Annotated in this window: 127 protein-coding genes and 1 riboswitch; of the genes, 112 read left to right on the forward strand and 15 right to left on the reverse strand. The window is 40.6% G+C overall.

What is annotated here, in order from left to right; translation table 11 throughout:
• Positions 1-211: 211 nt before the first annotated feature.
• On the reverse strand, positions 212-787 hold the full coding sequence (locus tag ACIFOD_RS13390; RefSeq protein ID WP_430315086.1) for a GNAT family N-acetyltransferase: 576 nt from the start codon (positions 785-787) through the stop codon (positions 212-214).
• 142 nt (positions 788-929) lie between these two features.
• Here ACIFOD_RS13390 and spoIIM point away from each other — a divergent pair, with 142 nt between their 5' ends.
• The 17 genes from spoIIM to ACIFOD_RS13475 all read left to right on the forward strand — a co-directional run bounded on the left by spoIIM (position 930) and on the right by ACIFOD_RS13475 (position 16015).
• Entirely contained in the window at positions 930-1583 is a 654-nt protein-coding gene (spoIIM, locus tag ACIFOD_RS13395) for a stage II sporulation protein M (protein ID WP_113967595.1), read from the forward strand.
• Between the two features lie 111 nt (positions 1584-1694).
• Positions 1695-2153: a Fur family transcriptional regulator gene (locus ACIFOD_RS13400; RefSeq protein WP_113967597.1), complete on the forward strand. Its 459-nt coding sequence runs from the start codon at positions 1695-1697 to the stop codon at positions 2151-2153.
• A gap of 194 nt (positions 2154-2347) precedes the next feature.
• Positions 2348-2575: a YqzK family protein gene (locus ACIFOD_RS13405; protein ID WP_113967599.1), complete on the forward strand. Its 228-nt coding sequence runs from the start codon at positions 2348-2350 to the stop codon at positions 2573-2575.
• A gap of 6 nt (positions 2576-2581) precedes the next feature.
• Positions 2582-3475 (forward strand): site-specific tyrosine recombinase XerD, encoded by an 894-nt coding sequence (gene xerD, locus ACIFOD_RS13410; protein WP_113967601.1) that lies wholly within the window; start codon positions 2582-2584, stop codon positions 3473-3475.
• A gap of 208 nt (positions 3476-3683) precedes the next feature.
• The gene (gene deoB / locus ACIFOD_RS13415) at positions 3684-4868 is read left to right on the forward strand and encodes a phosphopentomutase (RefSeq protein WP_430315087.1); all 1185 of its coding nucleotides are present in this window, start codon (positions 3684-3686) and stop codon (positions 4866-4868) included.
• A 102-nt stretch (positions 4869-4970) separates the two neighbouring features.
• Positions 4971-5786: a purine-nucleoside phosphorylase gene (locus ACIFOD_RS13420; protein WP_430315088.1), complete on the forward strand. Its 816-nt coding sequence runs from the start codon at positions 4971-4973 to the stop codon at positions 5784-5786.
• 70 nt (positions 5787-5856) lie between these two features.
• Positions 5857-7161, forward strand: a complete 1305-nt coding sequence (locus tag ACIFOD_RS13425; RefSeq protein ID WP_430315290.1) for a pyrimidine-nucleoside phosphorylase — start codon at positions 5857-5859, stop codon at positions 7159-7161.
• A gap of 492 nt (positions 7162-7653) precedes the next feature.
• On the forward strand, positions 7654-8820 hold the full coding sequence (locus tag ACIFOD_RS13430; RefSeq protein WP_430315089.1) for a D-alanyl-D-alanine carboxypeptidase family protein: 1167 nt from the start codon (positions 7654-7656) through the stop codon (positions 8818-8820).
• A 134-nt stretch (positions 8821-8954) separates the two neighbouring features.
• Positions 8955-9305: an anti-sigma F factor antagonist gene (gene spoIIAA, locus ACIFOD_RS13435; protein ID WP_113967610.1), complete on the forward strand. Its 351-nt coding sequence runs from the start codon at positions 8955-8957 to the stop codon at positions 9303-9305.
• A gap of 1 nt (position 9306) precedes the next feature.
• A complete protein-coding gene (spoIIAB, locus tag ACIFOD_RS13440; protein ID WP_397553486.1) occupies positions 9307-9750 on the forward strand; it encodes an anti-sigma F factor in 444 nt (147 codons plus the stop codon).
• Positions 9751-9762: 12 nt separating this feature from the next.
• On the forward strand, positions 9763-10527 hold the full coding sequence (gene sigF, locus ACIFOD_RS13445) for an RNA polymerase sporulation sigma factor SigF (protein WP_113967614.1): 765 nt from the start codon (positions 9763-9765) through the stop codon (positions 10525-10527).
• Between the two features lie 274 nt (positions 10528-10801).
• A complete protein-coding gene (locus ACIFOD_RS13450) occupies positions 10802-11422 on the forward strand; it encodes a stage V sporulation protein AA (RefSeq protein WP_430315090.1) in 621 nt (206 codons plus the stop codon).
• Positions 11412-11834, forward strand: a complete 423-nt coding sequence (locus tag ACIFOD_RS13455; RefSeq protein WP_113967618.1) for a stage V sporulation protein AB — start codon at positions 11412-11414, stop codon at positions 11832-11834. Before ACIFOD_RS13450 ends, ACIFOD_RS13455 begins: the two co-directional genes overlap by 11 nt.
• Before the next feature lie 22 nt (positions 11835-11856).
• Positions 11857-12426 carry a stage V sporulation protein AE gene (locus ACIFOD_RS13460; RefSeq protein WP_430315091.1) on the forward strand — a complete coding sequence of 190 codons (570 nt, stop codon included), beginning with the start codon at positions 11857-11859 and terminating at the stop codon, positions 12424-12426.
• Positions 12419-13897 carry a spore germination protein gene (locus ACIFOD_RS13465; protein WP_430315092.1) on the forward strand — a complete coding sequence of 493 codons (1479 nt, stop codon included), beginning with the start codon at positions 12419-12421 and terminating at the stop codon, positions 13895-13897. Before ACIFOD_RS13460 ends, ACIFOD_RS13465 begins: the two co-directional genes overlap by 8 nt.
• A gap of 77 nt (positions 13898-13974) precedes the next feature.
• On the forward strand, positions 13975-15276 hold the full coding sequence (lysA, locus tag ACIFOD_RS13470; protein ID WP_430315291.1) for a diaminopimelate decarboxylase: 1302 nt from the start codon (positions 13975-13977) through the stop codon (positions 15274-15276).
• A 364-nt stretch (positions 15277-15640) separates the two neighbouring features.
• Positions 15641-16015 (forward strand): GNAT family N-acetyltransferase, encoded by a 375-nt coding sequence (locus tag ACIFOD_RS13475; protein WP_397553489.1) that lies wholly within the window; start codon positions 15641-15643, stop codon positions 16013-16015.
• A 28-nt stretch (positions 16016-16043) separates the two neighbouring features.
• Here ACIFOD_RS13475 and ACIFOD_RS13480 read toward each other — a convergent pair whose 3' ends face one another.
• Entirely contained in the window at positions 16044-16565 is a 522-nt protein-coding gene (locus ACIFOD_RS13480; RefSeq protein WP_430315093.1) for a DUF309 domain-containing protein, read from the reverse strand.
• Between the two features lie 183 nt (positions 16566-16748).
• Between ACIFOD_RS13480 and ACIFOD_RS13485 the strand changes: the two genes are divergently transcribed.
• The 15 genes from ACIFOD_RS13485 (at position 16749) to ACIFOD_RS13555 (ending at position 32717) form a co-directional block, all read left to right on the forward strand.
• Positions 16749-17513, forward strand: coding sequence for a segregation/condensation protein A (locus ACIFOD_RS13485; protein ID WP_397553491.1), 765 nt, complete (start codon positions 16749-16751; stop codon positions 17511-17513).
• Positions 17500-18093: an SMC-Scp complex subunit ScpB gene (scpB, locus tag ACIFOD_RS13490; protein ID WP_113967624.1), complete on the forward strand. Its 594-nt coding sequence runs from the start codon at positions 17500-17502 to the stop codon at positions 18091-18093. Before ACIFOD_RS13485 ends, scpB begins: the two co-directional genes overlap by 14 nt.
• A 202-nt stretch (positions 18094-18295) precedes the next feature.
• Positions 18296-19462, forward strand: coding sequence for a D-alanyl-D-alanine carboxypeptidase family protein (locus ACIFOD_RS13495; protein WP_430315094.1), 1167 nt, complete (start codon positions 18296-18298; stop codon positions 19460-19462).
• A complete protein-coding gene (locus ACIFOD_RS13500; RefSeq protein WP_113967626.1) occupies positions 19455-20048 on the forward strand; it encodes a nucleoside recognition domain-containing protein in 594 nt (197 codons plus the stop codon). The genes ACIFOD_RS13495 and ACIFOD_RS13500 overlap by 8 nt, the downstream gene beginning before the upstream one ends.
• The gene (locus tag ACIFOD_RS13505) at positions 20049-20576 is read left to right on the forward strand and encodes a spore maturation protein (RefSeq protein WP_430315095.1); all 528 of its coding nucleotides are present in this window, start codon (positions 20049-20051) and stop codon (positions 20574-20576) included. It begins immediately after the preceding gene.
• 770 nt (positions 20577-21346) lie between these two features.
• Positions 21347-22078 carry a pseudouridine synthase gene (locus ACIFOD_RS13510; protein WP_397553494.1) on the forward strand — a complete coding sequence of 244 codons (732 nt, stop codon included), beginning with the start codon at positions 21347-21349 and terminating at the stop codon, positions 22076-22078.
• Positions 22079-22336: 258 nt separating this feature from the next.
• Complete coding sequence (gene resA, locus ACIFOD_RS13515; RefSeq protein WP_397553583.1) at positions 22337-22867, forward strand: thiol-disulfide oxidoreductase ResA; 531 nt, start codon at positions 22337-22339, stop codon at positions 22865-22867.
• A 34-nt stretch (positions 22868-22901) separates the two neighbouring features.
• Positions 22902-24569: a cytochrome c biogenesis protein ResB gene (resB, locus tag ACIFOD_RS13520; protein ID WP_430315096.1), complete on the forward strand. Its 1668-nt coding sequence runs from the start codon at positions 22902-22904 to the stop codon at positions 24567-24569.
• Positions 24553-25728, forward strand: a complete 1176-nt coding sequence (gene ccsB / locus ACIFOD_RS13525) for a c-type cytochrome biogenesis protein CcsB (RefSeq protein ID WP_397553584.1) — start codon at positions 24553-24555, stop codon at positions 25726-25728. Before resB ends, ccsB begins: the two co-directional genes overlap by 17 nt.
• Before the next feature lie 116 nt (positions 25729-25844).
• Positions 25845-26561 (forward strand): response regulator transcription factor, encoded by a 717-nt coding sequence (locus ACIFOD_RS13530; RefSeq protein ID WP_397553496.1) that lies wholly within the window; start codon positions 25845-25847, stop codon positions 26559-26561.
• On the forward strand, positions 26558-28324 hold the full coding sequence (locus tag ACIFOD_RS13535) for an ATP-binding protein (RefSeq protein ID WP_397553497.1): 1767 nt from the start codon (positions 26558-26560) through the stop codon (positions 28322-28324). Before ACIFOD_RS13530 ends, ACIFOD_RS13535 begins: the two co-directional genes overlap by 4 nt.
• Positions 28325-28603: 279 nt before the next feature.
• Positions 28604-29158: an RNA polymerase sigma factor SigX gene (sigX, locus tag ACIFOD_RS13540; protein WP_430315097.1), complete on the forward strand. Its 555-nt coding sequence runs from the start codon at positions 28604-28606 to the stop codon at positions 29156-29158.
• Positions 29130-30368 (forward strand): hypothetical protein, encoded by a 1239-nt coding sequence (locus ACIFOD_RS13545; RefSeq protein WP_430315098.1) that lies wholly within the window; start codon positions 29130-29132, stop codon positions 30366-30368. The genes sigX and ACIFOD_RS13545 overlap by 29 nt, the downstream gene beginning before the upstream one ends.
• Before the next feature lie 462 nt (positions 30369-30830).
• Entirely contained in the window at positions 30831-31742 is a 912-nt protein-coding gene (locus ACIFOD_RS13550; protein ID WP_430315099.1) for a peptidoglycan DD-metalloendopeptidase family protein, read from the forward strand.
• 117 nt (positions 31743-31859) lie between these two features.
• Positions 31860-31993: riboswitch (FMN riboswitch) on the forward strand.
• 154 nt (positions 31994-32147) lie between these two features.
• Entirely contained in the window at positions 32148-32717 is a 570-nt protein-coding gene (locus tag ACIFOD_RS13555; RefSeq protein WP_430315100.1) for an ECF transporter S component, read from the forward strand.
• A gap of 103 nt (positions 32718-32820) precedes the next feature.
• Here ACIFOD_RS13555 and ACIFOD_RS13560 read toward each other — a convergent pair whose 3' ends face one another.
• Positions 32821-33069 carry a ferredoxin gene (locus ACIFOD_RS13560; RefSeq protein WP_113967637.1) on the reverse strand — a complete coding sequence of 83 codons (249 nt, stop codon included), beginning with the start codon at positions 33067-33069 and terminating at the stop codon, positions 32821-32823.
• Positions 33070-33292: 223 nt separating this feature from the next.
• Here ACIFOD_RS13560 and ACIFOD_RS13565 point away from each other — a divergent pair, with 223 nt between their 5' ends.
• The 7 genes from ACIFOD_RS13565 (at position 33293) to ACIFOD_RS13595 (ending at position 39528) form a co-directional block, all read left to right on the forward strand.
• On the forward strand, positions 33293-34363 hold the full coding sequence (locus tag ACIFOD_RS13565) for a helix-turn-helix domain-containing protein (protein ID WP_430315101.1): 1071 nt from the start codon (positions 33293-33295) through the stop codon (positions 34361-34363).
• Positions 34341-35807: a RecQ family ATP-dependent DNA helicase gene (locus tag ACIFOD_RS13570; RefSeq protein WP_430315102.1), complete on the forward strand. Its 1467-nt coding sequence runs from the start codon at positions 34341-34343 to the stop codon at positions 35805-35807. The genes ACIFOD_RS13565 and ACIFOD_RS13570 overlap by 23 nt, the downstream gene beginning before the upstream one ends.
• A 9-nt stretch (positions 35808-35816) precedes the next feature.
• Positions 35817-36416 (forward strand): CPBP family intramembrane glutamic endopeptidase, encoded by a 600-nt coding sequence (locus ACIFOD_RS13575; RefSeq protein ID WP_430315103.1) that lies wholly within the window; start codon positions 35817-35819, stop codon positions 36414-36416.
• Positions 36409-37098: a LysM peptidoglycan-binding domain-containing protein gene (locus ACIFOD_RS13580; protein ID WP_430315104.1), complete on the forward strand. Its 690-nt coding sequence runs from the start codon at positions 36409-36411 to the stop codon at positions 37096-37098. The genes ACIFOD_RS13575 and ACIFOD_RS13580 overlap by 8 nt, the downstream gene beginning before the upstream one ends.
• A 143-nt stretch (positions 37099-37241) precedes the next feature.
• Positions 37242-37769, forward strand: a complete 528-nt coding sequence (locus ACIFOD_RS13585; RefSeq protein ID WP_397553504.1) for a phosphatase PAP2 family protein — start codon at positions 37242-37244, stop codon at positions 37767-37769.
• Between the two features lie 49 nt (positions 37770-37818).
• Positions 37819-38964, forward strand: a complete 1146-nt coding sequence (locus ACIFOD_RS13590) for a glycosyltransferase family 4 protein (protein ID WP_430315105.1) — start codon at positions 37819-37821, stop codon at positions 38962-38964.
• Positions 38965-39087: 123 nt separating this feature from the next.
• Complete coding sequence (locus ACIFOD_RS13595; RefSeq protein ID WP_430315106.1) at positions 39088-39528, forward strand: DUF2663 family protein; 441 nt, start codon at positions 39088-39090, stop codon at positions 39526-39528.
• 100 nt (positions 39529-39628) lie between these two features.
• Here ACIFOD_RS13595 and ACIFOD_RS13600 read toward each other — a convergent pair whose 3' ends face one another.
• From ACIFOD_RS13600 to ACIFOD_RS13610, 3 genes are read right to left on the reverse strand one after another with little or no spacing between them, the layout of a single operon-like run.
• Complete coding sequence (locus tag ACIFOD_RS13600; protein WP_113967645.1) at positions 39629-40198, reverse strand: manganese catalase family protein; 570 nt, start codon at positions 40196-40198, stop codon at positions 39629-39631.
• Between the two features lie 21 nt (positions 40199-40219).
• Positions 40220-40480, reverse strand: a complete 261-nt coding sequence (locus ACIFOD_RS13605; protein ID WP_428974638.1) for a spore coat protein CotJB — start codon at positions 40478-40480, stop codon at positions 40220-40222.
• 6 nt (positions 40481-40486) lie between these two features.
• Positions 40487-40708, reverse strand: coding sequence for a spore coat associated protein CotJA (locus ACIFOD_RS13610; RefSeq protein ID WP_044340146.1), 222 nt, complete (start codon positions 40706-40708; stop codon positions 40487-40489).
• 151 nt (positions 40709-40859) lie between these two features.
• Between ACIFOD_RS13610 and ACIFOD_RS13615 the strand changes: the two genes are divergently transcribed.
• The 7 genes from ACIFOD_RS13615 (at position 40860) to ACIFOD_RS13645 (ending at position 47534) form a co-directional block, all read left to right on the forward strand.
• Positions 40860-41495 (forward strand): CBS domain-containing protein, encoded by a 636-nt coding sequence (locus ACIFOD_RS13615; protein ID WP_430315107.1) that lies wholly within the window; start codon positions 40860-40862, stop codon positions 41493-41495.
• A 59-nt stretch (positions 41496-41554) separates the two neighbouring features.
• Positions 41555-41938 carry a hypothetical protein gene (locus ACIFOD_RS13620; protein WP_397553507.1) on the forward strand — a complete coding sequence of 128 codons (384 nt, stop codon included), beginning with the start codon at positions 41555-41557 and terminating at the stop codon, positions 41936-41938.
• The gene (locus ACIFOD_RS13625) at positions 41931-42695 is read left to right on the forward strand and encodes a metallophosphoesterase (protein WP_430315108.1); all 765 of its coding nucleotides are present in this window, start codon (positions 41931-41933) and stop codon (positions 42693-42695) included. The genes ACIFOD_RS13620 and ACIFOD_RS13625 overlap by 8 nt, the downstream gene beginning before the upstream one ends.
• A gap of 97 nt (positions 42696-42792) precedes the next feature.
• Complete coding sequence (locus ACIFOD_RS13630) at positions 42793-43704, forward strand: MerR family transcriptional regulator (RefSeq protein ID WP_430315109.1); 912 nt, start codon at positions 42793-42795, stop codon at positions 43702-43704.
• Between the two features lie 71 nt (positions 43705-43775).
• A complete protein-coding gene (locus tag ACIFOD_RS13635; protein ID WP_430315110.1) occupies positions 43776-44360 on the forward strand; it encodes an adaptor protein MecA in 585 nt (194 codons plus the stop codon).
• A 689-nt stretch (positions 44361-45049) separates the two neighbouring features.
• On the forward strand, positions 45050-46327 hold the full coding sequence (locus ACIFOD_RS13640; protein WP_113967654.1) for a Glu/Leu/Phe/Val family dehydrogenase: 1278 nt from the start codon (positions 45050-45052) through the stop codon (positions 46325-46327).
• 241 nt (positions 46328-46568) lie between these two features.
• Positions 46569-47534, forward strand: a complete 966-nt coding sequence (locus ACIFOD_RS13645) for a YpdA family putative bacillithiol disulfide reductase (RefSeq protein ID WP_430315111.1) — start codon at positions 46569-46571, stop codon at positions 47532-47534.
• Positions 47535-47606: 72 nt separating this feature from the next.
• On the opposite strand, the gene ACIFOD_RS13650 is transcribed toward ACIFOD_RS13645, so the two are convergent.
• Positions 47607-48584: an asparaginase gene (locus ACIFOD_RS13650; RefSeq protein ID WP_113967656.1), complete on the reverse strand. Its 978-nt coding sequence runs from the start codon at positions 48582-48584 to the stop codon at positions 47607-47609.
• Positions 48585-48671: 87 nt separating this feature from the next.
• Between ACIFOD_RS13650 and prsW the strand changes: the two genes are divergently transcribed.
• Positions 48672-49358, forward strand: a complete 687-nt coding sequence (gene prsW, locus ACIFOD_RS13655; RefSeq protein WP_430315112.1) for a glutamic-type intramembrane protease PrsW — start codon at positions 48672-48674, stop codon at positions 49356-49358.
• A 102-nt stretch (positions 49359-49460) separates the two neighbouring features.
• On the opposite strand, the gene ACIFOD_RS13660 is transcribed toward prsW, so the two are convergent.
• Positions 49461-49805 carry a hypothetical protein gene (locus tag ACIFOD_RS13660; RefSeq protein WP_324748463.1) on the reverse strand — a complete coding sequence of 115 codons (345 nt, stop codon included), beginning with the start codon at positions 49803-49805 and terminating at the stop codon, positions 49461-49463.
• 250 nt (positions 49806-50055) lie between these two features.
• Between ACIFOD_RS13660 and sleB the strand changes: the two genes are divergently transcribed.
• From sleB to fni, 8 genes are all read left to right on the forward strand, one after another.
• On the forward strand, positions 50056-50892 hold the full coding sequence (sleB, locus tag ACIFOD_RS13665; RefSeq protein WP_428975079.1) for a spore cortex-lytic enzyme: 837 nt from the start codon (positions 50056-50058) through the stop codon (positions 50890-50892).
• Positions 50893-50906: 14 nt separating this feature from the next.
• A complete protein-coding gene (ypeB, locus tag ACIFOD_RS13670; protein ID WP_430315113.1) occupies positions 50907-52253 on the forward strand; it encodes a germination protein YpeB in 1347 nt (448 codons plus the stop codon).
• Between the two features lie 151 nt (positions 52254-52404).
• Positions 52405-53052: a flagellar brake protein gene (locus tag ACIFOD_RS13675; RefSeq protein ID WP_430315114.1), complete on the forward strand. Its 648-nt coding sequence runs from the start codon at positions 52405-52407 to the stop codon at positions 53050-53052.
• A gap of 43 nt (positions 53053-53095) precedes the next feature.
• The gene (locus tag ACIFOD_RS13680) at positions 53096-53293 is read left to right on the forward strand and encodes a YpfB family protein (protein WP_258549518.1); all 198 of its coding nucleotides are present in this window, start codon (positions 53096-53098) and stop codon (positions 53291-53293) included.
• A gap of 100 nt (positions 53294-53393) precedes the next feature.
• Positions 53394-54062, forward strand: a complete 669-nt coding sequence (gene cmk / locus ACIFOD_RS13685) for a (d)CMP kinase (RefSeq protein WP_430315115.1) — start codon at positions 53394-53396, stop codon at positions 54060-54062.
• 1 nt (position 54063) lies between these two features.
• On the forward strand, positions 54064-54645 hold the full coding sequence (locus ACIFOD_RS13690) for a lysophospholipid acyltransferase family protein (protein ID WP_397553517.1): 582 nt from the start codon (positions 54064-54066) through the stop codon (positions 54643-54645).
• A 120-nt stretch (positions 54646-54765) separates the two neighbouring features.
• Complete coding sequence (gene rpsA, locus ACIFOD_RS13695) at positions 54766-55899, forward strand: 30S ribosomal protein S1 (protein ID WP_430315292.1); 1134 nt, start codon at positions 54766-54768, stop codon at positions 55897-55899.
• Between the two features lie 12 nt (positions 55900-55911).
• Complete coding sequence (fni, locus tag ACIFOD_RS13700) at positions 55912-56970, forward strand: type 2 isopentenyl-diphosphate Delta-isomerase (protein ID WP_430315116.1); 1059 nt, start codon at positions 55912-55914, stop codon at positions 56968-56970.
• Between the two features lie 295 nt (positions 56971-57265).
• Here the strand turns inward: fni and ACIFOD_RS13705 are convergent, their stop codons facing one another.
• Positions 57266-57397 (reverse strand): YpzI family protein, encoded by a 132-nt coding sequence (locus ACIFOD_RS13705; RefSeq protein ID WP_113970719.1) that lies wholly within the window; start codon positions 57395-57397, stop codon positions 57266-57268.
• Positions 57398-57497: 100 nt separating this feature from the next.
• On the opposite strand from ACIFOD_RS13705, the gene ACIFOD_RS13710 reads away from it, so the two are divergent.
• From ACIFOD_RS13710 to ACIFOD_RS13865, 32 genes are all read left to right on the forward strand, one after another.
• The gene (locus ACIFOD_RS13710) at positions 57498-58115 is read left to right on the forward strand and encodes a YphA family membrane protein (RefSeq protein WP_430315117.1); all 618 of its coding nucleotides are present in this window, start codon (positions 57498-57500) and stop codon (positions 58113-58115) included.
• Positions 58112-59008, forward strand: a complete 897-nt coding sequence (locus ACIFOD_RS13715) for a YIEGIA family protein (RefSeq protein WP_397553521.1) — start codon at positions 58112-58114, stop codon at positions 59006-59008. The genes ACIFOD_RS13710 and ACIFOD_RS13715 overlap by 4 nt, the downstream gene beginning before the upstream one ends.
• Positions 59005-59196 (forward strand): capping complex subunit for YIEGIA, encoded by a 192-nt coding sequence (locus ACIFOD_RS13720; protein WP_113970716.1) that lies wholly within the window; start codon positions 59005-59007, stop codon positions 59194-59196. Before ACIFOD_RS13715 ends, ACIFOD_RS13720 begins: the two co-directional genes overlap by 4 nt.
• A gap of 174 nt (positions 59197-59370) precedes the next feature.
• On the forward strand, positions 59371-60681 hold the full coding sequence (gene der / locus ACIFOD_RS13725) for a ribosome biogenesis GTPase Der (protein ID WP_430315118.1): 1311 nt from the start codon (positions 59371-59373) through the stop codon (positions 60679-60681).
• A 16-nt stretch (positions 60682-60697) separates the two neighbouring features.
• On the forward strand, positions 60698-61744 hold the full coding sequence (locus ACIFOD_RS13730) for an NAD(P)H-dependent glycerol-3-phosphate dehydrogenase (RefSeq protein WP_430315119.1): 1047 nt from the start codon (positions 60698-60700) through the stop codon (positions 61742-61744).
• Between the two features lie 356 nt (positions 61745-62100).
• The gene (locus tag ACIFOD_RS13735) at positions 62101-62301 is read left to right on the forward strand and encodes a DUF2768 domain-containing protein (RefSeq protein WP_181778207.1); all 201 of its coding nucleotides are present in this window, start codon (positions 62101-62103) and stop codon (positions 62299-62301) included.
• Positions 62302-62332: 31 nt separating this feature from the next.
• A complete protein-coding gene (locus tag ACIFOD_RS13740; RefSeq protein ID WP_430315120.1) occupies positions 62333-63043 on the forward strand; it encodes a hypothetical protein in 711 nt (236 codons plus the stop codon).
• Between the two features lie 253 nt (positions 63044-63296).
• Complete coding sequence (spoIVA, locus tag ACIFOD_RS13745) at positions 63297-64775, forward strand: stage IV sporulation protein A (protein WP_397553524.1); 1479 nt, start codon at positions 63297-63299, stop codon at positions 64773-64775.
• Positions 64776-65407: 632 nt separating this feature from the next.
• Entirely contained in the window at positions 65408-65680 is a 273-nt protein-coding gene (locus ACIFOD_RS13750; RefSeq protein ID WP_169213765.1) for an HU family DNA-binding protein, read from the forward strand.
• 227 nt (positions 65681-65907) lie between these two features.
• Positions 65908-66474, forward strand: coding sequence for a GTP cyclohydrolase I FolE (gene folE, locus ACIFOD_RS13755; RefSeq protein WP_113970710.1), 567 nt, complete (start codon positions 65908-65910; stop codon positions 66472-66474).
• Positions 66475-66487: 13 nt separating this feature from the next.
• Positions 66488-66709, forward strand: a complete 222-nt coding sequence (mtrB, locus tag ACIFOD_RS13760) for a trp RNA-binding attenuation protein MtrB (RefSeq protein WP_034758340.1) — start codon at positions 66488-66490, stop codon at positions 66707-66709.
• Positions 66710-66913: 204 nt separating this feature from the next.
• Positions 66914-67747 (forward strand): heptaprenyl diphosphate synthase component 1, encoded by an 834-nt coding sequence (locus ACIFOD_RS13765; protein WP_397553525.1) that lies wholly within the window; start codon positions 66914-66916, stop codon positions 67745-67747.
• A gap of 6 nt (positions 67748-67753) precedes the next feature.
• Entirely contained in the window at positions 67754-68455 is a 702-nt protein-coding gene (locus tag ACIFOD_RS13770) for a demethylmenaquinone methyltransferase (protein WP_113970708.1), read from the forward strand.
• 27 nt (positions 68456-68482) lie between these two features.
• A complete protein-coding gene (gene hepT, locus ACIFOD_RS13775) occupies positions 68483-69445 on the forward strand; it encodes a heptaprenyl diphosphate synthase component II (RefSeq protein WP_397553526.1) in 963 nt (320 codons plus the stop codon).
• Between the two features lie 102 nt (positions 69446-69547).
• The gene (ndk, locus tag ACIFOD_RS13780) at positions 69548-69994 is read left to right on the forward strand and encodes a nucleoside-diphosphate kinase (RefSeq protein WP_034758349.1); all 447 of its coding nucleotides are present in this window, start codon (positions 69548-69550) and stop codon (positions 69992-69994) included.
• 147 nt (positions 69995-70141) lie between these two features.
• On the forward strand, positions 70142-70915 hold the full coding sequence (locus ACIFOD_RS13785) for a CheR family methyltransferase (RefSeq protein WP_430315121.1): 774 nt from the start codon (positions 70142-70144) through the stop codon (positions 70913-70915).
• Between the two features lie 214 nt (positions 70916-71129).
• Positions 71130-72302 (forward strand): chorismate synthase, encoded by a 1173-nt coding sequence (gene aroC, locus ACIFOD_RS13790; RefSeq protein WP_430315122.1) that lies wholly within the window; start codon positions 71130-71132, stop codon positions 72300-72302.
• A 3-nt stretch (positions 72303-72305) separates the two neighbouring features.
• Positions 72306-73388, forward strand: coding sequence for a 3-dehydroquinate synthase (gene aroB, locus ACIFOD_RS13795; RefSeq protein WP_430315123.1), 1083 nt, complete (start codon positions 72306-72308; stop codon positions 73386-73388).
• A 76-nt stretch (positions 73389-73464) separates the two neighbouring features.
• A complete protein-coding gene (gene aroH, locus ACIFOD_RS13800; RefSeq protein ID WP_430315124.1) occupies positions 73465-73854 on the forward strand; it encodes a chorismate mutase in 390 nt (129 codons plus the stop codon).
• Between the two features lie 13 nt (positions 73855-73867).
• On the forward strand, positions 73868-74968 hold the full coding sequence (gene hisC / locus ACIFOD_RS13805; RefSeq protein ID WP_430315125.1) for a histidinol-phosphate transaminase: 1101 nt from the start codon (positions 73868-73870) through the stop codon (positions 74966-74968).
• A gap of 77 nt (positions 74969-75045) precedes the next feature.
• Complete coding sequence (locus ACIFOD_RS13810; RefSeq protein WP_430315126.1) at positions 75046-76149, forward strand: prephenate dehydrogenase; 1104 nt, start codon at positions 75046-75048, stop codon at positions 76147-76149.
• Between the two features lie 12 nt (positions 76150-76161).
• Positions 76162-77454 carry a 3-phosphoshikimate 1-carboxyvinyltransferase gene (aroA, locus tag ACIFOD_RS13815; RefSeq protein WP_430315127.1) on the forward strand — a complete coding sequence of 431 codons (1293 nt, stop codon included), beginning with the start codon at positions 76162-76164 and terminating at the stop codon, positions 77452-77454.
• Positions 77455-77582: 128 nt separating this feature from the next.
• A complete protein-coding gene (locus tag ACIFOD_RS13820) occupies positions 77583-78482 on the forward strand; it encodes a hypothetical protein (RefSeq protein ID WP_430315128.1) in 900 nt (299 codons plus the stop codon).
• A gap of 52 nt (positions 78483-78534) precedes the next feature.
• Positions 78535-79776, forward strand: a complete 1242-nt coding sequence (locus ACIFOD_RS13825) for a tetratricopeptide repeat protein (protein WP_430315129.1) — start codon at positions 78535-78537, stop codon at positions 79774-79776.
• A 137-nt stretch (positions 79777-79913) separates the two neighbouring features.
• Positions 79914-80453 (forward strand): ReoY family proteolytic degradation factor, encoded by a 540-nt coding sequence (locus ACIFOD_RS13830; protein WP_044336344.1) that lies wholly within the window; start codon positions 79914-79916, stop codon positions 80451-80453.
• Positions 80454-80628: 175 nt separating this feature from the next.
• On the forward strand, positions 80629-81093 hold the full coding sequence (locus ACIFOD_RS13835) for a YpiF family protein (RefSeq protein ID WP_430315130.1): 465 nt from the start codon (positions 80629-80631) through the stop codon (positions 81091-81093).
• Between the two features lie 140 nt (positions 81094-81233).
• Positions 81234-81743: a ubiquinol-cytochrome c reductase iron-sulfur subunit gene (locus tag ACIFOD_RS13840; RefSeq protein ID WP_044336348.1), complete on the forward strand. Its 510-nt coding sequence runs from the start codon at positions 81234-81236 to the stop codon at positions 81741-81743.
• A gap of 13 nt (positions 81744-81756) precedes the next feature.
• Positions 81757-82431 (forward strand): menaquinol-cytochrome c reductase cytochrome b subunit, encoded by a 675-nt coding sequence (qcrB, locus tag ACIFOD_RS13845; protein WP_044336350.1) that lies wholly within the window; start codon positions 81757-81759, stop codon positions 82429-82431.
• 48 nt (positions 82432-82479) lie between these two features.
• Positions 82480-83250, forward strand: a complete 771-nt coding sequence (locus ACIFOD_RS13850) for a menaquinol-cytochrome c reductase cytochrome b/c subunit (protein ID WP_397553536.1) — start codon at positions 82480-82482, stop codon at positions 83248-83250.
• A 76-nt stretch (positions 83251-83326) separates the two neighbouring features.
• A complete protein-coding gene (locus ACIFOD_RS13855) occupies positions 83327-83911 on the forward strand; it encodes a DUF1405 domain-containing protein (protein WP_430315131.1) in 585 nt (194 codons plus the stop codon).
• A 66-nt stretch (positions 83912-83977) separates the two neighbouring features.
• On the forward strand, positions 83978-84769 hold the full coding sequence (ypjB, locus tag ACIFOD_RS13860; protein ID WP_430315132.1) for a sporulation protein YpjB: 792 nt from the start codon (positions 83978-83980) through the stop codon (positions 84767-84769).
• A gap of 59 nt (positions 84770-84828) precedes the next feature.
• Positions 84829-85509 (forward strand): zinc metallopeptidase, encoded by a 681-nt coding sequence (locus tag ACIFOD_RS13865; RefSeq protein WP_113970695.1) that lies wholly within the window; start codon positions 84829-84831, stop codon positions 85507-85509.
• Between the two features lie 86 nt (positions 85510-85595).
• Here the strand turns inward: ACIFOD_RS13865 and ACIFOD_RS13870 are convergent, their stop codons facing one another.
• Positions 85596-86465: a YitT family protein gene (locus ACIFOD_RS13870; protein WP_430315133.1), complete on the reverse strand. Its 870-nt coding sequence runs from the start codon at positions 86463-86465 to the stop codon at positions 85596-85598.
• 100 nt (positions 86466-86565) lie between these two features.
• Here ACIFOD_RS13870 and ACIFOD_RS13875 point away from each other — a divergent pair, with 100 nt between their 5' ends.
• The 7 genes from ACIFOD_RS13875 to ACIFOD_RS13905 are packed head-to-tail and all read left to right on the forward strand — an operon-like array spanning position 86566 to position 92192.
• The gene (locus ACIFOD_RS13875) at positions 86566-86979 is read left to right on the forward strand and encodes a nucleotide pyrophosphohydrolase (protein WP_430315134.1); all 414 of its coding nucleotides are present in this window, start codon (positions 86566-86568) and stop codon (positions 86977-86979) included.
• A complete protein-coding gene (gene dapB, locus ACIFOD_RS13880) occupies positions 86966-87736 on the forward strand; it encodes a 4-hydroxy-tetrahydrodipicolinate reductase (protein WP_430315135.1) in 771 nt (256 codons plus the stop codon). Before ACIFOD_RS13875 ends, dapB begins: the two co-directional genes overlap by 14 nt.
• 12 nt (positions 87737-87748) lie before the next feature.
• Positions 87749-88156 (forward strand): methylglyoxal synthase, encoded by a 408-nt coding sequence (gene mgsA, locus ACIFOD_RS13885; RefSeq protein ID WP_397553541.1) that lies wholly within the window; start codon positions 87749-87751, stop codon positions 88154-88156.
• A 1-nt stretch (position 88157) separates the two neighbouring features.
• A complete protein-coding gene (gene bshB1 / locus ACIFOD_RS13890; protein WP_397553542.1) occupies positions 88158-88859 on the forward strand; it encodes a bacillithiol biosynthesis deacetylase BshB1 in 702 nt (233 codons plus the stop codon).
• 4 nt (positions 88860-88863) lie between these two features.
• Positions 88864-89988, forward strand: a complete 1125-nt coding sequence (bshA, locus tag ACIFOD_RS13895; protein WP_430315136.1) for an N-acetyl-alpha-D-glucosaminyl L-malate synthase BshA — start codon at positions 88864-88866, stop codon at positions 89986-89988.
• Between the two features lie 42 nt (positions 89989-90030).
• Positions 90031-91224, forward strand: coding sequence for a CCA tRNA nucleotidyltransferase (locus ACIFOD_RS13900; protein WP_430315293.1), 1194 nt, complete (start codon positions 90031-90033; stop codon positions 91222-91224).
• On the forward strand, positions 91209-92192 hold the full coding sequence (locus ACIFOD_RS13905) for a biotin--[acetyl-CoA-carboxylase] ligase (protein ID WP_430315137.1): 984 nt from the start codon (positions 91209-91211) through the stop codon (positions 92190-92192). Before ACIFOD_RS13900 ends, ACIFOD_RS13905 begins: the two co-directional genes overlap by 16 nt.
• Positions 92193-92210: 18 nt before the next feature.
• Here the strand turns inward: ACIFOD_RS13905 and ACIFOD_RS13910 are convergent, their stop codons facing one another.
• Positions 92211-92372, reverse strand: coding sequence for a hypothetical protein (locus ACIFOD_RS13910; RefSeq protein ID WP_181778205.1), 162 nt, complete (start codon positions 92370-92372; stop codon positions 92211-92213).
• A gap of 101 nt (positions 92373-92473) precedes the next feature.
• Here ACIFOD_RS13910 and panB point away from each other — a divergent pair, with 101 nt between their 5' ends.
• The 12 genes from panB to ACIFOD_RS13970 all read left to right on the forward strand — a co-directional run bounded on the left by panB (position 92474) and on the right by ACIFOD_RS13970 (position 104048).
• Positions 92474-93313, forward strand: a complete 840-nt coding sequence (gene panB, locus ACIFOD_RS13915; protein ID WP_430315138.1) for a 3-methyl-2-oxobutanoate hydroxymethyltransferase — start codon at positions 92474-92476, stop codon at positions 93311-93313.
• The gene (panC, locus tag ACIFOD_RS13920) at positions 93310-94179 is read left to right on the forward strand and encodes a pantoate--beta-alanine ligase (RefSeq protein ID WP_430315139.1); all 870 of its coding nucleotides are present in this window, start codon (positions 93310-93312) and stop codon (positions 94177-94179) included. Before panB ends, panC begins: the two co-directional genes overlap by 4 nt.
• Positions 94172-94555 carry an aspartate 1-decarboxylase gene (gene panD, locus ACIFOD_RS13925; RefSeq protein WP_430315140.1) on the forward strand — a complete coding sequence of 128 codons (384 nt, stop codon included), beginning with the start codon at positions 94172-94174 and terminating at the stop codon, positions 94553-94555. The genes panC and panD overlap by 8 nt, the downstream gene beginning before the upstream one ends.
• Positions 94556-94671: 116 nt before the next feature.
• On the forward strand, positions 94672-97473 hold the full coding sequence (dinG, locus tag ACIFOD_RS13930; protein WP_430315141.1) for an ATP-dependent DNA helicase DinG: 2802 nt from the start codon (positions 94672-94674) through the stop codon (positions 97471-97473).
• A 76-nt stretch (positions 97474-97549) separates the two neighbouring features.
• Positions 97550-98395 (forward strand): hypothetical protein, encoded by an 846-nt coding sequence (locus ACIFOD_RS13935; RefSeq protein WP_430315142.1) that lies wholly within the window; start codon positions 97550-97552, stop codon positions 98393-98395.
• 222 nt (positions 98396-98617) lie between these two features.
• Positions 98618-98788: a YpmA family protein gene (locus tag ACIFOD_RS13940; RefSeq protein WP_082051082.1), complete on the forward strand. Its 171-nt coding sequence runs from the start codon at positions 98618-98620 to the stop codon at positions 98786-98788.
• Positions 98789-98800: 12 nt separating this feature from the next.
• A complete protein-coding gene (locus ACIFOD_RS13945; protein ID WP_397553549.1) occupies positions 98801-99277 on the forward strand; it encodes a DUF5590 domain-containing protein in 477 nt (158 codons plus the stop codon).
• Positions 99278-99294: 17 nt separating this feature from the next.
• Positions 99295-100485: a pyridoxal phosphate-dependent aminotransferase gene (locus ACIFOD_RS13950; RefSeq protein WP_430315143.1), complete on the forward strand. Its 1191-nt coding sequence runs from the start codon at positions 99295-99297 to the stop codon at positions 100483-100485.
• 146 nt (positions 100486-100631) lie between these two features.
• Positions 100632-101924: an asparagine--tRNA ligase gene (asnS, locus tag ACIFOD_RS13955; RefSeq protein WP_426890694.1), complete on the forward strand. Its 1293-nt coding sequence runs from the start codon at positions 100632-100634 to the stop codon at positions 101922-101924.
• 142 nt (positions 101925-102066) lie between these two features.
• A complete protein-coding gene (locus ACIFOD_RS13960) occupies positions 102067-102777 on the forward strand; it encodes a DnaD domain-containing protein (RefSeq protein ID WP_113970679.1) in 711 nt (236 codons plus the stop codon).
• 102 nt (positions 102778-102879) lie between these two features.
• The gene (gene nth / locus ACIFOD_RS13965; RefSeq protein ID WP_430315144.1) at positions 102880-103536 is read left to right on the forward strand and encodes an endonuclease III; all 657 of its coding nucleotides are present in this window, start codon (positions 102880-102882) and stop codon (positions 103534-103536) included.
• Positions 103533-104048 carry a YpoC family protein gene (locus tag ACIFOD_RS13970; RefSeq protein WP_430315145.1) on the forward strand — a complete coding sequence of 172 codons (516 nt, stop codon included), beginning with the start codon at positions 103533-103535 and terminating at the stop codon, positions 104046-104048. The genes nth and ACIFOD_RS13970 overlap by 4 nt, the downstream gene beginning before the upstream one ends.
• A 37-nt stretch (positions 104049-104085) precedes the next feature.
• On the opposite strand, the gene ACIFOD_RS13975 is transcribed toward ACIFOD_RS13970, so the two are convergent.
• Complete coding sequence (locus ACIFOD_RS13975; protein ID WP_430315146.1) at positions 104086-106809, reverse strand: transglycosylase domain-containing protein; 2724 nt, start codon at positions 106807-106809, stop codon at positions 104086-104088.
• Between the two features lie 103 nt (positions 106810-106912).
• Complete coding sequence (gene recU, locus ACIFOD_RS13980) at positions 106913-107521, reverse strand: Holliday junction resolvase RecU (protein WP_430315147.1); 609 nt, start codon at positions 107519-107521, stop codon at positions 106913-106915.
• Between the two features lie 115 nt (positions 107522-107636).
• Between recU and ACIFOD_RS13985 the strand changes: the two genes are divergently transcribed.
• The 3 genes from ACIFOD_RS13985 (at position 107637) to ACIFOD_RS13995 (ending at position 109962) form a co-directional block, all read left to right on the forward strand.
• Positions 107637-108674, forward strand: coding sequence for a DUF2515 family protein (locus ACIFOD_RS13985; RefSeq protein WP_430315148.1), 1038 nt, complete (start codon positions 107637-107639; stop codon positions 108672-108674).
• A gap of 607 nt (positions 108675-109281) precedes the next feature.
• Positions 109282-109536 (forward strand): hypothetical protein, encoded by a 255-nt coding sequence (locus ACIFOD_RS13990; protein WP_430315149.1) that lies wholly within the window; start codon positions 109282-109284, stop codon positions 109534-109536.
• Positions 109537-109605: 69 nt separating this feature from the next.
• Positions 109606-109962 (forward strand): YppE family protein, encoded by a 357-nt coding sequence (locus tag ACIFOD_RS13995; RefSeq protein ID WP_430315150.1) that lies wholly within the window; start codon positions 109606-109608, stop codon positions 109960-109962.
• Between the two features lie 28 nt (positions 109963-109990).
• On the opposite strand, the gene yppF is transcribed toward ACIFOD_RS13995, so the two are convergent.
• Positions 109991-110173, reverse strand: a complete 183-nt coding sequence (yppF, locus tag ACIFOD_RS14000; protein ID WP_181778204.1) for a YppF family protein — start codon at positions 110171-110173, stop codon at positions 109991-109993.
• A 201-nt stretch (positions 110174-110374) separates the two neighbouring features.
• Here yppF and ACIFOD_RS14005 point away from each other — a divergent pair, with 201 nt between their 5' ends.
• On the forward strand, positions 110375-110866 hold the full coding sequence (locus ACIFOD_RS14005; RefSeq protein WP_430315151.1) for a YppG family protein: 492 nt from the start codon (positions 110375-110377) through the stop codon (positions 110864-110866).
• 62 nt (positions 110867-110928) lie between these two features.
• Here the strand turns inward: ACIFOD_RS14005 and ACIFOD_RS14010 are convergent, their stop codons facing one another.
• Positions 110929-111372: an Hsp20/alpha crystallin family protein gene (locus tag ACIFOD_RS14010; RefSeq protein ID WP_430315152.1), complete on the reverse strand. Its 444-nt coding sequence runs from the start codon at positions 111370-111372 to the stop codon at positions 110929-110931.
• Positions 111373-111632: 260 nt separating this feature from the next.
• Here ACIFOD_RS14010 and ACIFOD_RS14015 point away from each other — a divergent pair, with 260 nt between their 5' ends.
• Both ACIFOD_RS14015 and ACIFOD_RS14020 read left to right on the forward strand, forming a co-directional pair.
• Positions 111633-113870 (forward strand): DEAD/DEAH box helicase, encoded by a 2238-nt coding sequence (locus ACIFOD_RS14015; RefSeq protein WP_430315294.1) that lies wholly within the window; start codon positions 111633-111635, stop codon positions 113868-113870.
• Between the two features lie 18 nt (positions 113871-113888).
• Positions 113889-115172 carry a ribonuclease H-like domain-containing protein gene (locus ACIFOD_RS14020; RefSeq protein WP_430315153.1) on the forward strand — a complete coding sequence of 428 codons (1284 nt, stop codon included), beginning with the start codon at positions 113889-113891 and terminating at the stop codon, positions 115170-115172.
• Positions 115173-115343: the final 171 nt, after the last annotated feature.

Raw genomic sequence — 115343 nt, forward strand, 5'->3', positions numbered from 1 at the left:
CACAATATATAGGACTTGACTTTCTAAAGAGCGTATCGTCCCTCAATGATTCATTTTTTAGCTAAAAAGGTCAAAAGGAACGGTTTTTTAAGAATAAATGGACTTAAAATGACGGAACTGCCATATGATTCGATGTTCATTATGGGAATGTTCATGAATTCACAACCTCTGCAACCCAATCAACCCAATCAACCACCAAGAATATCAAATCTTAATTGAGGTCTCCTGGTATAAGAGCATAAACACACGTATTACGTGCATCTTTCCCGTTTTCATCAAGATGATCATGCCGGATGATGCCCTCAAGCATGAACCCCAGTTTTTCAGGTACTCTTTTGGAGGCTGTATTTCTCTCATCGCAGCGAATTTCCACCCGCTGGCAGGAAAGGTCGTTTAAGGCGAAGCGGGTTAACGCATTAACCGCTTCAACGATGTAACCCTTTTTTGTGTGTTTCGTGTGAAGCCAATATCCGATTTCCACTTTTGGCACATTCCAATCGATGCGGTGCAGCCCTGTAGATCCAATAAATTCATCTGTTCCTTTCAGGTAAATATGTAGTCGAATGTCGGTCTTTTTAATAAACTCTGCATAGGACTCCCGGACTCCCGCCTCCACTTCATCCAGGGATTGTTCTTTACGGGCGAAGGGAAGCCAAGGTATTAATTCATTTCTTGATTCAGAGATGGCAATAAAGACGTCAGATCCGTCACCGGGCAGGCAAGGTCTAATATAAAGGCGGGGAGTTTCAATCCTATCGGGAAACTCGATTAAACTTGGATTGTTCATATTATTTTCCTCCACTTCCACCATAAGGTTCCTATGATTATACGGTTATCCCCACGGAAGTTCAATAGAATAGAAGAGACAAGAATAAACCTGTCCCGGCCTACATATAGATTAGTAATCGATATCTAGGAGGAGCACTGTGATGCGCAAAAAAATATCAAATTCAAATCCACTCGTTCAACATGTACAAGCACATTCCTCGATCTATTTATTTATCATTACGCTGTTTCTAATGGGGATCATTTTTGGGGCAATCGTGGTCAATTCCTTGTCATTTGCCCAAAAAGAAGACCTGTATTTCTATTTAAGTAAGTTCTTCAGCGAAATGGAAGATGGCAGTATGACGTCAGCAGAAGAGCTATTCCGTCAGAGCTTCCTTCATAATGTAAAGTATCTCGGACTGATGTGGTTACTGGGAATCTCGATTATTGGACTCCCCCTCATCTTCGTTCTATTATTTATGAAGGGTGTAGTGGTTGGATTTTCAGTAGGTTTCCTTGTGAATCAAATGGGATGGAGCGGGTTTTTATTATCCTTTGTCAGCGTCTTACCGCAAAATATCATCATTATTCCGGCGTTTATTTTCATCGGAGCGATCAGCGCCAGTTTCTCCCTTACGCTGATTCGGAAGATATTCATGAGGCAGACTTCATCCATGCAGTTTCAAATGATTCCGTTCTTATCCAGATACGTGATTTTCTTGGTGGTGGCGATAGGGATTGTCACGATTGCAGCCAGTATAGAAGCGTATCTTTCTCCTAACTTAATGGAAGCGGTTATTTCGAAAATAAAATAAAACGATTCTTATATAAGAATCGTTTTATTTGTTTAATTATAATAATTTTATTTTGCTTATTCCTCCCTTTTTGATATAATAGTAAGGACATTGACGAGGGAGGAGAGGACTATGGAAAGCCGTATTGAAAGAATCAAAAAACAACTTCATTCTGCCAGCTACAAGCTTACGCCTCAGCGCGAAGCAACGGTACGCGTGTTATTGGAACATGAAGAAGATCACCTCAGCGCCGAAGATGTATACCTCCTCGTTAAGGAAAAATCTCCGGAAATTGGACTGGCAACCGTATATCGTACGTTGGAATTGCTATCTGAACTGAAAATTGTGGATAAAATCAATTTTGGCGATGGTGTATCGCGTTATGATCTCAGGCAAGAAGGGGCAGCTCACTTTCATCATCATTTAGTATGCATTGAATGTGGAGCGGTCGATGAAATACAAGAAGATCTCTTAGAAGACGTGGAAGCGATTGTTGAACGTGATTGGAAATTTAAAATAAAAGATCACCGCCTTACCTTTCATGGTATTTGTTCCAGATGCCAGGATAAAGAAGAGGATCCAGAAGAATAAGATGATGCCGAAAAGCCTTAAAGATTCCTGTCGTTGTTTCTCATTTGAAACATCCCATACATACTCTTTAAGGCTTTTTTATATACATGGCCAGAAATTTTCACCGTTTTAACTCCATAAGGTATAAAACAGATTAAAAACGTCATAGCTTGTATTAATAGACGTTAGTACCGATGAATATGGAGGACGACAAGATGATAAAAGGAATTCAAATGGTATGGCAGACCATTAAAGTGTTTATTTTATTTACTGGATCAACGATTTTGTTTTACTATGGTATTATGTGGATCAGTGAAGAATATGAAGGCTATCACAGATATGATGAACCCGAGGGCGCAGCAGTCAAGGTGTATTCTTCTGTGACGGATGAAGAAAGCCATTGGTATGATCGGCTATTATTTTTTTATATGAACGGGGAGTAATGCAGTGTGGAAGACCATATTCAAGATTTCATGCACTTTTTAATAGTAGAAAAAGGACTGGCCAAAAATACGATAGAGTCGTACCAGCGTGACTTAAAGAATTATGCACTATACTTAGCGAAGGTGGAAGAAATATCGGAACTGAACGCCGTTTCGAGAATGAACATAGTCCAATTTCTCGGCCACTTAAAGAGTCAGGGGAAATCTTCAAAGACAGTTGCACGTCATGTTGCATCAATCCGATCCTTCCATCAATTTTTGTTAAGAGAGAAAGCGACGGAACAAGATCCAACTGTGCATATCGAGACACCGAAAACAGAGCGGACGCTTCCGAAGATTTTAAGCATAGCCGAAGTGGAAGCTTTACTCGAAGCCCCTGAGGAATCTACACCACTGGGGATGAGAGATAAAGCGATGCTTGAAATCCTCTATGCGACAGGTATCAGGGTAAGTGAACTCATTCAACTAAAGCTGGATGATGTCCACTTGACGATGGGATTTGTCCGATGTATAGGAAAAGGGAATAAAGAACGGATTATCCCCATCGGACAAACGGCAATGAATGTTTTGGAGAAATACTTAGGGGATGCCCGGTTGAAATTAAGAAGCAAGAAGCATCGGGATGATCACCTGTTTTTAAATCATCATGGTAAAGGCCTGACAAGACAAGGTTTCTGGAAGAACTTAAAAGCTCTTGCAAAAAAAGCCAATATTGAAAAGGATCTGACTCCTCATACACTCAGGCACTCATTCGCAACCCATTTATTGGAGAATGGGGCAGACCTCCGGGCAGTACAGGAAATGCTCGGTCATGCAGATATTTCCACCACCCAAATCTATACACATGTAACGAAAACACGCTTAAAGGATGTATACTCACAATTTCATCCGCGGGCTTAAAAGATGAAGAGAGATGTCTTAAAGAAAATAGTATTCTTTAAGGGATCTCTCTTGTTTTTTTGGAAAGGAAAAAGTAGAATGTAGATGTCAGACTTCTGACGTTAAATCCTGTCGATTGCTATAATGCAGTTAAGGGTAAGATACGATTAAAGATTAAAAATGTAACCGCTTTTTTAAATAAGGAAGTACATATAGGAGGTTTATTTGAATGAGTAACTATACATACAAAAGAGTTCATCTGATCGTCATGGACTCAGTGGGCATAGGTGAGGCGCCGGATGCCGACCTATTCAATGATATTGGATCGGATACGATTGGCCACATTGCTGAACATATGAATGGACTGAACATGCCCAATATGGGGAAACTGGGACTTTCGAATATTAAAGAAGTGAAGGGAATTGAAAAAGCTGACAAGCCGTTAGCATACTTCACGAAAATGCAGGAAGCGTCTGTCGGGAAAGACACGATGACTGGCCACTGGGAAATAATGGGTCTTAATATTGATAAACCGTTCAAAACGTATCCAGACGGTTTCCCTGAAAAATTAATTCAAAAACTTGAAGCTGAGACAGGAAGAAAGATCATTGGAAATAAGCCTGCAAGCGGAACTGAGATCATTGAAGAGTTAGGAAAAGAGCATATGGAAACAGGAGCTCTTATTGTCTATACTTCTGCAGATCCTGTCCTTCAAATTGCCGCTCATGAAGACATCATTCCAATTGAAGAGCAGTATAAAATTTGTGAAATCGCCCGTGAAATCACGAAAGAAGAGGAATATCTTGTTGGTCGTGTGATTGCTCGTCCATTCGTTGGCGAACCAGGCGAGTTCAAACGCACATCCAATCGTCACGACTATGCGTTAAAACCTTTTAACCGTACCGTCATGAATGAACTGAAGGATTCCGGGTTTGACGTGATCGCCATTGGTAAAATTTCAGATATTTTTAATGGCGAAGGAGTGACTGAATCGATCCGTACAAAGCATAATATGCACGGAATGGACGGACTCATTGAATCATTCGATCAAGACTTCACCGGCTTAAGCTTCCTGAATCTTGTCGATTTCGATGCATTATTCGGACATCGTCGCGATCCAGAAGGATACGGAAAGGCGTTAGAAGAATTTGATGCACGGCTTCTTGAAGTGTTAGAGAAAATGACGGAAGATGATCTTCTTATCATTACAGCCGATCACGGGAACGATCCGACCGCTCCAGGAACAGACCATACAAGAGAATACGTTCCACTTCTCGTTTATTCAAAACGCTTTGACGGAGGGAAAGAATTGCCTATCTCTGAAACATTCGCCGATATCGGCGCTACCGTGGCAGACAACTTTAATGTGACCATGCCGAAGTTTGGTCGAAGCTTCTTATCACAATTGAAATAGGTTTTCCTGGAAAAAATATAGAAAGGGAGAGGGATGAAGGTGCGGGAACATCGGCCCATTTCCTCCTCTTTACGTTGAATGATAATAAAAGGAGTAATGAATATGAATTTCGAAAACATCCAAAATGCAGCAAACCATTTGAAAAATCAATACACAGGCCAACCGAAGATCGGACTCATCCTTGGTTCAGGGTTGGGTGTGTTAGCTGATGAAATCCAAAATTCAGTGAAAATACCTTATAAAGAAATCCCTGACTTTCCTGTTTCGACAGTGGCAGGACACGCAGGCCAGCTTGTGTTCGGTCAATTGGCGGGTCAGGAAGTCGTGGCCATGCAAGGGCGCTTTCATTATTACGAGGGGTACGGATTCGATAAAGTCACATTCCCCGTCCGTGTTATGAAAGAACTGGGTGTCGAAGTCTTAATCGTGACAAATGCAGCCGGTGGAGTGAATGAAAGCTTTCAGGCTGGTGACTTGATGTTGATCACGGATCATATTAATAATATGGGTGGCAATCCACTAATTGGGGCAAACGATTCCCGCTTAGGACCTAGATTCCCGGATATGTCAGAAGCATATTGTAAAGAACTGCGTCAAAAAGCGAAAGAAATCGCAGGGAAGCTTTCAATTGAAGTGCAAGAAGGTGTATATGTGGGGAATACAGGTCCTACATACGAAACTCCATCTGAAGTTCGTCTTGCCCGTACCCTTGGAGGAGACGCAGTAGGAATGTCGACTGTGCCAGAAGTAATCGTAGCCCGTCACGGCGGAATGAAAGTGCTTGGAATCTCATGCATCTCAAATATGGCGGCAGGTATCCTTGACCAACCCCTATCCCATGATGAAGTGATTGATACAACCGAAATGGTTCGTGCAAACTTCCTGGCATATGTAAAAGAGATCGTCAAATCAATCTAAGAGTCGTACGATTCAATTTGAAAACTAAAGGGACTTCCCTTTGACAATACTAGAAGAGCGGGTGAATACAATGAGAATGGTTGACTTAATAGAGAAGAAGCGTGAAGGTAAAGAACTCTCTACAGAAGAAATAAAATTTATCGTTGAAGGATATACAGATGGAAGCATCCCTGATTATCAGGTAAGTGCCCTGACAATGGCCATCTTCTTCAAAGACATGAGCGACAGAGAAAGAGCGGACCTGACGATGGCAATGGTTGAATCAGGAGATCAAATTGATCTGTCTGCAATTGAAGGAATTAAAGTAGACAAGCACTCTACAGGCGGTGTGGGTGATACAACGACCCTTGTTCTGGGACCACTGGTTGCTTCCGTTGGAGTACCTGTAGCGAAGATGAGTGGACGAGGACTTGGACACACTGGAGGAACCATCGATAAGCTTGAGTCCGTCGAAGGTTTCCATGTGGAAATTGAAAACGATGAATTCATCCGATTGGTGAACAAGAATAAGTTAGCCGTTATCGGACAAAGTGGTAATTTAACACCGGCTGATAAAAAGCTTTATTCATTACGAGATGTGACGGCAACCGTCAATAGCATTCCTCTGATCGCAAGTTCCATCATGAGTAAGAAAATAGCTGCTGGTGCGGATGCTATCGTACTTGACGTGAAAACGGGTGCCGGAGCTTTCATGAAAACACTGGACGATTCAAAAGACCTTGCCAAAGCAATGGTGAACATCGGAAACAACGTCGGCAGAAAAACAATGGCGGTCATTTCGGATATGAGCCAGCCACTGGGCTTCGCGATCGGAAACGCACTTGAAGTGAAAGAAGCGATCGATACATTAAAAGGTGAAGGCCCAGAAGACCTAACAGAATTATGCTTAACTCTTGGAAGTCATATGGTTTATCTTGCTGAAAAAGCATCAACATTGGAAGAAGCGAGAGAGCTATTACAGAAAGCGATTGAAGATGGATCGGCTCTTGAGAATTTCAAAGTATTCCTGGAATCACAAGGTGGAGACCCATCCGTTGTGGATGAACCATCAAAACTTCCACAGGCGCAATATAAGGTTGAGCTTGAAGCGAAAGAAGATGGTTATGTATCAGAAATTGTGGCCGATGCAGTAGGAACGGCGGCTATGTGGTTAGGAGCAGGCCGTGCAACAAAAGATTCTGTTATCGATTTAGCGGTGGGTCTTGAGTTGCGCAAGAAGATCGGTGATTCTGTCAAAACGGGAGATTCTCTTGTTACGATCTATAGTAATGATGAGAATATCGACAATGTAAAAGAGAAATTATACGAAAGCATTAAAGTAACATCTGAACAAGTGAAAGCACCTACGTTGATTCATACTGAAATCACAGGTTGATTTTAATTTTGATCGGGGCCTTTGCCAAGAGGATTTTTTCTCTTAGGCAGGGGCTTTTTTTTATGAGTATATAAGGTAATGTAAATACCAAATTATGGGAAAATCAGCAATTCCAGGTGTGGAAGACGCAATTAACATCCAAATTGACGCAATTACTCCTCGAACAGACGCAATTATTTGAATTTTGACGCAATCCCTCGTGAAAATGACGCAATGAACTTTCCATAGCAGTCTCTCAAACTCATAAGAGCTGATTTCACCCGACAAAAATGCTGCATCTCAATGATCATGATGAAAAACACCTCGTTTCATCCGCTTTTTAAAGGATCCCCCTTTATATTTAACCATCTTTCAACCATTTTTATCACCTACCATCTATCATTCATGGTCTAAACTCACTTTTTTACCAATGTTTGTATAAAAATGATGCAGTTGGAAAAAATGGGTCTATGAGTATTGATTTCAAACGAGATTTGATTGGAGGACAGTTGGATGAAACGTTTTGCGTATATAGTGGTTACATTTGTTTTAGCAGCTTTTTTGTTTCCTTCAATGGGGTTTGCCCAGGAGAAGAAGTCGGAATTAGCTGAGGTAGCGAAATCAGCTGTTTTGATTGAGCGGGATACTGGAACGGTATTATATGAGAAGAATAGCCATGAAAAGCTGGCACCAGCATCCATGACTAAGATTATGACAATGATGTTGATCATGGAAGCCCTTGATAAAGGTCAAATAAAGTGGGAAGACAGTGTTCGGGCAAGTGAATATGCCGCATCGATGGGTGGATCACAAATCTTCCTGGAGCCCGGTGAAAGCATGACGGTTGAAGAAATGCTTAAGGGGATTGCGATTGGTTCAGCCAATGATGCATCAGTAGCCATGGCGGAACATATATCAGGAAGTGAAGAAGCCTTTGTTGAAAAAATGAACAAAAAGGTAGAAGAGCTTGGGTTAAAAGACACTCGGTTCAAAAACCCGACAGGCTTACCGTCCAAAGATCATTATAGTTCGGCCCATGACATGTCCATGTTGGCCAAGGAACTTCTAAAATATGAAGGAATCACCAAGTTCACAGGCAGCTATGAATCCTACTTGCGTGAAGATACGGATAAAAAATTCTGGTTGGTGAATACAAACAAATTGGTTCGTTTTTATGACGGCGTGGATGGACTGAAAACCGGATTCACCAATGAAGCGAAATACTGCTTAACGGCAACGGCGAAGAAAGATAATATGAGAGTCATTGCTGTCGTGTTCGGAGCGCCGACTCCTAAAGAGCGAAACAACGAGGTGAGTAAAATGCTGGATTATGCCTTCAATCAGTATTCAACCAAACCTCTCTTCAAAAAAGGAGACTCCCTGGCACAGGTGAAAGTATCGAAAGGGAAACAAAACAGAGTGGATGCAGTGACGGAAGAGCCCATCTCCCTGTTAACGCAAAAAGGTGAAAAACTGGATAAAGTAGAACAGAAGATAACACTCTCTAAAGACCTGAAGGCTCCTATCAAAAAAGGAGATAAAGTCGGGACCCTTGTCATCATGAACAAAGGAGAAAAAGTATTGGAAAGCACTCTCGTCGCAAAGAAAAATGTAAATGACGCAAGCTGGTGGGAGCTGTACAAAAAATCCTTTGGACTATTCACGAAAGTTGGAAAGTAAAACCATCTTTACGATTTCGGATAAAAATAACCTCTAATTATGACGAATTCCTTCTAGTTTTGTCATGGAGAAGGAATTCACTAAAAGAATAGCGAAATGACTCACTATACGACAGAGAAGGAGGCTTTCTGATAGTGAGTCTTGCTATTAACTTAGAAGTCAAAAAAGATGTTTTGTGTATTCGTTTAAGTGGTGAGCTGGATCATCATACTGCCGATGAGCTTAGGGAAAAAGCTTCGAATCTGATTGAAAGTGAGAATGTGAAGCATATCATTTTGAATTTAGAGGAACTAAGCTTTATGGATAGTTCAGGATTAGGTGTGATTTTGGGTCGATACAAGCAGATTAAACAAAAGCATGGAGAAATGGTTGTGTGTGCGATCTCCCCTTCTGTAAACCGATTATTTGAAATGTCCGGATTGTTTAAGATTATACGTCTTGAGCCGTCTGAAGAAAACGCATTACAAAGATTGGGGGTCGCCTGACATGAGAAATGAAATGAACATTCAATTCAGTTCTTTAAGCCAAAATGAGTCCTTTGCCAGAGTTACCGTTGCTTCATTTATTGCACAGCTGGATCCGACGATGGATGAGTTGACTGAAATCAAGACAGTCGTATCTGAAGCTGTTACAAATGCCATCATTCACGGATATGACAACAGACCGAATGGTACCGTCTATATTTCTGTCATTATGGAAGAAAGTGGGTACATCGATATGACCATCCGCGATGAAGGAGTCGGAATTGGTGATGTAGAGGAAGCCCGTCAACCATTGTTCACGTCCAAGCCAGAGCTTGAGCGTTCTGGAATGGGCTTTACCATCATGGAAAATTTCATGGATGAAATAGAAGTGTCATCACACCCAGGTACAGGCACCACGGTAAGACTAAAGAAGCACTTGACCAATAGTAAAGCGCTATGCAATTAAGGAGTCGTGCCCATGGATGTCGAAGTTAAGAAAGAAAAGGAACAGACCTTTCTGAAGGATCATGAGGTGAAAGAGCTCATAAAGCAGAGCCAGGACGGTGACCAAAGTGCCCGGGACTTGATCGTCCAGAAGAACATGCGGTTAGTATGGTCCGTCGTCCAGCGCTTCCTCAATCGGGGATATGAGCCTGATGATCTCTTTCAGATAGGCAGTATCGGGTTGCTGAAATCAGTCGATAAGTTTGATTTAAGCTACGACGTCAAGTTTTCAACATATGCCGTTCCGATGATCATCGGTGAAATCCAGCGGTTCATCCGGGATGACGGAACTGTAAAGGTAAGTCGTTCACTGAAGGAAATGGGAAACAAGATTCGTAAAGCCAAGGATGAACTTTCCAAGAAATTCGGGAGGGTTCCGACGGTGAGTGAGCTTGCCGAACATCTGGAGTATTCGGTTGAAGAGGTCATTATGGCTCAGGAAGCAAGCAGAGCCCCTTCTTCCATTCATGAAACCGTTTATGAAAATGATGGAGATCCCATTACCCTTTTGGATCAGATTGCAGATAATAGCGATAATAAATGGTTTGACAAAATTGCCTTAAAAGAAGCCATTAGGGAACTGGATGATCGGGAACGGCTGATTGTGTATTTAAGGTATTACAAAGACCAAACCCAATCGGAAGTGGCAGATCGACTGGGTATATCCCAGGTCCAGGTATCGAGACTGGAGAAGAAGATATTACAAACAATGAAAGATCATATGCATACAGAATCTTAGGCAAAATAACCTTGTTGTTTCAAAGAATCATGTTGAAACGGCAAGGTTATTTTTATTTTCTTATTCAATACAAAAGTTGGCTATCTATTGACCCCACATTCTCCCTTTGAAATTGTTGCCATTTTCCCAAGCTCCGAACCTTCAAAAACTATACTATTTCTCCCTCCCTCCTCCATTCATCTCAACCGACCACACGCAGCCATTACATAAATTATTTCCGTTAATCCATACTATTGGTACGAAGGGAAAATCATGTTTTCAGGAAGTGAACTGCATGGAAGGTATTTTGTATATACGCTTACGTCATCGAGTGCAGGTAAGGGAAGAGAGTACAGTCAAGCTTGGACAGCTTGCTCAAATCATAGCACCTGAAAATATTTTGGAAGGATTAAGGCAAATCCCGATTCATCAAGTGACAGCATCTGATAAGAATATCATTGTGGTCGATGTCATGAGAGTGATAAGAGAAATATGCAAGAACTTCTCGGATCTTGATATTCAAACGATTGGACCCACACAAAGTATTATTGAAGTGATCTATGAGAAAAAGAAAATCTCTCTTCCGCTCTTCATTGGCGTTTGGTTACTATTATTCATCGGTGCAGCCCTGGCAATTATGAATTTTCATGAAGATGTAAGTATGAGGGAAGTTCATCAAAGGCTGTATCATTTTGTAACTGGGGATGAAGATCCTCATCCATTACTGTTTCAAGTTCCCTATTCATTCGGTTTAGGCCTTGGGATGATCTTATTCTTCAACCATGTGTTTCGAAAGAGACTTAATGAAGAGCCGAGTCCACTAGAAGTTGAAATGTTTAACTACCAGCAGGATTTAGATCAGTATGTCATCATGAATGAAAATAAAGAAAGTCAGAAAAAATTAGATGACCATTAACGTATTGATTACAGTATTTATTGGTTTTGCTGGTGGACTGGCCGTCGGTTCCGGGTTTGTAGCTTTTCTAACCGTATTAGGAATCATCCCAAGGTTAACTCAGTTAACAAAAACAATGAAAATGATTCACCACTATGAACTGGCTGTCATTACAGGTGCACTGGCAGGAGGGTTTGTCAGCTTAAATAATTATACGCTGCACTTTTCCCCATTCGTTCTTATGCCCATCGGTTTAGCGAGCGGAGTGTTCATCGGGCTGTTGGCGGCTGCATTAACAGAGGTATTGAATGTGTTCCCGATCCTCGCAAAGCGGATTGGGATTGAAGGTCAAATCGTCATTCTCATAATGGCGATTGTATTTGGGAAGATTGTCGGCTCACTTTTTCATTGGCTCTACTTGGTTCATCAATAAACAGCAAGAGGCAGGGGTTCGTATGGACGAAAAAAGAAAAGTGATCCTGATTACAGATGGAGATGAATATGCCAAGCGGGCAATCGAGTGCGTGGCAAAAGAGTATGGAGGACGATGTATCTCAAGCTCTAAAGGAAATCCTTCTGTATTATCAGGACCAGAGATTGTGAAATTAATCGGAAGTGCAAAGAATGACCCCGTCTTTGTCATGTTTGATGATAGTGGATTTATTGGAGAAGGAGCAGGCGAAAGGGCACTAAAGCATGTTGCGAATCACCCTGGCATAGACGTGCTCGGAATCATTGCGGTAGCAAGTAAAACCAGGCAGGCCGAATGGACAAGAGTGGATGTGTGCATTGATAAATTTGGTGAATTAACTCCATATGGGGTGGATAAATTCGGTGTACCTGAAATGGATTTGGGAAGGTTAACGGGTGATACGGTTTATTGCCTTGATGAACTGGATGTTCCCGTTATTGTCGGAATTGGTGACATTGGCAAAATGGCCAAAAGGGATGACTACTCACAAGGTTCGCCCATTACGAAAAAGGCTGTTGAAATCATCTTGGAAAGGAGCGGATATCATGCCTGAGAAAACGAAAGAAACACCAATATCAAAAGATTTAGCAGTTATAGAAGAGTACATGAAGAATCATGTAGGATTAAACAAAAGTTTTGATTTAGGTGTACGTAAACTCATGATTTTGAAAAAAGGAGTGCACATTTACTATATAAACGGGTTGACGGATGCTTCCTACATTATTCAAATCGTGGAGGAACTCGTTGAGATCAATGATCATGAGCGGGCAACGAGCCGATTATATGAAATAGTACATAATCGACTTGTTCATCAATCGGTTGAGCCGGTTAAAACCATTGAAGAAGCAGTTGACGAAGTGCTATCAGGATTAATAGCAGTCTTTGTCGAAGGCTATGATGAGGCAATCATTGTTGATGTTCGTAGTTATCCCGGGCGACAGCCTTCAGAGCCTGATACTGAAAAGGTAGTCCGTGGTTCCCGTGATGGGTATGTAGAGAATATTATTGTGAATACCGCTTTGACAAGACGAAGAATTCGGGATCCACGATTGAGGTTTGAAATATTTCGCATTGGAGAACGATCCAAAACAGACATTTCCATTGCCTATATAAATGATGTGGCAAACCCCAGCTTAGTCGAAGTGATCAAGAAAGAGTTAAAAAGTATCAAAATTGATGGTCTCACGATGGCGGATAAAACCGTAGAGGAGTTTCTGGTGAAGCAGGGGTATAATCCATATCCTTTAGTACGATACACGGAAAGGGCGGACGTAGCTGCCACTCACCTATTAGAAGGACATGTTCTTATTTTCGTGGATACTTCGCCAAGTGTGATCATCACACCGACTACGTTCTTCCATCATCTGCAGCATGCTGAAGAATACAGACAATCACCTGCTGTCGGAACATTTGTAAGATGGACAAGATTCATGGGTGTACTCGCATCCTTGTTCTTACTTCCATTGTGGTATTTATTCGTTCTGGATCCTTCATTATTACCTGAGGTCATAAAATATGTAGGACCGAATGAACAGACCAATATACCTGTCATCGTTCAATTGTTTATAGCGGATATGGGGGTCGAGATGTTCAGGATTGCCGCCATTCATACCCCGACCCCACTTTCCACAGCTATGGGTTTAATAGCAGCTGTATTAATTGGACAAATTGCCATTGATGTCGGTCTCTTTCAACCAGAGGTCATCCTTTATGTAGCGGTTGCTTCAATCGGTACATTTGCGACTCCTAGTTATGAACTAAGTGTAGCGAATAAGATGGCAAGACTTCTTCTTCTTGTATTAGTCGCATTCTTCCATATTCCTGGTCTTATGATCGGCAGCACGCTATTTATTCTATTTGTAGTGAATATTAAATCACTCAATACACCTTACCTATGGCCTTTACTTCCTTTCAGTCCAAAGGCGTTTATGCAGATTCTGATAAGAAAAGCCGTGCCGGGATCCAAAATCAGACCTAGCATTGTGCAGCCGAGAAATAAGTATAAGCAACCGGCGAAATCTTAGAAATATTGCAACAACTCTCATTCTGTGGTAAATTACGTTTAATTAGCAGAGCATTAAAGAGGGGAATGAGACGTTTCATGCATCTTTATGGATCAGCAGAAATAAAAAATGGTCATCTAACGATAGGAGGGGTGAGTACCTTAGAACTGGCCAAACAATACGGTACACCCCTTTATGTTTATGACACTGCACTCATTAGGGAACGGGCAAGAGGTTTTAAAGAAACATTTGATACCCTGGGAGTGAAAGCGGAAGTTGCCTATGCCAGTAAAGCATTTTCATGTATCGCGGTCTTTCAATTGATGAAAGAAGAGGGATTATCACTGGATGTGGTTTCAGGAGGGGAGTTATACACTGCCTTGAAGGCAGGATTCCCCCCTGAACGCATCCATTTTAATGGAAATAACAAATCTGAAGAAGAACTGATGATGGCCATTGAAAACAACATAGGTTGCATAGTCGTCGATAATTTCTACGAGCTGCAACTTGTGAATGACATCTCACGATCCACTGAAAAAGTGACGAAGGTTTTGTTAAGAGTGACGCCTGGGATAGAAGCCCATACTCATGATTATATTTTAACGGGACAAGAGGATTCCAAATTCGGATTCGATTTGGGGAATGGTCAAGCCCGGGATGCAATGAAAATGGCGATGAGCTATGACGGGATTGAATGGTTAGGTCTGCATTGCCATATTGGCTCCCAAATATTCGAGACGACAGGCTTCATTCTTGCTGCAAAAAAAATTATTGAGAAGGTGGCACAATGGAAATCTCAATATGATTACGATCCAAGAGTGATTAACTTAGGCGGTGGATTTGGCATTCGCTATACGAAGGATGATGACCCGATTCCACCTGCACAATATGTGAAGGAAATGATTGCGGCTGTAAAACAGGAAGTGGTGAAGTACAACCTTGAAATGCCGGAAATTTGGATCGAGCCGGGCCGTTCCCTTGTTGGAGATGCAGGGACCAGCCTATATACATTAGGGTCTAGAAAAGAAGTGCCCAACATCCGAAAGTACTTAGCCATTGATGGGGGAATGAGTGATAATATAAGACCGGCTCTCTACAAGGCAAAATATGAAGCGGTGATTGCGAATAAAGCAGATCACCCCCCTGAAGAAACCGTGTCAATCGCTGGTAAATGTTGTGAATCCGGAGATATGTTGATTTGGGATTTACCCCTTCCACAATCAGAAGCTGGTGACAATCTTGCTGTGTTCTGTACTGGTGCATATGGATATTCCATGGCGAATAACTACAATCGTATTCCCCGTCCCGCTGTCGTATTTGTCGAAAATGGAGAAGCAAGATTAGCTGTTCAAAGAGAGACATATAAGGATATGGTTTCACTTGATGTAACGTTTAAATAAGCTCTGAAACATAGTCTTTAAGTATATCGTACTTAAAGACTACTTTTTTTGCATTTTTTATTACATACTTTAACAAATATTGATTTTACTATACAATAACAATGACATATAAAGGTGAATATAGTGTAGACAAAGGAGTCATATATGAAGATCAGCAATAAGGGATTGTTCTTGTTTTTATTAGTATCAGGCATAGTATGGGGAGTCATTTACTGGCTGTTCCTGGCGGGAAACTGATTGGTTAAAGTTGATTAATAAAAGTAAATTTAGTAAGATAAATAAACGTTCATATCAATTAAATTTCTAGTTTTTGTCTATAATAGGAAATAAATAGATTAGGCATAAAACATAACGAGGGGTAAATATGTTAATTCGGTATAAAAAGGCGTTTGAAAAGATCGCAATGGGGTTATTATCTTTCATGCCACATGAAAAGGATTTGAAGAAGCTTCAACAGACGATGAAGCAATACGAAACTGAAGATAATTGGCAGCTCTTTTTATGGAAAGAAGAGGACATAGTAGGTTTAATTGGCGTATTCAAGACAGATAGCACTTTAGAAATTCAGCATATATCCGTTAATCCATCCCATCGGCACGAAGGAATTGGGAAATCAATGGTGAAACATCTTAGAGACATGCATTCTGAGCATGAAGTGAAGCCGAATTCAGAGACCGCTTCATTCTTTGAGAAATGTGACGAAATCGAGCAAGAGAAAGTGATAGACGAAGAACAATAAAGAGGACGGCCACCGGATCAGCAGGTGGTCAGCCTCTTTTTTTTCGTTGTAATGCATTTTTCCGCTCTAAAATCACTTCTGAACGGTCACGCATGGAATGTCGATGAATGAGCTCGTTATTCTTTAAATCACTTGGAGAACACCATGAGTACCCATTGTCCTCACACAGGGATTGGACCTGCTCTTGTAGAGAAGCATCGGTCAGGGGGATATTGATGCTGCTATAGGGCTGATTGGTACTTAGCCCATGGGTGATTTCAACAAGCTTTTCCTGAAGTTTACCAGGGTGGATCCCTAATCGGGAAAGTTCATCCTGATTCAGTTCGATATTTTGGACGGCCTTCTTAAATGTCCGGGCTGCTCCTGAAAGATTACCTCTTCTGTAATGATACAAACCCACAGCAACCTGGATCAAACCAACCCAATGGGAAGAACGGTTCTTAGGGTCAACACACTTCCAATATTCTTCCAACACTTCATGGCACTCGAAGTAATCACGATTTCCGTGGAAATACATTAAGAATTCTAAGTAAGGTTTAGGATAAATCATGTGAGTCCCTCCTTTATAATTAAATACCGTTTGAGTATTTAAAGTGTAGCATATTCAACATCTTTGCCAAAACGACAGGTACCTCCTCTTTATTCAAAAACTTTCTATTGGAGAATAGAGGTCAATCTACTATACTATTAAGTAGCGATCAGGAATGACTGTAATTAGAAATTTGGTGATAAAGTGGAATACAATGTGAAGATTGACGCTTTTGAAGGTCCGTTAGATCTTCTTTTGCATCTGATTAATTCGTTGGAAGTCGATATATATGATATTCCTATGGCTCAAATTACTGAGCAATATATGTTATATGTACATACGATGAAGAGTTTGCAACTTGATGTTGCCAGTGAGTACTTAGTGATGGCAGCTACATTATTAGCGATTAAAAGTAAAATGCTTCTCCCTAAACATGATGATGGCCTTTCAAACGATGAAATTGAATTCGAAGAGGAAGATCCCCGTGATGAACTAGTTGAGAGGTTGATTGAGTATCGTAAGTTTAAAGAAGCTGCCAATGAGCTGAAGCACCGTGAGGAAGAACGGGGACAAGTGTATACGAAACCTCCAAGTGATCTCTCGGAATTTACGGAGGAAGTGGATTTAAAGAATAGTGAGGTTCAAGTATCTTTATATGATATGCTAGGAGCTTTTCATAAACTATTGAGGCGTAAGAAGCTGCAAAGACCCGTGCAAACCAGAATTACCAGACAGGAAATATCCATTGAGAAAAGAATGAATGATATTCTTCATAGCCTGCGAAATATCAAAGAGCGTACATCCTTTACAAGTCTTTTCCCATCTGATAATAAAGAACATCTCGTTGTAACTTTCCTTGCCGTGCTGGAATTAATGAAGAGAAAGCAAATCATTGTCAATCAAGAAAAAAACTTCACGGATATCTTTGTTGAAGCAGGAGAGGAGGTAGGTCTAGTTGAACAGTCATAATTGGAAAGGGATCCTGGAAAGCTTATTGTTTGCAGCGGGTGATGAAGGTCTTTCACTCAAGCAGGTTTGTTCTGTTCTGGAAATCGGTGATCAGGAAGCGATGGCTGTGATCGAGGAGTTAAAGTCGGATTATGACAAGGATCCCAATCGGGGCATTTATATGATTGAGATAGCGGACACCTTTCAATTGGTGACAAAAAAAAGCAACGCCGATTACTTAAAGAAATTGGTTGAGTCACCAAATGTAAGCTTTTTATCGCAGGCAGCTCTAGAAACACTTGCGATTGTCGCTTATAAGCAGCCGATCACGAGGATGGAGATTGAACAAATCAGAGGTGTCAAAACCGAGCGTCCCATTCAGACCCTTACGTCAAAAGGACTGGTGAAGGAAGTTGGAAGAGCGGAAGGGACAGGTCGTGCCTACTTATTTGGAACTACAAAAGAATTTTTGGACTATTTCGGATTGAAGAGAATAGAAGAACTTCCTCCCTTACCTGAAAATATCGAGGACGAATTCATGCAGGATGAAGCGGACTTGTTTTTCGAGAAATTCCAGGAAACGATTGAATCGAAAGAGTAGAGCAGAATCACATATAAATGTACAGGCATGGACTCGGGCCAAAAAGAATAGAATCACGGAAAGACACAGCAGAGAACATCTGCTGTGTTTTTTCGTGGGTGAAATGCCAGAAATTGAACCTTGGTGTGAATTACGGATTTTCATTCATATTACCCCTTGTCCTGCATAAACTTGTACAAACACGTTAGAATTAAAGGAGTAGATGGGTGTGAATCGTAAGAGAGTGAAATTTTACATATATTATATTCTAATCCTCACTTTGCTATTTGTTTTTGTATCCAATGAAGTTCAGGCCGCACCTTCCGTTAGTTCACAGCGGGCGATTTTAATGGATCAGGAGACGGGCAGGATCCTTTATGAAAAGGATGCCCACAGTCAAAGTCGGATAGCAAGCATCACAAAAATCATGACGGCGATTCTTGCGGTTGAATCCGGAATGATGGATAAGGAAGTAACGGTATCTTCGAATGCTGCGGGCACGGAAGGCTCCTCCCTTTACCTGAAAGCGGGGGAGAAAATCAAGCTGGAAGATCTCGTTTACGGGCTTATGTTGAGATCCGGGAATGATGCGGCAGTCGCTATTGCAGAATCTGTTGGAGGAAGTCTTGACGGGTTTGCCTATATGATGAATGAAAAAGCGAATGAAATCGGAATGAAAAATACGCATTTTTCCAATCCACATGGTCTCGATGATCATGAAGACCACTATTCCACTGCTTACGATATGGCAGTTCTGACTAGATATTCAATGGAGAATGAAGTATACAAGGAGATTGCAGGGACAAAAGTGCATACAGCACCAAACCCTGAAGAAAAGTGGGACCGGAAGTGGAAGAACAAAAATAGATTATTAACAGAATTGTATAAGCATAGTACCGGTGGGAAAACGGGATATACAAAACTAGCCAAAAGAACGCTTGTGTCCACAGCTTCAAAGGACGGGGAGAACCTGATTGCCGTTACCCTTAATGGACCTGATGATTGGAATGATCATATAGGAATGTTTGAATACGGGTTTAAGCAATATGATTATAAGATCGTCCTGGAAGAAGGCACGATTGAAAGAATGGAAGACGAAATATATAAGGATCATGCCTTTCTTAAACGGGGGTCTGTCCTAACCCTTCGAGATGATGAAGTGGATGATGTGAAGGTAGAGTACAAAATGTTAAAGCCTAAAGAGGAATGGTTAAAGAATAAAAATGTACCTGAAGTAGTAGGAAAGGCTGTCGTGTATTTAGAAGACGAAGAAGTAGACACTCTTCCTATTTTCTATAAATCAACGGATGAAAAAGAAAAAGAAAAGAGCTGGTGGAAATTCTGGGCCTATTCCTTTGAGTCCTTTATAGGGGTCAGGGATCATGGTTAATCTCATTTGGGTAGGGATGACCATCATCGGTTTGGTGTTCGCCATTATCAACGGGAAGATGAAAGAAGTGAACGAAGCCATTTTCACTTCTGCAAATGAAGCCGTTACCCTCTGTATAGGGTTGGTCAGTGTATTGGTGTTTTGGTTGGGAATCATGAGGATTGCCCAGGAAGCGGGATTGCTGGATAAACTGGCCAGGCTGTTCAGGCCATTTGTCACCCGGTTGTTTCCGGAGGTACCTGATAATCATCCTGCAATGGGGTATATATTATCGAATATGATGGCCAATATGTTCGGCCTTGGTAACGCAGCAACACCTCTCGGGATCAAAGCGATGGAGCAATTGAAGGAGCTTAACGGAGGAAAAGACTATGCGAGCAGGTCGATGATTACTTTCTTAGCGATTAATACGTCAAGTCTTACCATCATTCCCACAACGGTCATTGCGATCCGGATGAAATATGATTCAGCTTCTCCAACTGAAATTGTAGGACCAACCTTAATTGCCACCATGCTATCGACCATCGGAGCCATACTGATAGACCGTTATTTTCATTACAGACGTACTCGTCGTGAGGTGAAGTAGATGCAATGGATATCCACCATTTCATTATGGTTAATCCCGATTATGATTGGCTTCATATTAATCTATGGGACCTTCAAAAAGGTACCAACGTATGAAGTGTTTGTAGATGGGGGAAAAGAAGGCATTAAAATTGCCGTATCGATCATTCCTTTTCTCATTGGAATGCTTGTTTCGATTACCATTTTTAGAGAATCAGGAGCACTTGAGTTCTTTGTGAACCTCATCCGTCCGGGATTGCTTGCACTCGGTATTCCGCCGGAGATTGTGCCACTTGCCATTATCAGACCCATTTCAGGAACAGCTGCCCTGGGTATGATGAGCGATATAGTCGCTACCCACGGACCTGATTCCTTTATCGGAAGACTTGCATCAACCTTACAGGGAAGTACTGATACCACCCTATACGTACTGACCGTCTACTTCGGGGCAGTAGGGATCCGGAAAATGGGAGACGCCCTCAAAGTTGGATTACTAGCCGACGTCGTAGGGATCGTCGCCGCCATCTTCATCGTCACGGTTATGTTTTAAGAGTGGGTTTCTATTGATAAATCACTGTATAGTTTGTTGCTATTTTTAGAGATGAAAGTAGTAGATGATTTCCGCTCCAGGTTTCCGTGGTGCTGCGGAGAGTCTCTTCAGTTTAGAACCTGGGGTCTCACCCGGTGGATTTGGGAACAAAAGAATCAAAAAATAATATTGTTATTTTTTCTGTTTTAGAATTCAATAGATTTATCATTCTCTTAACCTGCTTCTTTCTTTTCTTAACGATGAAAGTGACCTTTTCAAAATCTATTTCTTTTTAAGTTTTATGGGGATCTTATGCGTCCCTTTCAATGTCCTTTTTGGATTGTAATCCAAGGCAACTGTGAATTCGGTCATCGCAACGATGTGAAATAGCTCAGAGTGGATTGTAGCGGAAGGCACTTGACTCCTGCGGGAAATAGAGGAAAGGTCGAGACCCCACAGGGCATAAGCCCGAGGAGGCTCGAATTCCTCCCCGCGGAAAGGAAGTGCCTGGAGCGGAAAGGAACGGTCCATATTTCAACACTACCACTTATATAAAAAACAAAATCAGCGGAGCCGTTCCCCTCACCAACCAGTAAACAATAATTGAAAGAGCCCAGACAGACCATAAGTTTAAAACAACTTTTTTGTAAAAAATCTATTATAAAGGAAACAATAAGGTATAAAGAAATCGACTGAAAAGGTTGATTTTTCTTTATACCTTTCTATTTTGCCTGGATTGTGTAATAATTCATGAAGACAAATGTATTGAAAATTAAATGAGGTGAAAGACCGTGGAACGATTACAAAAGGTTATTGCTCATAGTGGCGTAGCGTCACGACGAAAAGCTGAGCAATTAATTATAGAAGGTAAAGTAAAGGTCAATGGTACAGTAGTGAAAGAATTAGGAACCAAGGTTTCTCATTCCGATAGAGTTGAAGTGACAGGGATTCAGATTGAAAGAGAAAATAAAGTATATTATATGCTCTATAAACCAAGAGGGGTCATTTCAGCTGTGACGGACGATAAAGACCGTCAAGTCGTAACGGATTTCTTCCCAGAAATACAAGAAAGAATCTATCCGGTAGGAAGACTGGACTATGAGACGTCAGGTATTCTTCTTCTAACCAATGATGGGGATTTCGCTAACTCCCTGATGCATCCAAGTAACGAAATTGAAAAGACGTATGTAGCGAGATTAAAAGGAATTCCACCAAAATTCAAAATCAGAGAACTTGAAAAAGGGGTTAAACTGGAGGACGGCATGACGGCTCCGGCAAAAGTGAAAGTTTTAAGCATTGATAAGAAACAAGGGAAATCCATCGTTGAAATTACCATTCATGAGGGCAGAAACCGCCAAGTACGCAGAATGTTCGAAGCCCTTGGATACCCGGTTCAAAAGCTGAAACGAGAAAGATATGCATTCCTTACCCTTCACGGATTGAACGCTGGAGAAGGAAGAGAGCTTACTCCACATGAAGTAAAACAGTTGAGAACACTGGCTGAAACAGGAAGTATCCGATAAAGAATAGTATGGAAAGTGTCACATATCCTTCATATAATTTACACTATCTATAAAGTGATAAATGATATAATGGGAAAGGAATTTTACCCTGAAATCCAAGGGATATTTCCCTGCTTATTATGAAGGAATGGAACATTACATTATGGCAGGGACTGGTCTCATAAGAGAATTCTTATGACATCAGGCCCTTTGCTACTGTAAAGAGAGAAAAACATTTCCATTTTTTGAGAACGATTTCAATATGGGAGGCACACGTACATGGATAAGAAAAAACGCAGATTACTCATCCGGACCATTATTCTCATTGTACTGACTTCTGCGGTTGCATATACCCTGTATGCAAACTTTACGAAGGATGAAAGAGGGAAGTTGAAGGTGGGAGATCAAGCGCCTGACTTTGTATTAGAGGACATGGAAGGGAATAAGCATCGTTTGTCCGACTATGAAGGACAAGGGGTATTCCTCAATTTCTGGGGAACATGGTGCAAACCATGTGAAAGAGAAATGCCTTACATGAATAATCAATATGCGAAATATAAAGATCAAGGTGTACAGATATTGGCTGTTAATGTGGGGGAATCGGATTTCCTTATCAATCGATTCGTATCTAAACACGGATTAGAGTTCCCTATTCTAGTAGATAAAGAAGAGGAAGTTCAAAATGCGTACGGTATTGATCCGTTACCAACGACATACCTCATCAACCCTCAAGGTGAAATCGAAAAAATCATTACAGGAACCATGTCAGAAAAAGATATCATTGAAGATCTAGAGAGCATTAAGCCTTAACTCAGCAGTTTAACTTGATATAAGGAGTTTTAACATGAAAGAGATCAAATGTGTATGCGGTCATGTAAACCCGAATGGTACCGTTCTCTGTGAATCCTGTGGACGTGCTTTAACGGATGAAGCAAAGAACGAGAAGCTTCATGACATGCGATATGAGGGTAGTGCAAGACGTTCCCAAACGTATAACAAATCGATTGTCGACAAGATTTGGAATTTCTTCTCATCTGTTAAGGTTGGAGTATGGTTAATTGTCATTACACTTATCGCCTCTGCAGTCGGCACGATTTTGCCTCAGGAACAGTATATTCCGAATGGACAGCCAGCAAATAAGTACTACGAAGATGTATATGGTTTTTTTGGAGAATTATATTATACGTTAGGGTTCCATGATTTATATAGTTCATGGTGGTATCTACTGTTAATCGCATCGATTGGGGTTTCCCTCGTGATCTGCAGTCTGGATCGGGTGATTCCCCTCTATCGTGCCCTCAAGAATCAACGTGTTTCCAGACATGCCGGTTTTCTGAAGCGTCAACGAATCTATGGGAAAACAGAAATGGTAGAGGTCAACGATTCCATTAGTAAGATTAAGGAAAAATTAACTCAAAAAAAATACAAGATCCGGGAAGAAGACGGAAACATTCTTGCAGAGAAAAATCGTTTCTCGAGATGGGGTCCATATGTCAATCATATCGGTCTTATCATTTTCCTTTTCGGGGGCATGCTGCGATTCGTTCCCGGAATGTATATTGATGAAACCGTGTGGATCCGTGAAGGTGAAACAAGGGCGGTTCCTGGTACGAAACAAGAATATTACTTAGAAAATAAAGGGTTTACGTTAGAGACATACGACAAAGATAAAGATAAAGAAGTATTTGGGGAAGCCATTGATAAGAATGGGACCATCGCAAAGAATTTCCAGTCTGACGTGGTACTGTATAAAGAATCCGGAGATAAACTTCCAGGACAAACGGCAGACCGGGAAGTGGAAAAAGAGGATTCCATTAAAGTGAACCACCCCCTTAAATTTGGGAATTTCGCTGTATATCAAACCAGTTACAAGTTAGACGAATTTAAATCAATGTCCTTTACATTTGATAATAAAGAGTCAGGGGACAGCTTCGGCAAATTTACCGTCGATCTATTTGACCCTCAAGATACCTATGCATTTGAAGAAGGTTATAAAGTAGAATTGATGGGATATTATCCTGATTTCTCTGGATTTAATGAACAAGGAGAGCCACAAACCAAGTCGCCTTTACCAAATAATCCTGCATTCCTATTCAAGCTGTTCTCGCCTGAAAAGCCCGATGGTGAAGTGAGCTTTGTAGGAATTCAGCAAAATTTGGAACCGCTTGGTGACAATGAATATAAATTGTCATTTGCAGGTGTGAAAACAAGAGATGTATCTGCTTTAACCGTTCATAAGGATCTCACTCTTTGGATCATAGCCGTTGGAGGAGCCATCTTTATGATAGGTGTCGTACAAGGTGCTTATTGGCACCATCGAAGAATCTGGATCAGGCGAAGTGAAGATGGAGTCATCGTAGCCGGTCATACGAATAAAAACTGGCATGGATTAAAAAATGAAATCAGCTTCGTTTTGGAAGGTACCGGAATACAGGAACCTGAAGATCAACAACAAAAAGACGAAGCAAGGAGGAATGAAGATGTCAACGATAACAATGGCAGAGTGGAGTAGTAATTTACTCTATGTATCCTTCATGATGTATTTGATTGCTACGTTGTTTTTTGGAGGAAGCATCCGCCAAAAAAATACAACTGAAACGAATCAGCAAAAGTGGGGATTCATTGGAATTGTTTTAACCCTTATCGGATTTGCCGCTCAATTAGGCTACTTCTTTTTAAGATGGGGGGCAGCTGGACACGCTCCGGTAAGTAATTTATTTGAATTTACAACCTTTTTTGGAATGATGCTTGTCGGGGCCTTTATCATTCTTTACTTTATGTATAAAACAACGATACTGGGTGTCATTGCATTACCATTTGCGCTTTTGGTGATCGCCTATGCCAGTATGTTTCCTAAAGATATTAGTCCATTGATCCCTGCTCTTCAAAGTGATTGGTTGAAAATCCACGTCACAACGGTTTCAGCCGGGGAAGCGATCTTATCCATCAGTTTTGTGGCAGGGTTGATCTACTTATTGAAATCAGTGAAACATACAAAAGGAAGCAAGCAATCGTTTTGGCTTGAAACCGTCATGTATTCTTTAGTTATCGTATTTGGGTTTGTAGTTGCATCAACTGCTTTTACCCTGGGAAATTACGAAGCGAATTTTCAATATGTCGATCAAGAAGGGGCCGAAGCGATTTCTGAATATACACTCCCGGCCCTTGTCGGACCGAATGAAGGCCAACTATTAACTGACAAGGTAATGGAGCCGCTGGTGGAAATGCCAGCCCTTATTAACGCTAAGAAACTTAATACCGTTATTTGGTCGTTTCTGATTGGAACTGGAATTTATCTTCTATTACGCTTAATCTTCAGAAAGCGAATAGCTGCAAAATTACAGCCATTGGTGAAAAATGTAAATCTGGACCTGATGGATGAAATCGGTTATCGCTCAGTATTAATCGGCTTTCCAGTCTTTACACTGGGAGGGCTCATCTTCGCCATGATCTGGGCTCAAATTGCCTGGACTCGATTCTGGGGATGGGATCCCAAAGAAGTATGGGCTTTAATTACATTCTTATTCTATGCAGCATTTCTGCATCTACGCCTCTCTAAAGGATGGCACGGTGAGAAATCTGCATGGTTAGCCGTCATCGGGGTGGCCATTATTCTATTCAACCTGGTGGCTGTTAACCTCATTATCGCAGGACTACATTCATACGCTTAAATAACGATCGGGAGGGAGCTGGCTATAACGAGAGTGATATTCTCTTTGAGTCAGCTTCTTTTTTCATATAGAATATAGGATAATATGGTTTAATTAGACAAAAGGGGGATGTACCCATGGAGGAAAATATTCGAATTTTAGTTGTAGATGATGAAGACCGGATTCGCAAACTGTTAAAAATGTATCTTGAAAGAGAAAACTATGAAATTGATGAAGCCGAAAATGGAGAGGAAGCATTAGCGCTCGCTCTTGAGAATAATTACGACTGTATCTTACTGGATATCATGATGCCGGGGATGGATGGGATCGAAGTATGTAAATACCTTCGTGAAAAGAAAGCGACGCCCGTGATCATGCTTACTGCTAAAGGAGAAGAAGTGAACAGGGTGCAAGGGTTCGAAGTGGGAACCGATGATTACATAGTGAAACCTTTTTCCCCTCGCGAAGTGGTACTGAGAGTGAAGGCGTTATTAAGACGTTCTTCAAAGACAAGCTTTATTCAAACAGACTCCAAGGCGAAGGACCTGATTGTCTATCCTCATCTTACGATCGATAATGATGCCCATCGGGTAACCGCTGACGGTAAAGATGTGAACTTAACACCAAAAGAATACGAGCTGCTATATTTCCTTGCAAAAGCTCCTGACAAAGTGTTTGACCGTGAGCACCTACTTAAAGAAGTGTGGCATTATGAATTCTTCGGGGACCTGCGTACGGTCGATACCCATGTGAAACGATTAAGAGAAAAACTGAATAAAGTATCCGAGATGGCTGCAAAAATGATTGTTACCGTATGGGGAGTAGGCTACAAGTTCGAGGTAACAAATGAATGAGGCTATGGCGTAGTGTTGTAGGGAAGCTGTGGCTAACGATTCTGCTCTTAGTTTCCTTTGTGTTATTTATCCTTACGATTCTTTTACTGGAATTCTTTCAAAACTATCACGTCGATGTGGTTGAAAAAGAATTAACCCAAACAGCTGAAAAAGTGGCGAGAGTCATTGAGAATCATAAAGACTTGGAGCTGGGGATGGAACTGGGGAAAGAAATCATCGATGACCCAGTCAATATCATTATTTCATTAGATCAAAATGAATCACTTTATTCCCAGGATTCTACAGCGTTTCAAAAGAATATTCATGAGTACATTTCAGAAGATAAAGAACTTCAATCGGTGAAAACAAAAGAAATCACCATCAAGAAAGAGATTGAATTATCCACGGAAATGTCGTCGAACCGATATGAAAATGTCATCATTGTAGGAACTCCTCTTCATATCGATGAAGAAGATGGAGCGGTATATCTCTATCAGTCTCTTGGCGTTATTAAAGATACAACCCGTCAAACAACGAAACTGATCTTGCTTGCTGCCGGGATTGCCATTATTTTAACAACCATCTTTGCTTTCTTCCTTTCCACCCGTATCACTGCACCACTAAGGAAGATGCGGGAAGCGGCCTTTGAGGTAGCAAAGGGTAAGTTTGATACAAAGGTTCCGATTTTGACGAAGGATGAAATCGGTGAACTTGCAACAGGATTTAACCAAATGGGCAGACAGCTAAAGTTTCACATTAACGCATTGAGCCAGGAGAAGGAGCAGCTCTCCTCTATTTTGAGCAGTATGGCTGATGGAGTCATCACCTTTAATCGGGACGGCACGATCTTGATCACTAATCCACCTGCCGATCGATTCCTGCAGCATTGGTATTATGAGCAAAGTGAAAACAGTGAGGAAGCCATCCCTACTACTGTAAAAGAATTATTGCAGAGCGTGGTCGTGACAGAAATGGAGCAGACAGGTGAATTGAGTCTGCAGGGGCGTTCGTATGTGGTGATTATCAGTCCTCTATACAATAACAACAACATCAGGGGAGCCGTGGCGGTCGTGCGTGATATGACAGAAGAGAGAAGGTTGGATAAGCTTCGGAAAGACTTTATCGCCAATGTCTCTCATGAACTCCGTACCCCAATCTCAATGCTTCAAGGATATAGTGAAGCGATCGTTGATGATATTGCTGAAACAGAAGAAGAAAAGAAAGAAATAGCCCGCATTATTTATGATGAGTCATTGCGAATGGGGCGTCTGGTCAATGACCTTCTGGATTTGGCCCGTATGGAAGCAGGGCATATCACACTAAATAAAGACGTCATTGGTGTCATGCCTTTCACCGAAAGAGTGACGAATAAATTTATTGGACTGGCCAAAGAAAAAAAGGTCTCCGTTTATTTTGAAAGCGATGTAGGAATCAAAAATGAAATTCACATGGATCCGGACCGAATCGAACAAGTATTAACCAATCTTATCGATAATGCGTTAAGACATACTCCTACAGGTGGAGAAGTAACGGTTTCCCTGACGGAAAGCAAGGGCGGTTATTTATTCCACGTAAAAGACACGGGTTCCGGGATTCCTGAAGAAGATCTTCCTTTCGTATTCGAGCGCTTCTATAAAGCGGATAAAGCCAGAACAAGAGGGAAGTCCGGTACGGGTCTGGGGCTCGCGATCGCAAAGAACATCATTGAGTCCCATAAAGGTCATATCCAGGTTCAAAGTAAAGTCGATCAAGGGACAACCTTCACTTTCTTTCTTCCCATTTAGCCAAGAATCGATGTTATCCATAGAAACTTGACGATTTTTCTTGTTACATGGGAAACATTCTTTATTTTTCTCTGCAAGTAGAAAATGATGTTGAAAAAATGATGAGAATAAAGGGAAATATGAGAAGTCAACAGGGGATAAGTACCTTGTTGACTTTTAATTTGAGGTAAAACCTATATTAAATATAAGTCTTTCTTTTTTACCAGAAAAATACTATATTGATAGTGTGTAACTTTTTTATAGGAAAAACGACTAATAAATTGACGGGGAGGGAAGCAAGTGGACTCCGTTTTTGAGAAACTATACACTGATTATCATCAGGACGTCTTTCAATTCCTCATATACATGGTACAGAATAAGCAGCAGGCTGAAGATCTGGTGCAGGAAGTATATATCCGGGTGCTTAAATCGCATGATCGTTTTGAGGGTAAAAGCTCTGAAAGAACGTGGCTTTTTTCGATTGCGAAAAATGTAGCCATAGATCATTTTAGAAAACAAAAGAACTGGAAGAATCGGATATTGGATAAATTCGATTGGAGCCGGAATGATGTGACAGACGATAGAGCACTCCCGGAAGAAATTACTGTTGCGAAGGAAGAAGTACAGGTATCATACGAATGTTTGAAAAGCTGTTCGACGGATTATCGAATGGTCATTATTATGCGTTACTTACAAGAGCTTTCAATTGTTGAAACATCTGAAGTCCTGGGCTGGTCTGAAAGTAAAGTGAAAACGACCCAGCATAGAGCCATAAAGTGGTTAAGAATTGAAATGAATCAACGGCTACCAAAGGAGGAAAGAGACATTGAAGCAGTCAGAATGGAAAGATCGTGATATAGAGGACCTCGTCAAAAGGCTTCCTCAAATCAAAGATGATCGAACTCCTCAATCAATATACGCAAAAATGGAACGTAAGAACAAAAAGACGTTCATTGCCTTTAACCGTTTTATTCCCACAGTCGCAGCGCTGGCAGCCATTTTCATCATGGTCATGCTTGCTCCAACCGTATTAAATCAATTCAATGAAAATAGTATGGAAAAATCAGAAATGAAATCAACGGAATCATCCGGTGGGGATTCAGCAACGAATTCTGCACAAGATTCCTTGGCGAAATCAGATGATAAATCAGAAATGATATATGACACCGATAAAGACCAAATGACAGCCGACAAGGATCATAGCGAGTTAAGTATGGCTGAGACTGAAAAAGATCTTCAACCAACTACGGCAGAAAGATTATCTTTATATGAAGAAGACTTAGAAGGGCAGGACTACTATTCTTATGGACTCGTTTCCCCGGAAGCGGTACCTGTTCCTATTTCAATTGTCGATCGCCCGGAAAACGGGGAGGAAGACTGGTTGACCCGTCATGAAGAAATTGCAGGTGAGTTACCTGAAGGCGAGTGGGGGATGGAAGACTTCCTCCCGTTAAAAGGCAAATTTACCTTGGGTGAAAACAAAGTCATTTTCACTTTGGATCCTGAGCATTCATATAGTGGCGCTAGTGCAGTGGAATACGCTTTTTACCATTCTCTATTATACTCATTTCAACATAAGGGGTTAAATGAAGTGGTTCTTCAAGAACAAGACGGATCCGTTCCGGAATTCAGTTCCACCGGGGAATTCTCAAAAATCGACCTTAATGAAGATGTTCATACGGCCTATTACCTATACTCTCCAAATGGAAGGGAACGCTTTCTCGTACCGGATAATATAAATAGAGGAAATGTCAAAGAGTCCATCCAGGCAATGAAAAGCTCAGAAACGGGCCTTTTCCAAAGTGTGATTCCGAAAAATATCAATATCAGTGTAACGGAATCAGATGAATATCTAACCATCAATTTCTTAAATGAACTGGACATAGAAACATTAGGCAATGAAACAGCCATGGAAATGATTGAAGGCATTTTATTGACAAGCAAAAGCTCAGGGTACGAAAGAGTTCAATTCGAAAACATTAAACAAGAAAGCTGGAATGGATTCAAGTTCAACGAACCCATTGAGACTCCGATCAGCCCGAATAAGAAAACGTTCGAAAATTAGTTATCACAGAAGACTGGAAGCGGGAAAGAAATCCGTTTCCGGTCTTTTTTTATGTTAAGGGGATGTTCGTCTTATGCTTGTCGGGGCTGAACGAGCCGCCTCCGCTTTTGGGTGTCGTCCAGCTCCGGCGGCTAGAGGCTCGAGGTCATAAGCCAGGACTACCAAAAAGGCAAAGAACGTCTTTCCGGTAGTCCCGTCTTATGCTTGTCGCCTCTAATCAAGCCGCATCCGCTTTTGGGTGTATATTTATCTCATACTTAGACAAACTACTCAAAGGAAAATTATCTCATGAGAAATATCTCATTCACTCGTGAATATTGATTGGAGGGTTTACATATAGTGGGAAGTGCATGAAATGATGGTGAGAAGGTAAGAATGGGTTAATAGATGAAAAGGTAGCGGAAGTGAAGCTTCAGTAGGGAAGAAATAAGGTATTGCGTTAAATGGGTAAGGAGGACAAGCATGATTTTGGATTATGTAAGAAGGCTTTTGATCGTATTCTTGTTAGCATTGTGTGTGAGCATTATGTTCTTTACAGGAAAGATAGCGAAAGCAGAGACGAATAAGATCACGGAGGAAACGGTATCCTGGACATTTCCTGTTGAAGGGATGATAACGGATTCGTATGGGACAAGGTCTGGTACTCATAAAGGAATGGACATTGGAGGAGACATCGGCTCACCGGTTTATTCTGTTGCAAAAGGTAAGGTGATTAGATCATACCTATCTCCAAGCTATGGACATGTTGTATTCATAAGGCATGAAAATGGATATGAAACCGTATATGCTCATCTTGAAAGCCGGCTTGTTGAAGAGAATCAAGAAGTGGGTCAAGGTCAACAGCTTGGAAATTTAGGAAATACAGGCAGATCGACAGGAGCTCACCTGCATTTTGAGGTGCACAGGGGTGAATGGACGATTGACAAGGAGAATGCAATCGATCCCTATATGGTATTTGGACAAGGGGAGGTCGGCCAGCTTGTGTTTGCTCAGGAGAGGGATCCTTATCAGGCAGTGGGTGTTTCTGGAACAGCTGAAATCACTCATGATGTAAGCACGAAAGAAGTTCATATTAATGAAAACATGGTATATCATGTCGTACATAAAGGAGAAACCCTCTGGGGGATTTCTCAGCAATACAATATATCTGTAGAGGATATTAAGAGTGCCAATGGGTTAATTGAAACCAATTTGGTAGTGAATCAATCGTTAGCCATTCCTCAATCAGCCGGAAGTGGGTATGTAGTGAAACAAGGGGACACTTTATACTCCATTTCAGTGGCAGAGGGAGTGGATGTGAATGACTTGATGGCTTGGAATGGCCTGGATCTTAAGTCACCAATATATCCTCAACAAGTTTTAAATATCCAATAACGGAAGTGTAAACCTAAGAAGTACCATGTGTAAACAAAAAAATATTTCGAATTCGAACTGTTTTCCTTCACATAATCCCCATCATTATGTATAATGAAAATGTATAAAAAAATAAAGATTCGTCTTCGGGGCAGGGTGAAATTCCCTACCGGCGGTGATGAGACATTTGTCTCTAAGCCCGCGAGCCTTTAGGGGCAGGATTTGGTGCGATTCCAAAGCCGACAGTATAGTCTGGATGGGAGAAGATGAAGGTTTATGCCAGAACGTTTAGAAAAAGGGAAGCTAAACGTTTATTCGGGTATGCCTTATCATTCTCCTAGATACACGTATCTAGGGGTTTTTTAATGCTACCTTTGGCTAGAGCTATCTTCGATTTGAGATGAATCTCCTAAAGGAGAGAGGTTTATGAGAAAAATGAATACACGCATGTTTGTAACGGTTGGTATGTTAAGTGCCATATCCTATGTGTTAATGCTTTTTAACTTCCCGATTCCACCATTTCCAAAGTTTTTAATGGTAGATTTCAGTGATGTACCTGCATTGATTGCGACAGTAACATTAGGTCCTTTGGCAGGAATATTAGTTGAATTATTCAAGAACGTGATTGACTACATCATGACAGGAAGCGATACCGGCGTTCCGATTGGTCATGTTGCAAATTTTATGGCGGGAGTGCTTTTGATTCTTCCGACATATTATATTTATACACGTCTTCAATCTAAAAAAGGGTTGTTGATCGGACTTATCACAGGAACTGTGGTCATGAGTATCAGTATGGGAATTCTTAATTATTTTGTGTTCCTTCCTGCTTATAAATACTTCATGAATTTTGAGCTTCCTGCGGAGATTATCATCACAGGAATTGTTCCTTTCAACATTTTAAAAGGAATTCTTGTAACATCAGTCTTTATCTTACTATTCGTTCGTCTTCAAGGCTGGTTATCAAGACAGACAGCCCTGAACAAAGCGGCATAGTGCAAATATAAATGATCAACCCCTCAATTACATTTGAGGGGTTTTCTAATGTTATCAGCCAAAAAGAAAAAGCTAAGAGGAATTCCCCTTAGCTTCGGAACTACTATTCAAATTTAAGTGAATCTCCATCGAACGGCTCGTCAGCTACTTTAATGGAATCTGTAGGACAACCTTCGAATGCATCAATCATATCATCTTCTAATACGTCAGGAACTTCGACCGTCCCCTGGTTATCGTCTAATGTTACAAATGCAATACCTTCATCATCATAGTCGTAAATATCTGGAGCAGCAGCCCCGCACGCTCCACATGCAATGCATGTATCCTTGTCGACAATCGTATATTTTGGCAAAGAAAAAACCTCCCGGGTAAATAATTCTATATAATTCATCATTATACACAATGTAAGTTTGTGAAAAATCACTTAATGTTTATTTTATAGAGGATTGTATAACTTTTCAATAGTTAGGTTGTTTCTTTTTATTTTTATCCTATATATGAAAAACAAAACATGGTTAAACAACAAATTCATGGTACAATATTTGACAATAACCTACACGTTAAGGAGTAGAGAATTGACCTATCTTAATTATGTGATTTTATATTGCTTCATGCAAATAAATGGAGAAAGATCGATTTACTCTGTTTTTCATATCTTAAAAGGAAAAAAATCTTCCCAGTCGATTCAGGATGCTCACATCTTTTATTTGCAGCCGTTTTTCCTCTCTTTACCTAAGCTTAAGCGAGCGTACTTTAATCAGAAGGTAAAGGAATTAGAGAAATTGGGGTATGTCATTGTCGATGAAAGTGGGAAAGCGATTGTGACCACTGGTGGTACTGATTCTGTAAAAAAAGATTTTCAGGGTGACTCCTTTCCATCAAATATGAATGGTCTCGTCTACGGTGATCAAACGTTTCTGTTTTGGAAAAGATTAAGCCTCCTTGTTCAGGTTCTATCAAACGGGAAACAGCAGGAAACGCTCTATTTTCCTGTACAACGTAACAAAAACATACAAGAGTGGGTAAAGAGCTGTTTACGGGCGACCCCTAATGTTGAAAAATTGTCTTCCGATTTATATAAGGAGATGTATAGCCTGTTGACCAGTCTATCTCAAACCTTAAATCCAGACATTCTCGTTTTCCGCTTAACGGGATACAAGGATTATGGATGGACAGAATTGCAGGTTGCTGAAAAATTGAATATGCATGAAGAAGAATTCCGCTTTCAGTTTCTTAATGTAATTCACGGTATATTATCTGAATTAGAAAGGGAGCCTTCAACTTATCCCTTATTATACTCAATTAGCTTAAAAAGTGATCAGCTGCAAAATCTGACCATTTCAACAAGCAAAACATATGAGTTGTATCAAAGGGGGCATTCAATCGAAGAAATTGCGCGTATACGTGATTTAAAGATAAATACCATTGAAGATCATGTGATTGAACTAATCTTAACTAAGAAAGAATTTGCAATAGATCCGTTCATTTCTCAGGTGGAATATGAGAATGTGCTTTCAGTTATGAAAGACGCTCAAACTAAAAGGCTAAAGCCGATAAAAGAAAAGCTTCCTCATTTATCTTATTTTCAAATCAGAGTAGCGATTGCGAAGGCAGGTGAGAACCGTGAATTTGCAACAAGAGCTTAAAGAAAGATTTGGCTATTCTTCCTTCAGAGAAGGACAGGAGGAAATCATTCAATCCGTTCTAAATCAACGGGATACGGTGGCGATGCTCCCGACAGGAACCGGTAAGTCGCTGTGCTATCAATTACCCGGGTATCTAAAGAAAGGACAAGTGTTAATCGTTTCTCCACTTCTCTCTTTAATGCAGGATCAAGTGGAGCAGATGAAAGTAATGGGTGAAAAACGGGTGATCGCACTGAATTCGTTTTTACCTTATATGGAGAGAAGAGCAGCACTTGAGCAATTAAACGTTTATAAATTTATATTCATATCACCGGAAATGTTAATGAGTCCGACCATCATTCCCTTACTACAATCTTTAAACATTTCTTTATTCGTCATTGATGAAGCACATTGTATATCTCAGTGGGGTCCTGACTTTAGACCTGATTACTTAAAACTGGGGGAGCTTAAAGAGTCGATTGGCAATCCGACAACCTTGGCATTAACGGCGACTGCCACTGATGAAGTGAGGAAAGACATTAAACGAGTGCTCCAAATGGAAGATGCTGTGGAAAAAGTCTATTCAATTGACCGGGAAAATATCGGTCTGTTCGTTGAGAAAGTCACGAATCATAGTGAGAAACTGGATAAGCTTTTAAAGTATCTGACAACATGGGGTGGGCCGGGCATTATCTATTTCTCAAGTAAACGAATGGCAGAAGACGTTTCTTTGTGGCTTGGGGAAAATGGTGTATCAGGTGTTGCTCATTATCATGGGGGAATGGAACAAGAGGATCGGATATTGATTCAACAACAATTTCTATCCAACAAGCTAAGGATCATATGTGCCACTTCTGCATTTGGTATGGGTGTAAACAAAGAAAATATTCGATTTGTCATTCATTTTCATTTCTCTTCAAATATAGAAGCGTTTTTACAAGAAATCGGAAGAGCGGGACGAGATGGAGAAAGCAGTCTGTCTGTCGTGCTATACTCTGAACAAGACCTTTCGATCCCACTGCAGCTTATTCAAAGTGAATTACCTGAGGATGTACAAATACAAAGATATGTTAAGGAAAGCAGACAGAATCAGGCGAAGGAGATAATCGATTTGCTGCAACTGTCGGAGATTCAATATCGGTTTCTTACGTATTATTCAGATGAGCTTACTCAAGGGCAGACACTCAGTCATGATAGATTAATAGAAAAAATGAAACAAATTCGAAACAATCGTTTACAATACAAGAAGGACAAACTGCTCTCCATGATCGAGTGGTTACAGGTTGATTCCTGTAGAAGAGAGAAGCTCCTTCATTATTTTGATGAAGTGCTTCAAAAGGAGAATAGCTACTGTTGTGATCAATGCGGTTATTCCCTTAAGGATTTCAAGTGCCGGCCAACTGACATTCAAGACCCGATTGAAACAAGATGGGAAAAAAGGTTGGAAAAATTATTATTAGGATAAGTGGTATTCATGCAGAAACAAGGGGAAGTCATACAACAACTTTCTAAGAAACAGTTAACTTTTCATTTATATTTCACTCAATTTTTACTATTAACGATTGCCTTGGGATTAGGTGTATTTTTATTTGACACATGGTCGGGTTTTTGGAAACAGTTTTACTTTTCACCGACTATTTTGACCATTGGATTAACAAGCGGTGTGATGATTGTGATCATCGATATCGTATTGATGAAGTATTTACCCAGTAAATACTATGACGATGGTGGGGTGAATGCACGGATATTTACGGATAGAAGCATGGGTGAAATTGCACTGCTTGCATTTTTCATTAGCATTAGTGAAGAAATATTATTTAGAGGCGTGTTGCAATTTCACTTTGGCTTGATCCTATCAAGTATTATATTTGCTCTGATACATTTCAGATACTGGGCTCACTGGTTTTTAATTGTCAATATTGTACTGCTTAGCTTTTGGATCGGTTTCATTTATGAACAAACAGAGAATTTATTGGTAACAATCATCATGCACTTTGTCATCGATTTCTTACTGGGTATGCATATGCGTAAGAAAGGAAGACAAAGAAGTAAAGAAGGGATGTCTCATGAGTAAAGACCCATATCGAGATCAAGCAGCGAAATTAAAGCAAAAGATTGAACGAGTCCCAGAGGAAGCACCAGTCAAAAAAAGAGAGCCTCTTCCAGCCAGAAGTGAAGTGCATAGAGAGAAAAAGAAGAAAAACAAATGGAAAATGAAATATCCATTGATTAGTATGTTGCTCTTATTTTTTATTCTTTTGCCCTTGACGGTTTTTAGCATTTATTCGTATTTCGATAGCAGGGATGGTCCCCTGGTGGTCATGTCAGAAGATGTGGACGATGTGGAAGAAGTTCGCTACGACCAATCCGATAATGAGGATGAGGAGAGCTTTGTAGAGTCTGATTCAAAAGAAGAAGAGTCAGCTGCGAATGACAAAAAAGAAGAATCCTTGATTCAAGATGCTCCCTCAATGACTGGAAAGGAACAACCAGCATCGACTGAACCGGCTTCTCCACCTGCTGAACAAGAATCAATAAAGGAAAGCCCGAAAGAAGAGGTAAAAGATGAACCTGAGGAAGAACAGTCAACATACAAGATCGTGTATCATACGGTCGCACCCCAGGAAACCCTATTCAGGATTGCTATGAAATACTACAATTCCCAATCAGGGGTTGAACGAATTAAGGAATGGAATCATATTCAAAATAATGAAATTCAGACAGGGCAAGTACTGGAAATCCCATTAGATCAATAAAAGGCACTCCCCCAAGGCGATTTGGGGCGGGTGCTATTTTTTTTTACAAAAATTCGCGATAAAATTTACATTCATTTATAAGAAGCATTACAAACTGTAAATATAATGGAGGTGACAGCACTAAAAGAGAAGGAGTTGGTTTCATGGACAGAATGCTTACGCGCTTTCAAAAAGTAGATGACTTTTTATTTTACAGAATCAATGGAAGCAAACAGCTGTATCGTTCATTCTTCGGCTATGTGACTCATTTGGGAGGAGCGAGGTTTACTGTAGCCTCCGTCCTGATTCTGTTCTTCTTGAGTCAATATTATCCACAGATGCAACGAACCGTAATGGCCGCCATGATAACGTTATGTATCAGTCATGTTATTATGTCGATCACCAAGAGGTTGGTTAAACGAATCCGACCTTATCTAACTTTACCCGATGCAAGGATACACGGTTATGAATTTAAAGATCATTCATTTCCATCTGGTCATTCCACCGCTATCTTTTCCATATCGATTCCATTTATGATTCAGTATCCAACCACGATGCTTATCCTATTTCCTATAAGTTGGTTAGTGGGGTATTCCAGAGTGATTCTCGGAGTCCATTATCCTTCAGATGTATTGGCAGGGGCATTTCTTGCATTTGCTACGACTTTAATGGTCCTTTTGTTTTTAGGATAATCGTATAGATTTTACGAATTATAAGTTAATCATTAAGGGGGAAGAGTACATGCGAGTGGCATTGTTTTCGGATACTTATTATCCTCAAGTGAACGGAGTCGCAAGAACGTTAAAAAGATTGACGGATCACTATGAGAAACGGGGAATTGAGTATAAGGTCTTTGTTCCTGATATTCAAGAGAAAAAAGAATCCTATCCAAATGTACATTCCTTCACAAGTTTTCCTTTTTTCTTTTATCCTGAATGCAGAACAGCTATTGCCAACCCGAAAACGATTGAAAAGCAGTTGAAAGATTTTTCACCTACACTGATTCATGTAACCACACCTCTTACAATGGGACTTTATGGGGTCCGCGGTGCTAAGAAAATGAATATACCCTTGGTTGCTTCTTACCACACCCATTTCGACCTGTATTTGAACTATTACAAAATGATGTGGGTGGCACCATTATTATGGAAGTACATGAAGTGGTTTTATTTACATGCAGATCGGATTTTTGTCCCCTCAATGGAAACGAAACTTCACTTAGAAAACCAGGGTTTTACCGACTTATCCATATGGAGCAGGGGAGTCGATTGTCAAACCTATTCTCCGGAAAAGCGCAGTCCTGAACTAAGGGGGAAATTTAATAAAAACAAGAAATACACTCTTCTTTATGTGGGACGTTTAGCTCCTGAAAAGGACTTGGACACACTCGAAAAGACGATTAAACACCTTCCCCAAGCATTAAAAGATCAAGTTCAATGGGTTATCGTGGGCGATGGACCAATGAGGAATGAGCTTATGGAAAAAACCAAACAAGAAGACGTACTCTTTACGGGTTATGTAACAGGAAACGAATTAGCGGAAGTGTATGCATCCTCTGATCTATTCGTCTTCCCATCTGCTTCAGAAACGTTTGGAAATGTAGTGTTAGAAGCATTTGCCTCCGGTTTGCCAGCGGTAGTGGCTGATAAAGGCGGTGTGACGAACATCGTAGAGCATAACCAAACCGGAAGGATGGCGAAAGCTCATCAATATCCTTCGTTTATTCATCATATTGAAGAGATATTGAATGAAAATCTCCTAAATGAAATGAAAAGAAATGCTCTTCTAATGGCTGAAAAACAATCCTGGGATTGCATCTTTGATCAACTCATAACGGAATTTCATGAAGTTAGCTTTTTTCGCAATCGGAATCAGATGTCAGGGTGAAGAAACCTTAACCCGCTTTCCTGATGTTTGTAAAGGATCTGAAAAAGGTCCTTTTTTTATACTACTATTCTAACTTTATGGACAAGTTCATAAACTATAAGGGAAGGAAAGGAGAGGGTGGGAATGAATTTTGGAGAATGGACAGATCAAGCCACTGGACAGATGCTACATAATTTAATAGACAAAAAACAAAAATTTGATAAAGCCAAAGCGTTACACCTATATACCTTATGGGCAACAATGTTTGCTTCCTTCTTTTTTCTCTATTATGTGACGAAATTTGTGCTTGGACCATATTCTTATTCGTTTGCAGCGGTGTTTTCTGTATTTGTATCCAGCTCTTTTCATCTATTTATCACAATGCTTCTTGTCGGGCTTTTCGGTGCTACAAGAATCTTATATGAGAAAAAGGAGAAAAAGGAAAAAGAATATCATGCATTAAGGTGTGAGGTCATCGATCGTAGTAAGGATTTATGGAAAGAAGAAGCGTGGAAAAAAAGGCATCATGTGTATGAAAAAATGAAAAAAGAATGGGATATTAATTTATTTCATGGAAGTAAATGAGAGTAAACGTAAGCACTAAAAAACGGGCCCGTATTTATAAAATAGTAAAAAGAATAGGCCCATTCCTTTTTTTCGAAGAAATGAGCCAAGCTTCCATGCATTAAAAGAATACCTTTTTATCTCTTTCATCCTTAAGTATTTCGACTGCTTCACGAAAACGTTGGGAGTGGACGATTTCACGCTCCCTTAAAAACCGCAAACCATCATTCAGATCAGGATCGTCACTCATATTGATGATCCACTGATAGGTAGCCCTTGCTTTCTCTTCAGCCGCTATATCCTCATATAAATCAGCAATCGGATCACCTTTAGCCGCTATATACGCTGTAGTAAACGGCACACCCGCAGCATTGTGATAGAAAATCGCTCCATCATGATTAACATAATGAGGGTCAAGTCCAGCGTCCTTCATCTGCTGGGGAGTTGCATCTTTAATTAATTTATAAACCATTGTCGCGATCATTTCCAAGTGAGCAAACTCTTCCGTGCCGATATCCGTTAACAATCCGATGACTTTGTCAGGGATGGTATAGCGTTGATTGAGATATCTTAGGGCAGCGGCAAGTTCTCCATCAGCTCCTCCGTATTGTTCAATCAGAAATTTTGCCAGTTTAGGATTGCATGTACTTACTCTGACCGGATATTGAAGTTTTTTCTCGTACACCCACATTGTCATGCACCTCCTAAAATATTAAACTTGCCATGGCCATGGAGCATCCTTCCAATCCCATGGGTAATTGGAGTAGCTATATCCAAAGTTTGTCAAAGGACCAAATTCCTTTTCGAATTTCTTCTTAATCTGTTTTCGCGTTTTGATATACATATTATATTGAGAGATTGCATCATAATCTTCAGGGTGTGTATCAAGGTAAAGGGTAAGGTCAAGGATCACGAAATCTACGGCTTGTAATTCTTCCAGCACTTCATAATAATGGGTGGGAAGCTGTTTCATGTCAGTCTATTCTCCCTTCATCTTTTCATAGGGGCTATAGTAGGGATCATAAAACACTTTCCATAGAGTACCTTTTTGTAACGCTTCTTTTGGTGAATATTGCTCAAGGTTGGGAGGTTGGAACCCCAAGTAAAGATTAGGGGGCGTTGAATAGACTTTCCGGGTAATAGGCTTACACGGATCGAATGGGCTTACATATGGGTAATAAGCTTTGTAAAATTCGTGCACGATAATCCCTCCTTTAAAGAAAATCCTTCGTAACAACATATGAAATAGATAAATGGAACATGTTAATTAATTTAAATTCATAAATATGAAGGGAAACTTTGTGAAAATGTTGAATACTAAAGATGTAGGATATTAATGATGAGGTGGTCAAATGTTTGTAAAAAGTGCCATGATACCGAAGCACAAATGCTATGTGGTGGATGAAAATGACTCGATTGAAAAGACCCTTACAGTTCTGGAGCACCATAAAATTGATGGAGTGCCGGTACTCTCGAATGAAGAATACAAAGGGGTGGCAACACGCTACAATATTTATCAGAGCTTCTTCCTTTCAGGAATGGATAAAGAAGCCTTTCTCAAGGAGAAAAAGGTTCGTGATATTATTGCCGATACCGACAAATATATAACTGACAAAGATGTATTCGAAAATGCATTGGTCGAATTGAAGGATTCTCCGATTCTTCCGGTCGTAGGAGCAGATAAAAATTTCCTTGGATTGATTACCCGATTTGATGTACTTGATCAATTCAGAAGTGCATTTGGGATGGAACAAAAGGGAGTGCGAATCGCCTTTTCCTCTGTGGAAACAGAAGGACGGATTGCCCGTCTTGGAGATATCATCCAGCAGTACTCGGAATCGGTCATTTCCCTGGTTACCTTTGATGAAACCGATAAATTATTACGTCGTATCGTTCTAAAGGTCGAAAAAAAGGACAATATGGAAAAATTCCTTCATAAGTTAGAGAAATCAGGATTCCGTATCCTGGACATTCAAGAAGATGAATAATTGACGGAAACCCTGTATGAAAAGAAATCCCTCTCATAAGATTTATGGGAGGGATTTTTTTGATCAATCATACTGTTAAACTGCTTATCACGTTTCTATTAGGGTATCTATTCATTACATGGTTTCCGGCTGTAGAATTGCTGAACAGCTCTGAATTCATTGTTGAGTTAGTCTTAAATCCCGTGCCATTCTTCGCGGCAATGATGGCCTTTATGGTGGGGTTAATGGTTCAAGGGAATTTATTGAAATTTGAATTATATTCTATTCTACGATTAATGAATGGTAAACTACATAAAGAGTTAGTCTTCATCCCATTTCATATAGGCATCGTCTATTTGTTGAGCTGTTTTGGGATGTGGCAAACAATGATTTTTTCCTTCTTATCCATCTTTTATGGTATTATTTCTATAGATTTCCACCGACAAGGAGGCCACAATGCTTGAAATTAGTATGTTTTTATTAGTAGGGGGAGTCAGTCTCCTCTTTTTTATGTTATATGAAGCACGAAGAAATGTTGTAAAAATGGAGAAGGTAAAGCTTCCTGCCCTTCCTCATAATATGGGCCCGATTTCAATCTTTTTTATATCTGATATACATAAGCGGGAAGTGTCAGACGGAATTATTGATGAAGTGAAAGGGAAAGCGGATATTGTCATCATTGGCGGGGATCTTCTTGAAAAAGGAGTGCCTTTTTCAAGAGTTGAACAAAATTTAGATAAACTTTTGACACTGGGTACGGTTTATTTTGTTTGGGGCAATAATGATCATGAAGTGAATACGAACCGGCTGAAGGATATATTTAAACAAAAGGGAATCATTGAAATTGTAAATGATTCAGTTAAGGTCCCTATTCATAAAGGGAAGATTAACATGATCGGAGTGGACGATGCGAGTACGCAAAGAGCTTCTTACTCTTCTGCCCTTAGAAAAACAATACCATCTGAATTTAATATTTTAATCAGTCATGACCCGAGGCTAGTGAGGCAGGTACGAACAGAAGAGGGGATTGACTTGATGTTGAGTGGCCATACACACGGTGGACAAATTCGATTATTTGGCTGGGGACTGTATAAAAAAGGAAGACTTGAAAAGCTCCCACAAACCACCCTATTAGTAAGTAACGGCTATGGGACCACTGCGCTCCCATTGCGCTTGGGAGCTCCGGCAGAGACCCATTTACTGAAAATCGAAAAGGAATGAAATGAACAATTGTTGTTCATTACCTGTACAAATTTTACACAGTGCGGTTTCTCGATTATAATTTTAGAGAGAAGAGAATTACTTTGGGGGACTATTTATGAGTAATGAAAAGAAGATAGAAGGCAAATATAATATAAAAGCTGTGTCCACAATCTTAGGAATACAACCAGGTACATTAAGGGCATGGGAGAGAAGATATCAAATAATTGCTCCTGTACGTAATGAATCAGGTCACCGTTTGTACACAGAACAACATTTAAATATATTAAAATGGCTGGTTGAGAAGGTCAATCAGGGATTTACCATTAGTCAGGCTGTTGCGTTACTTGATAAACAAGAGCTGGAAGAAAATGAGATCGCATCTTCTGAACGAAAGGACCGTACTCAGAGCATCTCAGATGACTTGTTAAAAGCACTCTTAAGCTTTGATGAAACAAAAGCTCATGAATTAATCAATCAGTCGTTTACTGTTTACACAATTGATAAAGTGGTGATTGATATCCTGGGCAGCTTGCTGGTTAAAATCGGAGACCTGTGGGAGAACGGGAAAATCACGACGGCCCATGAGCATTTTGCAACATCGATACTTAGATCCCGTATCGGTATCATCATGCACTCTTTTCCACACAACGGAATCTTACCTAAAGTAGTAGCAGTTTGCGGCCCGGGAGAATGGCATGAATTAGGATTATTAATCTTTACTCTATATGTAAGAAGAAAGGGATTTGAAGTAATCTATTTAGGCTCCAGTATTAAAGAAAATGATATCGACATCGTTCTTGACGAAGTCGATCCTAAGTTTCTATTCTTCTCTTGTACCTTATTGGAAAATGTAGACAACCTGCTGTCACTCGTTGCTTCATTAAAGAGTGAACGGGAAAGCCTGGAAATTGGAATTGGCGGTTTTGCTGTAGACCATCTACCAAAAGAAAAGAAAGAGGAATTTCAGGAACACATTGTCGGACAATCCAAGTCTGATTGGGAGCTATGGATGAAAAGTAAATTATAATTGGATTATGCACTGTTTTCTGCCCCTTACATAGTATGGTGATAAATCGTCACACTCTAGGGGGTACGAAGATGAAGCTTGAAAGAATTTCTGACAACAAAATAAAATTTTCCATTAGTGTAGAAGAATTGGAGCAAAAAGGCTTATTTGAACAAGACCAATGGAAAGATTCCTATATGTGGCATGATCTTTTTGAAGACATGTTAGATGAAGTCCAGGGGAAGTTCGGCATTGAAACACAAATGGAAATCACCGTGGAGATTGAGTCATTTGATGATCAGGAAATCTGCATGATCCTCACATTAGAGTCAGAAGATGACTTTTCTGATTGGGAAGACGAAAGTGGAATCATGAAGTCTATGAATGATCATGATGTGCTCGTTTACTTTGATGATTTCGAGGATGTACTGGACCTCCTTAAACGCATCAACCAATTGAACAAAGTGAACAATCGCCTCATACATTTAAGCATTTATTATTATGAAAAAAACTATTACTTACTTTTTGAAGATTTATTGGAATTTGATAGCTTAGTCATGGAGGCTATTTGTGCTGAATACGGTCAGCACTCAAAGATTACGAAACATATCCTGATGGAGTATGGCCGTGCTGTGTTAATAAAGGATTCCATTGATAAAATTCTGTTTTATTTTTGATCGTGTTCAGTGGCAGCAATCTTCACCCCCCTTTAGATATATGCTTTACTATGATTTATAAGAAATATAGACATTTTTTTGCACTTTTAGGGTGATTCCTGGGAGTGTTTTTTGTTTTGGTGATGGTAGTTGTAGATGCTTGTCGCCTCTAATCAAGCCGCCTCCGCTTTTCGTTTATGTCCAGCTCCAGGGGCTTGGGGCTCGAGGTCATAAGCCAAGCAACCCAAAAAGGCGAAAAGCGCCTTTCCGGGTCACTCGTCTTATGCTTGTCGCCCCAGGGCGAGCCCCTTCCGCTTTTCGTTTATGTCCAGCTCCGGCGGCTAGAGGCTCGAGGTCATAAGTCGAGACCACCAAAAAGGCAAAGAGCGCCTTTCCGGTGGTCTCGCCTTATGCTTGTCGCCTCTACCCAAGCCGCCTCCGCTTTTCGCGTTGTCCAGCTCCAGGGGCTTGGGGCTCGAGGTCATAAGCCAAGTAACCCAAAAAGGCAAAGAGCGCCTTTTCAGGTTACTCGTCTTATGCTTGTCGCCCCAGGGCAAGCCCCTTCCGCTTTTCGTTTATGATAGCGTTTTCAAAAAAATCTTCTTTTTTTAATTTTCCTTCTTTGCAAGAAGAATTCAAACGTGTATACTATGTCATGAAAGCGGACGAGGTTCCGTGAAACAGTGAAGTATACTGGGAGGTTTACATAAATGGTAGCCGATAAGGGGAAAGAAAATCACCAAGCATCTGATCAACACGATGTTTTGAAATCTACACAAACGGTTATTCATCTTGCACTTGATAAATTGGGGTATTCACAAGAAGTATATGAATTATTAAAAGAACCTGTACGAATGTTAACGGTTAAAATACCAGTCCGGATGGATGATGGGAAAGTAAAAGTTTTCACGGGATACCGTGCTCAACATAATGATGCAGTTGGACCAACAAAAGGTGGGATTCGATTTCACCCGAATGTTACTGAAAAAGAAGTTAAAGCGCTTTCCATCTGGATGAGCTTGAAATGTGGAATTGTTGACCTTCCGTATGGTGGAGGTAAAGGGGGGATCATTTGTGATCCCCGGGATATGTCATTTAGAGAGCTTGAGCGATTAAGTCGTGGTTATGTACGCGCAATCAGCCAAATTGTCGGACCATCCAAAGATATTCCCGCTCCCGATGTTTTTACAAACTCTCAAATCATGGCGTGGATGATGGACGAATACAGCCGAATTGATGAGTATAATTCTCCAGGGTTCATTACAGGGAAACCATTGGTGCTTGGGGGGTCACATGGTCGTGAAACGGCAACTGCGAAGGGCGTGACGATTTGTATTCATGAAGCAGCCAAGAAAAAAGGAATAAAGCTTAAAGGGGCGAGAGTAGTCGTTCAAGGCTTTGGTAATGCCGGAAGCTTCCTTGCAAAGTTTATGCATGATGCAGGAGCAAAGGTGATTGGGATCTCTGATGCCTACGGTGGACTTCATGACAAAGATGGGCTGGATATTGATTATTTGCTGGATCGTCGGGATAGTTTTGGGACAGTTACGAAATTATTTAATAATACGATAACAAACGAAGAACTATTAGAGCTGGACTGTGACATTCTTGTGCCTGCAGCCATCGAGAATCAGATCACAGAGAAGAATGCTCACAACATAAGAGCAAGCATTGTGGTAGAGGCAGCGAACGGACCGACAACCTTGGAAGCAACGAAAATCCTCACCGAGCGTGGGATTTTACTGGTTCCTGATGTGTTAGCATCATCGGGTGGGGTGACGGTTTCTTACTTTGAATGGGTGCAAAATAATCAGGGGTATTACTGGTCTGAAGAAGAAGTGGAAGAAAAATTGGAGAAGATTTTGGTCAGCTCCTTTAACAATGTATACGAAACTTCCCAGTCCAGAAGAGTCGATATGAGACTCGCCGCATATATGGTAGGGGTAAGAAAAATGGCCGAAGCATGCCGGTTCAGAGGTTGGATTTAATTCTAGTCAAGGATGAGATGGATGACATCTCATCCTTTTTCAATTCTATATAAACACGTTTTACAATAATTTGAGCAGAAATTAGAAACCATACTACTGACATGGATCATGAGGTTCGAGTGCTTCCTTTTGACCAAATCATAATCTTATTCCATAATAATTGGGTAGAAACCATTTTAACATCTGAAGTGAACGAACGTAAATTACCATTCAGATAGAGGAATTGAAGGAGTGTCTGAATTTGAAAATGGAAGAATGCATTATTGTAGGTGGGGGACCGTGTGGGCTTTCTGCTGCTATTAGTTTAAAAGAAAAGGGAATCGATCCTTTAATCATTGAAAAAGGGAATATCGTGAATGCCATTTACCACTATCCCACTCATCAAACGTTTTTCTCATCAAGTGAGAAGCTTGAAATTGGCGACGTTCCTTTTGTTATTGAAGAACACAAACCAAGGCGGAATCAAGCACTTGTGTATTATCGTGAGGTAGCGAAGCGGAAGGAATTAAGAATCAATCGATTCGAAACCGTTCATAAGGTGGAGAAGCAAGACGGCCGTTTTTCCGTTTCCACCTCAAAGGGAACGTATGAAAGTAAATCAATTGTCATTGCGACCGGTTACTATGATCATCCCAATTATTTAGAGATTCCAGGAGAGAAATTAGAGAAAGTCTTTCATTATTTTAAAGAAGCACATCCCTTTTTTGACACAGATGTGGTTGTGATTGGAGGGAAGAACTCAGCGGTTGATGCAGCACTTGAATTGAATAAAGCGGGAGCAAGGGTAACCGTACTATACCGGGGAAGTGAGTACTCAAAGAGTGTGAAGCCCTGGATTCTCCCTAACTTTGATGCGCTTGTCAGGAATGGCGAAGTAACGATGGAATTCAACGCGTGTGTAGAGGAAATTGCAGAGGACTCTGTTATTTACAATGTAAAGGGTGAGAAAAAAGAAATCAAAAATGACTTTGTGTTTGCCATGACAGGTTATCACCCGGATCATAGCTTCCTGACGAAAATGGGAATAGATATTGACAAAGAAACAGGACGACCTTCTTTTCATCAAGAAACGATGGAAACGAATGTAGAAGGAATTTATATTGCAGGTGTCATTGCTGCGGGAAACAATGCCAATGAGATCTTTATTGAAAATGGTCGTTTGCATGGCGGATTGATCGCTGAATCCATTACTCAAAAAGGGAAGTGACAAAAGAAAGAGGCTCTGCTGTGAGCCTCTTTCTTTCATGATGGTTGCTTATGTTCCTGATGAAAGACAACCTTAATTTTTGAAAATCGTTTCTAATTCTTTAATGTCACCGGTTTGGGACAGAGCCACCATTAACTTGATTCTTGCCTTTTGTCCATTAAGACCATTTGAGAAGATAACCCCTTTTTCTTTCAGTTGTTTCCCCCCTCCTGAATAGCCGTATATATCCTGGACAATGCCATTAAAGCATCTCGAAACCAATACAACCGGGATATTAGCAGCTAACAGCCCATTAATTCCATCGACCGTATCAGGCGGGAGATTCCCTTGCCCTAATGCCTCGATTACAACCCCATCGTACTGTAAGTCTTTTATGGCAACTAATAAGCCTGAATCCATTCCGGCATATGCTTTGATCAGGGTAACCCTCTTGGAAATGTCGCAAACCTGATAATGCTCATTTGATGTTGGCTGGTGATGAAAAAGAACGCCTCTTTTGGTCACAATCCCGATTGGGCCATACTGTGGACTTTGAAAGGTAGATACATTGCTTGTGTGAGTTTTGGTCACGTTCTTAGCAGAGTGGATTTCGTCATTCAGGACGACTAAAACCCCTTTGTTCATGGATTTGTCATCAGCAGCTACCCGAACGGATGAAATAAGGTTATACAGACCGTCCGCTCCAATCTCATTACTTGATCTCATTGCCCCTGTAACGACAAGGGAGACTGGAAGAGAAAGGGTTAAATCCAGGAAGTAGGCAGTTTCTTCGAGGGTATCTGTTCCGTGGGTAATGACGACTCCGTCAAATGATTTTTCCCTGTATTTCGTTTCGATTATATCTTTTAATTGCTGCATATGCTCCGGTGTGATATGAGGAGAAGGCAGATGAAATGCTTCTAAGACCGTTAAATTTGCTAAATTCGATACGATGGACGTTTGTACGGAAAGGGGATTTTCCTTCCCTGGAGTGACTGCTCCCGTCTGTTCGTCTTCCATCATAGAGATGGTACCGCCTGTATGTATAACCAAAATATCTTTCTTCATCATTCATTCCTCCAACCAAATAAATTCCTGTTTCCATTCCTACATTAACATGATACGATTAAGAAAACAGAAAGAAAAGAGGACTTTTTTATGCTGGTGATTTTATCAGCGGGTATAGCACCAGGATTAGCATTGCTAAGTTACTTTTATTTGCGGGATGAATATGAGGCAGAACCTATTACGCTAGTTTTCAAAACCTTTATGTATGGGGCCATTATTACCTTTCCTATTATGTTTTTACAATATGTTTTAGAAGTGGAAGGAATCATTGATTCAAATTGGTCGACGGCATTTATTTCTTCCGGTCTTTTAGAGGAATTTTTCAAATGGTTTATTTTAATGTTTGCGATCTTCCAACATGTTGATTTTAATGATCCTTACGACGGCATTATCTATGGTGCAAGTGTGTCACTTGGATTTGCTACTACTGAAAATATTTTGTATTTGGTTGCTAACGGTGTTGAACATGCATTTGGAAGAGCGATCCTGCCTGTTTCAAGTCATGCGTTGTTCGGTGTCATTATGGGATATTACTTAGGAAAAGCAAAGTTTTCCTCCAGGGAAGAAAGGCATAAGTGGCTTTTCATTGCGATTTCTTTGCCCCTACTGTTACACGGAACATATAATTACATCTTTCTAGCCGAGAAAAACTGGATCTATTATATGGTACCGTTTATGTTTTTCTTATGGTGGCTTGGTTTGAAGAAAGTGAAAAGTGCTCATCGATTGACAGAAAAAAAATACACGGGTACTGATTTCGAAAAAGAAATTATTTAAAAGGACGCTTTTTATTTAAAGCGTCTTTTTTGCATTTTCAAATCCCTGATTTCTCCTTCGTAACAAAAAACCGCCTTTAGCAAAGACGGTTCTATAAAATATTTACTTGTACGCAGCTGCCAGGTCGGTTTTAGGTGCTTCTTTCCGTTTCACTTCATCAATTTTATTCACGAACATTTGAAACACTTTTCTTTTTTCATCCAACTCGCGTATGTATTCCTTAAGTTCATTGTACTTTTCTTCAAAAGGCTTATGATACATTTCCCTGATATTTTCAATGATTTCCTCATTCACGGTTGATTGAATGACTTGCTTAGTGATGCCGTACTTATAGGAATATACCTTCAGTTCCTTCTTTATCTCTTCATAGTCAGTATTAATCTGATCCAGCACCTCTGAAATATCATCTTTCCACTCATCCAATGACTTCGCTAAATAGTCCTCCATCATGACCTCCCCCTTCAATTCCGGATTTATTTGAAGTAATCCTCATTCTATTATAACTCTGAATGTTTACATGGCTTTTGCTGGGACATTACAGAGTCTTATCAAAGGTGTGGTAGGTTGTTTTCTAATTTTTATTATTCACTTGTATAAAATGGGAGCCTCTACAAAAACTAGAGTTAATGTTAATTGAAGATATGGAGGTTAAGGCATTATGAATAGTCGTTTCAAATTGATTTCTACTTCAGTCGTCATGGTGCTTATGTGTTCTCTTTTTATGATTTCCTCTGAAGGAGAGAAGGCAGACGCTTTTACAAATCAAGTGATACAACATGGCGCAACAGGTGAGGATGTAATCGAGCTTCAATCCAGACTTCAATATATCGGGTACTATAACGGTGACATTGATGGAGTATTTGGGTGGGGCACATATTGGGCTCTAAGAAACTTTCAATATGAATTCGGACTTCCCATTGATGGTTTGGCAGGAGCGAAAACGAAAGAAAAACTGGTGAAAGCCTCAAAGTATAACAAGCAGTTTGTAAAAAAACAAATTGAAAAAGGCAACAATTTCAGCCATTATGGCGGAACAGATTTAAACAAACAAAAAGGTCCTGGCGGCGGGGGGGCTGAAGGCGGAACATCCGGTGGGAAAGCAGCTCCTCAAAAGAAGCCTGCACCAAAGCAGGCACCGACTCCATCCAAGCCAACGGCAGTGAACACTCCTAATGGATTTTCACAAAACGACATTCAATTGATGGCAAATGCCGTATATGGAGAAGCCCGTGGTGAGCCGTATGAGGGACAAGTTGCAGTAGCGGCCGTTATTCTCAATCGGATAGACAGTTCTGCATTCCCGAACACAGCCGCAGGTGTCATTTTTGAACCTGGTGCCTTTACAGCTGTAGCAGATGGCCAGATATGGTTAACACCAAATGAACAAGCGAAAGAAGCGGTTTTAGATGCCATAAACGGCTGGGATCCTTCTTCAAGTGCTCTCTATTATTTTAACCCTGTGACAGCAACTAGCAAGTGGATTTGGTCACGTCCACAAATCAAGAAAATAGGAAAGCACATATTCTGTAGTTAAAGAGGTGAAGTAAATTGCTACGTGTCATTTTAATAACGGTGCTCGTCCTTGGTGTTGCAGGAACCGCATTCTGGGGATACCAAGAGCATCAGGAGAAAAATGCGATATTAATCAACGCTGAAAACAACTATCAAAGAGCGTTCCATGAGTTAACTTATCAGGTAGATCTTGTTCACGATAAGATAGGTTCGACTCTTGCCATGAATTCAAGGAAATCATTGTCTCCGGCACTTGCCGATATATGGAGATTAACTTCTCAGGCGCACAGTGATGTAGGACAGCTTCCGTTAACACTTCTGCCGTTTAATAAAACAGAGGAATTCTTAAGTAATATTGGAGATTTCAGCTACCGGGTAGCAGTGAGGGATTTAGATAAGAATCCTTTAACGGATAAAGAGTATAAATCACTTGAAAATTTATATGAACAAAGTGCTGATATTCAGAATCAGTTAAGAAAGGTTCAACATCTGGTGATGGAGAACAACCTGAGATGGATGGATGTAGAGCTTGCTTTGGCGTCAGGAAATGAACAGGCGGATAACACCATTATCGATGGCTTTAAAACGGTTGAAAAGAATGTATCCGGATATGATGAAGCAAACTTTGGTTCTACAACATTTGTGAATACTGAGAAGAAAGACCAAAATTTTCAGAAGATTAAAGGGAAAGAGATTTCAAAGGATGAGGCCGTTTCGATCTTAAGAAAATATTCCGGTATAAGTGAAAAGACTGATGCAAAAGTTACGAAAAGTGGAAAAGGCTCTGACTATAAATTTTATAGTGTAACGATTGAAAAAGGGAAAACACACGCAAGTATGGATGTTACTCAAAAAGGTGGATATCCAATCTGGTATATTAACAATCGGGAAGTTCAGAAGCCAAAAATCAGTCTAAATAAAGCGGCAGAGAAAGCGACTGACTTCCTGAAGGATAACGATTTTGACAAATTAGAACTATTTGAAAGTGCACAGTATGACAACATTGGTATCTTCACCTATGTGACCGTATTGGATGGTGTAAGGATTTATCCGGACTCTGTTAAAATAAAGGTAGCATTAGATAATGGACAAATCGTCGGATTTGCTGCAGAAGAATATTTGAAGAATAATCATGATAGAGAAATCGGACAAGCGTCCATTACTCAAGCACAGGCTAAAGAAACGACTAACCCTAATCTTAAAGTAATGGAAGAACGTAAAGCCGTAATTGTGAATGATCTTAATGAAGAAGTGCTCTGCTACGAATTCCTAGGGATGCTGGGTAAGGATACCTTTAGAATATTCATCAATGCAAACACAGGAGAAGAAGAAAAAGTAGAGAAGCTCAGAAAAGCGGAACCGATTTATGAAGAAGTCGTCTAGCTTTTAGAGGGACGGACCTCCGTTATGGAGATCCGTCCCTTTTCTTTAGATGTAGAAAAATTCAGAATAGAGATTCAAAAAAATATGGAAAGGTGATGAATGTCATGCCATAATATAGATACATAAAATGGGAAAGTGGGAGTATTGTACTATGATAAAAGCAGGTACCACATTACAGTTGGAACCGATACATAATGATACATTTGAACGGTATAGGTGCCGGGTCGTTGAGATTGGCGAAGAAGGGCTTTATATCGATTACCCTATTCATACAAAAACAGAAAAAGCCGTTTTCTTAATAGATGGCACACAACTTAAAGCAAGCTTCAACGTTAATGAGCAGACGGTACTTATGTTTGAAACAGAAGTGAAGGGACGTAAACTATCCAAAATACCGATGATCCACATTCATTATCCAGGTGAGGAAGGTTTAGAAAAGGTCCAAAGAAGACAATTTGTCCGAGTAGAAGCGAACACAGATATCTCAATAAAAATAAACGATGGTTATTTTCCAACGATTACAGAGGATATAAGTGCAGGAGGATGCGCGGTATTGGTGAAAGAAGGAATGGAGCTGAAAAGTGGTTCTAACATATCTACGACCATCGTTTTGCCTATGCAAACGGGTGAGAACCAGTATGTAGAAATAGAAGGTAAAGTGATCCGCATCTGGGAAAAAAGTCGCAAAAAAATTGCAAGCATTGAATTTGTTCATTTAACTGAAAATCAACGACAGCTTATTTTAAGATTTTGCTTTGAAAGACAGTTGAACTTACGAAAAAAAGGGTTACTTGAATAAAATTCCATAATATACACATACTTTTTCTATAAATAGGAAAAAGGTGAGAACAATTAAATCCGTTGAGCGAATATTAATCAAATTAGTCATAATACATTTCATTTTATTAATAGCAGTCCAATTTGTTATCCATGAATTAAATATCCTTCCGGAGCTGAATAAAATCGTTTTTTATGAAGGCGTCGAAAAAATGGAGTACAGCGAAATAGTCGAAACCTTATCCGGTAAAGCAGGTAATTAGTTGCCTGCTCTTTTTTTTGAATAAAGATTCTTTCAACGTGGTGGGAGATTTATGTTAAAATAGGTAAGAAAATTATTAGGAAATTAAGTAGGTGGATTAGTTGAAGAAATTAAGAATTGCGATCGATGGTCCTGCAGCTGCGGGGAAAAGTACAGTGGCGAAAATTGTAGCAGGGAAATTATCTTATCTTTATATTGATACTGGGGCGATGTACCGTTCATTAACATATAAAGCTTTGAAACTGAATATAGACTTGCATGATGAAAATGGGTTGAAGGAATTATTAGCTCATACAAAAATCACGCTTGAACCGACTGATGATGGACAAATTGTATATGTAGACGGGGAAGATGTGACAGATGAAATCCGTCAAGCCGCCGTTACCAATTCAGTATCTCATGTGGCCGTCCATTCTCAAGTTAGAGAAGAGATGGTGAACAGACAACAACAGTTGGCTAAACAAGGTGCTGTTGTAATGGACGGAAGAGATATCGGGACCCATGTTATCCCCGACGCTGAAATTAAAGTGTTTTTACTGGCAAGTGTAGATGAAAGAGCCCAAAGAAGACATGAAGAAAACATTTCGAAAGGGTTCCCTTCAGATCTGGAACAATTAAAAGTAGAAATTGCCCGCCGTGACAAGATCGATTCAGAAAGAGAAGTGGCTCCCCTTAAGAAAGCGGACGACGCAACTGAAATAGATACGACTTCACTATCCATCCCTGAAGTAGTGGATCAAATTATGCTGTTAGTAGAAAGGAAAGGTTAATGTGAACTTGTATTCCTTTGCTAGAGGTCTCGTAAAATCGATTCTTTCCCCTCTCTATCGCATTGAGGTCAAAGGTTTGGAGCATTTCCCTAAAGAGGGGGGAGTCTTATTATGCACAAACCATATTGATAACTTAGATCCCCCGGTAGTGGGGATTTCAGCTCCCAGACCTGTTTCATTTATGGCTAAAGAAGAGCTCTTCAGTGTCCCGGTACTGGGTAAGCTATTACCCGATTTACGGGCATTCCCGGTGAAAAGAGGAATGAGTGACCGGGAAGCACTAAGGAAAGGTTTGCAGGTCCTTAAACAAGGAGATGTTTTAGGACTGTTCCCAGAGGGTACTAGAAGTAAGACAGGTAAAATAGGTAAGGGATTAGCAGGAGCAGGTTTCTTTGCTCTTCGTTCCGAGGCTTACGTTGTACCTTGTGCAATCATTGGACCCTATAAGCCTTTCAGGAAATTAAAGGTCGTATTCGGGCCGCCTATTGCTATGGAGGGCATTCGAGAACAAAAACTGAATGCAGAGAAAACAACTGAAATTATTATGCAGCACATTGAAAAACTAATACAAGAGCATGAATAATATGAGCTTTCTCGCTTGACAAAAAGTAGTATTTATTAGAAGTTAGTAGAAAGAATATTTTAAATTGTGAAGTCTCGCAATTATCAAAAATCTTTGCAGTCATGGATTAAGGAGGAGTACATAATGGAAGACATGAATGGAATTGAAGTGAAAAATCTTGAAATCGGTGAAAAAGTTAAAGGAACAGTCACTAAGGTCGAAGAGAAACAGGTCTTAGTCGACGTTCAAGATAGCAAAGTGGATGGCATCATTCCAATTAGTGAACTCTCAAGCCTTCATATCGAAAAAGCTTCTGATGTAGTCAGTGAAGGGGATGTACTTGAGTTAATCGTGACGAAAGTTGAAGAAGAACTTCTGGTTCTTTCTAAACGAAAAGTAGATGCTGAAAAAGCATGGGAAGAAATGAAGATTCGCTTTGAAAATGCCGATATCTTTGAAGCGGAAGTCAAAGATGTTGTGAAGGGTGGACTTGTAGTTGATCTTGGAGTTAGAGGATTTGTTCCTGCATCATTAGTCGAGGACTATTATGTTGAGGATTTCTCGGACTATAAGGATAAAACATTGACGTTCAAGATTGTGGAATTGGATCAGGAAAAAAATCGTCTAATCTTATCCCACCGCGCTGTTGTAGAAGCGGAAAAGCAACACCAGAAGAAGCAGCTTCTAACGGATATTGAATCTGGTGCTATTCTTGAAGGGACAGTTCAGCGTATCACAGATTTCGGAGCGTTCGTAGACATTGGTGGAGTAGATGGATTGGTGCATATCTCCCAACTTTCCCATGAACACGTTGAAAAGCCTTCTGACGTAGTCACTGAAGGACAAAAAGTACAGGTCAAAGTTCTAAGCGTCGATCGTGACAATGAACGTATTTCTTTATCCATTAAAGAAACCCTGCCAGGACCTTGGAGTAATATTTCAGAGAAGGCACCTAAAGGCAGTGTTCTGGACGGTGTGGTTAAACGCTTAGTTTCATATGGAGCATTTGTAGAAGTGTTACCTGGTGTTGAAGGTCTTGTTCACATCTCTCAAATTTCACATAAGCATATCGGTACACCGCACGAAGTCCTTCAGGAAAACCAAGAAGTACAAGTAAAGGTATTGGATGTAAATGAGAATGATCAACGTTTATCTTTAAGCATCAAATCTCTTGAAGAAAAAGAGGAAGAAATAACTGATTACCAAATGCCTGAAGAAAATACAGGTTTCCAATTAGGTGAAATGATTGGTGACAAATTAAAAGATCTTAAGTAATGGTGATGAATAGTGACAAGAGCCCAAAGAAAGCAAGACCACATTAATTACGCTTTATCAACTGGTCAACAACGAAGAACAGGTTTTGATGAAGTTGCTTTTGTCCACCAAAGCTTACCGAATATAGCAGTGGATGAAGTTCATCTACAGGCAGAGATTGGCGAACTTAATTGGAGTTCGCCAATTTTCATAAATGCTATGACAGGCGGCGGTGGGGAATCAACTTCTAAAATCAATGAAGAATTAACGATTCTTGCACGGGAAACAGGTCTGGCCATTGCTGTCGGATCTCAAATGTCCGCACTGAAAGACCCTTCTGAACGAAAAACGTACGAAATCGTTCGTCAGCATAATCCAAATGGCATCGTTTTTGGGAATTTGGGAAGTGAAGCAACCGTTCAACAGGCAAAAGATGCCGTAGAGATGATTAGAGCCGATGCGTTGCAAATCCACTTGAATGTCATACAAGAATTAACCATGCCCGAAGGTGACAGGGACTTCAGAGGGGCCATGGACAGAATACAGGAGATCGCTGAAAGTATTCCAGTACCTGTGATTGTGAAAGAAACAGGTTTTGGTATCAGTAAAGAGGCTGCAGAATCCTTGTCCCACTCGAACATTTCAGCCATTGATGTGGGGGGATTCGGTGGTACCAACTTCTCAAAAATCGAAAATCAACGCAGAAAAAGAATGTTGGAATTCTTCGATGATTGGGGTATACCTACTGCCATTTCTATTGCCGAAAGTCATGCTACATCCAGGAAGCCGGTTCTTGCTTCAGGTGGTGTCCAAAATAGCTTAGATATCGTTAAGTCTCTAGGATTAGGAGCGTCTGCAGTAGGAATGGCAGGAATCATTCTCAAGCAGCTATTAGACTCAGGACTTGAGGACACCATTGAAGAAGTGAATCAAATTCATACGGATATTAAGTTCCTTATGAGTGCGCTGGGGTGCAGGCGTCCAGAAGATCTTCACAGCGTACCACTCGTGTTGTCAGGCGACGTGTTTCATTGGCTGGACGTTAGAGGGTTGAATCCTGCAAGCTATAGCAATAGAACGTTTAATAAGTAAAAAGAACGAATTCTCTTTTGAGAATTCGTTCTTTTTTTGTTGCTTGATATTAGCTGTGGATTTTGGGTATTTTTGTAAATAGGCTGAATTAACCCATAAAACGGCTGGATTTTTGTTAAAATCGGCCGGATTCCTGCCCAATTCCGCTGGATTATCATTCAAAATGGCCGGATTTTTTAGTATTTCGGCTGAATTATCGTTTGTTTACAAGACATCAGCCGAAAATTCAAAAGCGCCTTTCTGGCATGTTCGCCTTATGCTTGTCGCCTCTACCAAGCCGCCTCCGCTTTTCTGGTTACCGCTGTCCTTTTTTGGCTTCTTCCGGTCCTTGCAGGCTTGTTGCTCCGTTGTAGTGCAAGGCCTGGTCCCTGTCTGATTCGACTCGTTTGCTTTGTTTTAGTTTCTTTTCTTGACGATCTTTACCCATTATAAACACCTCCCTTTCTTATTTTTTCTTTGAGAAAATGATTCATACATGAATGAGTTACATAAAAATTTTCCATAATGTAGATAATAGGAGGGAGTGAATGATGGTGGATGGGATTCTGTATTTATGGCTGATTTGGGGAATTTGGATTTTTACGACGTTTATGATGAATAAGACACACCCATATCGTTTCCATTATTCCTTCATTTGTTTAGTGTTAATATGCGTGTTTCCATATGGATTGAAAGTAAGTTATGTGGAGGTTGCCGTACCGGTTATTGTTTTAGGACTAATTTGTATCCATTACATAAGAATTCTTAGTTTGAAAGATAAATTATATATGCTTGTAGCCATTCTGGCGATGGGGATGCTTTATGCGGGCATTGGGTTATTGGCTATTTATGATCCTGTTCTCATGTTCTTGGATCGAGATCTTATAATGGCTGTATCACTTGCTTTCCTGAGTATTCTCTTCTATACCTCGTCTTCATTTATGCTCCGGATGATCGCTATTGCCGGGAGCAGTATTGTGGGTGAAGTCTTTATGAGCATCCCATTAAAGAATATAGGATTTCTATATCCCATCGGTGGACCTGTTTACCTCGATGTCCTGGCTATTTCAACTGGAATTCTCTTAGCGATTAAGTTGTTTGAAGAAATAAATCAGTTATTCAACATCAAAGTACAAACAAACAAAGGGGAAATGAAGAATCTATGAATGAGTATGTGTATCCGGTCATCTTCGGAGTAGTAGTTGGGACATTAACCAGAATCTATATGCTGCGTACAGACTATCGCCAATATCCCACTTATTTGCATGGGAAGATTATACATATTGCTCTTGGATTTATTGCGGCTGGCTTAGGTACCATCGCGATTCCTGCATTACTGGAGGAGAACTTCACGGCGATTACTTTCTTAACCGTCGCTGCGTCTCAATTTCGGGATGTGCGAAATATGGAAAGGAACACATTGACAGAGTTGGATGCATATGAACTTGTTCCTAGAGGGGCTACATACATCGAGGGGATTGCCGTAGCCTTTGAAAGCCGTAATTATCTGGTTATTTTCACTTCGCTGTTAGCCACTTTAGCTTATATTGTCTTTAATTTCTATGTAGCGTTGCTGATCAGTGTGATATGTATGTTGGCTGCCCATAAACTAATGGCTGGAGGCAGATTGAAGGATATCGTTAACATTGAATATGTGAAGCCTCATTTCGATGGGGCAGGACTTTACGTTGATAATATCTACATTATGAATATTGGATTAAAGGTAAGACAAGAAGAAATTTTAAAGTATGGAATGGGGTTTGTTCTTTCCCCAAAATCATTCGATGCCAGATCGACGGTAGCGAATCTAGGTCAAAGGCAAGCGATTCTTCATGATATGTCTACTTCCTTGGGGATATTCAAAGATTCAGGAACACCGGCTTTAACGCCATTGGCCAAGAGGGATTTAGACGATGGTCGAATAGGTGTATTCGTCCTCCCGCAGCGAAAGGATGTAGAGAAAGCGATTGCCATCCTTGGGCAGGTGCCGACATTGGAAAATGCGATAAGAATGCCGTCAGAATCGAAGGCGAATCAGGAGGGTGGTAAATTAGAATGAGTACAACGATCCAAAAATTCATACTCGCTACGGTTACGACATCACCTGAAAAAGTACCAAGTGGAACAAGCGTCTTTTATTGTAAAACAGATGAGGAATTGCAAAAGATCTGTGCGAATTTAGAGGCGATTCTCGATGGCATTGCCCATGAACTGGATGAAGGACTATTTATCATTGTAAAACATTGATTGCTAGTTTATTCTTTTATTGATAAAATAGTTAAGTTAGGGGGGACTGTCCCATAAGGAAACATTACCTTAAGGGCCAGTCCTTCTTATGCATAGCTCCAATTGATGATTGAAAAGGCATAAAAAGAGGAAATGTAAGAATAGGATAACCTTCTTACAGAAAGGGTGAATAACGTGACAAAACCAGTAGTAGCAATCGTAGGGCGTCCAAACGTTGGGAAGTCCACGATCTTTAATAGAATTGTTGGAGAAAGAATATCCATAGTTGAAGATGTACCTGGTGTAACAAGAGACCGTATATATAGTTCTGCTGAGTGGCTGACTCATGAATTTAACATTATAGATACAGGTGGGATTGAACTGGGGAATGAACCATTCCTCGATCAAATCAGGCAGCAGGCTGAAATCGCCATTGATGAAGCGGATGTGATTGTATTTTTAACGAATGGCCGTGAAGGGGTGACAGCTGCAGATGAAATTGTAGCCAAGATCCTTTACCGCTCTAAGAAACCGATCGTATTAGGGATTAATAAAATTGACAATCCCGAAATGAGGGAAATGATTTATGATTTTTACTCCCTTGGATTTGGGGAGCCGTATCCAATTTCAGGTTCTCATGGTCTTGGGTTAGGAGACCTTCTTGATGATGTTGTGAAAAACTTTAAACAAGAAGAAGAAGAGGACTATGCAGAAGATGTGATCAAATTTTCATTAATTGGTCGTCCGAATGTTGGGAAATCTTCCCTGGTTAACGCCTTATTGGGAGAAGAGCGTGTGATTGTGAGTAATGTTGCAGGAACGACGCGGGATGCCATTGATTCCTCCTACACGTATGATGGACAGGATTATGTCATCATTGATACTGCAGGCATGAGGAAAAGAGGTAAAGTGTATGAAACCACTGAAAAATACAGTGTGTTAAGAGCTCTTAGAGCAATTGAACGTTCCGATGTCGTCTTAGCTGTCATTGATGGAGAAGAAGGGATTATCGAGCAGGATAAAAAAATTGCCGGGTATGCTCATGATGCAGGTCGCGCAATCGTGATCGTCGTGAACAAATGGGACGCCGTTGATAAAGACGAGAAAACCATGAACAAATGGGAAAAGAACATCCGAGAACATTTTCAATTTCTTGATTATGCTCCAATCGTTTTTCTATCTGCCAAAACAAAGAAGCGCATTCATACTTTACTGCCAATCATTAATACGGCAAGTGAAAATCATGCACTACGAGTACAATCAAGCGTATTGAATGAAGTAGTCATGGATGCAGTAGCAATGAATCCTACTCCTACAGATAATGGTAAGCGACTCAGAATCTACTACGCGACGCAAGTGGCTGTGAAGCCTCCGACATTCGTGGTATTTGTGAATGACCCTGAATTAATGCACTTCTCATACGAACGATTCTTGGAAAATAGAATACGTGATGCATTTGGATTTGAAGGAACTCCTATTCGTATTATTGCTCGCGCAAGAAAATAATAAGGTGGGTGTAAAAATGGAAAATTCAAAGAAAATAACGGTTGTTGGCGCAGGAAGCTGGGGGACGGCACTTGCGATGGTCCTGGCTGATAATGGACTGGAAGTAAGATTATGGGGACACAAAAAAGAACAGATTGATGAAATTAATACTCAACATACCAACGAAAAGTACCTGAAAGAGGTCAAGCTCCCGGACTCCATCAAGGGTTATCATGATCTTAGTGAGTCTTTAGATGGCGTTGATACGATTATTCTGGCTGTACCGACGAAAGCGATCCGCGGAGTATTGGGTCAAATTCAAGAGGTTCAACGTGCACCCTTAACCGTTGTTCATGTGAGTAAAGGGATTGAACCTGATTCACTTCTAAGAATCTCAGAGATGATTGAAGATGAAATGGACCCTGATAACTTACATACAGTGGTGGTATTGTCTGGACCCAGTCACGCTGAAGAAGTGAGTTTAAGACACCCGACGACTGTGACCGTTTCCTCTAAGGATATGAAAGCTGCTGAAGAGATTCAGGACTTATTCATGAACATGAATTTCCGTGTATATACGAATCCCGATATGCTGGGGGTTGAAATCGGTGGAGCCTTAAAGAATATCATAGCCCTTGCAGCCGGAATTACAGACGGATTGGGATATGGAGATAATGCAAAAGCCGCTCTTATAACGAGGGGACTTGCAGAAATAGCCCGTCTGGGAACCAAGATGGGAGCAAACCCATTAACATTTTCAGGTTTAACAGGCATCGGTGATCTGATCGTTACATGTACAAGCGTACATTCAAGAAACTGGAGAGCGGGAAACATGCTCGGTAAGGGTCATAACCTTGATGAGGTCCTGGACAACATGGGGATGGTCGTAGAGGGCGTACGCACAACGAAAGCTGCTCATCAGTTAGCAGACAAGTATGAAGTGAATATGCCCATTACCAACGCTTTGTATGATGTGCTATTCAATAAAGTAGAAGCGAAAGAAGCGGTAGACCACTTAATGGGACGTGGAAAGACAAACGAAATGGAAGACCTCGTGAACATTCTTGGAGAGCGATTAAATTAACCTGATTCTTTTACGATAGAAGGCATGACTAAATATTCTTTCGAAACAATGAATTAATCTTGGAATAATAGGCATTCGAGGATGCGAACCACACCCCTGTTGCATACACTGTCATGAATATATACAGCTTTGCCTATGGATGGGTAGGTCTCGCTTTGTTTAGAGCAGCTCAAGTATTTTGACATCAGTTCAATGATGCTAAAATACTTGGGAAGCTCTTTTTTTTGATAATCTCTGCCCGGGGAAGTCCGTATAGGTACATCTTGAGGTTTTGTAACAGATTATTGAACAACCATTCTTTTCTATTCTTTTGTAAAAATCTTATGATATAATACATTCGATAACTGGAGGGATGTATGATGGATTCAATGATGAAGATGTGGATTTCGTTTGCATCGATGGGATTCATGTTTTTTGCCATATTAACGATCTATTTTAGCAGGTATAAGATCAAGCAGAGATTCCTGCGTTTTATTACAGCATTCATGGCATATATAATGATGATTGCCGGCGGACTTATGATGATCTATATTGTATTTAGTGGACCGACCAATTAGGTTGCGGTCCGATTGAAAGGACGTTTTCAGATTGAAACGCTTAGGTTTAATTGCATTTATTCTTATTTTAACTATAAGTATTCTTTCGGGATGTATGTACCCTGAGGAAAAGCTTAGTCAGAACCAGATCCCTTATGAAACGCAGGTGAAGGCTGTACAAGATGCGGTCGTAACCTATCAGAAGGACAATAATGGGTTGCTGCCAATTAAGACCCGAGACCAGGATACACCCATTTATCAGAAGTATCCGATTGATTTCAGAAAGCTTTCACCTCAGTACTTAGCGGAGATTCCAGGAAATGCTTTCGAAAACGGTGGGGTTTTTCAATATGTTCTGACTGACGTGGAGGAAGATCCTCAAGTCAAGATTTTTGATCTGCGGCTGGCTGAACAAATAAGGGAATTGAAAATCAGAATAGAAGCTCAAGGCTACCCGCCATTTAAAGAGGAAGTAGCCAATAATGTCTATACATTGAATTATAAAGAACTGGGGTATGATGGTGATGTGTATGTAAATAGCCCCTACTCAAACAAGAACCTTCCCCTTGTCATCAATGGTGACGGTGACATATTTGTAGATTACTCAATGGACTTATTTGAACAGATTAAATCGACTGATAAAGAACTAAAACCTGGTGAAGATATCCGGAATTTACTTGTTGAGGACACTTTTTTTGTCCCAGCTTATTCTTTACCTTATACGGTAGATGAAAATAACGAACCTGTCTTTATGACAAAATAGGCATAACCCTTTCCTTACAAAATATATTGTAAGGGAAGGGTTATTATTTTTATGTCATCCTTTATAGGGAAATTTCATCAAAACTAATGATCATAAATGCTAAAGACATAATAAATTTTTATACTTTTAATCATAAGGGGGGAAAAAAAGCATATTAATAGTCATAAGTCATTGGGACAACATCATAAATATAGATTGAGAGACAGAATACACGGATGAAACATCCCTGGAATATAAGATGGGAGGGAATCTCTTGGAAAGAGTCGATCTATTTAAGGACATTGCCGAAAGAACAGGCGGAGATATCTATTTAGGTGTGGTAGGAGCAGTTAGAACAGGAAAATCAACATTCATCAAGAAGTTCATGGAACTTGTGGTCCTTCCTAACATAGCCAGTGAGTCAGAACGTGCAAGAGCGCAGGATGAATTACCCCAAAGTGCAGCAGGCAGGACCATCATGACGACAGAACCGAAGTTTGTTCCTAATCAAGCCATCTCTGTTCACGTCGATGAAGGCCTCGAAGTGAATATTAGATTGGTAGATTGTGTGGGATATACGGTCCCGGGTGCTAAAGGGTACGAGGATGAAAATGGACCTAGAATGATCAATACCCCATGGTATGAAGAGCCTATACCATTCCATGAAGCGGCCGAAATCGGTACGCGTAAAGTCATCCAGGAACATTCCACGATCGGGGTTGTGGTGACAACCGACGGTTCCATCGGGGAAATTGGCAGAGGCGATTACATCCAAGCGGAAGAGAGAGTCATCGAGGAACTGAAAGAAGTAGGTAAACCATTTATCATGGTCATTAACTCGGCGAGACCTCATGCTCCTGAGACAGAAGACCTAAGAGTGAAACTTCAAGATAAATATGACATTCCAGTTCTCGCCATGAGTGTGGAGAGCATGAGAGACTCAGATGTCCTCAACGTGTTAAGAGAAGCACTATTTGAATTCCCGGTACTTGAAGTGAATGTGAATCTTCCAAGCTGGGTAATGGTTCTGAAAGAAGAGCACTGGCTAAGACAGAACTATCAGGAAGCTGTGAAAGAAACGGTTAAGGATATTAAACGACTGCGGGATGTGGATCGTGTTGTTCATTACTTCAGTGATTTTGATCATATCGAACGGGCAGGGCTTGCCGGCATTGATATGGGGCAAGGGATTGCAGAAATTGACCTGTACGCCCCTGACGAACTGTATGATGAAGTACTGAAGGAGATTGTAGGGGTGGAAATTCGCGGGAAAGATCATCTCCTGGAATTAATGCAGGACTTCGCTCATGCAAAAGCGGAATACGACCAGGTTTCAGATGCATTGAGAATGGTGAAGCAGACGGGGTATGGCATCGCAGCGCCTTCGTTAAATGATATGAGTCTGGATGAACCGGAAATCATCAGACAGGGTTCCAGATTCGGAGTCAGCTTGAAAGCAGTAGCACCATCCATCCACATGATCAAAGTGGATGTACAGTCCAAGTTCGAACCGATTATCGGTACAGAAAAACAGAGCGAAGAACTGGTGCGCTATTTAATGCAGGATTTCGAAGATGACCCGCTATCCATCTGGAATTCCGATATATTCGGCAGAAGCTTAAGTTCCATTGTAAGAGAGGGGATCCAAGCGAAACTTTCCTTAATGCCTGAGAATGCAAGATATAAACTCAAAGATACGTTGGAAAGAATCATCAACGAGGGATCGGGTGGATTGATCGCCATCATATTATAAATGTCTTTTGACCTTCTTAGGAGGGTCTTTTTTTGTTTTGTTTCTTTGAAATCTTTCATTTTTATATTAAACCTCTGAATTTTTTTGTGAGATTCCTGCTTTTAATTGCTGATTTTCACATTGTATATTTATAAATTTGTAGCTGGGATGATAAAGGTGTAAAAAAGCAGAGGGAGGTCCTTAAACCTTGATGTATATAGGTTTAGGGCATGTGGATTTCAGGACGTTGCAACCAGATGGATATTCATTATAGATGAAAATAGGGGAGTCGATGTTTAAGGGATTTCAAGGTTGGGAAGTAAGATAGAGTACCCAATGAGGAGAGGGTATTAGTTGCAGTCATCGAAAAGAAGTGATAGGTTGAATAGACGGCAAGAATAAAGGGCTTTGAAGGGATTCTATTACATTTGTGTTTCAAATAAGAAAAGATTCCCATTATTTCTTGATTTGTTCTTGCTAAGGTTAATCTATTGTGATAATCTTTTAACAGAATTGTTGTTGAATATTGATTCAGCAACGTTTTCAAGCGTTTTTTCTACACTTTATGTATAGAATTCGCTAAACTTGTTTACTAATGATATTAAAGTAAATGAATCATGACTGAGACATTTCCTTGGGAGGAGGTGAATGGCATGAACAAGACAGAACTAATCAATGCTGTTGCAGAAGCTGCTGAGCTATCTAAGAAGGACGCTACCAAAGCGGTTGACGCTGTTTTCGATACAATTCAAGATTCACTTGCAAACGGTGATAAAGTACAATTAATCGGATTCGGTAACTTCGAAGTACGTGAGCGTGCAGCCCGTAAAGGTCGCAACCCACAAACAGGTGAAGAGATCGAAATCTCAGCTAGCAAAGTACCTGCTTTCAAACCAGGTAAAGCGCTTAAAGAAGCTGTAAAATAATTACATACTTTGAGCGTATAGAAAAGGTCGCATATTTATGCGGCCTTTTTTGCTATTCATTTATAGTTTGGTTATTTCTCCTTAAAATATGTACGAAGTATTATTCCTTTAAAGGAAGTTTTATATTATTATAAAACTTCTAAAGCACTAGTCTTTGATGACATTATAGGCTTGTGCTAATATTAACAATGTTACTATTTCTTTAAGTATTTTAGGAGGACAACATAATGGCACAAGTCAATCATGGCCAAATAGAAGAAGCAGTTCGATTAATATTAGAAGCTATTGGAGAGAATCCTAATAGAGAAGGTTTATTAGATACACCAAAGCGTGTGGCGAAAATGTATGCAGAAGTATTTTCGGGAATCGGTCACGATCCGAAAGAATACTTTGAAACAATATTCAGTGAAGAGCATGAAGAACTGGTGCTTGTGAAGGATATTCCTTTTTATTCGATGTGTGAACACCACTTGGTACCTTTCTACGGAAAAGCTCATGTAGCATATATTCCCAGAAACGGAAGAGTGGCCGGACTTAGTAAACTGGCAAGGGCCGTTGAATCTGTTGCTAAACGACCTCAGCTGCAAGAAAGAATCACTTCGACAGTGGCTGATACGATCATGGAAACCCTTGAGCCTTATGGTGCAATGGTAGTGGTTGAAGCTGAGCATATGTGCATGACAATGAGAGGTGTAAAGAAGCCTGGTTCAAGTACAGTGACAACTGCGGTAAGGGGCTCGTTTAAAGAAGACCCTCAAGCACGAAGCGAAGTTCTTTCTTTTATAAAGAATTAGGAGTGAGCTAAGGATGAATTCAAATGATTATATTGTGATTAAGGCGATTGAAGATGGTGTGAACGTGATCGGGCTGACAAGAGGGACAGATACCAGATTTCATCATTCAGAAAAGCTTGATAAAGGTGAAGTCATGATTGCTCAGTTTACAGACCATACCTCTGCGATTAAAGTTAGAGGAAAAGCAACCATCGTTACAAGTTACGGTGAAGTCGAAAGTGATAACAAGAAATAATCCTCTGGGCATTTACGTTCCAGAGAAGATACAGGTGGGACTGACTATGGGTAGTTGAACTTCGTAGTCGTCCCCTTTGTTATACTAAAGCTAAATAGGGAGGGCAAGAGCAAGACTGATTCCCTATTGTTGAGGATTTTATGGTATAATATCTATTGCTGAAATTTTTAGACTGATACATAGTAGAAATGGGGATTAAAGGGTATGAAATTCATTGATTGTAACCATCAAGCGAATATCATTCATCAATACATAGAAGAGCAGTTGCATCACTCTTACTTAAAGGAGTATATCGATCAGCCTTACATTGATCGGGATCGGATTTATTTCCTGCTCCTTCCTTTTGTAAGTGGGGGACGGACCTTGAATAAAGAAGTTGTACAGTGGATTTCGACTGCCATGCTATTGCAGATAGCCCTTGATACCCATGAAAAGGTTACAATCTCTGAGCTTGATCCATTGAAAGAGAGGCAGCTTACGGTACTTGCAGGAGTATACTTCAGCAGCCTTTACTATAAAATCCTTGCCGACACAGATGATGTGGATCTTATCGCAGTATTAGCCAAGGCGATAAAAGAAATCAACGAAAGCAAAATTTCCATTTATAAAGAGGAACATCAAAACCTTGATGGGCTAATGTCAAGCTTGAAGACAAGAGAATCAGCGATCGTTTCAAAATTCTTTCGTTTTTTTGAAGATGACAAATGGATCCGGATTGTAGAGCAAGCCCTTTTATACAAGAAGCTCGTTCAAGAAAGAATTTGTATAGAGCACTCACAGAATACGAGCTTTATAAAAGCGTTGTCGACTTTAACGTTCGAATCAGCCAGTGAAACACCATCTTTAAAGCTAACGAAAGAAGAGTCCAGACATTTGCTTTCAAGGGTGGATAAATTAATTTCCTCAACGAAGAAAACCATTCAAACACAGTTAGAGAACATAGAACCGGTAACACCATATTTTAAAAAGCTGATTGTAGAGCTATTACCTTATGCTGAGCCTGAACCTATGACCAAACTATATGCGGAAGAAGGGTAAATCGAAATGCAGCAGTCCAAAGAACAAAAAGTCCACGGAGTATTTGAAAAAATATATTCCAATTATGATAAGATGAATTCGGTAATCAGTTTCCAACAGCATAAAAAGTGGAGAAAAGATACCATGAAGCATATGGATGTGAAGCCAGGCTCAAAGGCACTGGACGTTTGCTGTGGAACGGCGGATTGGACGTTAGCGATAGGAGAGAAAGTCGGAGAAACGGGCAAGGTAGTGGGGCTGGATTTCAGCCAAAATATGCTTTCTATTGGTGAAGAGAAAGTGAAACGATCCCCCTTGAACAACATTGAGCTGATCCATGGAAATGCAATGGAGCTGCCTTTTGACGATAATACCTTTGATTATGTCACGATTGGCTTTGGCTTACGGAATGTTCCGGACTACCTCCACGTCTTAAAAGAAATGAATCGTGTAGTGAAACCAGGAGGGATGGCTGTTTGCCTTGAAACCTCTCAACCAACCATGCTCGGTTTTAAACAGATGTATTACGCATACTTTCGTTTCGTGATGCCACTGTTCGGAAAGATCTTTGCCAAGAGCTTTAATGAATATTCATGGCTTCAGGAATCAGCCAGAGATTTCCCAGGGATGAAGGAGCTTGCTGATATGTTTGAAGAAGCCGGCTTTAAAGATATACATGTGAAACCATATAGTGGCGGAGTGGCTGCCATGCATTCAGGCAGAAAGTAAGAAATTCGTAAATTAGGTGGAAAAACTATGAAGCTAAACAGGATGTATTCGTTTCTAAAAACGGATATTGATGAAATTGAAAAGGAACTGGAAGTTGCGATTGAGTCAGAATCACAACTTTTACAAGAGGCATCCCTTCACCTTCTGCAAGCAGGTGGTAAAAGAATCAGACCTGTTTTTGTCTTGCTCTCTGCAAAATTCGGACAATATGATATTAACATTGTGAAAAATGTAGCAGTGGCTTTGGAGTTAATTCATATGGCATCCCTTGTTCACGATGACGTGATCGATGATGCAGAGTTAAGAAGAGGAAAACCAACGATTAAAGCTCAATGGGACAACCGTATTGCCATGTACACCGGAGATTACATCTTTGCACGAGCTCTCGAGTATATGACGAATATTAAAGCGCCTGAAGCACATCAAATACTTTCACACACCATTGTTGAAGTATGTAAGGGTGAAATCGCTCAAATAAAAGATAAATATCGATTTGATCAAAATCTGAGGGATTACCTCCTTAGAATCAAGCGGAAAACGGCTCTGCTTATTGCTGTAAGCTGCCAGATCGGTGCCATTTCTTCCGGTGCCCCTGAAGAAATTCATCGTCGCTTATACCGATTTGGTTATAATGTGGGAATGAGCTTTCAGATTACAGATGATATTTTAGATCTTACAGCAAGTGAGGAAGAACTGGGTAAGCCTGCCGGCAGTGACTTGTGGCAAGGTAATATCACCCTTCCGATTTTATATGCAATGGAAAACCCTGAACTTAAAACGAAGATTGAAAGAGTGAATGAATATACTTCTCCTGAAGAGATGAGAGAAATCATTTCGTCCATCTTAGCGACCGATGCCATAGATCGATCCCATCAGCTAAGTAGAATGTACTTAGACAGAGCGTTGGAAGATCTGGATCATCTCCCATACAACCGCGTGAAGAAAACATTGAAGAATATTGCAAACTTTATTGGCAAGAGAAAATATTAAGAAAATTTAAAATGGAAACGTTGCCAAAACCCCCAATCAGTGTTACTATTTTCGTGGGATGTCCTTAGGACTTCTATACATACATATTTAGGAGTGGGGAAGATGGAAAAGACATTTTTAATGGTAAAACCGGACGGCGTACAAAGAGGGTTAATCGGTGATATCGTATCACGTTTTGAAAAAAAGGGCTTTCAATTAGTAGGGGCAAAGCTGATGAGCATTTCAAATGAGCTTGCTGAAGAGCATTACGGTGAGCACAAGGAAAGACCATTCTTTGGAGAGCTTGTTGACTTCATTACATCTGGACCTGTATTTGCAATGGTTTGGCAAGGTGAAAACGTTATCACGACAGCTCGTGGAATGATGGGAGCAACAAACCCCAAGGATGCTGCACTTGGAACAATCCGCGGTGATTTCGGCTTGACAGTCGGAAAGAATATCATCCACGGATCTGACTCTGCCGAAAGCGCTGTTAGAGAAATCGGCTTATTCTTCAAAGAAGAAGAACTGGTAGAGTATTCTAAATTAATGAACGAGTGGGTTTATTAATATCTGTTAAACAAATAAGATTTTTTAGGGCAAGTCGTGATAAGGCGACTTGCCTTTTCTATTGAATAGGATTTAACTTTTCTGTATAGCGTTCGATATAATACATATAGTCTTATACCTTTAATGTAGCAAAGTGAGTGGGTCCTTATGTCAAATGATTATCTGGAATTTATTCAAGGGATAAAAAGAAAAACGGGAATTGATCTTTCCCTATACAAAGAAGCTCAAATGAAACGGAGATTAACGGCACTGTATGAAAAAAAGGGGTTCGGGAGTTTTCAAGAATTCTTCAGTAAGCTGAATCGTGACAGCGAAGAAATGGAAGAGTTTCTCGATCGAATGACGATCAATGTTTCAGAATTTTATCGAAACTACAAACGGTGGGAAGTTCTCGAGACTAAAATCCTTCCCAGACTTCTACAGGAAAACAAATCACTTAAAATATGGAGCGCAGCTTGTTCTACGGGGGAAGAGCCGTACACGATCGCCATGATGCTGTCGGAACACATGACTCTTTCAGGACGGACCATCACCGCGACTGATATCGATAAAAATGCCATTCAACGTGCAAGGAACGGTCTCTACCCTGAACGATCGCTGAATGAGGTCCCCTCCGTAATGAAAGCCCGTTATTTCACTCAGGAAGGCGCCTTGTTCAAATTGAATGAAGAGATCAGGAAAAACGTGACTTTCAAGCAGCAGAACCTGCTGTCAGACCCATTTGAGGGGAATTACGACTTGATTGTTTGCAGAAATGTGTTAATTTATTTCACGGAGGAAGCGAAAAACCTATTATATAAAAAATTCAATGCCTCACTGAGACCCGGCGGTGTGCTTTTTGTCGGAAGTACCGAACAAATCTTCAACCCATCCCAATACGGATTCGAGACAGAAGACACATTTTTCTATAAAAAAATCTAAAATTTACGATGTCGATCTTACATTTACTGGACGGCTGTACGCTTGCTTTTTTAGAAACGATACAGTTTAAAAGTCCAAATATGTCGGGTTACATCGTTTTTTTCTATATAAGAGAGGTTTTTAAGAAATTTTTTAAACTTAAGGGCTAGGAAATGATCTGAATTCTATGTTATATTGGTACATAATTCTTTAACGAGTTGAAGGGGGAAAGTGAATGAGATACTTAACATCTGGAGAATCACATGGACCGCAATTAACGACCATCATTGAAGGGCTGCCTGCAGGAATGCCTTTAGAAGCAGGGGATATCAATGATAATCTGGCAAGAAGGCAAAAAGGCTATGGCCGGGGCCGGAGGATGCAGATTGAGAAAGATCAGGCATCGATCGTTGGAGGAGTGAGACATGGATATACTCTGGGTTCTCCTTTAGGACTGGTTGTGGAGAATAGAGACTGGACTCACTGGACGAAAGTGATGGGCATCGAACCTCTGGAGCATGGAGAAGAAGAAGAGGTAAAGAGAAAGATTTCAAGACCAAGACCAGGACATGCAGACCTTGTCGGTGGTATGAAATATGGACATAGGGACCTTAGGAATGTATTAGAAAGGTCATCAGCCAGAGAAACCACTGTAAGAGTTGCTGCAGGTGCCGTCGCGAAAAAGTTACTGAAGCTATTAGGCATCGAGGTTGTCGGTCATGTTCTTGAAATTGGTGGAATTAAAGCAGAGAAACTACACTATGATTCTATAAATGAACTGAGAGATATAACAGAAGATTCTCCGGTCCGTTGCCTGGATAAAGAAGCTGCACAGAAAATGATGGACTTAATAGATGAAGCCAAAAAAAATGGAGATTCCATTGGTGGTGTGGTTGAAGTCATCGTTGAAGGGATGCCTTCAGGAGTCGGTAGCTATGTCCATTATGACCGTAAGCTTGATGCGAAGATTGCCATGGCCGTCATGAGTATCAATGCATTCAAAGGGGTCGAATTCGGCTTAGGATTTGAAATGGCGCGAAAACCGGGTAGTGAAGTTCACGATGAAATTGCCTGGAGTGAAGAACAGGGTTACTACCGTAAAACGAATCGCTTAGGCGGCTTTGAAGGCGGAATGACGACAGGTATGCCGATCCGTGTAAAAGGTGTCATGAAGCCTATTCCAACCCTTTATAAACCATTACAAAGCGTGGATATCGAAACAAAGGAACCATTCAAAGCAAGCATAGAGAGATCCGATAGCTGTGCGGTACCGGCTGCAAGCGTAGTGGCAGAGGCCGTAGTGGCATGGGAACTTGCTTCTGCTATCGTGGAACAATTCCATAGTGATCAATTCGATAAGCTCCATGAAGATATCAATAGACAACGTCAAGAATCCAAGGAGTATTAATGAATGAAACGGATAACCATTCAAACTGCTTCCAAAACGTATGATGTGAAAATTGGAGCGGAAATGACGAATGAAATTGTTTCTTTTATAAAAAAAACCTTCCCGCAAGTATCTAAATTGTGGATCATTGCGGATAAAGAGGTCTTCAAGCTTCATGGAACAGGTTTCTCAGAAATTTTAAGTGAATCATTTGACGTAACGACTTATCTGGCTCCTAAAGGAGAACACGCCAAAAGCTTCGCCATTTATGAGGGTGCCATCACCCACGGTCTTTCTAATCATGTCGATCGCGGATCCCTGGTGATAGCATTCGGAGGCGGAGCCATCGGAGATCTCGCTGGTTTCGTCGCTTCCACCTATATGAGGGGGATCCCCTTCATAGGTGTCCCGACAACGATTCTCGCTCATGATAGTGCTGTTGGCGGGAAGGTAGCGATTAACCATCCCCTTGGCAAAAACATGGTGGGGCAGTTTTATCAGCCTGAAGGTGTGTTTTTTGATTTAGATTACTTTACAACTTTGCCTGGAACTGAAGTGCTATCAGGATTTTCAGAAGTGATCAAGCATGCCTTTTTATCCGATCGATCCTTTTTACAAGAATTAATGCATTCGTTCCATTCTCCGGAAAAAATGGATAAGCAATTTTTAACGGATTGCCTAATGAAAGGGATACGTGTAAAAGGGGATATTGTTTCAAAGGACGAAAGAGAGTCGAATATACGAGCTTTTTTAAACTTTGGACATACGTATGGGCACGCTGTTGAAAGTGCCAGCGGATACGGAAGTCGCACACATGGTGAATCGGTTATGATCGGGATGATCTTTGCTCTGTATCTTAGTGAACAGTACTGCGAACTTTCATTTAATCTACTTGAATTTATCAAATGGGTCACTGCACTTGGCTACAATCTAAACATTCCATCTCATATCACATTTGAAACATTATATGAGGGAATGAGACATGATAAGAAATCCCAATATGGACATCCTGTTTTTGTGTTATTGAAGGATATTGGCGAGCCGTTAATGGTGAAGGTATCTGTAGATGATTTAAGACGGGCAGATGAGTTTATCCGCCAGTTGTAAAACGTACTCTGGATTAATAAAAACCCGCAAGTACAAAAAGAGAGTGTTTAATAACAGGAGAAAAGGGAGTGGAAGAATGATCAGGGGAGTTCGAGGCGCCACTACAGCGGTTTGTGATAATGATAAGGAAGTTCTCCTTTCAACTGAAAGTCTCTTAAAGGAAATGATTTTACATAATAATATTATGGCAGAGGATGTTGCATCTGTGTTTATTTCTGCCACCAGTGATATTGGGAGTGTATTTCCGGCAAAAGCATTAAGAAGGTTTGAAGAGTGGAAATATGTTCCTGTCATGTGTATGCAGGAGTTGGATGTCCCTGATGCATTGCCATATTGTATTAGAGTGATGATGCATTTAAATACATCTACACCTCAGAAAGACATCCAACATATTTATATGAAAAATGCAGTCAGCCTGCGTCCTGACTTGACAGATACCCCGCCTATTTCAAATGAAAACGATTGAAAGGAAGGTAAGCATGAAGTGGAGATCTCAGATTCAAAATCTTAAAGCATACCAGCCCGGGAAAACGATGGATGATGTGAAAGAACTATTCAATCTCGAGAAAGTAGTGAAGCTTGCTTCGAATGAAAATCCATTTGGATGTTCAAAGAACGTTGAAACCTTTCTCAAGACGAATGCTGTTTCACATGCGATTTATCCCGACGGCTATGCGAAGGAATTGCGAATGAAGGTGGCAGAGCAGCTATCTGTGGACCCTGGACAGTTACTTTTCGGGAATGGCTCGGATGAAGTGATTCAGATGATTTCAAGAGCATTATTAGATGGTGATAAGAGCACGGTTATGGCTACGCCGACTTTCCCTCAGTATAAGCACAATGCCATTGTTGAAGGAGCGGAGATAAGAGAAGTTCCCCTTGATTCAGCCGGTAGACATCAGTTAACCAAAATGCTTGCTGAAATTGATGAAACGACCTCAGTCGTTTGGCTTTGTTCACCAAATAATCCAACAGGTGAATATATTCGCAGTGAAGAGATCATCTCCTTCCTGGATGCGGTTCCTGCACACGTACTAGTCGTATTGGATGAAGCCTATTATGAATATGTTGTGGCCGGTGATTACTATGATTCATTGGAATTATTAAAATCGTACCCACAATTATTGATTACTCGTACTTTCTCAAAGGCTTACGGATTAGCCGGCTTTCGAGTAGGATTCGGAATTGCGAATGAAGATGTGATTAGGAAGTTAGAGCCGATCCGTGAACCGTTTAATAATAATGCTTTAGGTCAGGGAGCCGCATCCGCAGCCGTTCTGGACCAGGAGTTTATTAGAGAATGCAGGGAGCAAAATCGCAAAGGACTGGAGCAGTATTACCAGTTCTGCGAGGAACACGGCCTGAATTATATTCCATCACAAGCAAACTTCGTGTTAATCGATTTCGGTGTAAGCGGTGATGATGTGTTTCAATACTTAATGAGTAAGGGATTCATTGTACGGTCCGGAGAGGCCCTGGGATATCCTCATTCTGTGAGGGTAACGGTCGGCTCTCATGAACAAAATGAAGAGGTTATTGAGAGAATGAAGGAATTTTTAGACCTTCAAAAGCAAGTGTGAAAAGGAATGGATGGTCGGAACGGCTTAGTATTTTGAGCCCTTTCCGACTTTTTTCAAATCAACTGAGGGGGACAATCATGAAAGGGACGGTATTGGTCATTGGGATGGGATTAATCGGAGGCTCATTAGCACTCTGTATAAAGAGCGAACACCCCGATGCTAAAATCATTGGACATGATGTGAATCATAAAGAGTTAAGGTTGGCGAGATCACTGGGAATTATCGATGAAATGTCACTATCTTTACAGTCTGCTGCTGAAAGAGCGGATCTCATCATTATTTCTACACCAGTTTTTCAAACTGAAAAGATCATTGTGCAGTTTCAATCTTTCGCTTTAAAAGAAACAGTGATCATTACCGACACGGGGAGCACAAAAGAACAAATTATGAAGTGCTCCGAAGAACTGACTGCTAAAGGAATTCAGTTCATTGGTGGACACCCAATGGCAGGTTCTCATAAAAGCGGTGTAGCAGCAGCTAAAAAAATCTTATTTGAAAATGCCTTCTATATGCTGACTCCAGGTTCTGGTGCTACTGGTGAAAAAGTAGAAGAACTTCAAGAATGGCTGAAAGGAACGCATGCCAAATTTCTGATTGTAGAACCCGGGGAGCACGATGAATTAACGGGTACGATCAGTCATTTTCCACATATTGTAGCGGCATCTCTTGTTCATCAAGCGAAAGAGTCATCTGTACAGCACCCTTATTTGCGGAGGCTCGCTGCTGGAGGATTCCGTGATATCACGCGGATTGCCTCTTCTAACCCGACGATGTGGAAGGATATTACGCTTCAGAACAGAGCGGTTTTGCTTTCGCTTCTCAAACAGTGGAAAACAGAGATGGATGAAGTCATCACCATTATTGAAGAGAAGGACTCACAGGGAATCTTTGATTACTTCACAGAAGCGAAAACGTTTCGGGATGATCTTCCCATTCAGGAAAAAGGGGCCATCCCTTCGTTCTATGACTTATTTGTTGATGTTCCTGATTATCCAGGGGTGATTTCTGAGGTTACTGCTTACCTTGCCGGCGAAAACATAAGTTTAACAAACATAAGAATCCTGGAAACGAGAGAAGATATTTACGGAGTATTAGTCATCAGCTTTCAAACACTTGAAGATAGAGAAAGGGCTTTACACTGCTTAAAAGAAAATACGGGTTATGAATTATTCTTAGGGTAAAGGGTGATAAGGATGGAAGGAAAAAAGAAATTAATGAACCCCCAAAAAGGTCTTAATGGGGAACTCAATGTTCCTGGGGATAAATCTATTTCACACCGGGCTGTTATGTTTGGTTCAGTTGCGGAAGGGAAAACCGTTATACATAATTTTCTTATGGGAGAGGATTGTTTAAGCACGATTGAGTGCTTCCGTAAGTTAGGCGTCGATATCAGAGTAACGGATGAGGAAGTGATTGTTTCAGGTGAAGGCTGGGATCATTTATCAGAACCACAGGACATTCTGGATGTGGGTAATTCAGGTACCACTACTCGTCTTATTATGGGGATATTGGCAGGGAGACCTTTTCATTCAATCCTTATTGGAGATGACTCGATCGCGAAACGCCCAATGAAAAGAGTGACAGAACCATTAAAAAAGTTCGGGACTAAAATAGACGGTCGTTCAGAAGGCAACTATACTCCTTTATCAATCCGCGGGGGTGACCTCAAAGGGATTAAATACACGTTGCCTGTAGCGAGTGCACAGGTGAAGTCAGCACTCTTGTTGGCAGGGCTCCAGGCCGAAGGTACAACTGAAATTCAAGAACCTGAAAAAACAAGAAACCATACAGAAAAAATGATTATCGAATTTGGTGGCCATATTGAAAGGCATGGAGATACAATCAAGGTAAAGGGCGGTCAGGTGTTAAAAGGAACTGAAGTTTATGTTCCCGGGGATATTTCCTCAGCAGCCTTCTTTATGGTAGCCGCTGCGATTGTGCCGAATAGTAGAGTGCTCCTGAAAAATGTCGGTCTTAATGAAACCCGTGTGGGGATTGTTGAAGTGATGAAGAAGATGGGGGCATCCATAGAAATAATGGAGAGTTCAAAAACTGGAGAACCGATAGGGGATATCCTGGTGGAATCTTCAGATCTTACGGGAATTGAAATTGGTGGAGACCTGATCCCATCGTTAATTGATGAGATACCTGTTATCGCCTTGTTAGCTTCCCAGGCAAAGGGAAAGACGATCATTAAGGATGCACAGGAGTTAAAGGTTAAGGAAACAAATCGGATCGATGCCATTGTACAAGAGCTTGGAAACCTAGGTGCTGACATTCAAGGAACTGAGGACGGCATGATCATCGAAGGCAAAATACCATTGCACGGTGGGGAGGTCCATTCCTGGGGAGATCATCGGATTGGAATGACTCTTGCTGTAGCTTCTTTAATAACAAATTCTGACGTTATTCTTGAAGGTGCGGATGCAGTGAACATATCGTATCCAACTTTCTTTGAGCATATAAACAAGTTGTTAAAGAAATAATGTACATGATTCCTTTTGGGAGGTGTTCGGACTATGGTTTAGTCCGAACACCTCTCCTTTTATATGATTGCATAGCATGATTTCATCCCTTCTTTCATAGCTTGTCTATAAAGGAAGGTGATGGCGATTTGAGTACGTATATTATTGAAAACGCGAATTGGGTTAAAGATTCCAAGATCACTCAAACTTCTTTACTCGTTAAAGACGATAAAATATCGGCCATAAGAGACAGGTTTTCTTATTATCGGTACATGAGGATGGATGTTTCATCTTTCATGATGACTCCCGGACATGTAATGTGTGATTTACAGGTGCCTCAAGGGGCTGATTTTCTTTCGATCAAAAATTATTATCTAAATGAATTTATTCATAAAGGTTGTACTACAGTGCTGACGGCATTTAATATAACGTACGGATGTGAATTTCTGGAAAAATTGAATGAACGAAAGACCTCCTTGTTAAACAGTCCGATTGACTACACGATAGGGTTGAAAACATCCGCAAATCTTATTACCCCTGCAATCATTCGGTCATGTAAAAGACATAAAGTTCCCGTTGTCTGGATTAACATTGACGAATTAGAATCATTCAAGGAAATTCGCTGGGGATGGATCAAAGGATATTTATATGATTACCCTATTACTTTTGTCCCTTTTTTTACGACAAACATAGACAAAAAAACAAAAATAAAGCATCTTAAAATATGGCAAAATACGATGGAAAACGAGAAAATTCCTCATCTTTCAAATGAAATCCCGCAAAATGAACCTATGAGATTAGAAGAACTGAAGAAAATTGGAATATATCCCCTTAGAGGAAATTTTTTGGTGGGTGGAGAAATAAGTTATAACCTCTATATGAATGTCGAAGGTGAGACGGGTGCTGAGCCCCTGCCATTTAAAACTGATCATCATGTGCTAAAATGTACAATGAATAAAGGAAAATGTTATTACTTAAATAATAGAGGCTATTATTTTCCTGGTGCTGGTGAAGAACTAGTCATCCAAACACCGGGGTACTTTATTTAATGACTATTAGCTTTTTTATAGAAAGGGATTGACCATGTCATACGCTGAAAAAATGTTATCTTCATTAGAAGAAGGAAAATTGGACGAAGCAAAGAAACAATATAAGCAAGCATTGAAGTTTGGAAGTCATGAAGAGAAATTCGGTCTGGCGGAAGAATTACACCATTTAGGGTTTCTCGAAGAAGCAAAAGAGTTGTATGAAAATCTGCTGGAATATTACCCGGGAGAAGGAGAACTCCTGATCGAGCTCTCAGAAGTGCTGGTGGAGATGGATAATGAAGAAGAAGCGATAGACAAACTCGCAGAATTGGATGAAGAAGACCCGATCTATCCAAGAGCCTTGCTACTTTTGGCAGATCTGTATCAAATGCAGGGTTTATTTGAAGTTAGTGAACAGAAGCTTTTACAAGCCAAGAAGTTATTACCCGATGAGCCTGTCATTGATTTCGGCCTGGGGGAATTATACTCTGAAACAGGCAGGTTCCTTGAAGCGATAAGGCATTATCATGCCCTTATTCAGAGAGGCACCACCGAGCTGGGTGGAACCAATGTTCATCAAAGGTTAGCCGAAGCTTATAGTGTAGGAGGAGCCTTTGAAGAGGCCTTGACTCATTACGAAAAAGCTCTTCAGGATCACCTGGAAATCAATACACTGTTCGGGTATGCCGTTACCGCATATCAGGCTGGATTCTATGAGAAAGCCATTGAAAAGCTTGTTTCGGTTAAAGAGCTGGATCCGGAATATCATTCGGTGTATTTATTATTAGCGAGGTCCTATGAACATGAAGAAAAGCTGCAGGAAAGCCTGGAAACCATTCAAGAGGGCGTAAAACAGGATGAATACAACAAGGAGCTTAATTTGTTTGGTGGGAAAGTTTCCTTAAAGCTTGGGCTGGAAAAAGAGGCAGAGGTATTTTTCAGAGAAGCTTTAGCCTTAGATCCAGGTTATGTTGAAGCAGCTTTAGTCATAAATAAATTGTTCTTTACGCAAGATCGATTTGACGATGTATTGGAAATCGCCCAGATGCTTACAGTTGAAGGGGAAGAAGAGCCCCAAATCAACTGGGATCTTGCAAAGGCCTATGAGGGGCTTGAACAATTTAATCATGCATTAAAACAATACCGTATTGCATATACTTATTTTAAGAATCATCAAGAGTTTTTACTAGAGTACGGACAATTTTTAGTAGAAGAAGGACTCAGGGGTGAAGCAGTAGAAGTATATAAACACCTGATTGAAATGGATCCTTCAAATGACGAGTGGCAGGACTTGATTGAAAGATTACAAGACTAAACGACGTCGGTGGTACAAAGGGATTTGACTGGTGTGTGAACACTTGGGAACACCTTAGAGTTGCTAACGTTTTTAAACTGTATGTCAAAAGGAAAACGGACCTAAACTAAAAAGGATTCTGCAGAGGAGGGAAAACCATGACCACCCCTGTTTCTGTCAACGAGAAGAAAGAATTTATTCGCTGGTTTTTAAACCGATATCAATTAAAAAGAAGAGAATGTGTGTGGATACTGAATTACCTGATGAGCCATGACCAATTAATGAAAAAAGTTCATTTTGTTGAAGAATCTCAGTACTGTCCAAGAGGTCTTGTGATGTCCACGCATTGTGTTGAGGATGTGCCATTCCGATTCTATAAAGAGAACATCATGACAACTGATGCGGAGAAGTCATTTCACGACATTCGTTTAAATAAAGACGAAGATATTTATATTCAATTGAACTTCAGTAAGGCAAATTCAAGTTATCAATTTGCAGCAGTACTTGAAGAAAACCCGTTTATGCCGAAGTATTTATTGATTAATGAAAAAGACAGGATTGTTGCAGAACAATTCCTCAAAGACAGTCTGCAAACCTTTCAACGTGATCGATTGCTAAAGGCCATTGATCAGGCTCTTGATACCGGTGATGAAAAATCCTTCAAGAAATTAACCAAAGAATTGAATAGCTTAAGCTAAAAGCTCGAATGAAGGGAAAGGTACATCTCTTCATTCGAGCTTTTTTTGCCGGTTGAGATAAATAGGGAGAAGGTTTATGGAGCATACTATTGTAAAAAGTGAAATCGCTTTTAAACGAGTGCTATAAAGTGATATGATGGGAAGTGGAAAATGAAAGAAGAAACGAGGGTTTTAAATGAATTGGAACGTAAAAGATATTGAAGTCTTTGAATCTGAAAAAGAATACATAGATACAGCTGTCATTCCGATTGTTCCTGTTGATTTCGGGAAGGATATCAAAGTGTCCGCAGCACAATCGGAATTCATTTCACTGCTAACCTTTCACCTTGAAAGACAATTTAAGGGTAGAATGATCATGCCCCCTCCATTTACGTATTCTATGTCTACTTCAAGAGAGAGTGAGGTTTCAAGATTAACCCAGTGGGCCGGGGAATTAAGTGCGGGTGGAGTGAAACATACGTTCTTCCTTACGTCGGACAGCGAGTGGAAAAAGGTAGAGGAGGAATTGAATGACCGCTTGATTTGGGTACCCTCCATACCGCTTGAACATTTAGATGAACAGTACAAACATTCGATAATGGAAGATCAAGTGAAGCAGCTCTTAAATGTGATTGTACAAAAATGGCAAAAAAATTCATAAAAACTTCACATTGTGTCCATCATTTAGAATAGAGAGTTATTGACCTTGTATAGAGTTTAATATATCATAGTTATGTCCTAGTTTTATATTTGTGCGAAATATGTCCGATGGACTTACCTTACGATAGAGGGGGGAAAAGGATGAGCAAACATCGTGTATCTAGACGTCAATTCCTTAACTATACACTTACGGGTGTAGGCGGTTTCATGGCGGCAGGAATGTTAATGCCGATGGTTCGATTTGCTGTAGATCCAGTATTAAAAACTTCAGCTGCTGGAGAATTTAAAGCGACAAAGCAAAAAGTTTCAGAATTAACAAATGAACCAGTACGTGTCGATTTCTCTTATGAACAAAAAGATGCGTGGTACACATCAGAAGTAACACAAACTGCATGGGTTTATAAGAACAAAGAGGGGAATGTTGTTGCTCTTTCACCAGTATGTAAGCATCTTGGATGTACAGTTAACTGGGCGGGCGACAAGAGTAACCCAAACAAGTTCTATTGCCCTTGTCATGGTGGTCTGTATGAGAAAAACGGGAAAAATGTTCCTGGTACACCACCGACGGCACCGTTGGATGTATATCCAACAAAAGAAAAAGACGGTATTTTATACCTTGGACAACCTGAACCAAATAAATATGTTAAGTAAGGGGGCGTAATCTGTGCTGAACAAAATCTATGATTGGGTTGACGAGCGTTTGGACATTACGCCTTTGTGGCGCGATATTGCGGATCACGAAGTACCTGAACATGTAAACCCGGCGCATCACTTTTCAGCGTTTGTTTACTGCTTTGGTGGATTGACATTCTTCGTTACCGTAATTCAAATTTTATCTGGAATGTTCCTGACAATGTACTATGTTCCAGATATTAAAAACGCTTGGGAATCTGTGTATTACCTGCAAAATGAAGTTGCATTTGGACAAATTGTCCGTGGAATGCATCACTGGGGAGCTAGTTTGGTTATCGTAATGATGTTCTTACATACACTACGTGTCTTCTTCCAAGGTGCATACAAAAAACCTCGTGAACTGAACTGGGTTGTTGGAGTACTTATTTTCTTCGTAATGTTAGGACTTGGTTTCACTGGTTACTTATTACCGTGGGATATGAAAGCGCTATTCGCTACGAAGGTTGGTATTGAAATAGCAGCTGCAACACCATTTATTGGTGAGCAAGTGAAGATCTTACTCGCTGGAGATTCTTCTATCATTGGTGCACAAACACTAACGAGATTCTTCGCTATCCATGTATTCTTCCTGCCTGCAGCATTGCTTGGACTAATGGGAGCTCACTTCCTGATGATCCGTAAGCAAGGTATTTCAGGACCACTATAAGATACGAACATAAATTAATAAACCTTAAATTAGAAGGAGGGGGACGCTATGCATCGAGGAAAAGGGATGAAGTTTGTAGGCGACTCACGTGTACCTGCAGACAGAAAGCCGAATATTCCTAAAGATTATTCGGAGTTCCCTGGAAAAACAGAAGCTTTCTGGCCAAACTTCTTACTAAAAGAATGGTTAGTTGGAGCTGTTTTCCTAATCGGTTATCTATGTCTAACGGTTGCTCATCCATCACCGTTAGAGCGTGTTGCCGATCCAACAGATACTGGATATATTCCATTACCTGACTGGTATTTCTTATTCTTATACCAATTACTTAAATACACATATGCATCTGGACCTTATAATGTTATTGGAGCATTCGTTATTCCTGGAATCGCATTTGGAGCGCTTTTACTTGCTCCATTTATCGACGTAGGACCTGAACGTCGCCCAACGAAACGTCCATTTGCAGTAGGATTCATGTTACTTGCACTTGCAGCGACATATTTCTTGACTTGGGAATCAGTTGCAACTCATGACTGGGAAGCAGCGAAGGAACAAGGTAAGATTCAAGCTGAAGTGGATATTGATAAAGAATCTGAAGGCTATAAAATCTATGCAGACCAGAAAAACGGTTGTATTAACTGTCATGGTGAAAATCTGCAAGGCGGAGCAGGACCTTCTTTAGTTGCAACGGGCCTCTCACCTGAAGAAGTGGCGGATATTGCTAAAAACGGTAAACCACCAGGTATGCCTGCAGGTTTATTTAAAGGATCAGACGAAGAGCTGGACAAACTGGCTGAATTCATCTCTGGTTTAAAAGAATAAATAGTGAAAAAGGGCCGGCTTACGTTGGCTCTTTTTTTTCTACTTGAAAGAGAGGATTAAATAAATGCTCTGGATCATGTCCATCTTGAAGAACAAAACGTTTCTGTGGTTGCTTCTCATTGTAAATTTGTTTGGCACAATATACGGTTATATATGGTATATCCCACAACTACGAAATACTCCCTCGCAATTTTTAGTGTTTGTTCCTGACAGCCCGACAGCCAGTCTGTTTTTCTGTTTCGTTCTCATAGCATTTTTACTGAATCGTAATTGGCCATTATTTGAAGTGTTAGCCATTATCACGTTGTTTAAATATGGGATATGGGCCGTGGTTATGAATTTGTTAACACTGTGGGTTTCCGGTGAGTTACCTTGGGAGGGATATATGCTCATGGCGTCACATGGAGCAATGGCTATCCAAGGGATATTGTATTCTTCCTTTTACCGGGTGAGGATTTGGCACATTGTAATAGGTGCCGTATGGACTGTACACAATGACATCATTGATTACGTATATATGCAGTTTCCCGTTTACTCCAGTTTGTCTATGTACATACAGCATATTGGATACTTCACTTTCTGGTTGAGTATTGTCTCGATCGCTATCGCTTATTTCTTCACGCAAAAAACGAAACGGTTAGCTATTCAAGTTAGGCCATAGTCTTTTTTTGGTCTACTCTTGTCCACCCTTTCATAAACTTTACTAGAAGTTTTAGGGGGGACAAGTATGAAATTTATCCAATTCTTTATCGCGCTTTTCTTTTTTCTCATTTTAATACCTCACCCATTAAATGCAGTAGAGTCGACGTCTCCGATGAACGAGCTTGATGAAGTTGCAGACCAGGCCTTACAAATGACAAAGGCTGGAAGATATGAAGAAGCGAAACATCTACTGGTTTATTTCTCTGATGAATTTGCGTCTTTAAGTGCCCAACGCTCTTTTTCAATGGATGAGCTTAGAATTCTCACCATCTCACATAATCTGGCAGTGGAGAGTATCAATCAGACCTCTGCTGACATGGAGCAGAAGGTGAACGCCGTTACAAAGTTCCGCCTTGTGATGGATGCTTTAAGCAGTCAATATCAGCCTTTGTGGGTCGAAATGGAAGACCCGATCATGGAAGCATTTAATGGAGTGAAGTCGGCAGCGGAAGATGGAAATGTAGATGAATACCATACCACATTGAATGTGTTTTTATCGAAATATAATATTATTCAACCAAGTATCAAATTGGATATTCCGGTAGAACGGGCTCAAGCGCTGGAAGCAAGAATTTCTTACTTAGATCATTATAGGCAAGACGTGTTGGAAAGCACAGAAGCAATGAACGAGTTAACATCATTGGAAACGGACCTTGAGAAGCTATTTGAGAATAAACAAGAGGATGAAGCAGATCCTTCCCTCTGGTGGGTGATCATATCAACAGGCAGTATCATTGTCTCTACATTATCCTATGTAGGTTGGAGAAAATATAAAGGACAAGGGGAAGCGAAAAAGTCAGAGCGTCAAAAAAATTGACAGCGCGCTTTTAGCACTATAAAATTTAGGTATCTAAACATCTGGAGGTTATTGCGATAATGGCAGGATTTTTAATTTACTTTTTACTCATTGCTCTGATTCCAATTGGAGCTCAAATGCGAGTAAAGAGTACGTTTAAGAAATATTCAAGAGTAGCCACCACTTCAGGTATGACTGGCAGGGAGATGGCTAGAAGGATTTTGGACGACAATGGATTACACAACGTGAAGGTCGTGGAAGGCAGAGGGTTTTTAAGTGACCATTACAACCCGATTACAAAAACGGTTGCATTGTCACCGGATAACTATCACGGACATTCTGTAGCGGGAGCAGCTGTGGCGGCCCATGAAGTCGGCCATGCGATTCAAGATGCTGAAAGCTATGCATTTCTACGATTCCGTCATGCGTTGGTTCCAGTAGCGAACATAGGCTCCAATATGTCCTGGATCTTCTTATTGATCGGGATGTTCACTCAAATGACAGGGATGTTCCTCCTGGGTATCATTCTGATGGCAGCTGGGGTCGTGTTCCAATTGATCACTCTTCCTGTAGAATTCAATGCTTCTTCCCGGGCTATGAACCAAATCGTTTCACTTGGACTGATCCGGAATGAAGAAGAACGACATGCACGTAAAGTATTGAACGCCGCGGCAATGACATATGTAGCTGCTGCTGCAGTTGCGGTTATTGAATTACTTAGACTTGTATTAATCTTTACTGGCATGAATGGTGACGATTGATACTAAATAAAGAAGAAGCTGGACTCAATACTAGGGTCCAGCTTCTTTTTGTACGATGAAGATGCAGGTAGGTGGTTGAATACCTTTTAGTCATGTAAAGGATTCTTATCTGCGTCTAACGTAAATCCTTCGCCAAGTACGTCATGTACGACGGTGACGGAGACGAATGCGTGTGGATCGACGCTTGTGATAATATTTTTCAGGCGGACGATTTCATTTTTCCCGACCACACAGTAGAGCACTTCCCGGTTTTGTTTCGTGAACGAACCATGCCCTCTTAACACGGTTACTCCCCGATCCATTTTTTCATTGATGACACTTGCGATTTCTTCATGGCTGTCAGAAATGATCATAGCTCCTCTGGCTGAGTATGCCCCTTCCTGCATAAAGTCAATGACCCTTGCCGCCACGAATACAGCGACCAGTGTATACATGGCTTCCCTGTATTCCAGGTACGTGATGAGAGATGCTCCAATGACGACGGCGTCAAACATAAACATCGTTTTCCCCATGCTCCATCCTATGTACTTATGGGCGAGTCGGGCGATGATATCCACGCCACCTGTCGTACCGCCATATCTGAAAATTATCCCCAGTCCAACCCCGATGAAAACCCCTGCAAATAATGCAGCAAGAAACAGATCGCCTTCCAGGTTGATCGTCATTTGATATCTTTGGAAAATCCATAGAAATACAGAAAGACTGACGGTTCCGAGTACAGTATAATAAAAAGCTTTCTTTCCGAGAAGCTTCCAGCCTAAGAAAAATAGGGGAATATTTAAGGCAAGGTTGGAGTAAGACGGATCAATGTCAAATAAAAAATAAAGGATGAGTGTTATACCGGTAAACCCGCCTTCAGCCAATTTATTTTGGATATTAAAATGGACAAGACCAAATGCGAAGATAGCTGACCCCAACAGGATGAATAAAATATTTTTTATACGTAATCCCAACATGTGTGTTCCCTCCTTCTATTCGTATTATCTCGTTGACAGAGACATTATATAAGAAGAGAAACAAACTGGCAATGAAGAGTTAATAAATCAAACGTAATATTTGTCAAACGGGAAGGATTTAGCTAACATGATAGGAGATACTGAAGGAGTGTGGCTTCTTATGGATAATAAAAAAACGATGGATCAATTACAAAAGGAAGTAGACCAATACATAAGTCAATTTAAAGAAGGTTATTTCAGTCCATTGGCAATGGTTGCGAGGCTCACCGAGGAGCTTGGTGAACTAGCGAGAGAAGTGAATCATTATCATGGAGAAAAACCTAAGAAGGATTCAGAAGAAGAAAAAACGATTGAAGAAGAACTGGGGGATTTATTGTTTGTGGTCATCTGCCTGGCAAACTCCCTGGATATCAGCCTGGAAGAGGCTCACGATCGTGTGATGCATAAATTTAATACAAGAGATAAAGATCGCTGGACAAGAATTGAAGGTAGGGATGAAGATGGAACAAATTAACGTCACGATTGCAGGACCAAGAGGAAGAATGGGGAAAGAAGCGGTTCAGTTAGTAAGGGATACTGAACATTTTACGCTTATTAGTGTGATTGATTACAAGGAAGAAATAGATATTGATGTACCGGTGTACGCTGATATTGAAACATGCTTTCAAAATCAAACCCCACATGTGCTTATCGATTTAACGACTCCAGAGGTAGGTTATCACCATACGAAAACCGCCCTTGATTACGGCGTTAGACCCGTGGTGGGAACGACAGGTTTTTCTACTGATGAATTAAATGAACTCAAGACCCTTGCGGAATCAAAGTCATTGGGATGTATCATCGCTCCTAACTTTGCTATCGGTGCAGTGCTCATGATGAAATTTTCCCAAATGGCAGCTAAGTATTTTAATGATGTCGAAATCATTGAATTACATCACGACCAAAAACTGGATGCTCCTTCAGGGACTGCTCTGAAAACAGCAGAAATGATCAGGGAAGTGAGAGAATCGAAGCAGCAGGGACACCCAGATGAAAATGAAACGCATTCTGGTGCAAGGGGAGCGAATGTTGACGGCATGCATATCCATAGTGTTCGCCTGCCGGGATTAATTGCTCATCAACAGGTGATGTTAGGGGCGGAAGGTCAGACAATAACAATCCGCCATGACTCTTTTAACCGGGGAAGCTTCATGTCAGGAGTGAAAGTTTCCGTTGATACGGTCATGAAGCTGGATACACTTGTTTACGGGTTGGAAAATATATTAGATTAAAGGGTGAGTGTTATGAATATCGCATTAATAGCTCATGATAAGAAAAAAGATGATCTGATTCGTTTTGTATTGGCTTATAAGTCGATAATTGAGAAACACGCTCTTTTTGCAACTGGAACAACGGGAAAGAGAATCGGGGAAGAAACGGGATTATCTGTCCATCGTTTCAGGTCAGGTCCACTGGGGGGAGACCAGGAGATAGGTTCTTATATTGCCAATAATAATATGGATCTTGTCCTGTTTTTTAGAGACCCTTTAACAGCTCAGCCTCATGAACCTGATGTATCTGCACTAATCAGACTATGTGATGTGTATTCAGTTCCATTAGCCACCAATATGGGAACAGCAGAAGTATTGGTAAAAGGGCTTCAAAGAGGAGATATCGAGTGGCGGAGTGTGGTAAAGGATAAGGAGGAGTAATGTGGATCAACAAGTAGACATCCTCGCATTTGGCGCACATGCCGATGACGTGGAGATCGGTATGGGGGGCACCCTTGCAAAATATGCGTCAGAAGGAAAGAAGATTGTGATTTGCGATCTCACAGAAGCCGAGCTTTCATCAAATGGAACCGTTTCTTTGCGGAAAGAAGAAGCAATGTCAGCTGCACATATATTAGGTGCCTGCAAGAGGGAGACCTTGGATGTTTCTGATAGAGGCATTTACATAACAGATGAAAACATACAGAAAGTGGTTAACGTGATCAGAATGTACAAGCCGAAAGTGATATTTGCTCCCTACGAGCAGGATCGCCATCCTGATCATGGGAATGCTTCACGATTGATCAAAGAAGCTTTTTTTTCAGCTGGAATTCGGAAATTTCATGCCACAACGCCGGCACATAAAGCGGATAATCTGTATTTTTATATCATCAACGGCTTTCATAAACCTCAATTTGTAGTGAATATTGAGGCATTTATGAATACAAAGATTCGTAGCTTAGAGGCATATACGAGTCAATTTAACCAAGGATCTGAAGGAGTGTCTACTCCTTTAACTGAAGGATACATAGAAGCGGTTGAAGCGAGGGAGCGAATGATGGGGAAAGAAGCGGGCTTACGTTATGCAGAAGGATTCTTTTCCTATAACACCCTAATATTGCATCAAGATTTGTTAGGAGATTAATGGTATGAAAATGAAAATAGGTATTACCTGCTACCCGACTGTTGGAGGCTCAGGCGTAGTAGCAACAGAGCTTGGGAAATTATTAGCAGAAAGAGGTCATGAAATTCACTTTATCACCTCGAGCATTCCATTTCGGTTAAATAAAATGTATCACAACATCTATTTTCATCAAGTGGAAGTGAGTCAGTATTCAGTGTTTCAATATCCGCCTTACGATATAGCACTGGCGAATAAGATGGCAGAAATTACGGAGCGTGAGAACCTGGACATCCTTCATGTACATTATGCGATCCCACATGCAGTCTGTGCCATATTGGGTAAACAAATGTCTGGTAAAGATGTGAAGATTGTCACCACCTTGCACGGCACCGATATTACCGTGCTTGGTTATGACCCTTCTTTAACAGGAGCGATTCGATTCGGGATCGAAAAGTCTGACGTGGTCACCGCGGTTTCTTCCGCATTAGTGAAACAAACCAATGACTTGATACAGCCGGATAAGGACATTCAAACGGTCTATAATTTCATAGACGAAAGAGTATACAAGGCAGTAGATTCCCAGCATCTTAGAAATGAATATGGGATTAAGGACAATGAAAAAGTCATTATTCATGTTTCCAACTTTCGTGGGGTGAAAAGAGTAAAGGATGTTGTAGCAGCATTCAATCTTATACAAAGTGAGATTCCAGCCAAGCTTCTCCTTGTGGGGGACGGACCTGAAATGACGGTGATATGCAGACAGGTGGGAGAACTCGGACTAGAAGATCGAGTTTTGTTCCTTGGAAAACAGGATAACTTAGAAGAGCTTTATTCGCTTAGTGATATTAAGTTGCTGCTTTCAGAAAAAGAAAGTTTCGGTTTAGTTGCCCTGGAGGCTATGGCTTGCGGCGTGCCGAGCATTGGAACAGATGTAGGAGGCATTCCGGAAGTCATTGAGGACGGATACAACGGCTTTATATGTGAAGTCGGGAACGTTGCACAAGTGGCAGAAAAGTCTCTGCTTTTGCTGAAAGATGAAACACTTCACAAGGAACTCTCGGAACATGCACTACAAACGGCCCGAACAAAGTTTCACTCCAGCAAAATTGTCGAAGAGTATGAACGGATCTACAAAGAGCTTCTACCATGATAAAGTCGGAAGGAAAAGATCCTAGTAAAGCAGGTGTTAAAAATGTTACCGAGTATTTTCCAACAAGCCGTACCGGTATTAAAGAAGATTGAAAGGGCGGGATTCGTTGCCTATTTCGTTGGTGGATCCGTCAGGGATCACTTCCTGAGTCGTCCGATTAATGACGTAGATATCGCAACGTCTGCCTATCCACAAGAAATAAAGGAGATATTTCCGAGAACAATTGATATCGGCATAGAACACGGAACCATTCTGGTCATTGATGAGGGCAGGGAATATGAAATCACGACATTCAGGACTGAATCTGCCTATGCGGACTTTAGAAGGCCGGATAAGGTAGAATTCATCCGCTCATTAGAAGGAGATCTGGAGCGCCGTGATTTTACCATGAATAGTATGGCCATGGATGCTGAGGGTAAAGTATATGATCCCTTTAAGGGCCTCGAAGACATACATAATAGAGTGATCCGGACCGTGGGATCACCGGATTTACGGTTTACTGAGGACGCTCTTCGTATGATGAGGGGAGTGCGCTTTGTCAGTCAATTAGGCTTCAAGGTCGAGCCTGTTACACTGAATGCATTAGAAGAGCACTCCAGCCTTCTTGAGCATATAGCCGTAGAAAGAAAGACGATGGAGTTCGAGAAGATTACGGGAGGTAAATGGAAACGAGAGGCACTTTCCCTCCTGGTCCGTACCAACCTATATACTGAACTCCCTCATTTAACTCAACATAAAGAAACTCTTAAACAAGTTGCGGATCTTCCTAGATTAGAAGACATAAATAAGGACCAAGCATGGTTACTTCTTTTGTACATTGGGGATATTGATACCCAGGATTTTCTGAAAGACTGGAGGCTCCCGACGAAAACGATACGGGAACGTTCGAAGGAGCTTGGAATTTTAAAGGAAAGAAGGAAGTCCGGCTGGTCTAAGCCTTTGCTTTATCGTGCCGGCCTGGAAGCAGCGGTTAATGTTGAGAAAGTCCATGAATGCATAGAATCCAAACCCGATTCTTCTATAGAAAACGTGAAAGAAGAATATCAATCATTAGCGATTACATCGAGACAACAACTGGATGTAACAGGAGAGGACTTAATGATATGGGCGAACAAAAAGGGTGGTCCATGGATGAAAGAACTTTTGGCTGAAATTGAATGGGCGATTATAACCGATGCAATCCATAACGATAAAGAAACGATAAGGAGGTGGCTACAGACATGCAATCGACTATAAAGAAGAAACTGCTTCACGCTTTGTCTGAATCGGATCAGGAATTTTTATCAGGACAAGCACTGGCTGATATAGCAGGGTGTTCAAGAACGGCTATTTGGAAGCATATTGAAGAACTTCGTAAAGAAGGTTTTGTGTTAGAAGCCGTAAGAAAAAAAGGGTATCGAATCATTGAAACCCCTGATAGTGTGACAGAAAGTAAGATCCGCTTAGGATTACAAACGAAAACGCTAGGCAGAGTGATCCACTATGAAGAGTCGGTTCAAAGTACACAGCGCATCGCTCATGTGCTTGCTGGCGACGGTGCATCAGAAGGTACATTGGTCATTGCTGACGAACAAACTGCCGGAAGAGGCAGGTTAATGAGAGAGTGGCACTCATCAAAGGGAACGGGAATATGGATGAGTCTGATCTTAAAGCCCCTTCTTCCACCCCAAAAAGCCCCACAGTTTACACTCATTACTGCCGTTGCCGTCGTTCAAGCGATCGAGGAAGTAACAGACCTTCATCCGCAAATCAAATGGCCGAATGATATTCTAATCGATGGAAAGAAAGTGACGGGGATTTTGACGGAGTTGCAGGCTGAATCTGATAAAATAAACTCCATTATTATCGGGATCGGCATGAATGTAAATCACACGAAGGAACACTTTCCTGATGAACTTCAGAAGATTGCAACCTCACTGGCTATAGAACAAGGGGAACCTTTATCAAGATCAGAAATTGTTCAAAAGGTGTTAGAACGAATCGAAGCCCTATATTCTATTTATATGAAGGAAGGCTTTACTCCGGTCAAGCTGTTATGGGAGAGTTATGCAATCAGTATCGGTAAGAATATCCGTGCCCGTACCATCAATGGAACGATTGAAGGAAGGGCACTCGGGATAACCGATGAGGGAGTTCTGAAGATCGAAGACTCAGCAGGGACCGTTCATCAGATTTATTCTGCAGATATTGAAGTGAATATTTAAATGAAACCGGGATAGAGGCTATTCGATTGCTTCCATCCCGGTATTTTTATGGTATAATCTCATTGGGCAGTATCCTTGGAACTGCACCCCTATACGTTCAGCTTTTAATAACTTCAATACAATTTCTGCCTTGATCCATTGTGGACTGGGACAGAGGGTCGAAACAATGATACTAAACACTTATGATCCTTCTGTCATTTATTCAGGAGGTTTTTTTATTTGTGTAATGAAAGTGCTTTCATTTCGTTTCGTCACCTCTGACTGAAAAGAAGGAGGACATTATGAAACAAACATCAGATTTTCTTAAGATGAAGAATAAGAAAGAAAAGATTTCCATGCTTACAGCGTATGATTTTCCAAGTGCCAAGATAGCGGAGGAAGCGGGAATTGATGTCATCCTTGTTGGTGACAGCCTCGGAATGGTTGTATTGGGTTACGACTCAACGGTACCTGTTACAGTTGAAGATATGATCCATCATACGAAAGCCGTAAAAAGAGGGGCGAAAGATACTTTTATCGTCACTGATATGCCGTTTGTGTCCTACCATTTGTCAAGGGATGAAACTCTTAAAACAGCGGCTCAGATTCTTCAACAGGGAGGCGCTCACGCTGTGAAGGTAGAGGGGGGAGATCATGTGGTTGATCGTATCCATTCCCTTACAAGTTCCGGCATACCCGTTATGGCTCATTTAGGTTTAACGCCTCAATCCGTCGGTGTCCTTGGAGGATATAAAGTACAAGGAAAAACAGCCGACACAGCCAAAAAGTTGATCGATGATGCCATAAAATGTGAACAGGCAGGTGCCTTTGCTCTTGTGTTAGAGTGTGTACCAAAGCAAATAGCCAAAGAAATTTCAGCAGCATTAACGATTCCGACCATTGGAATTGGTGCAGGCAGTGAAACAGATGGCCAAGTGTTAGTGTTCCACGATCTTGTAACATACGGGGTGAATCGTGTGCCTAAGTTTGTTAAACAATACAGCAACGTATCAAAAGCCATTCATATCAGCATAAAAAACTATATAGAAGAAGTTAAAGGGGGGAGCTTCCCATCTGATGACCATTCCTTCACGATGCGGGATGAAGAATTGGATGCTCTCTATGGTGGAATGAAAAAATGAAAGTGATAACGACCATAAAAGATCTGCAAGATTCGATACAACAAGTAAAGAATTCAGGTTCCTCTATCGGATTTGTCCCTACAATGGGATACCTTCATGAAGGGCACTTGACTCTGGCGGAGGAAGCGGGTAAGAACAACGATACTGTCGTGATGAGTATCTTTGTAAACCCCCTGCAGTTCGGTCCGAATGAAGACTTCGACCGCTATCCTCGTGATGTTGAAAGAGATACGGAGTTAGCAAAGAATGTCGGGGTTGATATACTCTTTATTCCTGAAGTAGTAGATATGTATGATGGGAAACAATCTGTAACCTTGAGTGTGATAGAGCGGGTAGAAGTACTGTGCGGACGAAAACGGGAAGGTCATTTTGACGGAGTGGTAACCGTTCTGACTAAATTGTTTCACCTTATTCAGCCGACCAGAGCGTATTTCGGGCTGAAGGATGCCCAGCAGATTGCAGTAGTGGAAGGGTTAGTAAGGAACTATTTCTTTCCGGTGGAAATTGTGAGGGTGCCTACCGTCAGGGAAGAGGATGGCTTGGCGAAAAGCTCAAGAAATGTCTATCTATCAAAAGAAGAAAGAAGGGAAGCTCCTTCACTTTATCAAAGTCTGATAGAAGCAAAAAATCGTATTGATGCCGGAGAGAGAGACCCCGATTCGATTATTTCCATGATTTCAATGAACGTTCAAGAAAATACCTCTGGAAAAATCGATTATGTGGAAGTGTACTCCTTTCCTGAGTTAGCGGAACTGTCCAGATTACAGGGTGAGATCATTATAGCTTTGGCAGTTCAATTTCAACAGGCCAGATTAATTGATAATATAATCATCAGTGTAGAACCAGAGGAGGATTCAAATGTTTAGAACGATGATGAGTGGTAAAATCCACAGAGCGACTGTAACAGAAGCGAACTTGGATTATGTGGGAAGCATTACCATCGATCAGGATATATTAGATGCAGTCGGAATGATGGCGAATGAAAAGGTTCAGATTGTCAACAACAACAATGGAGCCCGCCTGGAGACTTACATTATACCAGGTGAAAGAGGAAGCGGCGTCATATGTTTGAACGGCGCAGCTGCAAGACTTGTGCAAAAAGGTGATATTGTCATCATCATATCGTATAAACTAGTAGCTGAAGAAATGGTCTATGATCATATCCCGAAAGTGGCTATCATGGGAGAAAAAAACCGTATCATTGATATGATCGGTACAGAACCTGAAGCGACAATACTATAAAAGAAAGCGGCAAGTCTTCTCATTTGTGAATAGGAGACTTGCTTTTTTGTTTATGGTACAATTATTTAGAAATCATAAGAGTATGATGCAGGATCTAAATAAAGGCAGTGAAGAACATGTACCCATTTAAACTCGTTGTTATCGATCTTGAAACAACAGGAAATTCTCCTAAAAAGGGAGAAAAAATCATTCAACTATCAGCGGTTATTATAGAAAGCGGAAAAATCATTGATCAATTCACATCATTTGTTTCACCTGGAAAACCGATTCCTGCGTTTATTGAGGAATTGACGGGGATCAATGATGATATGGTCAAGGACGCTCCAGCTTTTCATGAAATTGCACCGAAAATACTTGAGCTTCTGGATCATGGCGTTTTTGTTGCTCACAATGTTCAATTCGATCTATCATTTCTTCAAGCAGAACTGGAAGATGCAGGCTATAACCCATTTACGGGTCCTAGCTTCGATACAGTAGAATTAGCTAAAGTGGTCTTACCATCAGCAGACAGTTTTAAGCTGACGGAATTATCCAATTCATTGGAATTAAGCCACGTAAGACCTCACCAGGCAGACAGTGATGCCTATGTGACAGCCGAAATTCTTCTTTATTTTATTGAAGAATTGTCAAAGCTGCCCTTAGTCACACTCGAAAATCTTCACAAGCTTTCACGTCATTTGAAAAGTGATCTTTCCTTATTGTTTGACAGTATTGTGAGTGAGAAACAAAAACACGTAGAGGACCTTCCACCACAGTTAGAGGTGTATCGGGGACTGGCTCTCCGGAAGAAATCTGCTTCACAGAAAGATGAATCAACTATTGAAGATCTCCATATTGATGAACCCGATATAGAAGAACACTTGGCGCAATATGTCCCCTTCTATGAGAAGAGAGAGCAGCAAATGGAAATGATGGATGAGATTCAACAGGCTTTTCATGAATCCCGGCATGTGGTCATAGAAGCGGGGACAGGGGTTGGCAAGTCACTGGGCTACTTATGGCCTGCGGTCATGTTTGCCAAGGGCTCTCATGAAAAAGTGGTCATCAGTACATACACCATCCAATTGCAAGAGCAATTACTTCATAAAGAAATTAAATTATTGGAAAAAATAAGCCCTACACCATTCAGAACCGTACTACTAAAAGGGAAAAATCATTACATAAACCTGTTCAAGTTTGAACAGTCTCTCAGGGAAGATGAGTCTCAATATGACGTAGTACTGACAAAGATGCAAATTCTGGTATGGCTTACACGAACAGAGTCCGGTGATATGGATGAACTTAACCTTACTTCCGGGGGGCAGTTGTTCTGGAATCGTCTAAAACATGACGGATGGCACTTACCTCATACGAAAGATCCCTGGGTTGGGAAAGACTTCTATCTTTTCGCAAGAAAGAGTGCTCAAGAAGCAGATATCATCATTACAAATCACTCAATGCTTCTGACTGATATTGTGAAGGAAAGCAGCATGCTTCCTCCTTACGATTACTTAGTGATAGATGAGGCTCATCATCTGGAGAAGTCAGCAAGACAGCATCTTGGAGTTGTAATGGATTATCTCTCCATTAAGTTTAGTACTTCCCAGTTAGGAACTCTGGACCAAAAACAGTTGTTCTATCGACTTGATCAGCTTATTTCCAACCATTCAGTTCAAATGAATACCCACTCATTTGAATTGGATTCTCGTATTAGTCAGTTTTACATTGATTTAGAAGAGGCCATCGGAGTGTTGACGAGCGTTTTCTATAAGAAAGCCAAAAAGAGAACCGGAGTACAAAAAATACAGCTGAGAATTACGGACGAAATGAAGAAGAGCAGCTACTTCCAACCTGTACTCATGTCCATGGAACGGGTTATTTCAGGAATGAAGTTTGTGGAAAAGGAGTTTCAGCAGATTCTGGAGACAATCAAGGATAAGAAGATCAAGCTACAAGATAAAGAAAAAGCCTTGATTGAAGAATTCTACAGCTTTTTAGTGGATTGGGCAGAGTTGAGAATGAATTTTCAAACCGTCTTTTTAAGAGAAATGAACAACCATGTTCTCTGGTTAGATGGAGATACAAGATCATTACCGAATAGTCTTTCTATCCAAGCTCAACCAGTTACCGTCAATCGTAATCTTCAAGATGAGATCTTTGCCAAAAAGAAAAGTGTCGTCCTTACTTCAGCTACCCTGACCGTCAGAGGGTCTTTCAATTACTTCTTAAACGAGATTGGACTCATAGGTCAAGGGGTAAAGCAGTTACAGCTTACTTCTCCTTTTGATTACAATGAAGTTTCCAGATTGTTCGTCCCAACAGACGTCCCTGAAATTCAGCAAGTTCAAAGTGAAGAGTATATTGAAGCAATAAGCTCGCATTTAATTGGAGTGGCTCAAGCGACGAAAGGGCGAATGCTCATCTTATTTACGTCTTACGATATGTTAAGGAAAACATATGAGCTGATGAAAGAAAGTGGTTTATTAGAGGAATATGTATTAATGGCACAAGGAATCACCTCAGGAAGTCGTACACGGCTGACAAAGAACTTCCAGCGATTTGACAAGGCGATTTTATTTGGAACGAGTAGTTTCTGGGAGGGTGTAGACATTCCAGGAGAAGACCTGTCTTGTCTTGCCATGGTCAGACTTCCATTTTCACCACCTGACGAGCCTGTCAATCAGGCAAAATCAGATATCCTCAAGGCTCAAGGGAAGAACCCGTTTTCTTCTCACTCTTTACCCGAAGCGATAATTCGGTTCAAGCAAGGGGTAGGAAGGCTGATTAGAAGAAGCAGTGATCGGGGAATCGTGATTGTATATGACCGAAGAGTGATGACGACAAGGTATGGTAAGGCTTTCTTGCAGTCGATTCCTTCAATGGAACTAAAAGAAGGAGATTTATTTGATTTGGTTTCATGGATTGAAGATTGGCTCTAATACAGATTAAACTTCAGTGATAAATTTTACTCTTTAACACAACCTAAAGAGTAGATGTGAAACTGGAGGATTGAAAATGAGAGTGATCTTTTCGGTAATGCTGACTTTTTTCCTTGTCATTTCAAATGCCTATGGAATGAAAGTGCCTCAGGTGGATTTACATGTATCACATGAGGAGTATGCGATTAGTTTTCTTCCTGTTTTAAAAGGGGAGGTAGCAGTTCTTCATTTAGCTTCCGGGAAAAATTATTTAATTAATACAGGACCCCTTCAGGAAAGTAAACAATTATATTATTATTTGAATCAAATGCATATTGACAACATTAAGGCAATCATCCTCACGGAAAAAAGAGAAGTGCATGAGGATATGATTACTGAACTTGGTAAGAAGTATTCCATAAAAGAAATAATAACGGGTAAATCCCTGGCTGAAGCAATACAGAAAAAAGGTTCCTTTAGGATGCACACGATCACAGAAGATCAGTCATACTCGCTTTCAAAAGAGTTAGCATTAAATGTGATGCATGAAGGCAATGAGAAAGGAGAGGGATTGGACTTTTCCATTACCTTCTTCCATCATCGCTTTTTGTGGCTGAGCTCACAATCATTGCATTCTGAAGAGGTTTTACTTACAAAACCCCTAAAGAACGTCAATATTGTCAAAATACCTCTTCATTCTAAATCGGAAAGCATGTCACACAGTCTCCTGAAGCATATCGATCCTCAAACGGCTTTACTATACCGTTGTAAGGAAAGGCTTCTTAATGGTGAAATGCTCGAAGCCATCAACGAGGCGTGGATTGATCTGTACTTAACTGGGCAACATGGATTGATCGCCATCAAATTTAATAAGCGAAACTACGAAGTGCTTACCTTTGATCAAGAAGATGGAGTGTTTAAAGAAGAGGGCGGAAAACACTAATGCCGAAAGAGAAAAAAGTCAGGCTGTCAACGTTGTCAGCCTGACTGAGTGTGGATTAGGAAATCGTTTTTGTGATACGCTCTACCATAATAGCCATTAATGTTGTTATAATGTGTGTAGCGTTTCTTACTCATAGTGTGGCGAGTAGCAGTGACGTCATGAGTAGAAAAAATGTTTTTATTAGGGGAGTAACGTAAGTAAGCGGGTAAAAGGAGGAACACCATGGAGAGCCGAATTGAAATTCTTTCCACCGTTCGTATCGAATATACGGATAACTTATATAAAGTGGTTGATACATTAAATAGAACCTTAAAAAAAGATGATTATATGTTTGGTTTAGCCTTAGATCCGGAAGATCAGAATCAAGCAGTACTAACAATATATCGTACATAAAGAGTGATTGTAATGAAAAAATGGATAACAATTTTCGCCCTATTGTTCTTAGTCATTGGGATAACGGCTTCGGTCGTACTTTATCAAGTTTCACGGAACCCTTTGGATAATCAGGCAGAGAAAGCTCTGGATAGAGTGAAAGCTGAAACGGCTATCGTTGAAGTTGAAAACACAAGCTTCTATAACGGATCTAAGTCATATGTTGTTGTGACAGGCAAGGATGATCAAAATGAGAAGCTCGTCGCTTGGGTACCCAATAAAAAAGGGGAAATAATCGAGAAAAAATGGGCAGATGGTATCTCAAAAGAACAGGCAATCAATAAACTAAATGAGGAAAAACAACCGAAGGAATTATTATCGGTACGTTTAGGATATGAATCTGTTGGGCCTGTATGGGAAATCACCTACTTGGATCAACAAGACAATTTAAATTACTTCTACCTGCTGTTTTCTACTGGAGAATGGTGGAGAAAAATTGAAAATTTATGATCAGGGGGAATACTGCAATGAAATTTACGTTAGCTGACAGAGTAAGTGCTTTAACACCATCAACGACTTTAGCGATTACTGCAAAAGCAAAGGAAATGAAGTCACAGGGTATTGATGTTATCGGTTTAGGTGCAGGTGAACCTGACTTTAATACTCCTGAACATATCATCAATGCTGCGTATGCGTCCATGACTGAAGGCCACACAAAGTATACTCCATCCGGTGGTATGGCCAAATTAAAAGAAGCTATCATCCATAAATTTGAAACAGATCAGAAACTTACTTATAAACCATCTGAGATCATCGTGACGAGTGGTGCAAAGCATGCCCTTTATACATTGTTTCAAGTTCTTTTAAACGAAAATGATGAAGTCATCATTCCTACTCCATACTGGGTCAGCTATCCTGAACAAGTGAAGCTTGCCGGAGGAACTCCCGTGATCGTTGAAGGGAAAGAAAAGAATGAGTACAAAGTTACTCCACAGCAGTTAAAAGAGACGATTACTTCCAAAACGAAAGCAGTCATTCTCAACACACCTAGTAACCCTACAGGCATGCTATACTCCCAGGAAGAGTTACAAGCGATTGGAGAAGTGTGCTTAGAGAACGATATTCTGATCGTTTCAGACGAGATTTATGAAAAGCTTGTGTATGACGGGAACTCACACACGTCTATTGCTGAATTATCTCCGGAACTTAAAGAGCAAACCATCGTGATCAATGGGGTGTCAAAATCTCATTCCATGACGGGATGGAGAATTGGATATGCGGCAGGGAACGAGGCAATCATTAAAGCAATGACCAATCTTGCCAGTCATTCTACCTCTAACCCAACGACGACTTCACAATATGGGACAGTTGCTGCCTATTTAGGAGATCAACAACCTGTAGAGGAAATGAGACAGGCATTTGAAGAGCGACTAAACATTGTTTTTGATAAATTGAACAGTATTCCAGGGTTTCATTGTTTGAAGCCTCAAGGTGCTTTCTATCTGTTCCCGAATGTGTCAGAGGCGGCCGAGAAAACAGGCTACAACAATGTGGACGAATTTACCAAAGCTCTGCTGGAAGAGGCAAAGGTAGCGGTTATTCCAGGTTCTGGTTTCGGATCGGACAATAATATCCGTCTTTCTTATGCCACAAGTCTTGATGCACTCGAAAAAGCAATTGAGAGAATGCATGAATTTGTTGTTAGGAAGAGTAAATAATATAAGGTTTGCAGACCGCGTTTGTTTCGGTCTGCTTTTTCCTTAAAATCATCTCGTTTTGCTGTATCTATTGCGGCGGGATAATGGTAAATGTATAATAAATAACGATACATAAGCGTCTTAAGTTTTTTTGGAGGGAAAAAATCGTGAAAACTACTATATCTCAAGTAAGTAAGTTTGTAGGAGAAGAAGTAACCATTGGTGCTTGGCTTGCCAACAAACGTTCAAGTGGAAAGATTGCCTTTCTTCAGCTTCGTGACGGAACTGGATTCATTCAAGGTGTTGTCGTAAAAAGTGAAGTGGAAGAAGAAATCTTTCAAAAAGCAAAATCATTAACTCAAGAAACATCTCTATATGTTACAGGAACGGTTTCAGAAGATTCCCGTTCACCGTTTGGATACGAACTGCAAGTGAAAACCGTAGAAGTGATTCATGAAGCAGTGGACTATCCAATTACACCGAAGGAGCACGGAACAGAATTTCTGATGGATCATCGTCACCTTTGGCTTCGTTCCCGTAAACAGCATGCCGTGATGAAAGTGCGTAACGAAATCATCCGTGCAACCTATGAGTTCTTTAATCAAGAAGGATTCGTAAAGGTGGATCCTCCCATTCTGACTGGAAGTGCTCCGGAAGGAACGACCGAGTTATTCGCCACTAAATATTTTGAAGAAGATGCCTACCTTTCTCAGAGTGGTCAACTGTACATGGAAGCAGCGGCCATGGCATTAGGGAAAGTATTCTCTTTCGGACCGACTTTCAGAGCGGAGAAATCGAAAACTCGTCGTCATTTAATCGAATTCTGGATGATCGAGCCTGAAATGGCATTCTATGATTTTAAAGATAACCTGGAAGTGCAGGAGCAATATGTGTCTTATATCGTTCAATCGGTCCTGGAGAATTGCAAGCTTGAATTAGACCGATTAGGAAGAGATACATCTAAATTAGAGCAGATCAAAGCGCCTTTCCCGCGAATCACTTATGACGATGCACTTAAGTTATTGCATGAAAAAGGGTTCGATGATATCGAGTGGGGAGACGATTTCGGAGCACCACATGAAACAGCCATAGCTGAAAGCTACGACAAGCCGGTATTTATCACGCATTACCCGACTTCTCTAAAACCTTTCTATATGCAGCCTGATCCAGACCGTGATGATGTCGTATTATGTGCCGACCTGATCGCACCAGAAGGGTATGGAGAGATTATCGGTGGCTCAGAGCGTATCCACGATGCGGAACTTATGAAACGTCGCATTGAAGAGCACGAACTTGCTACGGATGCGTACAAGTGGTACTTGGAACTAAGAGAATATGGATCTGTTCCTCATTCAGGATTTGGTCTTGGACTTGAAAGAACAGTGGCTTGGATAAGCGGAGTAGAACACGTAAGGGAAACCATCCCATTTCCACGTCTACTAAACCGTTTGTATCCATAATACAAATCTCAATCAAGGAGCTGGCTGGATTGCTTTAAAAGCAATACCGGCCGGTTCTTTTCTTTTTCCATCTTTCTTCTAATTCATAACCATGTCCACATATACTGAAGCATGATATACTAGTGAGTGAGGTGTGCCGAATATGGATTATAAACGTTTAATGGTGTCCTGGATCGAAGAGGGGACACTTAACATTCCGCAATTATTATTATCAAATTACAATACCCTTGGTTTAAATGAGTCAGAGTTTGTTCTGTTATTGCAAATTTACGGTCATCTGGAAAAGGGAAACTATTTCCCGACACCAGAAGAGCTCTCGGAACCTATGAGTATTTCTACTGAATACTGTTCATCTATTTTAAGAAAGTTAATGCAACAACAGTTTCTATCGATCGAAGAGGGATCTTCACCTGATGGAATCCTGTTTGAAAAGTATTCTCTTAATCCTTTATGGGAAAAGATGGCTGAGTTCGTAATACAGGATTCCAAAATGAAGCAGATGGAGAAATCCATGGAAGAAGAAGCGGACATTTACACGACATTCGAACAGGAATTTGGTCGTCCGCTATCTCCGTTAGAATGTGAAACCCTGGCCATGTGGTTGGATCAGGATGATCATAATGCTATTATTATTAAAGCAGCATTGAGAGAAGCTGTCATATCCGGCAAGCTGAATTTTAGATATATCGATCGGATTCTATTCGAATGGAAGAAAAACGGTGTGAAAACCATTGAAGATGCGCGTAACCAAAGCCAGCGCTTCCGTTCTCATCAAAACCCCGCAGCTTCCAATGATTCTGCTGCTTCTCCTAAACGAAAATCAGTACCATTTTATAATTGGCTTGAGCAATAGGACGAAAAAAAGGGGCTGACTCTCAAATGCTTGAGGGTTGGTCTATTTTTATTTTGGATAATCTTTGTTGATTTTTAGGACAAGTTGGAGGTAGTAGGATACATGCTAAATAAAAAACAAATACAAGTTTGCTTAGATGAAATGAGAGAGATGTTTCCAGACGCTCACTGTGAGCTGCGTCATGAAAATCCTTTTGAGCTTGTCATTGCAGTGCTTCTATCGGCTCAATGTACTGACGCCCTCGTGAATAAAGTTACAAAAGGCTTATTTGAAAAATATAAGCAACCTGAAGATTATCTGAATGTTTCTTTGGAAGAACTTCAACAGGATATACGTTCCATCGGGTTGTACCGAAACAAAGCGAAAAACATTCGTAAACTATGTGAGATCATCCTGACTGAACATGGGGGGGATGTTCCTGAAAGTCATGAAGAATTAGTGAAGCTGCCGGGTGTAGGAAGGAAAACAGCAAATGTAGTAGTATCGGTTGCATTTGGAGTGCCGGCTCTGGCAGTAGATACCCATGTTGAACGTGTAAGTAAGAGATTAGGGATTTGCCGATGGAAAGATAACGTATTAGAAGTAGAGAAAACGTTAATGAAAAAAATCCCGAAGGAAGAATGGTCCGAAACTCATCACCGGTTGATTTTCTTTGGAAGGTACCATTGTAAAGCCCAATCACCCCAATGTGATGTATGCCCGCTGGTCGATCTATGTAGAGAAGGTCAGAAGAGGCTAAAGAAAAAAGGTAACATATGAAAGAAATGACCTTAAGCATTCCATTACAACTAAAGGATCCTTTTTTCTTTCCTGATTTAAAAGTGAGAGTGGATACTTCTCATATCATACCTTATGAGCCTTTCTTCGCTTATGAAATTCTCTATTTCAATGAGGAGTCTCCAGGTTCGCTTCCCTGGGTGGATCATGAATACTTCATAGGTAACATACTTAAGAGCTGGAGAGAGGGGGAGGAGTGTCTTAAAACGTTATTTAATAAACGTTCCAAGGATACATTACCTCTGATGAAAAAGAGTATTGCACAAGTATATATGCTTTTATACTGGAGTAATTCAATGCCGGTAATATTAAATTCTGACATTACTCCCATTGATAGTCTTTCCATTAAACCGGTTAACGCAGGGGAGAGAATGTCATTTATCAGGAACAATCCAACCCTTTTCCATTCCTTCGTACAGTTATCTCAGCTATTCGAGGAACAACATAAACAATATGCTAAATCTCTGGCTCTAAAGCGGGCTAGAGAAAACTAAAAAGGCAACGAGAAAATGTTCTCGTTGCCTTTTTACCTTATTCTTGTTCTCTTCGGGAGTCTGATTGGGTGGCAGGTGCACCATTCGTGGCACCATCTCCAGTTCCAGAGCCGTCGCCGGTACCGTCACCAGTTCCATCTCCGGTTCCAGTGCCATCACCATCACCAGTGCCGTCATCTGTACCTCCGTCACCAGTCCCATCTCCTTCAGGTGGAGGAGTAGTGCCATCATCGTCACCTGTGTCTTCACCATCATTACCTGAATCTTCTTCGTTCCCATTTCCTTGACCATTTCCATTACCGTTGTTATTTCCATTATTGTTACCATTACCATTGTTATCTTGATTTTCATCGTTGTTTTCATCTGGGTTTTCTTCATCTTCATCATCAGTAGCCTTGACATCAACATTGACCGTTGCAGGATTACTGCGCTGATCTCCTGATATGGCTACAACCTCAAAGGTGAACGTTCCTTGGGATTGAATGTTTTCTACATTTAATCCTTTCTTATCCGTTGTCGTTAATACTTGTTTCGCTTCACCATTTATCGAAACCGCAACTTCAAACTGAACGTCCTTCTCTTTACCATAGTCCCAGGCAAGAGTGATGGTTTGATCCTTCTTATTGAATTTACCTTTCAGATTTGAAGGTGCATCAATCTTGTCGAATTCTTTTGAAACCTTGGAAGGTTCCGTTCCACGGACGAATAATTCAGTAATCACTCTGTCATCTGGAGTGTATTCACTTGGAAGTCTAGGCGGATTGCTTCCTAGTTCAACCTTGGATTCAACCACGCTGTCCGGTTTATTAAAATCAGGTGTGTCAACGCCTTCGTGAACATAGCTCATCAGGTCACTGACGATGTATTGTGAAACCCTTCTATCCGTAGGGGATAGTGATATGGAACGAGTCTTATATCCAGTCCAAACTGCCGCTGTGTAGTTTGTGGTATAGCCTACAAACCATGAATCAGGTGCGCCTGTCTTAGCAATTCCGTATTTTTCGCGTTCTTTTTGAGTATAGTTCGTCGTACCTGATTTTCCGGCCATCGGTAAACCTGGCACCTTGGCATAAAGGCCTGTTCCTCTTGGATGATCAATGACGCTCTGCAGCATATCAGAAATCATATAAGCGGTATATTCTTTCATTGCAGGCTTTGGTTTATTATCATTTTTAATCTCTGTTTCACCATCGCGTAAGACGACTTTTGTAACCGTATGTGGCTTGTTGTAAATACCTTCATTCCCAAATGCGGCATAAGCACCGGCCATTTGTACGGAGTTTACTCCAGGAGACACACCACCGATTGAAGCAGATTCATAATAATGATCGAACTTTAATCCGAGACCATTCACGAATTCCTCTGCTTTCTCTGGACCGACTTCCTGAAAGGCTTTTAGGGCAGTGATATTTCGGGAATCCCAGAGACCCTCTCGTATCGTGATCGGCCCCTTAAATTGACCATCATAGTTATTGAGTTCTGTTCCATCAGAATATTTATAAGGCTCGTCATTTAAAATATGGTAGGTTGACCATTTTAAATGCTCGATGGCAGGAGCATAGTCTAATAAAGGCTTAATCGTAGATCCGGGCTGACGTTTTGTATCGATTGCAAAGTTAAATCCACGCTGAACGTTTGGATCTTGCTCTCTGCCGCCACCAATCGCTCTGATTTCTCCCGTTTTCGTATCCATAAGGGTTACCCCCGCCTGCAGGGGCTCTTCAGCATTCTCCGGATAACTGAAGCTGGTATTTTCACCTGCTAAAATTTCTTCCAAACGTTTTTGAGCATTCGGATCAACGGTTGTATAAACCTTTAAGCCATCTGAAAATAGGTTATAGTCACCCATTTTTTGAACTTCATCAATAACCGCATCCACAAACGCAGGATATTTGTTTCCGTTTTTCTTTTCGACTTCTTCAGCTGATACCAATCCTTTAGTGATCGGGATGGCCTGTGCTTCCTTTTTTTCTTCTTCATTGATTTTACCGTGCTGTTCCATTAAAGATAGAACGATATTTCGTCGCTTTTCCGCTTTTTCAGGGTATTTAAAAGGATTATAATTGTTTGGGCTTTGAGGCAGTCCGGCAATTAGGGCTGCTTCATGAAGCTCGATGTCCTTAATGTCTTTACCGTAATAATAGTCTGCAGCAGTAGCCATTCCGTTTATTCCAGCGGACATATACACTTTATTGAAATACATTTCAAAGATTTCTTCTTTTGTATATTCCTGCTCAAGCTTAAGAGCCAGCCATGCTTCTTGAGCTTTTCTTTTTAATGTTTTCTCAGGGCTTAAAAAAGAACCCTTGATCACTTGCTGGGTAATCGTCGAAGCTCCTTCTGAACCGAAACCGCCTGTCACATTGGCTATGACGGCGCCCCCTAATCGAATCAAGTCAATTCCGTTATGCTTATAGAATCGATTGTCTTCTGTGGCAAGGACCGCGTCCTGCATGATCTTTGGGATATCATCGAAGTTTGCGTATTCCCGTTTTTCTTTCCCGACGGTCGTGATCAATTCCCCGTTCATATCATAAATTTCTGATGCAATCGGATCCTTGAGTAATTTTTCATCAAGCTTAGGGGCACTGGACGCATAATAAGCAAATAATCCAGCACCTGCAAGCATCCCGATAATACCGATGATAAATAATGATATAATGACGCGTTTAACCATAGAGCCCTTTTTCTTGCTCTTTGTGGATTTTGACTTTTGTTGGGCCAGACGCTTTTCTTCCCTTGACTTATATTGACCAGCCATATTGTTTCCTCACTTTCAATCTTCAGTGTTTTTAGTATTGTCTAAGATTTAAAATATACTACTGATATTGAGATAAATTATAGATTAACTCATTTTTCGTAAACTAAAAATATAACTGATGGACTATTTTTAAATAATCGACCCTGGGATGTAGCCCTAAAGGAATGATGACTCCTTTTTCCTCAAGCTCTTGCCGTTTGATTGATTTTCTTCCTCCATTTATCATGCGGTCCCAATAAACCCTTAGAGCTTGGTAGGGAAGTAAGAACACTTCTTCGGAAGCAGAAAACCTTACTAGTACAAAGGTAATGCCGTCTTGATTATGGACGTTTTCCATATGCCGGATTTGATGCTCGTGAAAATTTTGAAGTGGAAAGGATGTTTTATTCTTTGTTTCTTTGACTTCAAAGTCGATATATCTTCCGTTGTACACACCATTATAATCCGTCGTGGAGGGCTGCTTAAAGTATGCTTCCTTAATGACGGCCGCACTTCTCGATGGATAATGGACATCCACTATTTGAACGGGAGTCGGTTTTTTGTGAATGACTGCTTTATGAAACGTTAAATAATATTGGTTCGTATCATTAATGTCTTCTTCAAGGGTCATACCTCTGTTGCTATATGATAGTTGTTTCGGTTTTGCCTTCGCTTTTTTTGAGGGTAATGACGCTTCCACATATTTCTTACCATTAGGATAATGGAATTTCATGGTAATTCACCTCGCAGACTAATCTATATCATAACAGAAACCACTCCAATTTGTGTGAATAATTGTTTACAAATCTCCTCAATCTATGGCTATAGGAGAGAGGGGGATAATAAGGATGGATGAAATGAGCAATACTTATCGCTTTTTACCCTATATACCTGAACCTAAACGTACAAATGAGTGGATTCATGAAATCAAGCAACTAGTGAATCTGCATAATCAAGATAATATATCAAGAACGATGGCTTATCAAAAATTCTTCCTTCTTCATCCTGAAATAAAATGGTCTTTCCTGGCTTCGATGGTATCAAGGAATGCCGGCTGGAATATGACCGATCTGAAAGGTGAAATCTTCACCCGCCTTTTACATCCGGCTACCCGCGATGATCTATTCATGACGTATGAAAGAGCTAACTGGAGCATTTTTCAGGATGCCTTTCCTCAACTCCTTCTATATCATTATTCGACGAGGTATAAGAAGAAAATGTTTCATTTGTTTAAAGAATTTCATATTTCAAGCTTCATGGAAAAGGAGTGGAATCGTTATTGGGTGGAGAGAGATGATCATAGATTGGTTCATTCTCTAATAATAAATGAGCAGCACCTCATTCAAGGACCGGTCATTGAACATGAGGTATTTAAGAAAAGGGTGTTTGGTTCAACCCTATTCTTTATTGAAGATCATCTTCATTTCAGCTCCGTTCTATTTCCGACATTAGAGGGGGAACTTTTAGGAGCGAGTGTCCATGGCTTCAGAAAAATAGAAAACAGAATTCTTTTAGGAAATAAATTATTTGCGATTTTATTTCATCCTGATCATCATTCCTCCTTTTTGAACTTTTCTTTACAAGTAGAGCATACAGGATCCAGAAGAGACTACGAACAGTTCTGTAAAGGAGTCCTCCAAACAAGTACACCAATGCTCCATGAAGTTTATGACGAGGTTCCACATCATTGGAAGACTCATACGGACTGGTCGATTAATAAGAAAATGAATAAGGATTGGTACAAAGAGCAGAGACTCCCTCATGGAATCGAATTAACAAAATGGTTTTTTCATAAGCAAAGGCAGCTCGAGAAGGTGGCAAATGTAAAAGATGGGTTAAAAAAGATCTGGAAGAGGGATAGAAAGAAGAAGAGACCAACACCCTAAAGTAGTGCTGGTCTCCTTTTGTCATGCTTGTCGGGTCTAGCCGCCTCCGCTTTTTTTAGTCCAGCTACGGCGGCTAGACCCTCGAGGTCATAAGTCAAACCACCCAAAAAGGCAAAGAGCGCCTTTCCGGTGTTCTCGCCTTATGCTTGTCGCCTCTGTGCAAAGCCCTTCCGCTTTCTTATTAGTCCAGCTACGGCGGCTAGACCCTCGAGGTCATAAGTAAACCACCCAAAAAGGCAAAGAGCGCCTTTCCGGGTGGTTCGTCTTATGCTTGTCGGGTCTGAACGAGCCGCCTCCGCTTTTTTAGGTAGAAGGACGGTTTTCGCCTTGTAGCTTAGGGTTGCCTTTTGAGGCTTTGGTTTGGGCTGAATTTGTAGTTTGCTGTTTGTTTTGTTTGTTTTTTTGATTTTTCATTGGGTAACACCTCCACCTATATTATTTTCTAGTTAACGCCTTATTTATTCAGTAAGTGTCGAAACATAATTAACCTCATGTCCATTTAACACTTTCTTTGGCGAAACGCTTCTAGTTTTGTCAGGGGGGAAGGGAACGGTTCATAAAAAGAGAATTACAGTATTAATCCAAAAAAAAGGTGGGAGGATTCACAATGCTTCCAAAACAAGATATTATGTTGAAACTAGCTGAAATTGAAGAAAGTTTGAATCAATTAGAACAAAGTCTGCATGATCGAATCTCAGTTGAAGAACAAGAAGGAATGAATTCGTTAACGAACCAGATACAGAAAATCGACATTAAGTTGAGCTCAGTGGAGAGACATGCGGAGTCTAAAACCGTTCTTATGAAAAATAGAGAAAAGTCCTTTGTCTTACAAAAACTTGAATTATCTTATAAGACGTCTTAAACTGAATTTATAAGAAAGTAGCGTTGTGCTACTTTTTATTTTTGTCTACATTTTTACGGAGGGCTTTTTTTGAAAGAGTTGAAGCAAGTAACGGGGGAACTGCTCATCCTTGCTGAGCAGATGATGAAAGAATATAAAGGCAGACGTGAGTCAAGTGAAAAAGGAGACTTTTACACAGAAGTGAAACCTTTTGCAGATAAAGTAAAAGCGGCGAATGATGCGTGGAAAGAATTGTCCTTGATTTGGATCAAGGAACAAAGGCCAAAACACGTTCATTTCCCTCAAATTTTAAACACATTCGACAATATTGAGATGCTATCGGTTCACTGTTTCTTTCCAGAGTCCAGTTACAACCGGTTTATCAGTCATTATCAATCTGTCTCATATGTACTGCAAACCCAGTTGGATGAATTGAATGAAAAATAAGAGGCTGCCGACCGGCAGCCTCTTTACATTATGGAGTTGAAATTGCTTTTTCTTCTACTGTATTGATTTGCTTCGCTAGCTCTTTATAATGATGCAGTGAAATCTCATTAGAAATATAAAGTTTTTTGGCCATTGTAAGAAGTTCTTGTTGATCCGTTGCTTGATAATGTTTACTACTTTCGTATCTCTTCAGTAGTTCACTCAGGTTCACCTTAATTCCTCCCAATACTTATATTTCATTGCGTTGCATCTACATTTATCCTATCATAGAAAACCCTTTCTTTAAGTTGTAAGAATAGTGTAACTTCCGACATTCTTCTTGTGTTTGTCGAAATATCTTTATGGGTTCTTTCACCATTTATCCAGTTAAAACATAAAGTATAGTAACCATTATAAAGTAAGGGGGCTAAGTATGAATTCTTTACTTCATTCGAGACAGATGCGTAACTATCATCCAAGTTATCATTCGCAATCAACGTATATGGGCACAGGGATGAACTATCAAGGACAGGGTATGCGACCTCCAGAATATGGAGCTTTCCAACCTCATTATTATCCTCAACCAGAAGCCCAATATCCTGCACCCGGGTTTCAAATGAACCAATATCAACAGATGAACCAGCAGCAAATGAATCCATATTTTGAAAATCCTTTACAGCAGAAAGAATACAATCCGTACCAAATGAAAGCAATGGAGCAACAGGCTTATGCAAATCCATATCCGAAAGCCTCGTTCATGGCTAAACCTCAGTCTGGAGGAGTAAGTTCGATCATGAATTCATTCAAGTCACAGGATGGATCTTTAGATTTTAATAAAATGATGAATACGACAGGACAAATGATGGGGGCAATTAATCAAGTCTCCTCTTTGGTAAAAGGCTTGGGTGGGATATTTAAACTATAGAATGATAAAAAGGGGCTGCCGACTCGGCAGCTCCTTTATCAAATGGTAATAGGAAACTTATTCTATTCTATAGGTATTCGTTTACCGGATTCTTTGTCTACCTTGACAGTCAGCAATCCATCTTTATGAGAAGCTTTCACATTCTTTTCATTAACCACCCCTGGAAATGGAATGGTCCTGCTGCTTTTTTTCATGGATTGCTTTCTTCTGATCATTTGATTTTGATCATTTTCCTCGGAGAACTCTTCTTTATTGGTCACAGAAATCGTAATGTACTGAGGGAACACATCAAGATGAATCTGCTCTTTTTTAATACCAGGTAGTTGTGCAGTCACGATGTAATAATTGTCTGTTTCAGTTAACTCGACCGGGAAAGAACCAAATGGGTTAGAAGATGATGTGAAAAATTCATCAATGCTTTGAAGCATTCCTTTCATAGGTCTTTCATGAAAAAACTCGTTCATGGAATGCATCAGGTCACCAAAACCTTTTTTCTCGTTCGACATGGGTATTCTCCTCTCACGCAAAAGTATTCATACTAGTGTATGAACGCTTGCTGAAAATGTGCATTTGTCCTATACCGCCATATAAGCCGGTTCATGAACAAGAGCAAAGAATCAAAGTCTTCCCATATAAGCTCCTTTACATTCTAATTAGTTAATTGTGGAAAAGATAACCTGGTTTTTTTTCTTTAGTTTCGAACATAGATTCGGTAAAATGAATAGAAGAGGTGATACCTGTGTTTAAGAAAAACAATCTTCAGCAGTTGATAGAACATTTTAAAAAAGACGATGATTTCAATAAACAGATTGTTCACTGGCATACCATAGATGAAAAACCTGCTCAATTGGTAGATATGCCACTGGAGATAAATGAAAAAATAAAAAATGCACTGCAAAAACGAGGCATCGAAAAGCTTTATACCCATCAACATTCCGCTTTTCAGCTGGCAATGCAAGGAAAGAGCTTTACCGCGGTAACTCCAACAGCCTCGGGAAAGACTCTTTGTTATAATCTTCCCGTATTACAATCAATCATGGACAACCCGGATGCACGGGCGTTATATATTTTTCCAACCAAAGCTCTCGCACAAGATCAGAAAAGTGAGTTGAACGAAATCATCTCAGAAGCAGAAGCTTCTATTAATAGCTATACATATGATGGAGATACCTCCGCCAATATCCGGCAAAAAGTAAGGAAAGCTGGGCATATCGTCATAACGAATCCAGATATGCTCCACTCAGCCATCCTTCCTCATCATACAAAGTGGGTGTCTCTATTTGAGAATCTTAAATACGTAATAATCGATGAACTTCATATATATAGGGGAGTCTTTGGTTCCCATGTAAGCAATGTGGTTAGGAGATTGAAACGGATTTGCGAGTTTTATGGAGCTTCTCCCATTTTCATCTGTACATCGGCAACGATTGCAAACCCGAAAGAGCTGGCAGAGCATTTAACAGGTAATGAAATGAATTTGATAGATAATAACGGTGCACCAAGTGCCAAAAAGCATTTCGTATTCTACAATCCCCCTGTTGTAAACAAACCGTTGAATATACGCAGGAGTGCGACCCTCGAGGTCAGGAGAATTGCTGGTGAGTTATTGAAGAATAAGGTGCAAACGATCATATTCGCCAGAAGCAGGGTAAGGGTGGAAATTATCCTTACCTACTTACAAGAATTGGTGAAGAGTCAATTAGGAACGAAATCAATCAGAGGGTACAGGGGAGGATATCTGCCAACTCAACGCCGGGAGATTGAAAAAGGCTTGCGATCTGGTGAAATCTACGGAGTTGTCAGCACGAACGCCCTTGAATTAGGGGTGGATATCGGTCAATTACAAGTGTGCATCATGACCGGCTATCCCGGGACGATCGCAAGTGCTTGGCAGCAAGCCGGAAGAGCCGGCAGAAGACATGGGGAATCTCTGGTCATCATGGTGGCAAGCTCTAGCCCATTAGATCAGTTCATCATTGAGCATCCGGATTATTTCTTTGAGCAAACGCCTGAAACGGCGAGAATCAACCCTGATAATTTGATTATTCTCATTGATCATATCAAGTGCGCTGCTTATGAGCTTCCCTTTAAGGAAGGGGAACAATTTGGCAGGCACGACATTGATGATATTTTAGAATTTTTAGTAGAAGAGCGGGTGGTTCATAAGAACGGTGAAAAATGGTATTGGATGAATGATGTGTTTCCTGCACATAACATCAGCCTTCGCTCAGCTTCCCAGGAAAATGTCATCATCATTGACCAAACCGACATCTCAGCCGTGAAAGTTATAGGGGAGATGGATCGTTTCTCAGCTATGACCTTATTGCATGATGAAGCGATTTATTTACATCAAGGAGTTCAATTCCAAGTAGAGGAACTGGATTGGGAAGAAAAGAAAGCGTATGTACGGGAAGTGGACGTGGATTATTTCACCGATGCCAATCTGGCTGTACAATTAAGAGTACTCGAAACAGACAAGATTCGCACCGGGGAAAGGTATGACGTAGCTTATGGGGACGTAACTGTTCAAGCAATGGCAACGATTTTTAAGAAAATTAAATTTGATACCCACGAAAATATTGGATCAGGACCCATCCATCTTCCTGAAGAAGAACTCCATACGAGCTCAAGCTGGATTTCTTTAAAAGACGCTGCTTCATTTAGTCAGGAGCGTTTGGAAGAAGGTCTCATTGGGGCGGCACAGAGCTTAAAATCGATTATTCCTTTATTTGTGATGTGTGACCCAAGTGATATTTTCGTCGTGCCACAAATAAAAGCTGCACACAATGAACAGCCTACAATCTTTATCTACGATCGGTACCCTGGGGGAATCGGGTTAAGTGAAAAGGTGTATGAACAGATGGAGAAAATACTCCTTGAGACATCTGCTATGATTGAGCGATGTCCGTGTAAAGCTGGTTGTCCATCATGTATTGGAACGGATCATTCACTGGACACAGCCAAAGTGGATACATTAAAGCTTCTTCATCTTTTCCTTCAATAATAGAAGGAGGGAATCAAAATGTCACTTAAAAATAAATTATCCAGAATGAAGAAACATCTTATTAAAGAAGAGGACGCTGAAGAGAAGAAAAGTCAGCCTCCCATTTTAGAGCAGGAAGCGGCAGACTTGCCATTTCTTGATTTATGGAAACAAAATGGTGCCACTGTGTACGATATTGACGGTGATTTTTGTCTGGTGAGAGAGAAGCGATATCCAATCGATCATCGGCATGGGGACTACACGTTTAAAGATTTTATTAGGGCGGTGGATGCTTGGCAAGACTTTGCAGGTGTTCATCCCTTGTCTTCTAAAGGGCTTACTCATGAACAAATGTTTTTCTTTGATACGGAAACGACCGGTTTAGGTGGGGGGGTTGGAAATACAATCTTCTTATTAGGGCATGGGAGGGTGACAGAAACAGAAGTGATAGTGACCCAGCATTTTTTGCCACAACCGGGAAGTGAAATACCTCTCTATCACAGCTTTTTAAGCCATGTGGATTATAACACACTCGTGACATATAACGGAAAAGCGTTTGATTGGCCACAGGTAAAGACAAGGCATACACTCATTAAGGATCATGTTCCAAAATTGCCTGCATTTGGACATTTTGACCTTTATCACGGATCCAGAAGACTCTTCAAGCACAAGTTAGAGTCTGTAAAATTAGTAAACGTAGAGCGAAAGATACTTGGATTTAATAGAGTAGACGATGTTCCGGGATATTTAGCCCCTATGATTTATTTTGATTATATCGAGCGTAAGGATCCGGAAGGTATATTCAAGGTTATGACCCATAATGAGCTGGATATATTGTCATTGATCACTCTCTATACGCATTTAACGTTTCAACTGTTGAATGTCCATAAGAAAGCCCCTGACCAAGAGCGGTTCGAGGTCGGGAGATGGCTTGAATACACGGGTAACAGAGAGATTGCAAAAGAACGTTACCAAGAGATTATCAGGGAGGATGACAGGACAAACTATGAGGCGATGCACCTCCTCGCTCTTCAATACAAAAAAGACAAAGAAGAGTGGAAGGCGATAGAGTTATGGGAACGAATGTGGAAAGAAGCCCCTATTTCCATTAGAAAAGTCGTATTGTTGGAACTGGCTAAATTGTATGAGCACAAAACGAAGAATTTCCAGTTAGCATTTGAAAGATGTGAGCAACTCGAATCACTGCTGAATGAATCTACGGAAGCAAACAGCCAAAAGCACGAGGACTTTATAGGGAAACTTCATCATCGAATGAGCCGGTTAACAAGAAAATTGAATAAGAATACAGACCATCCATCCTAGATACACAAATTTTTATAAATTATACTAAAAAAGTGGTTCAAACTCCTTATTTTTATATTGAGAATTTTCAAAAGTAGATGTAAAATAGTTAATTGTGTTGAAAATATTTAATATTTAGATGGGATGATGAAAATGAACCGAGCGATTTTAATTTTGTTCTTTGTCGTCATT

The sequence above is a fragment of the Rossellomorea sp. NRS-1567 genome (genome assembly GCF_050467885.1).
GTDB classification, from domain to species: Bacteria; Bacillota; Bacilli; order Bacillales; family Bacillaceae_B; genus Rossellomorea; species Rossellomorea aquimaris_C.

Bases quoted from the DNA above. Each gene is read 5' to 3' on its own strand.
- ACIFOD_RS13390 (WP_430315086.1), bottom strand. From the start codon at position 787: ATGAACAATCCAAGTTTAATCGAGTTTCCCGATAGGATTGAAACTCCC.
- spoIIM (WP_113967595.1), top strand. From the start codon at position 930: ATGCGCAAAAAAATATCAAATTCAAATCCACTCGTTCAACATGTACAA.
- ACIFOD_RS13400 (WP_113967597.1), top strand. From the start codon at position 1,695: ATGGAAAGCCGTATTGAAAGAATCAAAAAACAACTTCATTCTGCCAGC.
- ACIFOD_RS13405 (WP_113967599.1), top strand. From the start codon at position 2,348: ATGATAAAAGGAATTCAAATGGTATGGCAGACCATTAAAGTGTTTATT.
- deoB (WP_430315087.1), top strand. From the start codon at position 3,684: ATGAGTAACTATACATACAAAAGAGTTCATCTGATCGTCATGGACTCA.
- ACIFOD_RS13420 (WP_430315088.1), top strand. From the start codon at position 4,971: ATGAATTTCGAAAACATCCAAAATGCAGCAAACCATTTGAAAAATCAA.
- ACIFOD_RS13425 (WP_430315290.1), top strand. From the start codon at position 5,857: ATGAGAATGGTTGACTTAATAGAGAAGAAGCGTGAAGGTAAAGAACTC.
- ACIFOD_RS13430 (WP_430315089.1), top strand. From the start codon at position 7,654: ATGAAACGTTTTGCGTATATAGTGGTTACATTTGTTTTAGCAGCTTTT.
- spoIIAB (WP_397553486.1), top strand. From the start codon at position 9,307: ATGAGAAATGAAATGAACATTCAATTCAGTTCTTTAAGCCAAAATGAG.
- sigF (WP_113967614.1), top strand. From the start codon at position 9,763: ATGGATGTCGAAGTTAAGAAAGAAAAGGAACAGACCTTTCTGAAGGAT.
- ACIFOD_RS13450 (WP_430315090.1), top strand. From the start codon at position 10,802: ATGGAAGGTATTTTGTATATACGCTTACGTCATCGAGTGCAGGTAAGG.
- ACIFOD_RS13455 (WP_113967618.1), top strand. From the start codon at position 11,412: ATGACCATTAACGTATTGATTACAGTATTTATTGGTTTTGCTGGTGGA.
- ACIFOD_RS13460 (WP_430315091.1), top strand. From the start codon at position 11,857: ATGGACGAAAAAAGAAAAGTGATCCTGATTACAGATGGAGATGAATAT.
- ACIFOD_RS13465 (WP_430315092.1), top strand. From the start codon at position 12,419: ATGCCTGAGAAAACGAAAGAAACACCAATATCAAAAGATTTAGCAGTT.
- lysA (WP_430315291.1), top strand. From the start codon at position 13,975: ATGCATCTTTATGGATCAGCAGAAATAAAAAATGGTCATCTAACGATA.
- ACIFOD_RS13475 (WP_397553489.1), top strand. From the start codon at position 15,641: ATGTTAATTCGGTATAAAAAGGCGTTTGAAAAGATCGCAATGGGGTTA.
- ACIFOD_RS13480 (WP_430315093.1), bottom strand. From the start codon at position 16,565: ATGATTTATCCTAAACCTTACTTAGAATTCTTAATGTATTTCCACGGA.
- ACIFOD_RS13495 (WP_430315094.1), top strand. From the start codon at position 18,296: ATGGGTGTGAATCGTAAGAGAGTGAAATTTTACATATATTATATTCTA.
- ACIFOD_RS13500 (WP_113967626.1), top strand. From the start codon at position 19,455: ATGGTTAATCTCATTTGGGTAGGGATGACCATCATCGGTTTGGTGTTC.
- ACIFOD_RS13505 (WP_430315095.1), top strand. From the start codon at position 20,049: ATGCAATGGATATCCACCATTTCATTATGGTTAATCCCGATTATGATT.
- resA (WP_397553583.1), top strand. From the start codon at position 22,337: ATGGATAAGAAAAAACGCAGATTACTCATCCGGACCATTATTCTCATT.
- resB (WP_430315096.1), top strand. From the start codon at position 22,902: ATGAAAGAGATCAAATGTGTATGCGGTCATGTAAACCCGAATGGTACC.
- ccsB (WP_397553584.1), top strand. From the start codon at position 24,553: ATGGCAGAGTGGAGTAGTAATTTACTCTATGTATCCTTCATGATGTAT.
- ACIFOD_RS13530 (WP_397553496.1), top strand. From the start codon at position 25,845: ATGGAGGAAAATATTCGAATTTTAGTTGTAGATGATGAAGACCGGATT.
- ACIFOD_RS13535 (WP_397553497.1), top strand. From the start codon at position 26,558: ATGAGGCTATGGCGTAGTGTTGTAGGGAAGCTGTGGCTAACGATTCTG.
- ACIFOD_RS13550 (WP_430315099.1), top strand. From the start codon at position 30,831: ATGATTTTGGATTATGTAAGAAGGCTTTTGATCGTATTCTTGTTAGCA.
- ACIFOD_RS13555 (WP_430315100.1), top strand. From the start codon at position 32,148: ATGAGAAAAATGAATACACGCATGTTTGTAACGGTTGGTATGTTAAGT.
- ACIFOD_RS13575 (WP_430315103.1), top strand. From the start codon at position 35,817: ATGCAGAAACAAGGGGAAGTCATACAACAACTTTCTAAGAAACAGTTA.
- ACIFOD_RS13580 (WP_430315104.1), top strand. From the start codon at position 36,409: ATGAGTAAAGACCCATATCGAGATCAAGCAGCGAAATTAAAGCAAAAG.
- ACIFOD_RS13585 (WP_397553504.1), top strand. From the start codon at position 37,242: ATGGACAGAATGCTTACGCGCTTTCAAAAAGTAGATGACTTTTTATTT.
- ACIFOD_RS13590 (WP_430315105.1), top strand. From the start codon at position 37,819: ATGCGAGTGGCATTGTTTTCGGATACTTATTATCCTCAAGTGAACGGA.
- ACIFOD_RS13595 (WP_430315106.1), top strand. From the start codon at position 39,088: ATGAATTTTGGAGAATGGACAGATCAAGCCACTGGACAGATGCTACAT.
- ACIFOD_RS13600 (WP_113967645.1), bottom strand. From the start codon at position 40,198: ATGTGGGTGTACGAGAAAAAACTTCAATATCCGGTCAGAGTAAGTACA.
- ACIFOD_RS13605 (WP_428974638.1), bottom strand. From the start codon at position 40,480: ATGAAACAGCTTCCCACCCATTATTATGAAGTGCTGGAAGAATTACAA.
- ACIFOD_RS13615 (WP_430315107.1), top strand. From the start codon at position 40,860: ATGTTTGTAAAAAGTGCCATGATACCGAAGCACAAATGCTATGTGGTG.
- ACIFOD_RS13625 (WP_430315108.1), top strand. From the start codon at position 41,931: ATGCTTGAAATTAGTATGTTTTTATTAGTAGGGGGAGTCAGTCTCCTC.
- ACIFOD_RS13630 (WP_430315109.1), top strand. From the start codon at position 42,793: ATGAGTAATGAAAAGAAGATAGAAGGCAAATATAATATAAAAGCTGTG.
- ACIFOD_RS13635 (WP_430315110.1), top strand. From the start codon at position 43,776: ATGAAGCTTGAAAGAATTTCTGACAACAAAATAAAATTTTCCATTAGT.
- ACIFOD_RS13640 (WP_113967654.1), top strand. From the start codon at position 45,050: ATGGTAGCCGATAAGGGGAAAGAAAATCACCAAGCATCTGATCAACAC.
- ACIFOD_RS13650 (WP_113967656.1), bottom strand. From the start codon at position 48,584: ATGATGAAGAAAGATATTTTGGTTATACATACAGGCGGTACCATCTCT.
- prsW (WP_430315112.1), top strand. From the start codon at position 48,672: ATGCTGGTGATTTTATCAGCGGGTATAGCACCAGGATTAGCATTGCTA.
- ACIFOD_RS13660 (WP_324748463.1), bottom strand. From the start codon at position 49,805: ATGGAGGACTATTTAGCGAAGTCATTGGATGAGTGGAAAGATGATATT.
- sleB (WP_428975079.1), top strand. From the start codon at position 50,056: ATGGTGCTTATGTGTTCTCTTTTTATGATTTCCTCTGAAGGAGAGAAG.
- ACIFOD_RS13675 (WP_430315114.1), top strand. From the start codon at position 52,405: ATGATAAAAGCAGGTACCACATTACAGTTGGAACCGATACATAATGAT.
- ACIFOD_RS13705 (WP_113970719.1), bottom strand. From the start codon at position 57,397: ATGGGTAAAGATCGTCAAGAAAAGAAACTAAAACAAAGCAAACGAGTC.
- ACIFOD_RS13710 (WP_430315117.1), top strand. From the start codon at position 57,498: ATGATGGTGGATGGGATTCTGTATTTATGGCTGATTTGGGGAATTTGG.
- ACIFOD_RS13715 (WP_397553521.1), top strand. From the start codon at position 58,112: ATGAATGAGTATGTGTATCCGGTCATCTTCGGAGTAGTAGTTGGGACA.
- ACIFOD_RS13720 (WP_113970716.1), top strand. From the start codon at position 59,005: ATGAGTACAACGATCCAAAAATTCATACTCGCTACGGTTACGACATCA.
- ACIFOD_RS13730 (WP_430315119.1), top strand. From the start codon at position 60,698: ATGGAAAATTCAAAGAAAATAACGGTTGTTGGCGCAGGAAGCTGGGGG.
- ACIFOD_RS13735 (WP_181778207.1), top strand. From the start codon at position 62,101: ATGATGGATTCAATGATGAAGATGTGGATTTCGTTTGCATCGATGGGA.
- ACIFOD_RS13750 (WP_169213765.1), top strand. From the start codon at position 65,408: ATGAACAAGACAGAACTAATCAATGCTGTTGCAGAAGCTGCTGAGCTA.
- folE (WP_113970710.1), top strand. From the start codon at position 65,908: ATGGCACAAGTCAATCATGGCCAAATAGAAGAAGCAGTTCGATTAATA.
- mtrB (WP_034758340.1), top strand. From the start codon at position 66,488: ATGAATTCAAATGATTATATTGTGATTAAGGCGATTGAAGATGGTGTG.
- ACIFOD_RS13765 (WP_397553525.1), top strand. From the start codon at position 66,914: ATGAAATTCATTGATTGTAACCATCAAGCGAATATCATTCATCAATAC.
- ACIFOD_RS13770 (WP_113970708.1), top strand. From the start codon at position 67,754: ATGCAGCAGTCCAAAGAACAAAAAGTCCACGGAGTATTTGAAAAAATA.
- hepT (WP_397553526.1), top strand. From the start codon at position 68,483: ATGAAGCTAAACAGGATGTATTCGTTTCTAAAAACGGATATTGATGAA.
- ndk (WP_034758349.1), top strand. From the start codon at position 69,548: ATGGAAAAGACATTTTTAATGGTAAAACCGGACGGCGTACAAAGAGGG.
- ACIFOD_RS13785 (WP_430315121.1), top strand. From the start codon at position 70,142: ATGTCAAATGATTATCTGGAATTTATTCAAGGGATAAAAAGAAAAACG.
- aroC (WP_430315122.1), top strand. From the start codon at position 71,130: ATGAGATACTTAACATCTGGAGAATCACATGGACCGCAATTAACGACC.
- aroB (WP_430315123.1), top strand. From the start codon at position 72,306: ATGAAACGGATAACCATTCAAACTGCTTCCAAAACGTATGATGTGAAA.
- aroH (WP_430315124.1), top strand. From the start codon at position 73,465: ATGATCAGGGGAGTTCGAGGCGCCACTACAGCGGTTTGTGATAATGAT.
- hisC (WP_430315125.1), top strand. From the start codon at position 73,868: ATGAAGTGGAGATCTCAGATTCAAAATCTTAAAGCATACCAGCCCGGG.
- ACIFOD_RS13810 (WP_430315126.1), top strand. From the start codon at position 75,046: ATGAAAGGGACGGTATTGGTCATTGGGATGGGATTAATCGGAGGCTCA.
- aroA (WP_430315127.1), top strand. From the start codon at position 76,162: ATGGAAGGAAAAAAGAAATTAATGAACCCCCAAAAAGGTCTTAATGGG.
- ACIFOD_RS13825 (WP_430315129.1), top strand. From the start codon at position 78,535: ATGTTATCTTCATTAGAAGAAGGAAAATTGGACGAAGCAAAGAAACAA.
- ACIFOD_RS13830 (WP_044336344.1), top strand. From the start codon at position 79,914: ATGACCACCCCTGTTTCTGTCAACGAGAAGAAAGAATTTATTCGCTGG.
- ACIFOD_RS13835 (WP_430315130.1), top strand. From the start codon at position 80,629: ATGAATTGGAACGTAAAAGATATTGAAGTCTTTGAATCTGAAAAAGAA.
- ACIFOD_RS13840 (WP_044336348.1), top strand. From the start codon at position 81,234: ATGAGCAAACATCGTGTATCTAGACGTCAATTCCTTAACTATACACTT.
- ACIFOD_RS13850 (WP_397553536.1), top strand. From the start codon at position 82,480: ATGCATCGAGGAAAAGGGATGAAGTTTGTAGGCGACTCACGTGTACCT.
- ACIFOD_RS13855 (WP_430315131.1), top strand. From the start codon at position 83,327: ATGTCCATCTTGAAGAACAAAACGTTTCTGTGGTTGCTTCTCATTGTA.
- ypjB (WP_430315132.1), top strand. From the start codon at position 83,978: ATGAAATTTATCCAATTCTTTATCGCGCTTTTCTTTTTTCTCATTTTA.
- ACIFOD_RS13865 (WP_113970695.1), top strand. From the start codon at position 84,829: ATGGCAGGATTTTTAATTTACTTTTTACTCATTGCTCTGATTCCAATT.
- ACIFOD_RS13870 (WP_430315133.1), bottom strand. From the start codon at position 86,465: ATGTTGGGATTACGTATAAAAAATATTTTATTCATCCTGTTGGGGTCA.
- dapB (WP_430315135.1), top strand. From the start codon at position 86,966: ATGGAACAAATTAACGTCACGATTGCAGGACCAAGAGGAAGAATGGGG.
- mgsA (WP_397553541.1), top strand. From the start codon at position 87,749: ATGAATATCGCATTAATAGCTCATGATAAGAAAAAAGATGATCTGATT.
- bshA (WP_430315136.1), top strand. From the start codon at position 88,864: ATGAAAATGAAAATAGGTATTACCTGCTACCCGACTGTTGGAGGCTCA.
- ACIFOD_RS13900 (WP_430315293.1), top strand. From the start codon at position 90,031: ATGTTACCGAGTATTTTCCAACAAGCCGTACCGGTATTAAAGAAGATT.
- ACIFOD_RS13905 (WP_430315137.1), top strand. From the start codon at position 91,209: ATGCAATCGACTATAAAGAAGAAACTGCTTCACGCTTTGTCTGAATCG.
- panB (WP_430315138.1), top strand. From the start codon at position 92,474: ATGAAACAAACATCAGATTTTCTTAAGATGAAGAATAAGAAAGAAAAG.
- panC (WP_430315139.1), top strand. From the start codon at position 93,310: ATGAAAGTGATAACGACCATAAAAGATCTGCAAGATTCGATACAACAA.
- panD (WP_430315140.1), top strand. From the start codon at position 94,172: ATGTTTAGAACGATGATGAGTGGTAAAATCCACAGAGCGACTGTAACA.
- dinG (WP_430315141.1), top strand. From the start codon at position 94,672: ATGTACCCATTTAAACTCGTTGTTATCGATCTTGAAACAACAGGAAAT.
- ACIFOD_RS13935 (WP_430315142.1), top strand. From the start codon at position 97,550: ATGAGAGTGATCTTTTCGGTAATGCTGACTTTTTTCCTTGTCATTTCA.
- ACIFOD_RS13940 (WP_082051082.1), top strand. From the start codon at position 98,618: ATGGAGAGCCGAATTGAAATTCTTTCCACCGTTCGTATCGAATATACG.
- ACIFOD_RS13945 (WP_397553549.1), top strand. From the start codon at position 98,801: ATGAAAAAATGGATAACAATTTTCGCCCTATTGTTCTTAGTCATTGGG.
- ACIFOD_RS13950 (WP_430315143.1), top strand. From the start codon at position 99,295: ATGAAATTTACGTTAGCTGACAGAGTAAGTGCTTTAACACCATCAACG.
- ACIFOD_RS13960 (WP_113970679.1), top strand. From the start codon at position 102,067: ATGGATTATAAACGTTTAATGGTGTCCTGGATCGAAGAGGGGACACTT.
- nth (WP_430315144.1), top strand. From the start codon at position 102,880: ATGCTAAATAAAAAACAAATACAAGTTTGCTTAGATGAAATGAGAGAG.
- ACIFOD_RS13970 (WP_430315145.1), top strand. From the start codon at position 103,533: ATGAAAGAAATGACCTTAAGCATTCCATTACAACTAAAGGATCCTTTT.
- ACIFOD_RS13975 (WP_430315146.1), bottom strand. From the start codon at position 106,809: ATGGCTGGTCAATATAAGTCAAGGGAAGAAAAGCGTCTGGCCCAACAA.
- recU (WP_430315147.1), bottom strand. From the start codon at position 107,521: ATGAAATTCCATTATCCTAATGGTAAGAAATATGTGGAAGCGTCATTA.
- ACIFOD_RS13985 (WP_430315148.1), top strand. From the start codon at position 107,637: ATGGATGAAATGAGCAATACTTATCGCTTTTTACCCTATATACCTGAA.
- ACIFOD_RS13990 (WP_430315149.1), top strand. From the start codon at position 109,282: ATGCTTCCAAAACAAGATATTATGTTGAAACTAGCTGAAATTGAAGAA.
- ACIFOD_RS14005 (WP_430315151.1), top strand. From the start codon at position 110,375: ATGAATTCTTTACTTCATTCGAGACAGATGCGTAACTATCATCCAAGT.
- ACIFOD_RS14010 (WP_430315152.1), bottom strand. From the start codon at position 111,372: ATGTCGAACGAGAAAAAAGGTTTTGGTGACCTGATGCATTCCATGAAC.
- ACIFOD_RS14020 (WP_430315153.1), top strand. From the start codon at position 113,889: ATGTCACTTAAAAATAAATTATCCAGAATGAAGAAACATCTTATTAAA.